Source organism: Rhizobium sp. USDA 3886, assembly GCF_056279785.1.
The window spans coordinates 3047501-3162843 of the sequence record NZ_JBWCDC010000001.1; the positions used below are offsets into that span (position 1 = coordinate 3047501).

Annotated in this window: 100 protein-coding genes and 1 pseudogene (1 of these 101 cut by a window edge); 52 read left to right on the forward strand and 49 right to left on the reverse strand. The window is 58.6% G+C overall.

Features of this window, described 5'->3' with window-relative positions:
- The 3 genes from hrpB to ACZ9BX_RS15600 all read left to right on the forward strand — a co-directional run.
- Positions 1 to 2440 carry the 3' portion of an ATP-dependent helicase HrpB gene (gene hrpB, locus ACZ9BX_RS15590; protein WP_476218789.1) on the forward strand. Its footprint begins 17 nt before the window's first position, so the window shows 2440 of its 2457 coding nt (coding positions 18-2457); its start codon lies beyond the left edge, outside the window; its stop codon occupies positions 2438 to 2440.
- A 19-nt stretch (positions 2441 to 2459) separates the two neighbouring features.
- Positions 2460 to 3770 (forward strand): ActS/PrrB/RegB family redox-sensitive histidine kinase, encoded by a 1311-nt coding sequence (locus tag ACZ9BX_RS15595; protein WP_476218790.1) that lies wholly within the window; start codon positions 2460 to 2462, stop codon positions 3768 to 3770.
- Positions 3771 to 3842: 72 nt separating this feature from the next.
- Complete coding sequence (locus ACZ9BX_RS15600) at positions 3843 to 4418, forward strand: ActR/PrrA/RegA family redox response regulator transcription factor (RefSeq protein ID WP_027513420.1); 576 nt, start codon at positions 3843 to 3845, stop codon at positions 4416 to 4418.
- A 6-nt stretch (positions 4419 to 4424) separates the two neighbouring features.
- Here ACZ9BX_RS15600 and ACZ9BX_RS15605 read toward each other — a convergent pair whose 3' ends face one another.
- Positions 4425 to 4919 (reverse strand): MmcB family DNA repair protein, encoded by a 495-nt coding sequence (locus tag ACZ9BX_RS15605; protein ID WP_027513421.1) that lies wholly within the window; start codon positions 4917 to 4919, stop codon positions 4425 to 4427.
- Positions 4920 to 5097: 178 nt separating this feature from the next.
- On the opposite strand from ACZ9BX_RS15605, the gene ACZ9BX_RS15610 reads away from it, so the two are divergent.
- Positions 5098 to 5778 carry a L,D-transpeptidase gene (locus tag ACZ9BX_RS15610; protein WP_476218791.1) on the forward strand — a complete coding sequence of 227 codons (681 nt, stop codon included), beginning with the start codon at positions 5098 to 5100 and terminating at the stop codon, positions 5776 to 5778.
- Between the two features lie 74 nt (positions 5779 to 5852).
- On the opposite strand, the gene ACZ9BX_RS15615 is transcribed toward ACZ9BX_RS15610, so the two are convergent.
- The 6 genes from ACZ9BX_RS15615 to hslV all read right to left on the reverse strand — a co-directional run bounded on the left by ACZ9BX_RS15615 (position 5853) and on the right by hslV (position 13060).
- Positions 5853 to 8024, reverse strand: coding sequence for a malate synthase G (locus tag ACZ9BX_RS15615; RefSeq protein ID WP_476218792.1), 2172 nt, complete (start codon positions 8022 to 8024; stop codon positions 5853 to 5855).
- 92 nt (positions 8025 to 8116) lie between these two features.
- Positions 8117 to 9529, reverse strand: coding sequence for a cytochrome P450 (locus ACZ9BX_RS15620; RefSeq protein ID WP_476218793.1), 1413 nt, complete (start codon positions 9527 to 9529; stop codon positions 8117 to 8119).
- 45 nt (positions 9530 to 9574) lie between these two features.
- Positions 9575 to 10522: a DUF1402 family protein gene (locus tag ACZ9BX_RS15625; RefSeq protein WP_476218794.1), complete on the reverse strand. Its 948-nt coding sequence runs from the start codon at positions 10520 to 10522 to the stop codon at positions 9575 to 9577.
- Positions 10523 to 10717: 195 nt separating this feature from the next.
- Positions 10718 to 12025 carry an ATP-dependent protease ATPase subunit HslU gene (gene hslU, locus ACZ9BX_RS15630; RefSeq protein ID WP_132561942.1) on the reverse strand — a complete coding sequence of 436 codons (1308 nt, stop codon included), beginning with the start codon at positions 12023 to 12025 and terminating at the stop codon, positions 10718 to 10720.
- Positions 12022 to 12546 (reverse strand): GNAT family N-acetyltransferase, encoded by a 525-nt coding sequence (locus ACZ9BX_RS15635; protein ID WP_476218795.1) that lies wholly within the window; start codon positions 12544 to 12546, stop codon positions 12022 to 12024. The genes hslU and ACZ9BX_RS15635 overlap by 4 nt, the downstream gene beginning before the upstream one ends.
- On the reverse strand, positions 12533 to 13060 hold the full coding sequence (gene hslV, locus ACZ9BX_RS15640; protein ID WP_476218796.1) for an ATP-dependent protease subunit HslV: 528 nt from the start codon (positions 13058 to 13060) through the stop codon (positions 12533 to 12535). The genes ACZ9BX_RS15635 and hslV overlap by 14 nt, the downstream gene beginning before the upstream one ends.
- A 177-nt stretch (positions 13061 to 13237) precedes the next feature.
- On the opposite strand from hslV, the gene hisB reads away from it, so the two are divergent.
- The 7 genes from hisB to coaA are packed head-to-tail and all read left to right on the forward strand — an operon-like array spanning position 13238 to position 17900.
- Positions 13238 to 13846 carry an imidazoleglycerol-phosphate dehydratase HisB gene (gene hisB / locus ACZ9BX_RS15645; RefSeq protein ID WP_476218797.1) on the forward strand — a complete coding sequence of 203 codons (609 nt, stop codon included), beginning with the start codon at positions 13238 to 13240 and terminating at the stop codon, positions 13844 to 13846.
- A gap of 24 nt (positions 13847 to 13870) precedes the next feature.
- Positions 13871 to 14356, forward strand: a complete 486-nt coding sequence (locus tag ACZ9BX_RS15650) for a DUF2628 domain-containing protein (RefSeq protein ID WP_476218798.1) — start codon at positions 13871 to 13873, stop codon at positions 14354 to 14356.
- Entirely contained in the window at positions 14356 to 15006 is a 651-nt protein-coding gene (gene hisH, locus ACZ9BX_RS15655; protein WP_476218799.1) for an imidazole glycerol phosphate synthase subunit HisH, read from the forward strand. The genes ACZ9BX_RS15650 and hisH overlap by 1 nt, the downstream gene beginning before the upstream one ends.
- A 29-nt stretch (positions 15007 to 15035) precedes the next feature.
- A complete protein-coding gene (gene hisA, locus ACZ9BX_RS15660) occupies positions 15036 to 15785 on the forward strand; it encodes a 1-(5-phosphoribosyl)-5-[(5-phosphoribosylamino)methylideneamino]imidazole-4-carboxamide isomerase (RefSeq protein ID WP_476218800.1) in 750 nt (249 codons plus the stop codon).
- Positions 15782 to 16570: an imidazole glycerol phosphate synthase subunit HisF gene (hisF, locus tag ACZ9BX_RS15665; protein WP_027513433.1), complete on the forward strand. Its 789-nt coding sequence runs from the start codon at positions 15782 to 15784 to the stop codon at positions 16568 to 16570. The genes hisA and hisF overlap by 4 nt, the downstream gene beginning before the upstream one ends.
- A 14-nt stretch (positions 16571 to 16584) precedes the next feature.
- Positions 16585 to 16908, forward strand: a complete 324-nt coding sequence (locus ACZ9BX_RS15670; RefSeq protein ID WP_086997502.1) for a phosphoribosyl-ATP diphosphatase — start codon at positions 16585 to 16587, stop codon at positions 16906 to 16908.
- A complete protein-coding gene (coaA, locus tag ACZ9BX_RS15675; protein ID WP_132561956.1) occupies positions 16905 to 17900 on the forward strand; it encodes a type I pantothenate kinase in 996 nt (331 codons plus the stop codon). Before ACZ9BX_RS15670 ends, coaA begins: the two co-directional genes overlap by 4 nt.
- Positions 17901 to 17906: 6 nt before the next feature.
- Here coaA and ACZ9BX_RS15680 read toward each other — a convergent pair whose 3' ends face one another.
- The 3 genes from ACZ9BX_RS15680 to ACZ9BX_RS15690 all read right to left on the reverse strand — a co-directional run bounded on the left by ACZ9BX_RS15680 (position 17907) and on the right by ACZ9BX_RS15690 (position 20660).
- Positions 17907 to 18518, reverse strand: a complete 612-nt coding sequence (locus ACZ9BX_RS15680; protein ID WP_476218801.1) for an alpha-ketoglutarate-dependent dioxygenase AlkB — start codon at positions 18516 to 18518, stop codon at positions 17907 to 17909.
- A 1-nt stretch (position 18519) separates the two neighbouring features.
- Positions 18520 to 18954 (reverse strand): alternative ribosome rescue aminoacyl-tRNA hydrolase ArfB, encoded by a 435-nt coding sequence (gene arfB / locus ACZ9BX_RS15685; protein WP_476218802.1) that lies wholly within the window; start codon positions 18952 to 18954, stop codon positions 18520 to 18522.
- Positions 18955 to 19049: 95 nt separating this feature from the next.
- A complete protein-coding gene (locus ACZ9BX_RS15690) occupies positions 19050 to 20660 on the reverse strand; it encodes a phosphoenolpyruvate carboxykinase (RefSeq protein ID WP_476218803.1) in 1611 nt (536 codons plus the stop codon).
- Positions 20661 to 21004: 344 nt separating this feature from the next.
- On the opposite strand from ACZ9BX_RS15690, the gene ACZ9BX_RS15695 reads away from it, so the two are divergent.
- The 12 genes from ACZ9BX_RS15695 to trxA all read left to right on the forward strand — a co-directional run bounded on the left by ACZ9BX_RS15695 (position 21005) and on the right by trxA (position 38657).
- Complete coding sequence (locus ACZ9BX_RS15695) at positions 21005 to 21736, forward strand: response regulator transcription factor (protein WP_210191275.1); 732 nt, start codon at positions 21005 to 21007, stop codon at positions 21734 to 21736.
- Between the two features lie 77 nt (positions 21737 to 21813).
- On the forward strand, positions 21814 to 23607 hold the full coding sequence (locus tag ACZ9BX_RS15700) for a stimulus-sensing domain-containing protein (RefSeq protein ID WP_476218804.1): 1794 nt from the start codon (positions 21814 to 21816) through the stop codon (positions 23605 to 23607).
- On the forward strand, positions 23607 to 24056 hold the full coding sequence (locus ACZ9BX_RS15705; RefSeq protein WP_476220036.1) for an HPr kinase/phosphorylase: 450 nt from the start codon (positions 23607 to 23609) through the stop codon (positions 24054 to 24056). The genes ACZ9BX_RS15700 and ACZ9BX_RS15705 overlap by 1 nt, the downstream gene beginning before the upstream one ends.
- Before the next feature lie 152 nt (positions 24057 to 24208).
- Entirely contained in the window at positions 24209 to 24610 is a 402-nt protein-coding gene (locus ACZ9BX_RS15710) for a PTS sugar transporter subunit IIA (protein WP_011423437.1), read from the forward strand.
- 17 nt (positions 24611 to 24627) lie between these two features.
- On the forward strand, positions 24628 to 24903 hold the full coding sequence (locus tag ACZ9BX_RS15715) for an HPr family phosphocarrier protein (RefSeq protein ID WP_476220038.1): 276 nt from the start codon (positions 24628 to 24630) through the stop codon (positions 24901 to 24903).
- Between the two features lie 167 nt (positions 24904 to 25070).
- On the forward strand, positions 25071 to 26471 hold the full coding sequence (gene ahcY, locus ACZ9BX_RS15720) for an adenosylhomocysteinase (protein WP_132561966.1): 1401 nt from the start codon (positions 25071 to 25073) through the stop codon (positions 26469 to 26471).
- Positions 26472 to 26673: 202 nt separating this feature from the next.
- Positions 26674 to 29262 carry a PAS domain-containing sensor histidine kinase gene (locus ACZ9BX_RS15725; protein WP_476218805.1) on the forward strand — a complete coding sequence of 863 codons (2589 nt, stop codon included), beginning with the start codon at positions 26674 to 26676 and terminating at the stop codon, positions 29260 to 29262.
- Complete coding sequence (tsaE, locus tag ACZ9BX_RS15730; protein ID WP_476218806.1) at positions 29259 to 30761, forward strand: tRNA (adenosine(37)-N6)-threonylcarbamoyltransferase complex ATPase subunit type 1 TsaE; 1503 nt, start codon at positions 29259 to 29261, stop codon at positions 30759 to 30761. Before ACZ9BX_RS15725 ends, tsaE begins: the two co-directional genes overlap by 4 nt.
- A 23-nt stretch (positions 30762 to 30784) precedes the next feature.
- A complete protein-coding gene (locus ACZ9BX_RS15735; protein ID WP_476218807.1) occupies positions 30785 to 31519 on the forward strand; it encodes a nucleotidyltransferase family protein in 735 nt (244 codons plus the stop codon).
- A 3-nt stretch (positions 31520 to 31522) separates the two neighbouring features.
- Entirely contained in the window at positions 31523 to 34717 is a 3195-nt protein-coding gene (addB, locus tag ACZ9BX_RS15740; protein ID WP_476218808.1) for a double-strand break repair protein AddB, read from the forward strand.
- The gene (gene addA / locus ACZ9BX_RS15745; protein WP_476218809.1) at positions 34710 to 38261 is read left to right on the forward strand and encodes a double-strand break repair helicase AddA; all 3552 of its coding nucleotides are present in this window, start codon (positions 34710 to 34712) and stop codon (positions 38259 to 38261) included. The genes addB and addA overlap by 8 nt, the downstream gene beginning before the upstream one ends.
- Before the next feature lie 75 nt (positions 38262 to 38336).
- Positions 38337 to 38657 (forward strand): thioredoxin, encoded by a 321-nt coding sequence (gene trxA / locus ACZ9BX_RS15750; RefSeq protein WP_086997466.1) that lies wholly within the window; start codon positions 38337 to 38339, stop codon positions 38655 to 38657.
- A gap of 48 nt (positions 38658 to 38705) precedes the next feature.
- Here the strand turns inward: trxA and ACZ9BX_RS15755 are convergent, their stop codons facing one another.
- From ACZ9BX_RS15755 to ACZ9BX_RS15795, 9 genes are all read right to left on the reverse strand, one after another.
- Positions 38706 to 40058, reverse strand: a complete 1353-nt coding sequence (locus ACZ9BX_RS15755; RefSeq protein ID WP_260307468.1) for a bifunctional folylpolyglutamate synthase/dihydrofolate synthase — start codon at positions 40056 to 40058, stop codon at positions 38706 to 38708.
- 27 nt (positions 40059 to 40085) lie between these two features.
- Positions 40086 to 40988: an acetyl-CoA carboxylase, carboxyltransferase subunit beta gene (gene accD / locus ACZ9BX_RS15760; RefSeq protein ID WP_476218810.1), complete on the reverse strand. Its 903-nt coding sequence runs from the start codon at positions 40986 to 40988 to the stop codon at positions 40086 to 40088.
- Between the two features lie 39 nt (positions 40989 to 41027).
- Positions 41028 to 41867 carry a tryptophan synthase subunit alpha gene (gene trpA / locus ACZ9BX_RS15765; RefSeq protein WP_132561980.1) on the reverse strand — a complete coding sequence of 280 codons (840 nt, stop codon included), beginning with the start codon at positions 41865 to 41867 and terminating at the stop codon, positions 41028 to 41030.
- A 5-nt stretch (positions 41868 to 41872) separates the two neighbouring features.
- Positions 41873 to 43093: a tryptophan synthase subunit beta gene (trpB, locus tag ACZ9BX_RS15770; RefSeq protein ID WP_132561982.1), complete on the reverse strand. Its 1221-nt coding sequence runs from the start codon at positions 43091 to 43093 to the stop codon at positions 41873 to 41875.
- 2 nt (positions 43094 to 43095) lie between these two features.
- Positions 43096 to 43764: a phosphoribosylanthranilate isomerase gene (locus ACZ9BX_RS15775; RefSeq protein WP_476218811.1), complete on the reverse strand. Its 669-nt coding sequence runs from the start codon at positions 43762 to 43764 to the stop codon at positions 43096 to 43098.
- Positions 43765 to 43840: 76 nt separating this feature from the next.
- Entirely contained in the window at positions 43841 to 44605 is a 765-nt protein-coding gene (locus ACZ9BX_RS15780; RefSeq protein ID WP_476218812.1) for a M48 family metallopeptidase, read from the reverse strand.
- Between the two features lie 88 nt (positions 44606 to 44693).
- Positions 44694 to 45128: a DUF2852 domain-containing protein gene (locus tag ACZ9BX_RS15785; RefSeq protein WP_476218813.1), complete on the reverse strand. Its 435-nt coding sequence runs from the start codon at positions 45126 to 45128 to the stop codon at positions 44694 to 44696.
- Between the two features lie 144 nt (positions 45129 to 45272).
- A complete protein-coding gene (locus ACZ9BX_RS15790; RefSeq protein ID WP_476218814.1) occupies positions 45273 to 46544 on the reverse strand; it encodes a polyhydroxyalkanoate depolymerase in 1272 nt (423 codons plus the stop codon).
- 201 nt (positions 46545 to 46745) lie between these two features.
- Positions 46746 to 47588, reverse strand: coding sequence for a fumarylacetoacetate hydrolase family protein (locus ACZ9BX_RS15795; RefSeq protein ID WP_476218815.1), 843 nt, complete (start codon positions 47586 to 47588; stop codon positions 46746 to 46748).
- A 235-nt stretch (positions 47589 to 47823) separates the two neighbouring features.
- Between ACZ9BX_RS15795 and ACZ9BX_RS15800 the strand changes: the two genes are divergently transcribed.
- The gene (locus tag ACZ9BX_RS15800; RefSeq protein WP_476218816.1) at positions 47824 to 48417 is read left to right on the forward strand and encodes a nitroreductase family protein; all 594 of its coding nucleotides are present in this window, start codon (positions 47824 to 47826) and stop codon (positions 48415 to 48417) included.
- 56 nt (positions 48418 to 48473) lie between these two features.
- On the opposite strand, the gene gyrB is transcribed toward ACZ9BX_RS15800, so the two are convergent.
- The 5 genes from gyrB to ACZ9BX_RS15825 form a co-directional block, all read right to left on the reverse strand.
- Positions 48474 to 50909, reverse strand: coding sequence for a DNA topoisomerase (ATP-hydrolyzing) subunit B (gene gyrB / locus ACZ9BX_RS15805; RefSeq protein WP_476218817.1), 2436 nt, complete (start codon positions 50907 to 50909; stop codon positions 48474 to 48476).
- 134 nt (positions 50910 to 51043) lie between these two features.
- Entirely contained in the window at positions 51044 to 51421 is a 378-nt protein-coding gene (locus ACZ9BX_RS15810; RefSeq protein ID WP_132561998.1) for a helix-turn-helix domain-containing protein, read from the reverse strand.
- Entirely contained in the window at positions 51418 to 51981 is a 564-nt protein-coding gene (locus ACZ9BX_RS15815; RefSeq protein ID WP_476218818.1) for a Smr/MutS family protein, read from the reverse strand. Before ACZ9BX_RS15815 ends, ACZ9BX_RS15810 begins: the two co-directional genes overlap by 4 nt.
- Positions 51981 to 53099 carry a murein transglycosylase A gene (gene mltA / locus ACZ9BX_RS15820; protein ID WP_476218819.1) on the reverse strand — a complete coding sequence of 373 codons (1119 nt, stop codon included), beginning with the start codon at positions 53097 to 53099 and terminating at the stop codon, positions 51981 to 51983. Before mltA ends, ACZ9BX_RS15815 begins: the two co-directional genes overlap by 1 nt.
- Positions 53096 to 53797 carry a Tim44/TimA family putative adaptor protein gene (locus tag ACZ9BX_RS15825; RefSeq protein WP_476218820.1) on the reverse strand — a complete coding sequence of 234 codons (702 nt, stop codon included), beginning with the start codon at positions 53795 to 53797 and terminating at the stop codon, positions 53096 to 53098. The genes mltA and ACZ9BX_RS15825 overlap by 4 nt, the downstream gene beginning before the upstream one ends.
- A 126-nt stretch (positions 53798 to 53923) precedes the next feature.
- On the opposite strand from ACZ9BX_RS15825, the gene ACZ9BX_RS15830 reads away from it, so the two are divergent.
- Together ACZ9BX_RS15830 and secB are read left to right on the forward strand one after the other, a co-directional pair.
- Complete coding sequence (locus ACZ9BX_RS15830) at positions 53924 to 54433, forward strand: FxsA family protein (RefSeq protein ID WP_476218821.1); 510 nt, start codon at positions 53924 to 53926, stop codon at positions 54431 to 54433.
- An 81-nt stretch (positions 54434 to 54514) separates the two neighbouring features.
- Positions 54515 to 54991, forward strand: coding sequence for a protein-export chaperone SecB (gene secB, locus ACZ9BX_RS15835; protein WP_132562008.1), 477 nt, complete (start codon positions 54515 to 54517; stop codon positions 54989 to 54991).
- Positions 54992 to 55041: 50 nt separating this feature from the next.
- Here secB and dnaQ read toward each other — a convergent pair whose 3' ends face one another.
- Genes dnaQ through ACZ9BX_RS15860 form a run of 5 tightly spaced genes read right to left on the reverse strand, consistent with a single transcriptional unit; the run spans position 55042 to position 58664 of the window.
- Positions 55042 to 55755 carry a DNA polymerase III subunit epsilon gene (dnaQ, locus tag ACZ9BX_RS15840; RefSeq protein ID WP_476218822.1) on the reverse strand — a complete coding sequence of 238 codons (714 nt, stop codon included), beginning with the start codon at positions 55753 to 55755 and terminating at the stop codon, positions 55042 to 55044.
- Positions 55748 to 56359 (reverse strand): dephospho-CoA kinase, encoded by a 612-nt coding sequence (gene coaE / locus ACZ9BX_RS15845; protein ID WP_476218823.1) that lies wholly within the window; start codon positions 56357 to 56359, stop codon positions 55748 to 55750. The genes dnaQ and coaE overlap by 8 nt, the downstream gene beginning before the upstream one ends.
- The gene (locus tag ACZ9BX_RS15850) at positions 56359 to 57216 is read right to left on the reverse strand and encodes a shikimate dehydrogenase (RefSeq protein ID WP_476218824.1); all 858 of its coding nucleotides are present in this window, start codon (positions 57214 to 57216) and stop codon (positions 56359 to 56361) included. The genes coaE and ACZ9BX_RS15850 overlap by 1 nt, the downstream gene beginning before the upstream one ends.
- Complete coding sequence (locus tag ACZ9BX_RS15855) at positions 57209 to 57808, reverse strand: Maf-like protein (RefSeq protein ID WP_086997425.1); 600 nt, start codon at positions 57806 to 57808, stop codon at positions 57209 to 57211. Before ACZ9BX_RS15855 ends, ACZ9BX_RS15850 begins: the two co-directional genes overlap by 8 nt.
- 34 nt (positions 57809 to 57842) lie before the next feature.
- Positions 57843 to 58664, reverse strand: coding sequence for a pyruvate, water dikinase regulatory protein (locus tag ACZ9BX_RS15860; protein ID WP_100773205.1), 822 nt, complete (start codon positions 58662 to 58664; stop codon positions 57843 to 57845).
- Between the two features lie 403 nt (positions 58665 to 59067).
- On the opposite strand from ACZ9BX_RS15860, the gene hemE reads away from it, so the two are divergent.
- The 8 genes from hemE (at position 59068) to ACZ9BX_RS15900 (ending at position 67776) form a co-directional block, all read left to right on the forward strand.
- On the forward strand, positions 59068 to 60102 hold the full coding sequence (hemE, locus tag ACZ9BX_RS15865) for a uroporphyrinogen decarboxylase (protein ID WP_476218825.1): 1035 nt from the start codon (positions 59068 to 59070) through the stop codon (positions 60100 to 60102).
- Between the two features lie 3 nt (positions 60103 to 60105).
- Positions 60106 to 60642, forward strand: coding sequence for a protoporphyrinogen oxidase HemJ (gene hemJ / locus ACZ9BX_RS15870; RefSeq protein ID WP_476220040.1), 537 nt, complete (start codon positions 60106 to 60108; stop codon positions 60640 to 60642).
- 188 nt (positions 60643 to 60830) lie between these two features.
- The gene (rho, locus tag ACZ9BX_RS15875; protein ID WP_476218826.1) at positions 60831 to 62096 is read left to right on the forward strand and encodes a transcription termination factor Rho; all 1266 of its coding nucleotides are present in this window, start codon (positions 60831 to 60833) and stop codon (positions 62094 to 62096) included.
- Between the two features lie 91 nt (positions 62097 to 62187).
- On the forward strand, positions 62188 to 63504 hold the full coding sequence (gene mnmE, locus ACZ9BX_RS15880) for a tRNA uridine-5-carboxymethylaminomethyl(34) synthesis GTPase MnmE (RefSeq protein ID WP_476218827.1): 1317 nt from the start codon (positions 62188 to 62190) through the stop codon (positions 63502 to 63504).
- Positions 63505 to 63542: 38 nt separating this feature from the next.
- A complete protein-coding gene (mnmG, locus tag ACZ9BX_RS15885; protein WP_476218828.1) occupies positions 63543 to 65420 on the forward strand; it encodes a tRNA uridine-5-carboxymethylaminomethyl(34) synthesis enzyme MnmG in 1878 nt (625 codons plus the stop codon).
- A gap of 19 nt (positions 65421 to 65439) precedes the next feature.
- Positions 65440 to 66057: a 16S rRNA (guanine(527)-N(7))-methyltransferase RsmG gene (gene rsmG / locus ACZ9BX_RS15890; protein WP_476218829.1), complete on the forward strand. Its 618-nt coding sequence runs from the start codon at positions 65440 to 65442 to the stop codon at positions 66055 to 66057.
- A gap of 19 nt (positions 66058 to 66076) precedes the next feature.
- The gene (locus tag ACZ9BX_RS15895) at positions 66077 to 66871 is read left to right on the forward strand and encodes a ParA family protein (protein WP_086997407.1); all 795 of its coding nucleotides are present in this window, start codon (positions 66077 to 66079) and stop codon (positions 66869 to 66871) included.
- 20 nt (positions 66872 to 66891) lie between these two features.
- Complete coding sequence (locus ACZ9BX_RS15900) at positions 66892 to 67776, forward strand: ParB/RepB/Spo0J family partition protein (RefSeq protein WP_476218830.1); 885 nt, start codon at positions 66892 to 66894, stop codon at positions 67774 to 67776.
- A gap of 2 nt (positions 67777 to 67778) precedes the next feature.
- On the opposite strand, the gene holA is transcribed toward ACZ9BX_RS15900, so the two are convergent.
- The 3 genes from holA to leuS are packed head-to-tail and all read right to left on the reverse strand — an operon-like array spanning position 67779 to position 71968.
- Positions 67779 to 68816 (reverse strand): DNA polymerase III subunit delta, encoded by a 1038-nt coding sequence (holA, locus tag ACZ9BX_RS15905; RefSeq protein WP_476218831.1) that lies wholly within the window; start codon positions 68814 to 68816, stop codon positions 67779 to 67781.
- 10 nt (positions 68817 to 68826) lie between these two features.
- A complete protein-coding gene (gene lptE / locus ACZ9BX_RS15910; RefSeq protein WP_476218832.1) occupies positions 68827 to 69348 on the reverse strand; it encodes an LPS assembly lipoprotein LptE in 522 nt (173 codons plus the stop codon).
- Positions 69338 to 71968: a leucine--tRNA ligase gene (gene leuS, locus ACZ9BX_RS15915; RefSeq protein WP_476218833.1), complete on the reverse strand. Its 2631-nt coding sequence runs from the start codon at positions 71966 to 71968 to the stop codon at positions 69338 to 69340. The genes lptE and leuS overlap by 11 nt, the downstream gene beginning before the upstream one ends.
- A gap of 193 nt (positions 71969 to 72161) precedes the next feature.
- Between leuS and ACZ9BX_RS15920 the strand changes: the two genes are divergently transcribed.
- The 3 genes from ACZ9BX_RS15920 (at position 72162) to ACZ9BX_RS15930 (ending at position 75895) form a co-directional block, all read left to right on the forward strand.
- Positions 72162 to 72821, forward strand: a complete 660-nt coding sequence (locus ACZ9BX_RS15920; RefSeq protein ID WP_476218834.1) for a YggS family pyridoxal phosphate-dependent enzyme — start codon at positions 72162 to 72164, stop codon at positions 72819 to 72821.
- An 83-nt stretch (positions 72822 to 72904) separates the two neighbouring features.
- Positions 72905 to 74815 carry a propionyl-CoA synthetase gene (locus tag ACZ9BX_RS15925; protein ID WP_476218835.1) on the forward strand — a complete coding sequence of 637 codons (1911 nt, stop codon included), beginning with the start codon at positions 72905 to 72907 and terminating at the stop codon, positions 74813 to 74815.
- A gap of 174 nt (positions 74816 to 74989) precedes the next feature.
- Positions 74990 to 75895 carry a flagellin N-terminal helical domain-containing protein gene (locus ACZ9BX_RS15930; RefSeq protein ID WP_476218836.1) on the forward strand — a complete coding sequence of 302 codons (906 nt, stop codon included), beginning with the start codon at positions 74990 to 74992 and terminating at the stop codon, positions 75893 to 75895.
- Between the two features lie 69 nt (positions 75896 to 75964).
- Here the strand turns inward: ACZ9BX_RS15930 and ACZ9BX_RS15935 are convergent, their stop codons facing one another.
- Positions 75965 to 76666, reverse strand: coding sequence for a DUF1013 domain-containing protein (locus ACZ9BX_RS15935; protein WP_476218837.1), 702 nt, complete (start codon positions 76664 to 76666; stop codon positions 75965 to 75967).
- Between the two features lie 229 nt (positions 76667 to 76895).
- Here ACZ9BX_RS15935 and acs point away from each other — a divergent pair, with 229 nt between their 5' ends.
- Entirely contained in the window at positions 76896 to 78851 is a 1956-nt protein-coding gene (acs, locus tag ACZ9BX_RS15940) for an acetate--CoA ligase (protein WP_476218838.1), read from the forward strand.
- Between the two features lie 163 nt (positions 78852 to 79014).
- Here acs and ACZ9BX_RS15945 read toward each other — a convergent pair whose 3' ends face one another.
- Positions 79015 to 79239 carry a DUF1674 domain-containing protein gene (locus ACZ9BX_RS15945; protein ID WP_476218839.1) on the reverse strand — a complete coding sequence of 75 codons (225 nt, stop codon included), beginning with the start codon at positions 79237 to 79239 and terminating at the stop codon, positions 79015 to 79017.
- Between the two features lie 108 nt (positions 79240 to 79347).
- Between ACZ9BX_RS15945 and htpX the strand changes: the two genes are divergently transcribed.
- From htpX to purH, 4 genes are all read left to right on the forward strand, one after another.
- Complete coding sequence (gene htpX, locus ACZ9BX_RS15950; protein WP_086997384.1) at positions 79348 to 80310, forward strand: zinc metalloprotease HtpX; 963 nt, start codon at positions 79348 to 79350, stop codon at positions 80308 to 80310.
- Complete coding sequence (locus ACZ9BX_RS15955) at positions 80301 to 81686, forward strand: RsmB/NOP family class I SAM-dependent RNA methyltransferase (RefSeq protein WP_476220041.1); 1386 nt, start codon at positions 80301 to 80303, stop codon at positions 81684 to 81686. The genes htpX and ACZ9BX_RS15955 overlap by 10 nt, the downstream gene beginning before the upstream one ends.
- Before the next feature lie 113 nt (positions 81687 to 81799).
- Positions 81800 to 83473 carry a heparinase II/III family protein gene (locus ACZ9BX_RS15960; RefSeq protein ID WP_476218840.1) on the forward strand — a complete coding sequence of 558 codons (1674 nt, stop codon included), beginning with the start codon at positions 81800 to 81802 and terminating at the stop codon, positions 83471 to 83473.
- Positions 83474 to 83570: 97 nt separating this feature from the next.
- A complete protein-coding gene (gene purH, locus ACZ9BX_RS15965) occupies positions 83571 to 85187 on the forward strand; it encodes a bifunctional phosphoribosylaminoimidazolecarboxamide formyltransferase/IMP cyclohydrolase (protein ID WP_476218841.1) in 1617 nt (538 codons plus the stop codon).
- Positions 85188 to 85222: 35 nt separating this feature from the next.
- On the opposite strand, the gene ACZ9BX_RS15970 is transcribed toward purH, so the two are convergent.
- Both ACZ9BX_RS15970 and ACZ9BX_RS15975 read right to left on the reverse strand, forming a co-directional pair.
- On the reverse strand, positions 85223 to 86623 hold the full coding sequence (locus ACZ9BX_RS15970; RefSeq protein ID WP_476218842.1) for an MFS transporter: 1401 nt from the start codon (positions 86621 to 86623) through the stop codon (positions 85223 to 85225).
- Between the two features lie 31 nt (positions 86624 to 86654).
- A complete protein-coding gene (locus ACZ9BX_RS15975) occupies positions 86655 to 91436 on the reverse strand; it encodes an NAD-glutamate dehydrogenase (protein WP_476218843.1) in 4782 nt (1593 codons plus the stop codon).
- 276 nt (positions 91437 to 91712) lie between these two features.
- Here ACZ9BX_RS15975 and pdxY point away from each other — a divergent pair, with 276 nt between their 5' ends.
- Positions 91713 to 92591: a pyridoxal kinase PdxY gene (gene pdxY / locus ACZ9BX_RS15980; RefSeq protein ID WP_476218844.1), complete on the forward strand. Its 879-nt coding sequence runs from the start codon at positions 91713 to 91715 to the stop codon at positions 92589 to 92591.
- A 73-nt stretch (positions 92592 to 92664) separates the two neighbouring features.
- On the forward strand, positions 92665 to 93306 hold the full coding sequence (locus ACZ9BX_RS15985; RefSeq protein ID WP_476218845.1) for a carbonic anhydrase: 642 nt from the start codon (positions 92665 to 92667) through the stop codon (positions 93304 to 93306).
- A gap of 18 nt (positions 93307 to 93324) precedes the next feature.
- On the opposite strand, the gene ACZ9BX_RS15990 is transcribed toward ACZ9BX_RS15985, so the two are convergent.
- The 3 genes and pseudogenes from ACZ9BX_RS15990 to ACZ9BX_RS16000 all read right to left on the reverse strand — a co-directional run.
- Positions 93325 to 94146: a lytic murein transglycosylase gene (locus tag ACZ9BX_RS15990; RefSeq protein WP_086997360.1), complete on the reverse strand. Its 822-nt coding sequence runs from the start codon at positions 94144 to 94146 to the stop codon at positions 93325 to 93327.
- 186 nt (positions 94147 to 94332) lie between these two features.
- Positions 94333 to 95367, reverse strand: coding sequence for an aspartate-semialdehyde dehydrogenase (locus tag ACZ9BX_RS15995; protein ID WP_476218846.1), 1035 nt, complete (start codon positions 95365 to 95367; stop codon positions 94333 to 94335).
- Positions 95368 to 95477: 110 nt separating this feature from the next.
- Positions 95478 to 95657: pseudogene (locus tag ACZ9BX_RS16000) on the reverse strand (hypothetical protein); the annotation flags it as partial.
- 236 nt (positions 95658 to 95893) lie between these two features.
- Between ACZ9BX_RS16000 and ACZ9BX_RS16005 the strand changes: the two are divergent.
- The gene (locus ACZ9BX_RS16005) at positions 95894 to 97780 is read left to right on the forward strand and encodes an MFS transporter (RefSeq protein ID WP_476218847.1); all 1887 of its coding nucleotides are present in this window, start codon (positions 95894 to 95896) and stop codon (positions 97778 to 97780) included.
- Positions 97781 to 97835: 55 nt separating this feature from the next.
- Here the strand turns inward: ACZ9BX_RS16005 and ACZ9BX_RS16010 are convergent, their stop codons facing one another.
- From ACZ9BX_RS16010 to ACZ9BX_RS16035, 6 genes are all read right to left on the reverse strand, one after another.
- Positions 97836 to 98033, reverse strand: coding sequence for a hypothetical protein (locus ACZ9BX_RS16010; protein WP_476218848.1), 198 nt, complete (start codon positions 98031 to 98033; stop codon positions 97836 to 97838).
- Between the two features lie 109 nt (positions 98034 to 98142).
- Positions 98143 to 98901 carry a phosphatase PAP2 family protein gene (locus tag ACZ9BX_RS16015; protein ID WP_476218849.1) on the reverse strand — a complete coding sequence of 253 codons (759 nt, stop codon included), beginning with the start codon at positions 98899 to 98901 and terminating at the stop codon, positions 98143 to 98145.
- A gap of 111 nt (positions 98902 to 99012) precedes the next feature.
- Complete coding sequence (gene leuB, locus ACZ9BX_RS16020) at positions 99013 to 100125, reverse strand: 3-isopropylmalate dehydrogenase (protein ID WP_476218850.1); 1113 nt, start codon at positions 100123 to 100125, stop codon at positions 99013 to 99015.
- A gap of 188 nt (positions 100126 to 100313) precedes the next feature.
- Positions 100314 to 100922: a 3-isopropylmalate dehydratase small subunit gene (gene leuD / locus ACZ9BX_RS16025; protein ID WP_476218851.1), complete on the reverse strand. Its 609-nt coding sequence runs from the start codon at positions 100920 to 100922 to the stop codon at positions 100314 to 100316.
- Between the two features lie 136 nt (positions 100923 to 101058).
- Entirely contained in the window at positions 101059 to 101478 is a 420-nt protein-coding gene (locus ACZ9BX_RS16030) for a VOC family protein (RefSeq protein ID WP_476218852.1), read from the reverse strand.
- Positions 101479 to 101606: 128 nt separating this feature from the next.
- Positions 101607 to 101837, reverse strand: coding sequence for a hypothetical protein (locus ACZ9BX_RS16035; protein ID WP_476218853.1), 231 nt, complete (start codon positions 101835 to 101837; stop codon positions 101607 to 101609).
- A 111-nt stretch (positions 101838 to 101948) separates the two neighbouring features.
- Between ACZ9BX_RS16035 and ACZ9BX_RS16040 the strand changes: the two genes are divergently transcribed.
- Together ACZ9BX_RS16040 and ACZ9BX_RS16045 are read left to right on the forward strand one after the other, a co-directional pair.
- Positions 101949 to 102872, forward strand: a complete 924-nt coding sequence (locus ACZ9BX_RS16040) for an HpcH/HpaI aldolase/citrate lyase family protein (RefSeq protein WP_476218854.1) — start codon at positions 101949 to 101951, stop codon at positions 102870 to 102872.
- On the forward strand, positions 102869 to 103075 hold the full coding sequence (locus tag ACZ9BX_RS16045; protein WP_132562084.1) for a DUF1737 domain-containing protein: 207 nt from the start codon (positions 102869 to 102871) through the stop codon (positions 103073 to 103075). The genes ACZ9BX_RS16040 and ACZ9BX_RS16045 overlap by 4 nt, the downstream gene beginning before the upstream one ends.
- A gap of 1 nt (position 103076) precedes the next feature.
- On the opposite strand, the gene ACZ9BX_RS16050 is transcribed toward ACZ9BX_RS16045, so the two are convergent.
- Positions 103077 to 103514, reverse strand: coding sequence for a metallopeptidase family protein (locus ACZ9BX_RS16050; protein WP_476218855.1), 438 nt, complete (start codon positions 103512 to 103514; stop codon positions 103077 to 103079).
- A gap of 164 nt (positions 103515 to 103678) precedes the next feature.
- Between ACZ9BX_RS16050 and ACZ9BX_RS16055 the strand changes: the two genes are divergently transcribed.
- From ACZ9BX_RS16055 to ACZ9BX_RS16065, 3 genes are read left to right on the forward strand one after another with little or no spacing between them, the layout of a single operon-like run.
- Positions 103679 to 104623 carry an ImuA family protein gene (locus ACZ9BX_RS16055; protein WP_476218856.1) on the forward strand — a complete coding sequence of 315 codons (945 nt, stop codon included), beginning with the start codon at positions 103679 to 103681 and terminating at the stop codon, positions 104621 to 104623.
- Between the two features lies 1 nt (position 104624).
- Positions 104625 to 106082, forward strand: coding sequence for a Y-family DNA polymerase (locus ACZ9BX_RS16060; RefSeq protein ID WP_476218857.1), 1458 nt, complete (start codon positions 104625 to 104627; stop codon positions 106080 to 106082).
- Positions 106079 to 109540 carry an error-prone DNA polymerase gene (locus ACZ9BX_RS16065; protein WP_476218858.1) on the forward strand — a complete coding sequence of 1154 codons (3462 nt, stop codon included), beginning with the start codon at positions 106079 to 106081 and terminating at the stop codon, positions 109538 to 109540. The genes ACZ9BX_RS16060 and ACZ9BX_RS16065 overlap by 4 nt, the downstream gene beginning before the upstream one ends.
- Before the next feature lie 123 nt (positions 109541 to 109663).
- Here ACZ9BX_RS16065 and ACZ9BX_RS16070 read toward each other — a convergent pair whose 3' ends face one another.
- Positions 109664 to 110284: a type IV toxin-antitoxin system AbiEi family antitoxin domain-containing protein gene (locus tag ACZ9BX_RS16070; protein WP_476218859.1), complete on the reverse strand. Its 621-nt coding sequence runs from the start codon at positions 110282 to 110284 to the stop codon at positions 109664 to 109666.
- A 303-nt stretch (positions 110285 to 110587) separates the two neighbouring features.
- On the opposite strand from ACZ9BX_RS16070, the gene ACZ9BX_RS16075 reads away from it, so the two are divergent.
- A complete protein-coding gene (locus tag ACZ9BX_RS16075) occupies positions 110588 to 110962 on the forward strand; it encodes a (2Fe-2S)-binding protein (RefSeq protein ID WP_476218860.1) in 375 nt (124 codons plus the stop codon).
- The gene (gene bfr / locus ACZ9BX_RS16080; RefSeq protein ID WP_027512212.1) at positions 110928 to 111413 is read left to right on the forward strand and encodes a bacterioferritin; all 486 of its coding nucleotides are present in this window, start codon (positions 110928 to 110930) and stop codon (positions 111411 to 111413) included. The genes ACZ9BX_RS16075 and bfr overlap by 35 nt, the downstream gene beginning before the upstream one ends.
- A 407-nt stretch (positions 111414 to 111820) precedes the next feature.
- On the opposite strand, the gene ACZ9BX_RS16085 is transcribed toward bfr, so the two are convergent.
- Both ACZ9BX_RS16085 and ACZ9BX_RS16090 read right to left on the reverse strand, forming a co-directional pair.
- Entirely contained in the window at positions 111821 to 114376 is a 2556-nt protein-coding gene (locus tag ACZ9BX_RS16085; protein ID WP_476218861.1) for a spermine/spermidine synthase domain-containing protein, read from the reverse strand.
- Entirely contained in the window at positions 114373 to 115125 is a 753-nt protein-coding gene (locus ACZ9BX_RS16090) for a protein-L-isoaspartate(D-aspartate) O-methyltransferase (protein WP_476218862.1), read from the reverse strand. Before ACZ9BX_RS16090 ends, ACZ9BX_RS16085 begins: the two co-directional genes overlap by 4 nt.
- Positions 115126 to 115343 lie beyond the last annotated feature (218 nt).

Below are 115343 nucleotides of genomic sequence, written 5' to 3' on the forward strand. Positions count from 1 at the left end.
ACTTCCGGTTTCTCACGTTCTGCCCGAAATCGGAGCCGCACTTGCCGAAAGCGGACGAGCCGTTCTTTCCGCGCCACCCGGCGCCGGGAAGACCACGCTTGTGCCACTTTACCTGCTGAATCAACCATGGCGCAATGACGGCAGGATCATTCTGCTGGAGCCACGGCGGCTGGCAGCGCGGGCTGCGGCGAGCCGCATGGCCTTTCTGCTCGGCGAACAGGTAGGCGAGACGGTCGGCTATCGCATGCGGCTCGACAATCGTATTTCCGGCAAGACGCGGATCGAAGTGGTCACCGAGGGGGTGTTTGCGCGCATGATTCTCGATGATCCGGAACTCTCCGGCGTTTCCGCGGCCATTTTCGACGAATTTCACGAGCGTTCGCTCGATGCAGACTTTGGATTGGCATTGGCGCTCGACGTGCAGTCGGCGCTGCGCAACGATCTACGGCTTCTGGTGATGTCGGCAACGCTTGACGTCGAGCGTGTCGCAATGCTCCTCGGTCATCCGCCGGTGATCGAAAGCATGGGCCGGAGTTTTCCGATCGACATCCGCTATCGGGACCGGCCGGGCGGCGAGCGCATAGAGGATGCCGTGACACGGGCAATCATCGAGGCTCATGCGGATGAGACGGGATCGATCCTCGCTTTCCTGCCTGGACAGGCCGAGATCACCCGAACGGCGGAAAGGCTTGAGGGGCGGTTCGGACCGGATACGCTGATTGCCCCTCTCTACGGCAATCTTGGTCAGAGGGAGCAGGATGCGGCTATCCGGCCGCCGGCGAAGGGAATGCGCAAGATCGTGCTTGCCACATCGATCGCGGAGACCTCGATCACCATCGACGGCGTACGGATCGTGATCGACAGCGGGCTGCAGCGACTACCGGTGTTCGAAGCCTCGACCGGCATCACGCGGTTGGAGACTACGCGCGTGTCGCAGGCTTCAGCCGACCAGCGCGCCGGGCGCGCCGGCAGAACGGAGCCCGGCATTGCGGTCCGCCTTTGGCATCCGGGGCAGACGGCCGCCTTGGCTACTTTTACACCGCCGCAAATCCTGTCGAGCGATCTTTCCGGTCTCGTGCTCGATCTGGCGCATTGGGGTGTTCAGGATCCGGCATCGCTTGCCTTCGTCGACCAGCCGCCGGAAACGACGCTGAAGGAGGCGCGCGCGCTACTGCAGGAACTTGGAGCTTTGGACGGGGATAGAACCTTAACGGCGCGCGGACGAACGATGCGCGAGCTTGCGCTGCCGCCGCGGCTGGCCGCCATGGTGGTTTCGGCCGGGGAAAGCGGGCACGCAAAAGAAGCCGCGATGCTCGCCGTTCTTCTGACAGAACAGGGCCTCGGCGGTACGAGCATCGACATCGAGGACCGTTTGCGACGCTTCAAGACGGAAAAGGGCGAAAGGGCGGATGCTTCGCGGCGCCTTGCCGGACGGCTGGCGCGCGGGCTCGACAAGGTTTCCTCAAGCGCGCCGCCGCTTGCCGGACAGCTCCTGCTGCATGCCTTTCCGGATCGAATTGCCCTGCAGCGCGGCGGGCGGGGACGATACGTGATGGTAAACGGCCGTGGCGCCGAATTGCCGGAGACGGAACGTCTGGCGGGCAGCCAGATGTTGGTGATCGCCGATCTGACCGGGCGCGCGGCGCAAGCGCGTATCCTGGCTGCGGCGGAGATTTCGCGCAGCGATGTCGAAGCCGAGCTGCCAGGTCTGATCACGACCGGCGAGCAGACCTATTTCGATCTACAGACCAGACGCATCCGCGCCCGGCGCGCGACGAGGCTCGGGGCAATCGTTTTCGATGAAACGCCGCTGCCCCGACCAACGGGCGAGGCTGTTGCCGCGGCACTGGCGGACGGCGTACGGCAATTGGGACTCGACGCCCTGCCCTTTTCCAAGGAGGCTATCCAGCTACGCGAGCGGATGGGCTTCCTGCATCGAACGATCGGCGCGCCATGGCCGGATGTCAGCGACGCTGCGTTATTGGAACGGCTGGACGACTGGTTCACGCCCTACCAGAGCGATGCACGAGGGCTTTCGGATATTCCCGCCGGATCGCTCACCAGCGGGCTGATGGCGCTTGTGCCGCACGAGTTGCAACGCGACCTCAGCCGGCTGGCGCCGACGCATTTCGAAGCGCCGACGGGTCAGCGGCATCCGATCCGATACGACGGCGAGGAGCCGCTGCTGACGATCCGCGTACAGGAACTTTTCGGATTGAAGCAGCATCCGGCGATCGGCGGCGGACGGCTACCGCTTCTTCTCGAACTGACTTCGCCGGCGCACCGGCCGATCCAGACGACGCGCGACTTGCCGGGGTTTTGGGCAGGCTCCTGGAAAGACGTGCGCGCCGACATGCGGGGCCGCTACCCGCGGCATCCGTGGCCGGAGCGGCCGGAGGAGGCCTTGCCGACGACACGCGTTAAGCCGCGTGGTACATAAGCAGTGCGAGGAGCCGGCCATGGTCGATGACGCCAACAGCAAGCCTCAGGATAACCGCCACAGCAGCCGCAGACTGCGCCTGCAGACGCTGGTACGCTTGCGCTGGCTCGCGGTCGGCGGACAGGCGGTGACGGTTTTCATCGTCGCCTTTTGGCTGAAATTCCCGTTGCCGCTGGTTACAAGCAGCTTGTTGATTGCAGCGCTTGCCTTGGTCAATTTCTTTCTGACGATCCGCTATCCACCAACGCATCGCCTGCAACCACCAGCCGCCTTCGCGCTGCTTGGACTTGACCTTCTGCAGCTTTGCGCGTTGCTGTTCATCACCGGCGGCCTGGCGAACCCGTTTGCGGCGCTCGTCTGCGTGCCGGTCATCATTTCTTTTGCCTCCCAACCGATCCGCTACAGCGTCGCGCTCATCGTCTTTGCGATGGTCTGCATCACGATCCTCGCTTTCTCGCCCTTCCCGCTTCCATGGTTCAACGGCGCCGAGATCAATGTGCACAACGTCATGCAGTTCGGTGTCTGGTGTTCGATCGCTTCGACCATGGCCTTTGCAGCTTTCTATGCCTATCGCGTTTCCATGGAAGCGAGCCAGTTGGCGGATGCGCTGGCTGCAACCGAACTCGTTCTGCAGAGGGAAAAGCACCTCTCGCAACTCGATGGCCTGGCGGCGGCGGCGGCACATGAGCTCGGAACGCCGCTTGCGACGATCAGCGTCGTCGCAAAGGAAATGGAGCGCGAGCTGAAGGATGACGACCGGTTCCGCGAAGACGTGCAGCTGCTGCGCAGCCAGAGCGAACGCTGCCGCGATATCCTGAAGCGGCTGACGAGCCTTTCTGCAGAGGGCGATGCCCATATGCGGCGCCTGCCGTTATCTTCGATGATGGAGGAAATCATTGCGCCTTATCGCGAATTTCCGATTGAAGTCGAGCTGATCGAGAAAAGCCCGCGCAAGGGTGAACCGGTGACGGAGCGCAATGCCGCGATCATGTATGGGCTTGGCAACCTCATCGAAAATGCCGTCGATTATGCTCGCGAGAAAGTAACAGTCACCGTCGAACATGACCCCAGCAAAGTTCTGATCGTCATCGAGGACGATGGCAACGGCTACGCACCGGATATTCTCACCCGTATCGGCGAGCCTTACGTCACCAAAAGGCAGAAAGAGGATACTGCGGGCGGGCTCGGGCTCGGGCTCTTCATCGCCAAGACGCTGCTTGAACGTTCCGGTGCAACGCTGGTTTTCGAAAACCGCGATCCGGAAAGTGAAGGAGCGCGTATCCGTGTCGAATGGCCGCGCATGCTCATCGATGCAAATTCGACAAAATGACTTTATCGGCATAATGAAGATATGCGTAGCTGACAAATATCAGGTGGGCGTAAACCGCCAGGATCGAAGACCATGACCGAACAAAGCCACGAAACCCTTGCCGCCGGCGAGCACGATATTGGCCCCGATGCGAGCCTCTTGATTGTCGACGACGACGGGCCTTTTCTGCGACGTTTGGCACGCGCGATGGAGACACGCGGCTTCCAGGTCGAGACCGCCGAATCGGTTGCGGAGGGCGTTGCCAAGTCGAAGAGCCATCCGCCGAAATATGCGGTGGTCGACCTGCGGCTCGGTGATGGCAACGGCCTCGACGTCATCGAGGCGATCCGCCAGCGCCGGGACGATACGCGGATCATCGTGCTGACGGGCTACGGCAATATCGCAACGGCAGTGACAGCCGTGAAGCTCGGCGCCGTCGACTATCTCGCCAAGCCTGCCGATGCGGACGACGTATTCGCAGCTTTGACGCAACGGCCGGGCGAGAAGGCGGAGCTTCCGGAAAACCCGATGTCGGCCGACCGGGTTCGCTGGGAGCATATCCAGCGCGTCTATGAAATGTGCGAGCGTAACGTCTCCGAGACGGCGCGGCGGCTCAACATGCACCGCCGCACGCTACAGCGAATTCTCGCAAAACGCGCCCCGAAGTAGCCGCTGTTAGATATCGTCGGTGGCAAGCGGCTTGCCATTCGCCCATTCAGCCAGCATCAATCTCTGCGCGGCGGCGCGGGAGAAATTCAGCGTGACCGATTTGCGGGTTGCCGGCGCAAGCCGATGTTCGGGTGCTTCGCGGATCATATGCGCGCCATAGCCGTCGGACAGAAACAGTCCGCACTCCTCCGGGAAGATATCAAGCGGTACATCCTTGTGCGTCGCAAAGAACAGTCGGTCGCAATGCAGCCGGTATTCGGGCCACTTGCGATCAACGCGAAAATCCTCGATCGAGGTTTTGATCTCGATGATCCAGATTTCGCCTTTTTCCGAAATGGTAATCAGATCGGCGCGCCGGCCGCTCGCCAGCGGCAGTTCAGGCAGAACCGCATGGCGCATGTCGTGAAGTAATATCTGAGTTCCGCGGCGCACGAGCATGGCTCTGTCCGATTGCCGGCCATCTATTAACGGATTGTTATTGTAAACGCTCAAAATCGTCATGGATAACCGTGAGGACGTATCGCCCGTTGTTGCAAAAAAACCATGCGGTTCTAATTTGCCGCTGCCGGTAAGTCTCGTCGCACTGCAGCATCTTGCAAAGACGAAGTTAATCGAAAATAAACCATAATCAAAGATGGTTCCAAGACCGTTTCCTCACTGCCAATCCTAAGAGATATTCATGCGCATCCGCAATGCATTCCCTGTGTTCGGCCTGATCGCGACCCTCGCTCTGGCCGGCTGCTCCACCAATTCCAATCGCGCTTCCCTCGAAGACAAGGCCGCCGGCCCGACTGTCCAGACGGCACAAATCTTCGATGATGCTTACGGCGTGAGGACGGATGCCGGATACGCCCTGCCCGCGATCCCGATCCAGCGCGTCAAGCCGGAGTTCCGCCGGCAGATTGTTTCCTACGAGACGACCGAGCGTCCGGGCACGATCATCGTCAACACCCGCGAGCGCCACCTTTACTACATCCTGCCGGGCGGCGAGGCGATGCGCTACGGCATCGGCGTCGGCAAGCAGGGCTTCGCATGGGCCGGCACGGCCTATGTCGCCTGGAAGCAGGAATGGCCGACCTGGCATCCGCCGAAGGAAATGGCTGTCCGCAAGCCCGACATTGCAAAGTACGTCGAGGACGGCATGGGCCCGGGTCTCACCAATCCGCTCGGCGCACGCGCCATGTATCTCTTCAACGAAAAAGGCCAGGATACCCTTTTCCGTCTTCATGGCACGCCCGAATGGGCCTCCATCGGCACCGCGGCTTCGTCCGGCTGCATCCGCCTGATGAACCAGGACGTGATCGACCTTTACAGCCGCGTACGCCCAGGCAAGGCGACCAAGGTCATCGTTATCCAGTAAGCTAGAAAGCGAATTCGGTATAAAAAAGGCCACCGGAATTTTCTTACGGTGGCCTTTTTGTTTGATCATGAGCCTTATGCGGCCTGCCTGCCTTTGAGCTCGAGACGGCGGCGATGAAGGACCGGCTCCGTGTAGCCGCTCGGCTGCTCCCTGCCCTTCAAGACGAGGTCGACGGCAGCCTGGAAGGCCACCGAGCGGTCGAAATTCTGCGCCATCGGCATATAGGAAGGATCGCCGGCATTCTGTTGATCGACGACCGCGGCCATGCGCTTCATCGTCTCAATGACCTGTGCTTCACTGACGACCTTGTGGTGCAGCCAGTTGGCCATGTGCTGAGCGGAAATGCGAAGCGTTGCGCGGTCTTCCATCAGCCCGACATTGTTGATGTCCGGCACCTTCGAGCAGCCGATGCCCTGATCGACCCAACGGACGACGTAGCCGAGGATACCCTGCGCATTGTTGTCAAGTTCTCGCTGGATTTCCTCCGTCGTCCAGTTCGGCCGGGCGGCAACTGGAACGGAAAGAATATCGGAGAGCTTGGCACGGGCGCGATCCTTCAGTCCGCGCTGAACATCGGCCACGTTGATCCGGTGATAATGCGTCGCGTGCAGTGTCGCTGCAGTTGGCGAGGGAACCCAGGCGGTGTTGGCGCCGGCCTTCGGGTGGGCGATCTTCTGCTCCAGCATGGCCGCCATCAGGTCTGGCATCGCCCACATGCCCTTGCCGATCTGAGCGTGACCGGACAGGCCGCATTCGAGGCCGATATCGACGTTCCAGTTCTCGTAGGCCGATATCCAGGCCGCCTGCTTCATGTCGCCCTTGCGGATCATCGGGCCTGCTTCCATCGAGGTATGGATCTCGTCTCCGGTACGGTCGAGGAAGCCTGTATTGATGAAAACGACGCGCTCGCGGGCAGCACGAATGCATTCCTTGAGATTTACCGTCGTGCGGCGCTCCTCATCCATGATTCCCATCTTCATCGTGTTCTTCGGCATGCCGAGAAGTTCTTCGACGCGTGAGAAAATCTCGACGGCGAAGGCTACTTCCTCAGGCCCATGCATTTTCGGCTTGACGACATACATCGAGCCGGTGCGCGAGTTCTTGCGGCGGCCGTTGGGACCGATATCGTAAAGCGCGATTAGGCCCGTAATGGCGGCATCCGTCATGCCTTCGGGAACTTCGCGACCGTCACGGTCGAGGATAGCCGGATTCGTCATCAGGTGGCCGACATTACGGATGAGCATCAGCGAGCGCCGATGCAAATCAAAGGCGGAGCCGTCCGACGCCTGATAGGTGATGTCAGGATTGAGCTTGCGGATGAAGGTCGAGCCGCCCTTGGTTACTTCCTCCTGCAGGTCGCCCTTCATGAGGCCCAGCCAGTTGCGATAGACGACGACTTTGTCCTCGGCATCGACGGCAGCAATCGAATCCTCGCAGTCCATGATCGTCGTGATCGCTGATTCGAGCCAGACATCGGAAATATGCGCCGGATCGTTCTTTCCGATCGGCGTCGAGGCATCGATGATAATCTCGATGTGAATGCCGTTGTTTTTCAAGAGAAGATGTGTCGGCGCTTCGGCATTTCCTCGGTAGCCGGCAAAATGCCGATTATCCCTGAGGGCCAGTCTTTCGCCATCCGTCGAGGTGATCGCGAGATTGCCCCTGTCCACCTTAAAGGCAGCGGCATCCTTCCAACGCGCGCCTTCGAGCGGAGCGGCGCCGTCCAGAAAGTCGCGAACCCAGGCGATGACCCTTTCGCCGCGCTTCGGATTGTAGCCCTTGCCTTTTTCCGCGCCGTCGCTTTCGGGAATGGCATCCGTGCCGTAAAGCGCGTCGTAGAGCGAGCCCCAGCGCGCATTTGCGGCGTTCAACGCGTAACGCGCATTCATGACCGGGACGACGAGCTGCGGCCCGGCAATCGAGGCGATCTCGGGATCGACATTGTTGGTCGAAACCTGGAAATCAGAGCCTTCCGGCAGCAGATAGCCTATTTCGCGCAGAAACGCCTGATGGGCATCCAAGTCTGTCGGCGCGCCATTCTTGCGGTACCAGTCGTCAATCTGCTGCTGGAGATGGTCGCGCTTCAGAAGCAGTTCGCGGTTCTTCGGCGCGAGATCATGAACGATTGCTGAAAAGCCGGCGAAAAATGCATCCGCATCAACCCGAAGGTCGGGAAGCACTTCATTGACGATGAAATCATGAAGGACGGTTTCGACGAAAAGACCGTTCTTTTCAATGCGGCGCATGCAATTCTCCTCCCGCAGACGGCGGCGTTTTCACATACTGTTCACTTTGCGCCGCTTTCATTCATAGTCAATTCTGCAATAGTTCGAAAGATTTATGCCCATGAGGAAATAGTGCGCGCGGTGACGCGCATCGGCAGACCGTTCTGGGGCTGGGTCGTCAGTTTCTGCACCGGCCAAGGATTGGTCTTCTCCGTCACGTCGAAGCGGAAACGGCTCATCAATACGGCCAGCGCGATGACCGCTTCCTGCAGGGCGAAGGTGGCGCCGATGCAAACACGCGGACCGGCGCCGAATGGCAGGAACTGGAACCGGCCGATCTTGCCGCGGTTTTCCGGAAAAAAGCGCTCGGGCATATAGGCGCGCGGCTTGTCCCAGTAGAGCTCATGCCGGTGAAGGGTCCAGGGCATGATGAGCACCGTCATGCCGGCATGGATCTCGACCTTCTCGCCTTTGGCATCTGTCCAGCTGTCGCCAGCGATCGCCGCACGGTTGATCGACGGCGCCGGCGGATAGAGCCGCAGGGCCTCCTCGAAGGCGGCGCGCGTGAGGGGCATCAGATCGAGCCATTCGACGGGCTTGGCGCCGCTTGCGAGAACGCGGCCGATCTCTTCCTCCATCCCATCGCGGATATGCGGGCTGTTCGCCACGCAATAGAGCGTCCAGGCGAGCGCCCGCGCCGTCGTTTCGTGACCAGCACCTATGAAGGTCAGGATATTGTCTTCGATTTCTTCATTGGTGAGGCCGCCCGCCGATGCTCGGTCGAGCAGCAGAGTCAGAAAATCTTCGGGCGCCGAGGCGCGATCGGCAGCCATGCGCCGGAGCCGGGCGTCCATCGTTTCGCGCACGATGTTGCGGAACTTGTCGAGAACCTTCCGGCCGCCGACCCGCGTCACCCGCGGCACCCAACTCGGCGCGCGCAGGAGATCCATGGGGTCGACGCGGCCCATGCGGTGCAGAAGCGCGTTCACATCGTCAGCGAAGCTGTCCGAGGATGTGACGATTTCACCGGAAAACAGCGTATCGGCAAGGATTGCAAAAGTGAGCTCCGTCATATCGCTGGCGATTTCGAATACCCGGCCTTCGCTTCCCGCCGCCTCGTACTTCCGCACATACGCCTCGGACTGCTGCAGCATCTGCGCGGCAAAGCCGTTGGCGTGGCGCGGCGTGAAGACGGGGGCAACCGCTTTCCGCGACCGCTTCCAGACCTCGCCTTCAGCCGTCAGCAATCCATCGCGCAATATGGGGCGCAATATGAGCTGGCGGATATCCGACATGCGGTAGTTCGCGGTGTTATCGACCAGCACATATTTAATGAGGGCGGGATCGTTGACGATGATCGTGCTGTCGCCGAAGAAGCGGGTCTTGACCCAGGGAAGTGTGTAGGACGGCTCGCCCCAAAGCTCCAAGGGATTGCGAAAGATCGTGCGGATGATCTCCAGCCGCGACGGTGGCACGGAGCGCGGCAGCGGCGCGCGAGGAACAAACGGTTCCGGTCGCATATCCATGGCAAAGCCTTTCGCGGAAGATTACAGCCTCCCGCCAGGCGAACGTTAGAGCAGGCCCTCAAGCTCGTCCAGCTTGTCGTTGATCAGCCAGCCGTAATAATTCTCCTCCGGCCAGACCATCGCACCTGCGACCTGGTTCCTCGCGGCAAGAGCCGATGCGCGCTGGCGCGAATTGCCGACATTGTACAGCGTGGCGGTCAGGCCGGGATTCTTCGAAATATCCATGCCGGTAATCTGCTTGTAATCATCTATCGACTGGCGGATGGAGGCCGCAACGAACGCGAGCGAGATATCCGGCTCCATGATGGCGCGGTAAACGGCGCCGGCATCCTTTTCGTTCAGTCTCGGATAGCCGGAAACACGGCTGACCAGATCCGAGAGCATCAATGCCGTCAGCGGGTTCACCTGGCCGAGACCGAAGGTTTGACCGGCATAAAACGGCTGGAAGAACACGGCGCTGAAGCGATTGTTCGGGAAACTCTTGCCGCCGACGGTCCTGCCGCGGAACTCGCTTTCCCAGACATCCTCACGGCAGCTCCAGAGCAGATAGGAATCGCGCTTGCCGTTGCACTCGGCAAACTGCGGACGATCGACGAAGGTGTCGACATCCTCGCCTTCATAGGCAAAACGGAAGCTCTCGCCGGCGTAGGAAGCGGCCTTGACGTAATAGGATTGAAGGCGGTCATAGGCGTCGACGTTATAGGTGTGCTCGCCGACGATGGCCCCGATGATGTGGATGGGTTCAATGCCGTAAGCGGCCGCCGTCTTCCTGATCTTGCTTATCAGCTCGTGATCGGTGGAGAGTAGCTCATAAACCTTCTCATACTTGCGATCGAAGGTCGTCTTGGTACCCTTGGTGCGGCGGACCGATGCGCCAGGGACCGCCGGCTGCTCGACGTTGCGGTTGCCGGGAGGCACGACCTGCATCGCATGGGCGGGCACGGATGTAAGTGCCGCAACGGCGATCAGGAGGCATGTCAAAAGGCGTCGCACGATCAGCTATTCCGTCCTCTGGCTATATATCGTCTTCATGGCGAAGCGCGCTGACTGGACCAGAATCTTGGCCGAATAAAGCCGCGTCCACAAACAAAACGGGCCTTCACTAAGTAGTAAAAGGCCCGCTGTCGAGAGTTCAGACTGCCGAAATCCGGCGCGAAACCCGCAAAGGTTCCGACCGATGCGGCAATATCACAGGATGAAACGCGAGAGGTCCGTGTTCTGCGCCAGATCGCCGACATGCTCACGCACATAGGCGGAATCGATCTTCACCGCCGAACCGCCGCGATCCGGGGCATTGAACGAGATGTCGTCTAACACACGTTCCATCACGGTCTGCAGCCGGCGAGCGCCGATGTTTTCGACCGATGAGTTCAGATGGACGGCGACATCGGCCAAGGCATCGATCGCGTCGTCGGTGAATTCGAGGTTCAGGTTCTCTGTTTCCATGAGCGCGCGATACTGGCGGATCAGGCTTGCCTCAGTTTCTGTCAGGATACGGCGAAAGTCTTCCTTGGTCAGCGGACGAAGTTCGACACGGATCGGCAGGCGGCCCTGCAATTCGGGCAGGAGATCGGAAGGCTTCGAGACATGGAAGGCGCCCGAGGCGATGAAAAGAACGTGGTCGGTCTTCACCGGCCCGTACTTCGTGGAGACGGTCGTTCCTTCGACGAGCGGTAGCAAATCGCGCTGCACCCCCTCGCGCGACACGCCGGCACCCATCCCGCCGTCGCGCGCTGCAATCTTGTCGATCTCATCGAGGAAGACGATGCCGTCATTCTCGACAGCACGCACGGCTTCGCGCTGGATGACTTCGTTGTCGATCAGCTTGTCGGACTCATCCCGGATCAGATCGGTGTAGGAGGCTTTCACGGTAGTGCGGACCTTTTTGGTACGCCCGCCCAGCGCCTTGCCGAACATTTCCGAGATGTTGAGAACACCGATATTGGCACCGGGCATGCCGGGGATTTCAAAGCCGCCCATGCCCGCGCCGCTATCGGCAACCTCGATATCAATCTCCTTATCGTCCAGTTCGCCATTGCGCAGCTTCTTGCGGAAGCTGTCACGCGTGGCAGGAGAGGCGGTAGCCCCGACAAGGGCATCAAGCACACGTTCCTCGGCGCTCATATGCGCCTTCGATTCGACCTCGGCGCGCTTCTTGTCGCGCGCGAGCCCGATGCCGATCTCGACGAGGTCGCGGATGATCTGTTCGACATCGCGGCCGACATAGCCGACCTCGGTGAACTTGGTCGCCTCGACCTTGATGAAAGGCGCACCGGCAAGTTTGGCAAGACGGCGCGAAATCTCCGTTTTGCCGACGCCGGTTGGGCCGATCATCAGGATATTCTTGGGCATCACTTCGTCGCGCAGGCTTGGATCGAGCTGCTGGCGGCGCCAGCGGTTGCGGAGCGCGATCGCCACGGCGCGCTTGGCCTCATGCTGACCGATAATGTAGCGGTCGAGTTCGGAAACGATCTCGCGAGGGGAAAAGGTGGTCATGGTAATTCCGTTTCTCCGGGTGCGTCCAGTGCCATGAAGTGGGCCGGACCGTAAATGGAAGTTCTTATATCGACGTAGCGAAAGCCCGCCTTCTCGTAAGCCCTGATCGCCTGAACGTTTTCAGGATCCGGATCGATCACGATGCGCTTGGCGCCACCTGCGAAAAGCTCGGACGCAAGCTTGAGGATGATCGCAGCACCGTGGCCTTTGCCCGTCAGTTCCGGGATACCGATCGAAATGTCGATGCCGAGCGTACCCTTCGGCTGATCCCGATAGGGATGGCCCTCCTCGAGATGAGGATCGTAACTTTGCAGATAGCCTATAGGCTTTCCGTCCAGTTCCACGATCATCGGCCGGGTTTCCTTACTCGTCATTGCCTCTTCGATCGAAGCAAGCTCCGTTGCAGGTTCGCCCCACCATCTCGCGACATGTGGTTCAGTAAGCCATTGCGCCAGAAGAGGGAGATCCTCTCGGCAGACGTCGCGGAAACGATATCGCGAGACAGGCTTAGCTTTCAGCATCCAGTGTTTCCATCACCACGTTGTGGTTCGTATAGACGCAGATGTCGGCCGCGATATCCAGCGCTCGGCGAGCGACCTCTTCTGCGGACTTGTCCGTATCCATCAGGGCACGCGCTGCCGCCAAGGCGAAGTTGCCGCCGGAGCCGATCGCCGTAGCGCCATGCTCGGGCTCCAGAACATCGCCGTTGCCGGTGACTGCCAGCGTTGTCGATTTGTCGGCGACCAGCATCATGGCTTCGAGATTGCGAAGATACTTGTCCGTGCGCCAGTCCTTGGCGAGTTCGACGGCGGCGCGCATCAGTTGGCCCGGATATTGTTCGAGCTTCTTTTCAAGGCGCTCGAGCAGCGTAAAGGCGTCCGCGGTCGCGCCCGCGAAACCGGCAATGACCTCGCCCTTGCCAATACGCCGCACCTTGCGGGCATTGCCCTTCATAACGGTCTGACCGAGGCTGACCTGGCCGTCACCGGCCATCACCACCTTGCCGCCCTTTCGAATTGTAATAATCGTTGTCATCAAAACATCCTTGCCCGGATCAGCGGGCGTTACGCCGAGCCGCTCACCGGCCCTGTGAGCCCTATGTAAGTTTGCCGATCCCGATTGCAAATGGGCGGGTTTTTCTGCCGGTGCGCTTCTGGATATTTTAGGGAACGCCTGATAAGGAACGGCCGTCATTCCCGATGGAGCAGCCATATGGCCGATACTGCAGCAAGCCGCACGGGCAGTGTTTCCCGCAAGACGAAAGAGACTTCGGTTTCCGTTTCCGTCAATCTTGACGGCAGCGGCAAAGCCAAGATTTCGACGGGCGTCGGCTTCTTCGACCATATGCTAGACCAGCTTTCGCGACACTCACTGATCGACATGGAGATCGAAACGAAGGGCGACCTGCATATCGACGATCACCACACAGTCGAAGATACCGGGATCGCGATAGGCCAGGCGATTGCAAAAGCGCTCGGCGACCGCCGCGGCATCACTCGCTATGCTTCGGTCGACCTTGCCATGGACGAGACGATGACGAAAGCTGCTGTCGATCTTTCCGGTCGTCCGTTCCTGGTCTGGAATGTCGCCTTCAGCGCGCCGAAGATCGGCGCCTTCGACACCGAACTTGTCCGCGAATTCTTCCAAGCACTGGCGCAGAACGCCGGCATCACCTTGCATATCTTGAACCAATATGGTGCCAACAACCATCATATTGCAGAGACCTGCTTCAAGGCCGTTGCCCGCGCGCTGCGCATGGCGACAGAGATCGATCCGAGGCAGGCGGGCCGTGTTCCCTCGACGAAGGGCACGCTCGTCTGAGCCCCTTCAGGGAGCTTGAACGATATGACTTCCAGCTATCTGGTTCTGACGCCTCCGGGCGGAACGGATGTCACCCATGAGAAGACGCGCGTCATCCGCGACGGCTTCACCCTGCTCGGCTTTCTTTTCCCCTGGCTATGGCTTCTTGCGCACCGGCTTTGGCTCCATGCGATTGCAGCATTCCTGCTTCAAGGCCTGGGCGGTGTTCTTATGGATCGGCCCGGGCTCTGGCCGGCAGGTTTTGCGATCACACTTGGTACCTGCATTCTGGCCGGTTTCGAGGGCCAGAACCTGCGGATCCGAAATCTCGCTTCCAAAGGCTGGAACGAGGAAGCCGTGATCACGGCGGATTCGCTTGCGACCGCAGAAGAGATCTACTTTTCGAATTTTGAGACCAATGCAGATGGCGACAGCATGCCCGCGCTGGAATGGGAGCGACATCCGCCTTCCCCCCGCCGCCATGGCAATACGACTTCGCTTGGTCTCTTTGGGTTTAACGGAGGACGCTAATGCGCGTCGCAATTATCGACTACGGCTCGGGCAATCTGCGCTCGGCAACGAAGGCCTTTGAGCGCGCAGCCCGCGAGGCAGGCATCGACGCGCATATCGACCTGACGGACAAGGCCGACAATGTCGCGTCGGCCGACCGCATCGTTCTGCCGGGTGTCGGTGCCTATGCCGATTGCCGCCACGGGCTCGATGCTGTTCCCGGCTTGGCCGAGGCGCTGATCGACGCGGTCGAAAGGAAGGCTCGGCCCTTCCTCGGCATCTGTGTCGGTATGCAACTGATGTCGTCACGCGGCCTCGAAAAGACGGTGACGCGAGGTTTTGGCTGGATTCCTGGCGACGTCGTCGAAATGAACCCCAACGATCCCGATCTCAAGATACCGCAGATCGGCTGGAACACGCTCGACCTCAAGCATCCGCATCCGCTCTTCGACGGCATTCCGACAGGGTCTGATGGTCTGCATGCCTATTTTGTGCATTCCTACCATTTGGCCGCCAGGAACGCCGGTGACGTCATTGCGACGACAGAGTATGGCGGGCCGATGACGGCCTTCGTCGGACGCGACAATATGGCCGGTTCGCAATTCCATCCGGAAAAAAGCCAGAAGCTTGGTCTTGCCCTGATCACCAATTTCCTGCGCTGGAAGCCTTAGGCTCGCGCAACCTGCAAGGACTGAATCACATGATACTATTTCCCGCCATTGACCTGAAGGACGGCCACTGCGTTCGCCTGAAGCTCGGCGATATGGAGCAGGCAACGGTCTACAACCCCGACCCTGCCGCGCAGGCGAAAACCTTCGAGGATCAGGGCTTCGAATGGCTTCACGTCGTTGACCTCAACGGTGCCTTTGCTGGCGAGAGCGTCAATGGAGCCGCTGTCGATGCAATCCTCAAGGCAACGACGAACCCGGTGCAGCTCGGTGGCGGCATCCGGACGCTTTCCCATATCGAAAGCTGGCTGGTACGTGGCCTGACCCGCGTGATCCTCGGCACGATCGCCGTTCGCGATCCGGCGCTTGTTATCGAAGCCTGCAAGCAGTTTCCCGGCCGCGTTGCCGTTGGTATCGATGCGAAAGGCGGTAAGGTTGCCGTCGAAGGCTGGGCGGAAGCGTCCGAGCTTGGCGTCATCGAACTTGCCAGGAAATTCGAAGGTGCCGGCGTCGCGGCAATCATCTACACGGATATCGATCGCGACGGGATCCTGACCGGCATCAACTGGGCCTCGACGCTGGAGCTGGCCGATGCCGTTTCGATCCCGGTGATCGCCTCGGGCGGGCTCGCTTCGATCCGGGATGTGAAGCGCATGCTGCAGCCCGACGCCCGCAAGCTGGAAGGTGCCATCTCCGGCCGCGCGCTGTATGATGGGCGTATCGACCCCAAGGAAGCCTTGGCGCTGATCAATGCGGCGCGGCAAAAGGATAATGCACAATGACCCTGAAAGCCCGCGTCATCCCCTGCCTCGACGTCAAGGACGGCCGTGTCGTCAAGGGTGTCAATTTCGTCAATCTGATTGATGCCGGCGATCCGGTCGAGGCTGCGAAAGCCTATGATGCCGCCGGCGCCGACGAACTCTGCTTCCTCGACATCACGGCCTCTTCCGACAACCGCGAAACCATTTTTGACGTCGTTTCCCGCACTGCCGAGCAGTGCTTCATGCCGCTGACCGTCGGCGGCGGCGTGCGCAGCCTTGCCGATATCCGCAAGCTACTTCTTTGCGGTGCCGACAAGGTTTCGATCAACTCAGCGGCGGTGAACAATCCGGATTTCGTCGCCGAAGCGGCTGACAAGTTCGGCGACCAATGCATCGTCGTTTCGATCGACGCCAAGCGGCGGCGCACCCAAGCCGTTGGCCAGGACAACTTGAGCGCCTGGGAAATCTATACCCACGGCGGCCGCAATGCGACCGGCATCGATGCCTTGGAATTTGCGCAGAAGATGGTTGCGCGCGGGGCCGGGGAGCTTCTCGTCACTTCCATGGATCGCGACGGCACGAAAGCCGGCTACGATCTTGAACTCACCCGGGCGATCGCCGATTCCGTCCGCGTGCCCGTCATCGCTTCGGGCGGGGTCGGCGATCTCGACGACTTGGTCGCGGGCGTGAAGGATGGCCATGCCAATGCCGTGCTTGCTGCATCCATCTTCCACTTCGGCACCTATTCCGTCGGCGAAGCGAAACACTATATGTCTTCGCACGGCATCGCGATGCGCCTCGACTGATTGAAAGTGACAGAATGACCGGATTTTCCCTTTCCGATCTGGAAAAAATCGTCGACGAACGGTCGAAGGCCCCACCGGATGAATCCTGGACGGCAAAGCTCGTTGCCGCCGGGCAGCAGAAGGCCGCGAAGAAACTCGGCGAAGAAGCCATTGAAGCCGTTATGGCTGCCGTGACCGACGATCGCGACAATCTTACCTACGAGACGGCCGACCTCCTCTATCACCTTTTGGTCGTATTGAAGATAGCAGGCATTCCGTTGCAGGATGTAATGGCGGAACTTGAGCGACGTACCGCTCAATCCGGTCTCAAGGAAAAGGCCAGCCGGCAGAGTTCATGAGTATCGCGACGCAAATTCTTGGGGCGCCAGAAGCGCTCGATCACTTCCAGGCGAATTCCTATTCGCCCTACAATTTCTTTTCTTCCGAGGAATGGGCGAAGTTCCGCGCCGACACGCCGCTCACGCTAACGGCCGAGGAAGTCGCGAGACTGCGCTCGATGGGCGATCCGGTCGATCTCGACGAAGTCCGGCGCATCTACCTCTCGCTGTCGCGTCTGCTTTCTTCACACGTCGAATCATCGCAATTGCTCTTCGAGCAGCGCAACCGATTCCTGAGCCTGTCCGACGTGACAAAAACGCCCTTTGTCATCGGCATCGCCGGCTCTGTCGCCGTCGGCAAATCGACGACCGCGCGTATCTTGAAGGAGCTCCTGCGGCGCTGGCCGTCGAGCCCAAAAGTCGACCTGATCACGACGGACGGTTTCCTGCATCCGAACGCGGTACTCGAACGCGAAAACCTGATGCAGCGCAAAGGCTTTCCGGAAAGCTACGACACAGGCGCCATCCTGAAATTTCTCTCAGCGATCAAGGCCGGGCAGCCTAACGTGAAAGCGCCCGTTTATTCTCACCTTGTCTATGACGTCGTTCCGAACGAATACACGATCATCGACCGGCCAGACATCCTGGTGTTCGAAGGCATCAACGTTCTGCAGTCGCGTGACCTTCCTGCCGACGGCAAGATCGTGCCGATGGTTTCCGACTTCTTCGATTTCTCGATCTACATCGATGCCGAAGAAGAACTGATCCACAACTGGTACGTCACACGCTTCATGCGTCTGCGCGAAACCGCCTTTCGCGATCCGAATTCCTATTTCCATCGCTATGCCTCGATCAGCGAGAAAGAAGCGCTTTCGATCGCGGAGGGGCTCTGGGCCAACATCAACCTGAAGAATCTCCGGCAGAACATCCTGCCGACCCGCCCACGCGCTGATTTGATCCTGCGCAAAGGCGAGAACCACCTTATCGAGCAGGTCGCGCTCAGGAAACTTTAGCCGGATTCACGTATCGACACGCCTTAACGTCAAGTTGATCCGCCCGCCATTCCTGAGCAGCGTCGATGTCGCCGGATAGATGCGGTCGACGCCGTGAAAGCACAGACGCCCTTCGCCCCCAAGCACCACGATGTCGCCGCTGGTGAGTTTGATCGACTTCGTGCGGTCGGTGCGGGAAAGCCCGCCAACGCGGAAGAGGCAGTTGTTGCCGAGAGAGATCGAGACCACGGGCGCCGTCAGATCCCGCTCGTCCCTGTCTTGATGCAGGCCCATTTTTGCATCGTCGGAATAGAAATTGATCAGGCAAGCCTGCGGAGATTTTCCGTACCCGGAAACATCGTTCCAGATGTCGAGAAGCACCTCCGGCATTGCCGGCCATGGCATGCCAGTGACCGGATGCGTCGATTGATAACGGTAGCCGCGCTCCTTGTCCGTGACCCAGCCGAGCGGTCCACAATTGCTCATCCGCACCGACATCGGCCTGCCCGTTCCCGGCATCACGGGCACGAAAAGCGGCGCTTCGGCGACGATGGAGCGAATCATTTCGACGAGTTCTTCCTGCCGGGCACGGTCAAGGTACTCGGGGAAATGACGAACGCCATTCGAAAGCTCCGGCATATCATTCTCCGCCAGGACGGCTGCGCATCTTCTTCACTTCAGCCCGCCCGGATTTTTCCTTCAGGCGGCGTTCGATCGAGCCTTTGGTCGGCTTTGTTTTCCTGCGCGGTGGCGGTGGCGGCTTGGCGGCTTCGAGGATCAATTCCTTGAGGCGTTCCCGCGCATCCTCGCGATTGCGATCCTGGCTGCGAAAACGACTTGCCTCGATCATCAGCACGCCCTCTTTTGACGTGCGTTTGCCCGCCAGCCTCGTGGCATTCGTCTTGACACGCTCGGAAAGTGAGGGGGAATTCACGATGTTGAAGAACAGCTGGACGGCGGTCGAAACCTTGTTGACATTCTGGCCGCCGGGACCGCCAGCCAGAACGAACTGTTCCGTCAGCTCCCATCCAGCGATGGTAATCCTGTCATTGATATAGAGCGCGTCGCTAGCCATGCGCTTCTATCTCATATCGGCAGGAATTTTAAAACATGCAAAGAAAAACCCGGCGAAGTCGCCGGGTTTCACGTGAATCATCAATGCCTTGTGGCCTATTCGGCAGCGGCCTTGATACCGGGTGCGGCATCGCGCACACCGCCATCAACATGTGCCTCGAACTTCGCGAAGTTCGAGATGAACATTGAGACGAGCTTTTCTGCCTGAACGTCATATGCCGCCCCGTTGGGCCACGTGGAGCGCGGGTCGAGAATGCTGGTTTCGACGCCAGCAACAGCAACGGGCACCGCGAAACCAAAATTCGGATCAATGCGGAACTCTGCCTTGGCCAGTTCGCCGGAGAGAGCTGCCGACAGCAAGGCGCGCGTCGCCTTGATCGGCATGCGCTTGCCGGTGCCGTACGCGCCGCCAGTCCAGCCAGTGTTGACCAGCCAGCAATCAACACCATGGCGGCCAATCAGCTGCTTCAAGAGATTGCCATATTCCGTCGGATGACGCGGCATGAACGGCGCACCGAAGCAGGTCGAGAACGTCGCTTCCGGTTCCGTCACTCCCTTCTCCGTGCCGGCGACCTTTGCGGTATAGCCGGAAAGGAAGTGATACATGGCCTGATCCGGCGTCAGACGCGCGATCGGCGGCATGACGCCGAAAGCATCTGCCGTTAGCATGATGATCGTCTTTGGATGCGCGGCGAGGCCCGCCTTCGAGGCATTGGGAATGAAATCCAGCGGATAGGCGCAGCGCGTGTTTTCCGTCAGCGAACCGTCGTCGAAATCCGGCTCACGCCGTTCGTTGAGCACCACGTTTTCAAGCACCGTGCCGAAACGCTGCGTCGTCGCATAGATTTCCGGCTCCGCTTCCGCCGAAAGGCGGATCGTCTTGGCATAGCAGCCGCCTTCGAAGTTGAAGATGCCATTTTCGCCCCAGCCATGCTCGTCGTCCCCGATCAACGTACGCGACGGATCAGCAGAAAGCGTCGTCTTGCCGGTGCCGGAGAGGCCGAAGAAAACCGCAGAATCACCATCCGGGCCGGCATTCGCCGAGCAATGCATCGGCATGACACCGGTTGCCGGAAGCAGGTAGTTGAGCACGGTGAAGACGGATTTCTTCATCTCGCCGGCATAAGAGGTGCCGCCAATCAGAACGAGGCCGTTCGTAAGATCACATGCAATCACCGTTTCACTGCGGCAGCCGTGACGCTCCGGATCAGCTTTGAAGCTCGGCAGATCGATGATCGTCAGTTTCGGCACGAAGGATGCAAGGGCAGAAAGCTCCGGACGGATCAGAAGATTGCGGATGAAAAGCGAGTGCCAGGCAAATTCCGTCACGACACGCGTCGGCAGCGCGTAGTTCTTATCGGCGCCGCCGATCAGGTCCTGAGCGAAAAGCTCCTTGCCGACGGCATGCGCCAGCATATCCCGATGCAGCAAGGCAAAATGCTCCGGCGACATCGGCTTGTTGTTGTCCCACCAAATTTCGCCGGCCGTATTGGCATCGCGGACGACGAATTTGTCGCGTGGCGAGCGGCCGGTATGCTGTCCTGTCAGAGCACGAAGGGCGCCTTGGGCCGTGAGTTCGGCTTCACCGCGGCGAATCGCTTCTTCATAAAGGGAGGCGGCGGCAAGGTTATAGCGGACGCTTTTTGCGCGTCCCAAACCGATCGTCGCCAGCGCTATCGCCGGGTTGTGAATTCCGAACGTCTCCATGGCTTTTCCTTTCGTCCAAGGCTCCCGCCGTTAAAACTGAGAGGAAAACTAAGGTGACGAATTTTAAAAAGCAATAGTGCTAAATGAAGAAAATATAATGATATCAAATATTTAATCGATTTAAATTTATTTTATTCATTTTAAATCGTTTGAACTGAGCATTTTGGATCAATTTTTATCACAGCACTTGTGTCCTGCCGTTTTGATCATTGCGACAATGCTACCCTTTATCTTTGCCACAATTTGTTCCACCTTTATCCTCCATAAGCGCATCCGGTCGTTGGGGCCGGCCTGGGGACATCAAAAATTCCGGGAGATGCGCATAGATGACGGAGACGAACACCATGGCGACAATCGCGCTCGTTGACGACGACCGCAACATCCTGACTTCGGTGTCGATCGCACTGGAAGCCGAAGGATACAAGGTCGAAACCTACACGGATGGCGCCTCGGCCCTCGATGGCCTTATCGCGCGCCCGCCGCATCTTGCCATCTTCGATATCAAGATGCCGCGCATGGATGGAATGGAGCTCTTGCGCCGCTTGCGGCAAAAATCCGATATGCCGGTGATTTTCCTCACCTCGAAGGACGAGGAGATCGACGAACTCTTCGGCCTAAAGATGGGCGCGGATGATTTCATCACAAAGCCATTCTCTCAGCGATTGCTTGTGGAACGGGTCCGCGCCGTGCTTCGTCGCGCCTCCAGCCGGGAAGCAACGGCCGTCTCGGGCGCCGGCGCTGCGCCTAAGGCCGGCGCTGCCCAGCTTGCGCGTTCGCTGGAGCGCGGCCAGCTTGTCATGGACCAGGAACGCCATACCTGCACGTGGAAGGGCGAGCCGGTAACGCTGACGGTGACCGAGTTCCTGATCCTTCACTCGCTCGCACAGCGTCCGGGCGTAGTGAAAAGCCGCGATGCTCTGATGGACGCGGCCTATGACGAACAGGTCTATGTCGACGACCGCACCATCGACAGCCACATCAAGCGGCTTCGCAAGAAATTCAAGATGGTCGATACCGACTTTGATATGATTGAAACGCTTTACGGAGTGGGATACCGCTTCCGCGAAGCAGCCTGACGCCGGACGGCGCGGCGCATGAGTATTGTCGAGGGCCGCAGGACGGGAACGGCCGCGCCCTCCGAAAGGGCCTGTCGTTGGCACAGTTGGTGCAGGAAAGGGATTTGGATGATGCGGAAGGCTTGAGCGGCCGCCGTGTCAGGGGAAGGCGCTGGTCGCATCCCTTCACCATCATTCGCCGGATCTTCGGCAATGCGGTCTTTTCGAGCCTGACGCGCCGCATTCTCTTTTTCAATCTCGCAGCACTGCTCGTCCTTGTCGGCGGCATTCTTTACCTCAACCAGTTTCGCGAGGGGCTGATCGACGCCCGCGTCGAAAGCTTGCTCACGCAAGGCGAAATCATTGCCGGCGCGGTTTCGGCATCGGCTTCCGTCGATACTAACTCGATCACGATCGATCCGCAGAAGCTTCTCGAGTTGCAGGCCGGGCAAAGTATTACGCCTGTCCCGAATGATGAGGATCTGGAGTTCCCTATCGATCCGGAAAAGGTTGCACCGGTTCTCAGGCGGCTAATTTCGCCAACGCGAACGCGCGCCCGCATCTTCGATGCCGATGCCAACCTGCTACTCGATTCCCGCCATCTTTATTCGCGCGGCCAGGTTTTGCGCTTCGATCTGCCGCCGGTCGAAGAGGAGAAGCAGACTTGGGGCGAATGGCTTACGACGCTTTTCAACAAGGCGTTGCAACCTGGAAACCTGCCGGTCTACAAGGAAGCGCCGGGCGGCGACGGATCAATCTATCCGGAAGTGATGAATGCGCTGACTGGTGTGCGCGGCGCCGTTGTACGCACCACCGAAAAGGGTGAGCTGATCGTCTCTGTGGCTGTCCCGGTCCAGCGTTTTCGCGCCGTTCTCGGCGTTCTGCTCCTTTCAACGCAGGCAGGCGACATCGACAACATCGTCCATGCTGAACGACTGGCGATTATGCGCGTCTTCGGTGTGGCGACGCTCGTCAACGTTCTGTTGTCGCTGGTTCTATCCTCGACTATCGCCAATCCGCTTCGCCGTCTCTCGGCTGCGGCGATCCGCGTCCGGCGCGGCGCGAAGGAGCGCGAGGAGATCCCCGATTTTTCGGCCCGCCAGGACGAGATCGGGAACCTTTCGATCGCGCTCCGCGAAATGACCACCGCACTTTATGACCGCATCGACGCGATCGAGAGTTTTGCCGCCGATGTCAGCCACGAGCTTAAGAACCCGCTGACGTCGCTTCGCAGCGCTGTGGAGACGCTGCCGCTTGCCAAGTCGGATGATTCCAAGAGACGGTTGATGGATGTGATCCAACATGACGTCCGCCGCCTCGATCGTCTCATCAGCGATATCTCCGACGCCTCGCGCCTTGATGCCGAGCTTGCCCGTGTCGATGCCCAATCCGTCGATCTCGAGGCTTTCCTCAGCGATCTGGTTGAGGTTTCCAGACAGATTCGCCATAAGAACAAGGACGTGCAGATCGAGTTCGCGATTGAACGCAAGCCTGGGATCAAGACGCGCTTCGTTGTTAACGGCCATGATCTTCGTATCGGACAGATCATCACCAACCTGATCGAGAATGCCCGCTCCTTCGTTCCAGATGAAGGCGGCAAGATCACAGTCCGGCTGTTTCGCACGCGGTCCCGTTGCATCGTCTACATCGAAGACAATGGCCCAGGTATCCAGGCTGAAAATATCGACCGTATCTTTGAGCGCTTCTACACCGACCGGCCGGAATCGGAAGGCTTCGGGCAGAATTCCGGTCTCGGCCTATCGATCAGCCGTCAGATCGCGGAGGCGCATGGCGGCTCGTTGCGCGCCGAAAACATCGTTGATGCGGAAACGGCTGAAGTACTCGGCGCCCGCTTCATTCTCGCCCTGCCCGCAGTCTCGATGTCGTCGTGATGGGCGCGGCTTTCAACATCAACGCCACGGCGATCGTCATCAACAGGACCGGTCTGCTCTTCGTTGGCCCCTCGGGCTGGGGTAAATCCATGCTGGCATTCACTTGTATCACGGAAGCGAAACGGATGGGGCTGGCCGCCTTGCTGGTCGCCGACGATCAGGTATTTCTGTCGAAACGCGATGGTGAGATCGTTGCCGAACGTCCTTCCGCAATCTCCGGGTTGATCGAGTTGCGCGGTACCGGCATCGTGAAATGCGAAAGCGCTCCGCTCGCCCCGATGCATTACGCCGTGCTGCCCGGCAGTGCGTCGGGCGAGAATCGCCTCCCACCCGACAACGACATCGCGCATTTCGCAGAAGATTTTTCGCTGCCGGCTCTTCGCTTGCTGGCAAACGCCACAGTACCTCTCGCGATTTTGATGGCAAAGGCACCGGACATAGGCCGATAGCGCCTGCTATACAGGCGGATTCGCCCCATATCTCTGCATTTTTATCTTGCACTTCGGCTTTTGATGGCCAAGATGTGCCCCCACCGGTGGACGCGATTGCTGCATTGCGATATTGGGGCCACCGTTTATATGCCATTGGGAGCAGTTAAATCATGATCGGACTTGTGCTTGTCACTCATGGCAAGCTGGCTGAAGAGTTTCGTCATGCCGTGGAGCATGTCGTCGGTCCTCAGAAATTTATCGAGACGGTCTGCATCGGCCCCGAAGACGATATGGATCAGAGACGGCAGGATATCCTGCAGGCGGTCTCTGGCGCGGACGATGGCCACGGCGTCGTCATCCTGACCGATATGTTCGGAGGTACTCCTTCCAATCTCGCCATTTCGGTGATGAGCAGCGGTCATACGGAAGTGATTGCCGGCATGAACCTGCCGATGCTGATCAAGCTTGCCGGCGTACGCGGCGAAAACAACATGGAAAAGGCGCTCGTCGAAGCGTCGGAGGCCGGGCGGAAATACATCAATGTCGCCAGCCGCGTTCTGAGCGGCAAATGATGAGCACAAGCCCCGCCGTGACCTCGCATTCCCGGGAACTGCTCATCGTCAACAAACGCGGCCTTCACGCGCGCGCCTCCGCCAAATTTGTCCAGATGGTCGAAACATTCGACGCTGCCGTTACTGTCTCGAAGGACGGCATGACGGTCGGCGGCACCTCGATCATGGGCTTGATGATGCTTGCTGCGAGTCCGGGCACGACCGTTCTCGTATCCGCGTGCGGCAACCAGGCCGCCGAAGCCTTGAACGCATTGGATCAATTGGTCCAGGACAAGTTCGGCGAAGAAATGTGAGCCTCCCGGACTTCATATAAACATATAAAGACTTCTTTATATCCTTGTTGCCATTGCCTATGAAGCCTGCTACACGGCGAGCACGGCCGTGCGTCATGCACGCGCTCGAGCTATTGCGCCGTCACTGCGCGCTTTGACTATGAGACGCTTTTCAGCTGGAGACCTCGATGAGCACTGAAAAAGATTATGTCGTCGCCGATATCGGTCTGGCGGATTTCGGCCGCAAGGAAATTACGATCGCCGAAACCGAAATGCCGGGCCTCATGTCCTGCCGCGCCGAATTCGGCCCGTCGCAACCGCTGAAGGGCGCGCGCATCACGGGCTCGCTGCACATGACGATCCAGACGGCTGTTCTGATCGAAACGCTGGTGGCGCTCGGCGCCCAAGTCCGCTGGGCCTCGTGCAACATCTTCTCGACGCAGGACCATGCCGCTGCCGCAATCGCGGCTTCCGGCGTTCCGGTCTTTGCCGTCAAGGGCGAATCGCTCGAGGACTACTGGGTCTACACCGACAAGATCTTCCAGTGGGCCGATGGCGGTCTCTCCAACATGATCCTCGACGATGGTGGCGACGCTACCATGTACATCCTGCTCGGCGCGCGTGCTGAAGCTGGCGAAGACGTGCTCTCGCACCCGCATTCCGAAGAAGAAGAAATCCTCTTCGCACAGATCAAGAAGCGCCTTGCCGCTTCACCAGGCTGGTTCACGAAACAGCGTGATGCGATCAAGGGTGTCACCGAAGAAACCACCACCGGCGTCAACCGCCTCTACCAGCTTAGCCAGAAGGGCCTGTTGCCCTTCCCGGCGATCAACGTCAACGACTCGGTCACCAAGTCGAAATTCGACAACAAGTACGGCTGCAAGGAATCGCTGGTCGATGGCATCCGTCGCGCCACTGACGTGATGATGGCCGGCAAGGTTGCCGTCGTTTGCGGATATGGCGACGTCGGCAAGGGTTCGGCGGCATCGCTTTCCGGCGCCGGTGCCCGCGTCAAGGTCACGGAAGCCGATCCGATCTGCGCGCTGCAGGCCGCCATGGACGGTTATGAAGTCGTGCTGCTCGAGGACGTCGTCTCGTCGGCTGATATCTTTGTCACCACGACTGGCAACAAGGACGTCATCCGCATCGACCATATGCGTCAGATGAAGGATATGGCGATCGTCGGCAACATCGGCCACTTCGACAACGAAATCGAAGTTGCTGCGCTCCGCAACCTCAAGTGGACGAATGTCAAGCCACAGGTCGATCTGATCGAGTTCCCGAAGGGCAATCGCATCATCCTTCTCTCCGAAGGCCGCCTGCTCAACCTCGGCAACGCAACAGGCCATCCGTCCTTCGTCATGTCGGCTTCCTTCACCAACCAGACTCTGGCTCAGATCGAACTCTTCACCAAGCCGGATCAATATTCCAACCAGGTCTACATCCTGCCTAAGCACCTCGACGAGAAGGTTGCGCGCTTGCACCTCGACAAGCTTGGCGTGAAACTGACGCAGCTTTCTGAAGAACAGGCCGCCTATATCGGCGTTTCGCCGAAGGGGCCTTTCAAGTCTGACCACTACAGATATTGATCTGAGTAACAATATCCACAACATCTTGGGGATGCCGCATTGACATATGCGGCATCCTTATTTTTTGGAACACACCTTTCCGCCGATTCCCTTCCGAAGTATTGTTTTAGAACTCGATTCGTGGCGCGGAGTTATCCGGTTTGCCCGAAAATGGGATGTCTTGTCGTAATGCGGCACATTGAAGGACGGAGACATACCGCTGATGTCGAAAGTGAATCACAACCTGCCGGGACAGGCGGACGAGGGCGTTTGGCCTGATGTCCGTTCAGTCGAGGCAGGTGAAAAACATACTTGTGCGGCGGCCAGAACAACCGTGAAGGTAAGCTCGGGATCACTGGCGCGGCTCGCAAGAATTTGCGCAGGCGGGACGGCTATCGCAGCTTTGGCGCGACCAGTTCTGGCTCAAGTCGAATCCGAAGCAACGGCATCCGCGCATCTTTTCACATCGTCGCAGGTCGTCGGTTTTTCCGTCGTGATCGGCGTCATTTCCGCAGCCTTGCTTTCGACGCTCTGGCTCGTGCGCCAGCGCGGCAATCTTGAAAACGAAAGCCGCGAAATCCGCTCCGCTCTTTCCGATGCGCATCAGCGTATTTCGCAATACCAGGCGCTGATCGCCGACAAGAATCGCCGCATCGTTGTCTGGGACGGCAACGAGCGGCCGGAGCTGCTCGGCCAGCTTCCAGCCGAGACCGGTGCGCCGCAAGACAGCGAATTCCTGGCGTTCGGCCTCTGGTTGAAACCTCGTTCTGCGTCGGAGCTCGAAAGGGCGATCGATCGTCTGCGTAGTGCCGCACAAAGCTTCGATATGGTCGTCGAAACCAATCGCGAAGAAATTCTCGAGGCGCAAGGCCGGGTTTCCGGTGGCCGCGCTTTCGTACGCTTCGTGGCACTCAACAATCTTCGCGCCGAGCTTGCCGAATTGAAGATCGAGCGCGACCGGCTGATGTCCTCGATCTCGGCCTTCCAGAACCTGCTCGACGCGATCGACCTGCCTGCCTGGCAGCGCGACTCCGAAGGACGCCTCGCCTGGGTCAATCAGGCCTATGGCGATGCGGTCGAGGCGAAGTCGCCGCAGCACGCGATCAACGAAGGACGGGAGTTCCTGACAACGATCGCCCGCGAACGCATCCGTGCTGCCGCCACGCCGGAATCACCTTTCCACGACAGGATTTCGACTGTCGTTCGTGGCAATCGCACCTTCTTCGACGTCGTGGACGTGAAGCTGCCGAGCGGTTCAGCGGGCATCGCTATCGACGTTTCGGATGCCGAATCGCTTCGCGCAGAGCTTGAGCGCACGCTGAAAAGCCATGCCGAAACGTTGGACCACCTCGCGACGCCCGTTGCGATCTTCAATGGCGACCGCCGTCTGCAATTCTATAACCAGGCCTTCGTCGCACTCTGGGAACTCGACATCGCTTTCCTCGAAAGCAAACCTGACAATGCCGAACTGCTGGAGCGTTTGCGCGCCGCAAAGAAGCTTTCCGATCAGCTCAACTGGAAAAGCTGGAAGGAGGCCGCGCTTTCCGTCTATCGGGCGCTCGATACGCAAACGGACCTCTGGCATTTGCCGAATGGGCAGACGCTGCGGGTCTTTGCGACCGCGCATCCACAAGGCGGCGCGACGTGGGTCTTCGAGAATTTGACCGAACAGGTCGCGCTCGAAACGCGATACAACACGCTGGTCAAGGTTCAGGGTGAAACGATTGACCATCTCTCCGAAGGCGTCGCCGTTTTCGGACCTGACGGCCGTATGCGCCTTTCGAACCCGGCCTTCCGTATGCTCTGGGGCATTACAGAAGCCGAAGCCAAGCCGGGAACGCATATTCGCGCGATCGGCGAAGCGTGCTTGCCATCCTATGACCGGCCGGACGGCTGGAAGACCTTTGCAGAGCTGATTACCAGCTTCGACGACGAGCGCCGCTCCAGCCAGGGAACACTGGAATTGCTTTCCGGCCTTGTGCTGGACTACGCCATCATCCCGCTGCCGAATGCGCAGACGATGCTGACCTTCGTCAACATGACGGACAGCGTCCGCGCCGAACGCGCGTTGACGGAAAAGAATGAAGCACTGCGCAAGGCCGACGAACTGAAGAACGATTTCGTCCAACATGTCTCCTATGAGCTGCGTTCGCCGCTGACCAATATCATCGGCTTTGCCGATCTGCTGCGCACGCCAGGTGTCGGGCCACTGAACGAACGCCAAGCCGAATATATCGACCACATTTCGACGTCCTCATCCGTTTTGCTGACGTTGGTCAACGATATTCTCGATCTTGCGACCGTCGATGCCGGCATCATGCGGCTCAATTATTCGGAGATTGATCTCAACGATCTTCTCGATGATGTCTCCATGCAGATCGCTGATCGGTTGCAGGAAAGCGGTGTAACGTTGGAGATCACGGCGCCTGCCTACCTTGGCTCGATCGTCGCCGATCCTCAGCGTCTGAAGCAAATCCTGCTGAAGTTGCTCGCCAATGCTGCGAATTTCTCGCCGGACGGTGCTGCAATCTCTCTCGAATGCCATCGCGAGGGCGCGGATTTCGTCTTCTCGGTCAGTGACCGCGGCCCGGGTATTCCGCAGGAGATGATCGCAACGGTTTTCGACCGCTTCGCTACGGGCGAAAAGAGCGGCAAGCGTGGTGGTGCAGGCCTCGGCCTTTCTATCGTCGATAGCTTCGTTAGCCTGCATAATGGCAAGGTGGCGATCGACAGCCAACCAGGCAGGGGTACGAAGGTTATTTGCCGGATTCCCTCAGTCAGCCTGCCGCATTCCATCGCAGCGGCAGAATGATCACGGAAAACAGCGCAATCTCCCTTTTTCTGAAGGACGAGGCAGCAACAATCCGCTTCGGAGAAGATCTGGCGCTCGCGCTGAAGGCCGGCGATTGCCTAGCGCTTTCCGGGGATCTCGGCGCAGGAAAATCGTCCCTTGCCCGCGCGCTTCTGCGCGCGATAGCGGACGACGAACGGCTTGAGGTACCGAGCCCGACATTCACGCTGGTTCAATCCTACGAGTTGCGGATTCCAGTTTCGCATTTCGATCTCTACCGCCTCGCTGACGGCGCGGAACTGGAGGAACTCGGCTTCGACGAAGCCCTTCAAAGCGGCATCTGCCTTGTCGAATGGCCGGAAATGGCAGAAGGCGAACTCCCCGCCGATCGCATCGCGATGAAACTGGAACACGAAGGCAGTGGCCGGCGCGCAACGATCGCCGCACCGCCCAGGCAGATGCAGAGAATCCGCCGGGCTCTAGCCATCCGCGCTTTTCTCATGAAAGCCGGGCATCCAACCGCCAAGCGCCGCTTCCTGACGGGTGATGCGTCGCTGCGCGCCTATGAAGCCATCTATCCGGATCAGGACGGTCGGAAGATCCTGATGGACTGGCCGCCGCTCCCCGAGGGACCGGCAGTACTCGATGGAAAGCCTTATCCGAAGGTTGCCCACATCGCCGAGAATGCCTATCCTTTTGTTGCAATTGCCAACGTGCTACGCGAAAGGGGCTTTGCAACGCCCGAAATCTACGAGGTCGACTATGATCAGGGTATTTTGCTGATCGAAGATCTCGGCAGCGATGGGGTACTCGACGCGGACGGCAAGCCTATTGCCCAGCGCTACCGACAAAGTGTCGCCTGTCTGGCACAACTGCACGGCATGAAAATTCCACGCGATATCCGCGTCACCGAAACCCGCATCCATCACATTCCCGATTTCGACCGTACCGCCATGAAGATGGAAGTGCGCCTTGCTCTCGACTGGTATCTCCCCTGGCAGCGCGGTACGGCTGCCAGCGATCCCGAGCGTAAGGAGTATCTGGCGATCTGGGATGCGCTTATCGATGATCTCGCATCGGCGGAAAAAAATCTGTTGCTCCGCGATTTTCATTCGCCAAACATCATCTGGCGCGAAGGACAGAAAGGCATTCAGAAGATCGGTCTCATCGATTTTCAGGACGCCATGATTGGCCCGACCGCCTATGATCTTGCGTCCATCGTGCAGGATGCGCGCGTCACCATCGAGCCTGCCTTGTTCAAGCAGCTCATGGACGACTATTTGGCTCTTCGTCGCGCACAGGGCAACTTTGAGGAAGCCAGCTTCCTGAAAAGCTGGGCGATCATGTCAGCCCAGCGCAACTGCAAGCTTGCTGGTCTCTGGGTGCGGCTGTTACAGCGCGACGGAAAGCCCGGCTATACGAAACACATGCCCCGCACGCTCTCCTATCTCAAGGTGGCGCTTGAACATGAAGCGCTCGCCCCCTTGCGCGATTGGTGCGCAAGGGCTGGAATAGGTTAGAGCGAATCATAGTTCCGGATCAGATGACCATCAAACAAGCCATGGTGCTGGCTGCCGGCCTTGGCACCCGCATGCGCCCGATCACCGATACGATCCCGAAGCCGCTGGTGAAAATCGACGGCAAGCCGATGATCGACTATGCATTGGACTCGCTGGCCGAGGCAGGCGTCGAGAGGGCGGTTGTTAACGTTCACCATTTTGCCGACCAGATGCTCGCGCATCTGAATTCCTACAAAGCGCTCGATATCATTATTTCCGACGAACGCGACCAGCTGATGAATAGTGGCGGTGGCCTGGCAAAGGGCCTCAAGCTGCTTGATCGTGGCACGGTTTTCGTCACCAATGCCGATCTTTTCTGGATCGGCGAGCACCCTGATAGGCCGAGCAATCTTCGACATTTAGCCGGATTCTTCGATGCGAGCCGGATGGATATGGCGATGCTCTGCGTCAAGCTCGCGGATACGACCGGCCACAACGGCAAGAATGACTTCAACCTTGCCCCAGATGGCAGGCTAACCCGCTATCATGAAGAGGGTCCGAATCCCGTCGTCTATGCCGGCGCGATCGTCATGGACACATCGTTGTTGGACGACGCGCCCGCCGATGATCCGTTCAATATCAATATCTATTTCGATAAAGCGATCGAGCGCGGACGGCTTTTCGGTACGATGCTCGAAGGCCATTGGCTGACGGTCGGGACGCCGGAGGCGATCGACGAAGCGGAGGAAACGATCCGGCGCTTCCGGACGTTTGTGTGACGGATGGCCGAACGGCACCAGCCCCGCGTTCGAACGATCCCAACAGGTCTGCCTTTCCTGAAGACGCTTGCCGCGGCGCTCTGCGACGGGCGTCTCGCGCCACTCTTCCGGCACGATCCAGATGATCCGCTCTCGCTCTCCAAGGTGACGATTTACCTGCCAACGCGACGCGCTGCCCGCGTGCTGCGTTCGGAATTCGTCGATCTCCTTGGTGGCCGTTCGGCAATCTTGCCGGTTATCCGGCCGCTCGGCGAGACGGATGACGACAGCGGCTATTTCGAGGAGGCGCTACCTGCGACACTCGATCTCGCGCAGCCGCTTTCGAATACGGCGCGCCTACTGGAACTTGCTCGCCTCATCCTCGCGTGGCGCAACAGGCTGCCAGAGATCGTGCGGCGTGTCCACGCCGACTCGCCCTTGGCTGCGCCGGCGAGCCCGGCAGACGCGATCTGGCTCGCACGCAATCTTGCCGAATTGATCGATTCCATCGAGACCGAGGATCGCGAGTGGTCGGAACTCTCGAAGCTCGATGCCGAAGATCACGCTCTGTGGTGGCAGTTGACGGCCGAATTTCTGCAGATTGCCAGCGCTTTCTGGCCGGAACGGCTTGCCGAGCTCGGAAAATCGTCACCGGCACGGCATCGCAATGCCATCCTGCGCGCGGAGGCCAACCGGCTCACAGCGGCCAAACCCGCCGGACCAATTATTATTGCCGGGTCCACTGGCTCGATGCCGGCGACGGCCGACCTCATCGCTGCCGTCGCCAATCTGCCTGAAGGCGTGATCGTGCTGCCAGGTCTCGATCTATCCATGCCGGAAGCGCATTGGCAGATGGTTGCGCCAGAGATCACCGCTGGCGAGCGGACCAACCCCGCGAGCCGAAGTCACCCGCAATATGGGCTTTCGTCCCTCCTCAAACGGTTGAAACTCACGCGCGGCGACGTCGTTGCAATCGAGGAGGCGGAACAAGATCTGCATCGCCGCGCAGAAATTCTTTCCCGCGCCCTTGTGCCCGCGGAAGCGACGAGCAATTGGGGCGAATGGAAGAAGGAGCTCCCGAATGATGCACTGGCGGCAGCCTTTGCCGATGTCTCGCTGATCGAAACCGCAAACGAACGCGAGGAAGCGACCGCGATCGCCATAGCCTTACGGCTTGCATTGGAGCAGCCGGGACGAAACGGCGACAGCCAGGCAGCACTTATCACGCCCGACCGCAATCTCGCCCGGCGCGTGATGGCAGAGCTCTCTCGTTTCGGCATCTTGGCCGACGACTCGGCCAGCACGCCACTTGCTGCTATGCTGCAGGGCACGCTTTTGCAACTGCTTCTCGAAGCAACACTTCGGCCCGGCGATCCGGTCTCAATCGTGGCCTTGCTCAAACATCCGCTGGCCCGCTTCGGCCTCGAACGCGGCGCGCTCACACAAGCCATCGAGGCACTGGAATTACTAGCCTTGCGTGGCGGCGTTGCCGAAGTTGATATCAGCGCGCTCGAACCCTTACTCGATCATCAACTTTCAGAGCAGGCACGGGATAGACACGCGCCGAACTGGCGGAGGTCGCTTCCGCCGGAAGCGGTGGAGCAAGCGCGCAATCTTGCCCGGCGGGTGTCGAATGCGACCGAACCGCTGGCATCCGCGCTCGTCCGGCACCGACCGGATGGCAGTGGACTGACGACCAGCTTCACCCTTTCCGATTGGGCCGAGCGGACCGGACGTGCGCTCGAAGCCGTAGCAGTCGATGAACGCGGCACCCTCGCCAATCTCTGGGCTGGTGAAGCGGGTGATTCACTTGCAAGCCTGCTGAGAGAAGTGATCGAGACGGAGGGCCAGATCGAAGCCGATGGACCGCAATGGATCGATATCATGGCGGCTCTTTCGGCAGGCCAGGCGGTCAAACCGCGCGCGCTCAGCCATCCGAGGGTCTTCATTTTCGGCACGTTGGAAGCGCGGCTGCAAAGCGTCGACACCCTGATCCTAGGGGGACTGAATGAAGGCTCCTGGCCCGGTCAGACGGCAAACAATCCCTTCATCTCGCGCGCAATGAAGACGGAAATCGGCCTCGAGCCGCCGGAGCGACGCATCGGCCAACTCGCCCATGACTTCGAAATGGCGAGCGGAACACGGCATCTGATCTATTCGCGCTCGCTGCGGCAAGGCTCGACGCCGACGGTCGCTTCGCGCTGGCTTCAGCGGCTGCTGGCGCTGGGTGGCGAGACTTTCGAAAGGGAACTGAAAGCACGCGGCGACCGCTTCGTGCATTGGGTAAGCCTGCTGGACGAGGGCAGGAGCCAAGTGCCTGCGCAGCGCCCCTCGCCCACGCCACCGCTCGAATTGCAGCCGAAATCCTATTCCTTCAGCGAGGCCGGCCGCTTGCGGCGCGACCCCTATTCAATCTATGCACGCCGCATCCTGCGGCTCGATCCGGTCGATCCCTTCAATCGCGATCCGGGTGCTGCAGAGCGCGGGACACTTTATCACGCAATCATCGACCGCTTTGTCCGTGAAGGACATGCTGCCGGTACGCCGGAAGCCGCAGACGCGATGGAAACCATTCTGACGGAACTCTTCGATGTGGAGCGCCTGCCGCCGCATATCGACGCGGTCTGGCGTCCGCGTTTCCGGGAGGTGGCGCGCGCATTTCTCGAATGGGAAGCGGAGCGGCGGCCGGCGATCCGCAGGACCTATACGGAAGTGCGCGGCAGCGTCGAGCTCGAACCGATCAGCATCCGGTTGACCGGCGTGGCTGACCGCATCGATGCGACCGGTCCCAACGCCGCCGACATCATCGACTACAAAACCGGCTTCAATCCAACGCCCGCGCAGGCGCGCGCGCTACTCGACCCACAACTGGCGCTCGAGGCTGCGGCGCTCAGTGCCGGTGCGTTTCGCGACATCGGAAGCCTGGTGCCGCAGGATCTCATCTATGTGCGCCTCCGGCCCGGCAGCCGTTTCCGCACTGACGTGGTCAACAACGAGACTTCGGCGCGCAGCGAAAAGGCAAAATCAGCCCGCGACCTGGCAGAGGAATCGATCGATCAATTGGTCAAATTCGTGTCTCTGCTGCAGTCCGGCGAGCGTGGCTTCACGTCACGGTTAATTCCGGCGCAGCAGTTCGATTTCGGCGGCGATTACGATCACCTGGCTCGCGTCTCCGAATGGTCGACGGCCGAAAATGAAGAGGGGGGCGGTGATGAATGATCCGACCGCACTTCCGGAAGGCGACGATCCCCGCACGTGGATCAGTTGGACGACGATCCAGCAGTCGATTGCCTCCGACCCCTCGCGGTCAGCCTGGGTTTCAGCCAATGCTGGTTCTGGCAAGACGCATGTGCTGACGCAGCGTGTCATCCGGCTCCTGCTGGCCGGCGCGCGGCCCTCTGCCATCCTCTGCCTCACTTATACCAAGGCAGCCGCATCTGAAATGTCGAACCGTGTCTTCGCGCGTTTGGCCGAGTGGGCGGTGCTGCCGGACGAGGAATTGAAAAGCCGGATAACACAGATCGAAGGCGCGATACCGGATCAGCTCAAGCTTGCCGAAGCGAGACGGCTTTTTGCCAAGGCGTTGGAAACGCCGGGCGGGCTGAAAATCCAAACCATCCATGCCTTTTGCGAGGCCTTGCTGCATCAGTTTCCGCTGGAGGCCAATGTCGCCGGACACTTTTCGGTTCTCGACGATCGCGCCGCGGCCACATTGCTCGCCGATGCGCGCCGCTCCCTGTTGACCGCGACGACACCCGAGCAGGATCCAACACTTGCTGATGCCTTTTCCTATGTTCTCAATCTCGGTGACGAGACCGGATTGGAAACACTGCTTGGCGAGATCGTCGCCAGCCGTAACGCCATTCGCCGCTTCCTTTCAGCGGCTGAACACCGAGGCGGGATTGCGGCCACGCTGCGCACGGAACTGCAACTTTCGGCCGACGAGACGGAGACCCAGATCATCTCGCAATACTGGCCGCTGCCGGGTCTTTTCGGCCTGACGCTCGACCTCTACCTGACACTGGCAGCCCAGAAGGGCGGTGCGAAAGCGCAGGAAGTCGCCTACGGCTTGCGGCAGGCTTCCAATGAGCGGAATGCGGCGAAGCGTGCCGAATTGCTGGAAAAGATATTCCTGACGGCGAAGGGCGAACCTAAGTCGGATTCGCAATTCACCGTCAAAGCCATGCTCTCCGATGCACCTGAGCTTGCAGATGCGATTTCCGAAGCGCGCGCGCATATCGTCGCCTGCCGCGACCGCCTTAAGATTATGCGCATGTTCAATGCCACGCATGCAGCGCTTATCCTCGCCGACCGGCTGAACCAGGATTACGAGGATCTAAAAAAACAGCGCAGTCAGCTGGATTTCGAAGATCTCATCACCCGAACCGCGGATCTGCTGATGAAGAGCGGCGTCGGGCCTTGGATTCACTATAAGCTCGACCAGGGTATCGATCATATCCTGGTCGATGAGGCGCAGGATACGAGCCCGATCCAATGGAGCGTGATCCAGTCGCTGGCGGAAGATTTCTTTTCCGGCGAAAGTGCACGGCCGGTCGTGCGGACGCTGTTTGCCGTCGGCGACGAGAAGCAATCGATCTATTCCTTCCAGGGCGCGCGCCCGGAGCGTTTCTCCGAGGAGAGCGAGCATACAAGGAGGCGGGTGTCGGCAAGCGGTCAAATGTTTTCGTCCGTGCGTTTACCCCTTTCCTTTCGCTCGACATCCGACGTTCTTGCTGCGGTCGACCACATCTTTGCATCACCCGAAAACGCGCGAGGCCTTAGCGCCGTCGAAGAGCCGGTCGTTCACCGCTCTAGCCGCATCGGTCACCCAGGTGCCGTCGATCTCTGGGAGACGATCGCCCCCGAAACCACCGTTAAGGACGAAGACTGGACGGCGCCATTCGACGCGACGCCCGAAAGCGCCCCGGCCGCGATCCTTGCCCGGCGTATGGCCCACACGATAGAGCGCCTTGTCGGACACGAGACGATCGTCGAGAAAGGCAAGGAACGCCTTATCCAGGCTGGCGACATCCTTGTGCTGGTCCGCAAGCGTGATGCCTTTGTCAACGCCCTGACCCGCGCGCTGAAGCGGCGCAACAATATTCCGGTCGCGGGTGCCGACCGCCTCAAGCTCACCAGCCATATCGCCGTCCAAGACTTGCTGGCGCTTGGCCGTTTCCTCCTATTGCCGCAGGATGATCTTTCATTGGCGGCCGTGCTCAAGAGCCCGCTATTCGACCTGTCGGAAGACGATATCTTCGCACTCGCTGCGCTGCGCGGCGACTATGAAAGCGTCTGGACTCATCTGCAGAAATTTGCAGCAGACGGTCACGAGCGATATGCGGCCGCGGCTGAAAAGCTCGCGCTACTTCTTCATCAATCACGAAACCTGTCCGTCCACGACTTTTACTCGCGTCTGCTCGGCGTTCACGGCGGCCGGCGGCAGTTTCTCGCGCGTCTTGGCACCGAGGTCAGCGATATTCTGGACGAGTTCCTGACATTCGCGCTCGATCACGAAAGCTCGGGACTCCCTGGCCTGCAATCCTTCATCTCGACACTGGAGCTCGAAGCGCCCGAAGTGAAGCGCGAGCAGGACAAGGGCCGCAACGAGGTGCGGATTATGACCGTACATGCTTCCAAGGGGCTGGAAGCGCCGATCGTTTTCCTTGTCGATGGCGGCTCGAAAGCTTTCACGCATACGCACATGCCAAAACTGCGTCTGCTCAAAACAAACGCAGATACCCCTCTGATACCGGTCTGGGTCCCGGTCAGCGACCTTACCAATTCGATGACGCAAACCGATACGGCACGGCTTCAGAAATTGGCGGAGGAGGAATACCGGCGGCTGCTCTATGTCGCGATGACGCGTGCCGCCGACCGATTGATTGTCTGCGGCTATCGCGGTGTCAGGGCAAACACCGATACCTGGCACATGATGATTTCATCGGCGATGGCGGACAGCCACCCGCACGTTATGCCCGCAACTTTCGAAGGACCAGATGGCGAATGGCAGGGCGTGAAATGGCGCGTGCCGCAAGTAGGCCGCACGTTCGAGCGCTCCGAGAGACTGGAAGACAAGGACGAACGGGAAACCTTGCCCTCGAGCATTCTCAAACCGCTCCCGCCGCAAAGGCAACTGCCGAGACCTCTCAGCCCATCCGGCGCCGGAACGATCATCGATGAGGAGGCGGATAACCTGTTGATCAGTTCGCCGCTCTTTGCAGAAAAAACACGCTCAGACCGATCGTTGGAAAAAGGGCGCCTGATCCATCGCATGCTGCAGGCTCTACCGGACATCGCTCCAGTCGACAGAGCGGACGCCGCAGCGCGTTACGCGGCTCGTGCTGCACGTTTCTGGCCGGAAGCCGAACGGCAACGGCTGGTTGATGCGGTTCTGCGGCTATTAGCAGATCAGAGTCTTCAGCCCATTTTTGCAGCGCATGCGCAGCCGGAGGTCTCGATCATGGGCACGCTGGCCCTGGAGGGGCGCCATTATGCCGTTTCCGGCCGCGTCGACCGGCTGGCCGTGTTTGACGACCGCGTGGTCATCATCGATTACAAGACCAACCGCGTGCCGCCCGCCATGGCAAAGGATATTCCCTTCGCGCATCAAGCGCAGCTTGCGATCTACCGTGAAATCCTGGCACCGCTTTATCCCGGCAAGCGCATCGATTGCATGCTGGTTTATACCGACAACGCTACCGTTCATACCCTGACCGCGAGCGCGCTCGAAATGGCGCTTGCAGGACTCAAAACAAAGTGAAATACCGGACATTGAAAATTTGGCACCGCACCATCACATGTGGATCAACAGTAAATTCCGCTAAAGGAGCAGCCTATGGCTACCGTGAAAGTCGATATCAACAACTTCCAGTCGGAAGTTCTGGAATCTGCAGAACCCGTCGTCGTTGATTTTTGGGCTGAGTGGTGCGGTCCGTGCAAGATGATCGCTCCGAGTCTTGAGGAAATTGCGATCGAACTTGCCGGCAAGGTTAAGGTCGCCAAGCTCAATATTGATGAAAACCCGGAACTGGCAGCTCAGTTCGGCGTCCGCTCGATTCCGACGCTTGCCATCTTCAAGGCTGGTGAAGTTGCCGATATCAAGGTTGGTGCTGCTCCGAAGACCGCTCTTTCGAGCTGGATTTCGAACGCAGCTTAATTTTTGATCGCATACTGAATGAAATAGCCCGGCTTCGACCGGGCTATTTCATTTGGGGGGCGTTCCGTTGTCAGCAAGGACATCGCCGACGAGATAGAGTGAGCCGCCTATCAGGATTCGCGGCGGCGGAACCTGCGGATCAAGGGTCTCCTTGATCACGTCCAACGCTTCACCGACTGTGGACATCGGCTCGGCGACAAGGCCAGCATCATAGGCAGAATTTGACAGAACCACAGGATCGATCATCGCGTCGCTGCCGCGGATCGGCACGCAGAAGACCTTTTCCGCAAGGCCCACGAAGGCCTTGAAATAGCCGATCGGCTCCTTGGTATTGATCATGCCGGTTATGAGGTAGAGCGGACGCGGCTGCTTCTCTTCGAAATTTGCCATTGCTTCCGCGATGACTTCGCCGGCGCCGGGATTGTGGCCCCCATCGACCCATATCTCGGCACCGGGCGGAGCGTGTGCGATCAGGTTGCCTTCGGTCAGCCGCTGGAGGCGGCCAGGCCATTCGACGGAATTCATAGCCTTTTCCATCATCGCTTCAGTGACGACGAAACCCGCTGCCTTGACGGCGCGGATTGCGGCCGCTGCGTTGGCATATTGATGGCGGCCGGGAAGCCGCGGCAATGGCAGGTCCGCAAGACCGAATTCGTCCTGATAGACGAGGCGGCCGTACTCCTCATGGGCCACGTAATCTTGGCCGAAGACGGCAGTCGGGCAATGCAAGCGCTCGGCAGTCGCCATCAGCACATCCAGGACCGCGTCATATTCCTGATGGCCGATCACCACGGCATGGCCGGCCTTCATGATGCCGGCCTTTTCGGCCGCGATCAGTTCGACGCGGTCACCAAGATAGGGCTGGTGGTCGAGAGAGATCGGCATGATGACGGAAACAGCCGGATCGGAGATGACGTTTGTGGCGTCGAACCGGCCACCGAGGCCGACCTCAATGATTGCCGCATCGGCTGGGTGCTCGGAAAAGAGCAGGAAAGTCACGGCCGTCAGGATTTCGAAAACCGTAATTTTCTGCCCGGCATTGGCTTCTGCGACGCGCCGGAGCGCGTCTGCGAAAACCGCGTCGTCAACCAGCTGGCCGCGACCGCTCTTGATACCGATTCGATAACGCTCATGCCAGTTGACCAGATGCGGCGAGGTATGGACGTGAACGGCGTAGCCGCCGGCTTCCAGCAGCGCGCGGCAAAAGGCAGTAACTGAACCTTTGCCATTCGTTCCGGCGACATGGATGACACGCGGCAACCGGTTCTGCGGGTTGCCGAGAACTTCGAGAAGGCGGGTAACGCGATCGAGCGAAAGATCGAAGCCCTTGGGATGCAGTCCCATCAGCTTGTCGATCTCCTGCGCTGCTTCACTCACTGCGGTCTGGCCTCTGGGTATCATTCAGCACCCCGCCCAAGCAGGTTTTAATCAAGCGCTCGCTGCGATTGCAATCGCGCCGCCATTCGTCGCAACCGAGTTAGCAGGCTTCCTGGTTAGGATGCTCAACACACGCGCAAGCGTTTCGGGAATATCGTGCCGTTTGACGACCATGTCGACCATGCCGTGCTCGAGCAGATATTCCGAGGTCTGGAAGCCTTCCGGCAGCTTCTCGCGGATCGTCTGCTCGATGACGCGCTTACCGGCGAAGCAGATCTCGGCGCCCGGCTCGGCCAGATGAAGATCGCCCAGCATCGCGTAGGAGGCGGTAACGCCGCCCGTCGTCGGGTTAGTGAGAACGACGATGTAGGGCTGGCCCGCTTCCTTCAGCATGTCGACTGCCACGGTGGTGCGCGGCAACTGCATCAGCGAAAGGATGCCTTCCTGCATTCGCGCGCCACCGGAAGCCGGGAACATTACCAGCGGGCACTTTTCGGAAATCGCGCGCTCGAAGGCTCTGACGATCGCCTCACCGGCAGCGAGGCCGAGCGAACCGCCCATGAAATTGAACTCGTGCACGACGGCGACGAGCTTCAGTCCACGGACCTTGCCAACGCCAGCGAGGATCGTGTCTTCCTGTTCGGTCTTGAGACGACTATCCTTCAGGCGATCCGTGTATTTCTTGGAATCGCGGAACTTCAACGGATCCTGCGCGACCTTCGGCTGCGGCAGCGACTCATATTCGCCCTTATCGAAGAGGTCGGCAAGGCGTGCCTTTGCAGGCATCTTCATGTGATAGCCCGAAGCCGGAATGACCCACTTGTTGTCTTCCAAATCCTTGTGGAAGACCATCTCGCCCGTTTCCGGGCACTTGATCCAGAGGTTCTCCGGCACTTCGCGACGGCCCAGCATGGAATTGATGCGCGGGCGAACGTAGTTGGTGATCCAGTTCAAGTCGAAAACTCCTGATTGACTACAGCCAATGTGGGGACACTATTCGGCAGCAACAAGGCGCGCCGAACGTGCCCCGGATGAAAGACCTCGAACGAGGGTGGCCACGGCCTGGACTGTGTCCGCTGTAGCCTTCCCATCCCTAGTCAGGCTTGTCGCCACCTGATTGACAATGGCCGTACCGACGACGACACCATCGGCCGAGCTGCCGATGACCTTGGCATGATCAGCTGTCTTGACCCCGAAGCCGACACAGACAGGCAGATTGGTGTGCTGCTTGATGCGTTTCACGGCCCCGGAAACCAGCGAAGGATCCGGCAGAGCAGAACCGGTGATGCCAGTCATAGAGACGTAATAGACGAAACCGGATGTGTTCTTCAAAACCGTCGGAAGACGCTTCTCGTCGGTCGTCGGAGTCGCCAGACGGATGAAGTTGATGCCTTTGCGGATTGCCGGAATGCAGAGCTCGTCGTCCATTTCCGGCGGAAGATCGACGACGATCAGGCCGTCGATACCGGCAGCAATCGCATCGTCAAGAAATTTTTCAACGCCGTAGATGTAGATGGGATTGTAGTAACCCATCATCACGATCGGCGTCATACTGTCGCTTTTGCGGAAATCGGCGGCTAGCTGCAGCGTTTTCCTGAGCGTCTGTCCGCCCTTCAGCGCGCGCTGGCCAGCCATCTGGATTGCCGGGCCATCGGCCATTGGGTCGGAGAACGGCATGCCGAGTTCGATGATATCGGCGCCGGCTTCCGGCAGCGCCTTCATGATGCCGAGCGAGGTTTCGTAGTCCGGGTCACCACCCATGAAATAGGTCACGAGCGCCGGACGGCCTTCAGCCTTCAGATCGGCAAAGCGTTTATCCATACGTGCGGTCATGCTTTTTACACACCCATTCCCAAAATCTTGCCGACGGTGAAGATATCCTTGTCGCCGCGGCCGGAGAGGTTCATCAGGATGATCTCGTCTTTGCCCATTTTCGGCGCGCGCTTGATGACTTCGGCCAGCGCATGCGACGGCTCAAGCGCCGGAATGATGCCCTCCAGACGCGTCAGCGTCTGGAAAGCATCGAGCGCTTCGTGGTCCATGATCGGCACGTATTCGACGCGGCCGATATCGTTCAGATAGGAATGCTCGGGGCCGATGCCAGGATAATCGAGACCGGCCGAGATCGAGTGGCCTTCCTTGATTTGGCCGTCGCCATCCTGGAGCAGGTACGTGCGATTGCCGTGAAGGACACCCGGCGAGCCGGCTGTGATCGAGGCGCAATGTTCATCGCCTTGCAGACCCTTGCCGCCGGCTTCAACGCCGACCATCTTGACGCCTGCGTCATCTAGGAACGGATGGAAGATGCCGATTGCATTCGAACCGCCGCCAACCGCCGCGATGACGAGATCGGGCAGGCGTCCTTCGGCTTCCAGCATCTGCTGCTTGGCTTCGGTGCCGATGACCGCCTGGAAATCGCGAACCATTTCCGGATAGGGGTGCGGGCCGGCTGCGGTGCCGATCAAATAATAGGTGTCATCTACATTGGTGACCCAGTCGCGAAGGGCCTCGTTCATCGCATCCTTCAGCGTGCCGTGACCTGCTGTTACCGGCTTCACTTCAGCGCCGAGGAGCTTCATGCGGAAAACGTTCGGCGCCTGACGCTCGACGTCGGTCGCACCCATGTAGACCACGCAGGGAAGGCCAAAGCGGGCGGCGACCGTTGCAGAGGCAACGCCATGCTGGCCAGCACCGGTCTCGGCAATGATGCGCGTCTTGCCCATGCGCTTGGCAAGCAGGATCTGGCCGATGCAATTGTTGATCTTATGCGAGCCCGTATGGTTCAGCTCTTCGCGCTTGAAATAGATCTTCGCACCGCCAAGCTCGGCCGTCAGGCGCTCAGCGAAATAAAGCGGGCTCGGGCGGCCGATGTAGTGGCTGCCAAGATGTTTCAATTCCGCCTGGAATTCCGGATCGTCCTTTGCCTTGTTCCATTCGTCCTGCAGATCGAGGATCAGCGGCATCAGCGTTTCGGCGACGAAACGGCCGCCATAGATGCCGAAACGGCCGTCCTCATCGGGACCGGAACGGAAGGAATTGGGTTTTAGCGTCTGGTTCACTCTCAACTCCTTGAGGCCGTTTCAGGCTCGCAAGCCTTCTCGACCGCATCGAAAAAATCATCGATCATGGCAACGCTCTTCACGCCGGGCGCGCTTTCGACGCCGGAGGAACCGTCGATGCCGGGCGCTTTGGTGATCGCCAGCGCTTCGGCAATGTTGTCCTTGTTCAGCCCCCCGGAAAGCATGTAATCCACGCCGTCGTCAAGCCAGCCGAGCAGACTCCAATCGAAGGAAACGCCGTTGCCGCCGGGTAGTTCGGATCCTTTCGGCGGTTTGGCGTCGAAGAGAAACCGGTCAGCAATCCCAATATAAGCCTCAACCGGCTTCAGATCATCGGCGCTACGAATGGAGAATGCCTTCATGATTGGCAGGCCGTAGACGGCCTTTATCGTCAAGACGCGTTCCGGGCTCTCATTGCCGTGAAGCTGGATCATGTCCGGCTTCAAAAGCGCGACGATTTCATCGAGTTCGTCATTGGTCGGATCAACTGTGACGGCGACGATCTTCGCTTTGCCGCGGACGGGATCGGCAAGCTTTCCGGCAAGATCCGGCTCGATATAACGCGGGCTCTTCTCGAAGAAGATAAAACCGATATGGCTCGCGCCGCGATTCACCGCGCGATCGATCGCTTCAGCGCTCTTCAGGCCGCAGATTTTGATATCGGGTTTCATGGCAGCGGAGTGACACGAAAAGGCAAAAGAGTCGAGCCAATTTGCGACTGAGGCTTAATTTACCGCGGCTATGCACTCAATCAAAGTCAATTGCGTGAAGCTGGCTTCCGTAGCGCTTCAGCCAGGATTTCGCCTCTTCCATATGCGGGCAGAGCTTTTCGCAGAGCGCCCAGAAACGCGGACCGTGATTCATTTCCTTGAGGTGCGCGACTTCGTGGGCCGCCAGATAATCGATCACTGAGGCCGGCGCCATGACGATGCGCCAGGAAAAACTCAAGTTTCCTTCCGACGAGCATGAGCCCCAGCGGCTGCGGGTGTCTTTGATGGAGATCGATTTGACCGGCGCTTGGATCGAATGGGCGTGGAAGCGGGCGAGCCGCTCGAGGTCGGCCCGCGCCTCCTTCTTCAGAAAGGTTGCGATCCGGCGGCCAAGATGTTCCGGTAGGCCACTGACCCTTAGCATATGCCGGCCATCGACGATGACCGCCTCGGTCAGGCCGCGCAGACTGCCGGTGTGTTCGATCCGGTGCTTGACGCCCCGCAGCAGAATTTCACGGCCGTCACGAAGCGCGCTGTCGATGGAGAACTTTGCCAGTTTCGTCAGCAGCCATCCCTGATGACGATCGAGGAAGGCATTGACCTCGCGCTGCGCAAGGCCCTTCGGTACCGTCATTTTCAGCGCCCTACCGCCGGGCTCGATACGCAGCGTAATGCGGGTTGCACGATCATGCTGCTTGATCGTGAGCGGCATCAGCCTGCCTGCAACGTCCAGCGTCCGCGTTTCGGGCGGAGCAGGTTTTCGCGCAACGGTACGTCTCGGTTTGGAAAGGAGCGGAAACATAAGTGCTTTTTCTATACGATTCGCAGCTAATCCGGCATAGAAAAACCGGCATCGTTGATGCCGGTTTGCTGATCATCTACTGACACCATTAAGGCGTCTGATATTCGGCAGCGGGTCCGTTGTCATTGCGCTTTGAATTCTTGCGGTCGCGCATGAAACGGTCGAACTCTTCCTGATCCTTCGCGCGGCGAAGCTCGCGCATATAGGTATCGAATTCCTCACGCATTTCATCGAGCTTACGACGCTCTTCCTCAATACGCTCAAGCTCGGCCTTCCGCCAATCGTCAAAGGCGACGTTGCCGGTCGAAAAATGCGGGCGGTAGCGGCCATGCGAACGGCGGCAGCCGGCAAAGAAGCCGTCGGTCGCGTTATTCGCATCGCGCTTGAAACCACGAAGGCGCTCGCCGAAGATGATATAGGCAAGCATGGCCAGGCCCAGAGGCCAGAAGACCACGAAGCCGAGCACCATCAACGCAACGGTGGCCGGAGTCCAATCCGGGCGAAGCAATGCTGACTGGTTCATCGTGCGGTATCCTCGCTTTCTGCGCCCGGCGGAATACCGAACGCTGAAAATCGATGTGGTAACCGCCAGCCAGCCCTTCAAGACGATTGCCCGCGAAATCGGACAAGGCCTTGAACGAGCAGCGTTAAATCAGCATCCGCTAACTCAGGCGGATTTGCCGCCCCTGATGACGCGCTTTACGGCGGGCTTTCCTGAACGAGAGTGTTCGCGGACGAAGTTGAGGATACGCGGCGCGATCTCGCTGCGGAAGCGTGATCCGTTGAAGACACCGTAGTGGCCGACGTCCGGCTGAAGGTAGTGCATGCGCATGTCGTCTGGGATGTTGATGCAGATCGTCTGCGCCGCCTTCGTCTGGCCCACACCGGAAATGTCGTCGTTCTCACCCTCCACGGTCAGGAGCGCAACATTGCGGATTGCGGCCGGATCGACGCGCTTGCCGCGATGAATCAACTCGCCCTTCGGCAGAGAGTGTTTCATGAAAACCTGATCGACCGTCTGCAGGTAGAATTCCGCGGTCAGGTCCATCACGGCAAGATATTCGTCATAGAAATCACGGTGCTTTTCGGGCTCGCCGTCATTCTTCACGAGATGCATGAAGAACTCCTTGTGAGCGATGACGTGGCGGTCGAGGTTCATCGACATGAAGCCGGAGAGCTGCAGGAAGCCCGGATAGACCGGGCGCATGAAGCCAGGCTGCGGCCACGGCACATTCATGATTGCGTTTTCGGCAAACCACTCGAGCGGCCTTTCCTCTGCGAGTTTATTGACCGCTGTCGGATTGATGCGTGTATCGATCGGCCCGCCCATCAGTGTCATCGAAGACGGAGATAGCGGATCGTTTGCCTCTTCCATCACCGCAGCCGCCGCCAGAACGGGCACGGAGGGCTGGCATACCGCAACTACATGCGTATCAGGGCCGAGGAAATGCAGCATCTCGATGACGTAGTCGACATAGTCGTCGAAATCGAAAGTGCCTTCCGTCATCGGCACCATGCGGGCATCGATCCAATCGGTAATAAAGACATCGGCGCTCGGAAGCAGCGCTTCGACTGTACCGCGAAGCAGCGTTGCATAGTGACCGGACATCGGCGCAACAATTAATATTCGGGGATCGCGGTGACCGGACGGCGTGTTGCGCGCAAAATGCAGAAGATTGCAAAAGGCGCGCGACCAGACGATCTCTTCGCGCACTGCGATCTTCCTGTCGCCGACGACTGTTTCCTTCAGTCCGAACGCCGGCTTGCCGTAGCGGCGCGTCGTCCGCTCGAACATTTCGAGACTTGCGGCTATCGCGCGGCCGTACGGCGTTTGCGAAAATGGATTGAGCGGGTTGGCATAAACAAGCCGCATCGCATCGGCGGCAGCGCGGAACGGCGCCATCGCAGCATGGTTCAATTCATAGAGCTGATAAAACATGATTTGCGCCACCTTTCTTTTGCGGAAAGGACAGCGCCGTCAGGCAAACCATCCACTTCTTTCCATCGTTTGCGGGCACTTCAATTGAGAGTAACAGGCTTTTGCTGCATAGCAACATAGGCATCCGCATCGCAAAAAGAAATGCCGGAAATGTGATTCCCGGCATATGATACACTCACAATTGTTAAAGATCGGACAGTTTCAGCGATCCGCGACAAAGGTCTGCTTCTGCGTGCCGAGGCCTTCGATTCCAAGTTCGACGACATCGCCGGCCTTGAGGTAACGCGGCGGCTTCAAACCCATGCCGACGCCCGGCGGCGTACCGGTGGAAATCACATCGCCCGGATGCAGCGACATGAATTGGCTGAGATAAGAGACCAGATGAGCGACCCCATAGACCATCGTCCTCGACGACCCGCTCTGCATCGTCTCGTCGTTGACCTTCAGCCACATGCCGAGATTCTGTGGATCGGCGATCTCATCCTTCGTAACGAGCCAGGGGCCGATCGGGCCGAAGGTGTCGCAGGATTTGCCCTTAGTCCACTGGCCGGAGCGTTCCGTCTGGAATGCGCGCTCCGAGACATCATTGGAGACGCAATAGCCGGCAACGTAGTCCAGCGCTTCGGCTTCGGTGACATATTTCGCGGTCTTTCCGATGACAACGCCGAGTTCAACCTCCCAATCGGTCTTTTCCGAGCCCCGCGGGATGACGACGTTGTCGTTGGGGCCGACGATCGCGGAGGTGGCCTTCATGAAAATGATCGGTTCTGGCGGAACCGTTGCGCCAGTTTCGGCAGCGTGATCAGAGAAATTTAGGCCAATACAGATGAATTTTCCGGTGCCCGCAACACAGGCGCCAATACGGCCCGGAGTCAATTCCGGGAGGCTCTTCGTGTCGAGCGCTGCGATCTTTGCAAGGCCTGCCGGCGAAATCGCTTCACCACCGACGTCGGAAACATGCGCCGAAAGATCGCGGATCTTGCCATCGGAATCGAGTAGCGCCGGTTTTTCACGGCCCGGTTCGCCAACGCGCATCAACTTCATAAAAATCTCCTCCTCATCGAAAACGGACTCCATCACCTATGAACCAGTCGACTAAGCGTGTCATTACGGCTTTTTGCTGAAGCGGTACGCATTGTTAAAAATTTCGCCGGAACTGAATTGGCGCGCCGGATTGAATGAAATGAGAAGCATCTGCGGCAATGGGTTTGCTTGCAAAGCTCTCGTGGGCGGGCAATATCATTCGCTCCAGCGCCCTCAACCAATATCCGGAAACAAGATGACCGAAGCCAATAGCCGCACATCCGAATACCCGATCGATGCGATGTTTCTCGATCGCTGGTCGCCACGTGCTTTCACCGGCGAAATCATAACCGAAGAGCAATTGCTGACGATCCTGGACGCAGCACATTGGGCGCCATCTTCCAGCAATCAGCAGCCCTGGCGCTTCATCTACGCCCTTAAAGGCACGGAACATTTCGAGAAGCATCTTGGCCTGCTCGTCGAATCGAACCAGGAATGGGCAAAGAATGCTTCTGCATTGATCTTTGTTATCTCACGCAGTTTCAGCGGCGATTTCTCGGAGAACAAACCGCGCTATACCCATTCGTTCGACGCCGGGGCCGCGTGGGGGCATCTCGCCATGCAGGCACGCTTTTCAGGCTTCTACGCCCACGGCATGGGCGGAATCAAACACGATGAGATCAGGCAAGCCTTCGCCATCCCGGAAGGCTATCGCGTCGAGGCCGGCATAGCCATCGGCCGCCTTGGCGACAAAGGCGTTCTATCAGAACGCAACCAGGCACGCGAAGTGCCAAGCCAGCGCATGCCGCTTGCCGAGGTGGCCTTCAACGGAAAGTTCATTGCCAATTGACCCTGCCGAAACAAAAAGGCGCTCCAGTGAGCGTGCCTTTTTGCACGAGAAATCAATTAGATATCAAGATTTGCGACGCTGAGCGCGTTATCTTGAATGAATTCGCGGCGCGGCTCGACTTCGTCGCCCATCAGCCGGGCGAAAAGGCCATCGGCATCCGTCGCGTCGTTGACCTTGACCTGTAGCAGCGAACGGGCGTTCGGGTCGAGCGTCGTCTCCCAGAGCTGTTCGGCATTCATTTCGCCAAGGCCCTTGTAGCGCTGCATCGTCAGTCCCTTGCGGCCGCTGGCAAAAATTGCATCGAGCAGAGCGCGCGGACCGGAAATCTCGATATCGCCGTCACGGCGCGAAAGCGCCGGCGGGGTCTGGTAGATTTCTTTGAGGCGCAACGAGAGCTGATCGATGTGACGCGCGTCCTGCGAGCCGATGAGCGCCATGTCGAGCACGACGGCTTCCTTGACGCCGCGCACCATTCGCTCCAGCCGCAAGCCGCCTTCGCTGGTCAGGTCGCCTTCCCAGCCGCGCTCGGTTTCCTCGGCGATGATATCGAGACGCTTGGCAACATCACCTGTAAGCCGTTCGGCCCTCGCACGATCGCTGACTGCTTCCGCGTTCAAGGCCCCGGCGATTGCCGCCTGCTCAACGACAGCGCGGTTGTAGCGAGAATGCAGGTTTTCGAGCAACGCGCGCAAGCGCAATGCATCGAGAATGACTTCACGGAGATCCTGGCCGGTACGGACTTCGCCGCTTCCGAGCTTCAGCGCCGCCTCCTCGAGGCCCTGACCGATCAGATAATCCTCCAGCGCCTTTTCGTCCTTCACGTACTGAACGGACTTGCCGCGAGAAACCTTATAGAGCGGCGGCTGGGCGATATAGAGGTGACCGCGCTCGATCAGCTCCGGCATCTGACGGAAGAAGAATGTCAGCAATAGCGTACGAATGTGGGCGCCATCGACATCGGCATCCGTCATGATGATGATCTTGTGGTAGCGAAGCTTTTCGACGTTGAACTCATCCTTGCCAATGCCGGTGCCGAGTGCCGTGATCAGCGTGCCTATTTCCTGGCTCGACAGCATCTTATCGAAGCGGGCCCGCTCGACATTGAGGATCTTGCCTCGCAAAGGCAGGATTGCTTGATTTTCACGGGAACGGCCTTGCTTCGCAGAGCCACCCGCGGAGTCACCTTCAACGAGGAAGACTTCCGACTTTGCCGGATCGCGCTCGGAGCAATCGGCGAGCTTGCCGGGCAGCGAGGCGATATCGAGCGCACCCTTGCGGCGCGTCAGTTCACGGGCCTTACGAGCCGCTTCGCGGGCGGCGGCGGCTTCAACGACCTTGCCGACGAGCACCTTGGCTTCACTCGGATGCTCTTCAAACCATGTGCCGAGCGCTTCATTGACCAGGCTTTCGACGACCGGACGAACTTCCGAGGAAACCAGCTTGTCTTTCGTCTGCGACGAGAACTTCGGATCCGGCACCTTCACCGAAAGGACAGCCGTCAGGCCCTCGCGGCAGTCTTCGCCCTGAAGTGTGACTTTCTCCCTCTTGGTAATGCCGGAGCTATCGGCATAGGAGACAACTTGGCGCGTCAGCGCGGCGCGGAAGCCGGCCATGTGAGTGCCGCCGTCGCGTTGTGGAATGTTGTTGGTGAAACAAAGGACATTCTCGTGGTAGCTGTCGTTCCACCACATCGCGACTTCGACGGTAATTCCATCCTTTTCGCCGCGGATAGAGACAGGCTTATCGACCAGCGGTTTCTTGGCACGATCGAGATAGGAAACGAAGGCCTCAAGGCCGCCGTCATAACGCATCTCTTCTTGCCTGATGTCGGAATGGCGCTTGTCAGTCAACAAGATGCGAACACCGGAATTCAGGAAAGCAAGCTCGCGCAGGCGGTGCTCCAGCGTGCCATAGTCGAAATCCGTCATCGTGAAGGTTCCGGTGCTCGGCATAAAGCTGACTTCCGTGCCGGTATCGCTGCCCGCGTCACCTGTCACCTTGAGCGGCGCATCGGCGACGCCATGCGTGAAGCTCATTTCATGGATCTTGCCCTGGCGGCGGATTTTCAGTTTCAGCCAGACGGAAAGGGCATTAACCACCGAAACACCGACGCCATGCAGGCCGCCGGAAACCTTGTAGGAATTCTGATCGAATTTTCCGCCGGCATGAAGCTGCGTCATGATGACTTCGGCTGCGGAAACGCCTTCGCCGGTGTGTATGTCCGTCGGAATACCACGGCCGTTGTCGGTCACTGTAACTGAGCCGTCAGGGTTGAGCGCGACGGTGACGATGTCGGCATGGCCGGCGAGCGCCTCGTCGATCGCGTTGTCGACGACTTCATAAACCATGTGATGCAGACCGGAACCGTCGTCGGTATCACCGATATACATGCCGGGGCGCTTGCGCACGGCATCAAGTCCCTTGAGGACCTTGATGGAATCCGCGCCATATTCGGTATTAACGCCGTTTTCCGTCGCTGGTGTATCGGTCATACTGTCTTTGAATTTCCCTGTTGTAAGCGCCTGAATTCGCGTCGCGAATCACCAGCCTTTTTCATTCCGGAATATAAGGTTTTTGAGCACCATTCCCAATGGTAGAGCCTGCTAATCGGGCATAAAGCAGGGGATTATGACGCTTTTCCGTCAGCTTTGCCGAGATTTTCAAGCATAGCCGCTAGCTCGGCCAAAGCTGCCCTGTCAAGGTTGCGAATCCGGGCCGCCAAACGATTGGTAAACGCTGTATATTCGGGAGGTAGACCCGAGGTATCGATCACCACGCGCGGGTCCGATGCACGGGCGAGCAGGAAGAGTTCTTCGGCTTCATCCCAGATGATGTTGAAATAGCCGGCGATCCGCTGAAGCAGGTCGAAGGTCGGCAGGCCGCGCTTTCCATGTTCGAGTGCGGAGAGATAGGCGGGCGAGACATTAAGCGCCGCTGCCATCTGCTTCTGCGATACGCCCTTGCGGACCCGAAGCTTTCGAACTGCTTCACCGAACGGCGTCATGACCTGTCCCCCTGCCGCCGGGAGAGCCGGATATAAAGCGCCCCCTCGCCGCCGTGGTGCTGCGCAGCCGCTTCGTAAGACGAAATCAAATAGCGGAACTCCGGCTTCGAAAACCAAAACGGAACGGCCCGTTTCAACGCGCCTTCGCTTCCCATCGAACTGCCCTTGCCGGTGATCACCAGCACATGCCGCATGCCGCGCTCATGCGCGCGGATGAGGAAATCGAGAAGCATGACATGCGCTTCGCTTTGCACTAGGCCGTGGAGATCGATACGCGCCTCCAGTGCCAGCCTGCCCTTGGCGATCTTACGTTTGACTGGCCGCTCCAGCGGATGATGGGTGCTGGACAGCTGCTTCGCTGCTGGGCGCGGGGTTGCGGCTTGCGCTTCCATTTCGGCAGACGATTTCTGCTCGGCATTCCCAACCTCGGTTTCGGCTTTCGCCAGAAAGGCATCAAGTTCGGTGAGCTCGCCTTTTTTTCCGGCAAGCGGTCGCGTGCTGCGCGCAACCTTGCCCCACAGAATCCGCTCGTCCGTGCTGAGCTTGCGGTCCCTCGTCATCAGTCGAACCTTCCAGCCGCAGCGTTCGGAATCAAGATGGCAAAGTCTGCGTCGTTGCGCACCGTACCCGCCAGTTCGCCCGCTTCATCGCCGGAACCCGTAAAAATATCGCCACGCGCAGGACCAACGATCGCGGAGCCAGTGTCCAAGGCAAGCATCAAACGCTGGAACGGCCTCCCCTTATCAAGGTGGGTCAGGCTTTCAGAGCGGATGAAGAAGGGAAAGCCGAAGGTATGGATCAGGCGGTCGACCGCAAGTGATCGTCCGGCCAGCAACGGCACTTTCGCTGCTGCAACCGGTCCAGCTTCGGAATCGGCAACCGGCGCCTCGAGGAAGAAAATATAAGATCGATTGTGCCAGAGAACCTCATCGACCTGTTCTGGATGAGCTGCGAGCCAAGCGCGGATCGACTGCATGGAGATATTCGCACGATCGATTTCACCGCGATCGACCAAGAGCTTGCCAATGGCAGAGAAGGTATGTCCGGCCTTTGCCGCATATGTGATCCGTGCCGTCCGTCCATCCGGATAGCGCAGACGTGCCGCACCTTGCACATGCACGAAGAAAACATCGACCTTGGATTTGGCCCAAGCGATTTCAAGGCCTCGGCCGTCGAGGAAGCCTTGGTCGATCGCCTGCCGGTCGGGATAGCCGCTTATCTCTCCATCCTCGAGGCGACCGAAGGCATAGGATGAATCGAGGCCTGCGGGGCGGTTGCTATTGTCCAGCTCGATCAGATCGTCAGGCCGTCTGTAGAAGGGGAAGCGATAAGTAGAATCGGGCTTGCCAGAAACGGCGATCTCCGGCTCGTAAAAGGCCGTAACGAAACCCCGCCGGCCGTCGCCTCGTCTGATGAGAAACGCCCGACAATTCTGTTCAAAGAAGGATCGGGCCTCGGAAGCAGAGGCGGGTTTCGCATTTCGGGCAGCTTTTAGCAAAGGCAAAAGATCGTCGGCGCTCAGGCCCAGCGATCCGGTGCGGTAAGGTTTCCTGCCGGAAATTTGGCGGCGGCAGGTTTCCATGACTTCAAAAAGGCTGGAGGGATCGTCATCCCTCCAGCCTTTGAGTTCATCGAAATCGACAGCTTGCAGAACGAAGTCGGCTTTATTGTCACTCATGTTTCCGATTCGGTTGCCACGAGCTTCCAATTGGGGTCGCGCGAGCGCGTATCACGAGCGAAGGTCCAGATGTCATTGACTTCAGCTACGTTCTCGGCATCGCCCTCTATCAGCTTGTCGGCCTTGTCATAGGTCGCGGAGATCAGCTGGCTGGCGATACGGACCGTAATCTGTGCCTCGCTGCCTCTGGCTTCCGCCTGGGTGATGTCCGCCTTATCGATGCCGACGAAGGTGGATTTCACCTTCTCGCCCTTGGCCTCGCGATCCGTGATCGCCGCGTCAAAACCTTCATAAACCTCGCGGGACAAAAGATTCTTCAACGTTTTTCTGTCACCGTCGGCATAAGCCATGACGATCATTTCGTAGGCCATTTTCGCGCCGTTCAGGAATTCCTTTGGCTCGAAGGACGGATCGACCTTGCTGAGTGCGCGGAGAGATTCATTGAGCGGCGTGCCGGCAGGGGCGAAAGCGTCGATCGCCGCGAAGCGATCTTCCTCTTCTGCGGGCGTATCGCGGCGGGGTAACGTTACGACCTTGCCGGCCTCGGAATGCTCAGGACTGGCCGCATCGCGCGGCGTGAAAAGATCGCGCGGCGGCTTCTCATTTCCCGTGCGGCGTCCGAGAACACCGCGGAGCTGAAAAAAAATCAGCACCGCAGCCACAAGGAAAAACAAAGTGATGAAGTCGTTTGAACTCATATCGTCCCGCAGCCGCCGTTAACATCCATGATTTGTACTCCCATATAGGCCGCATATACAGATGATTCAAATAGCCGCAATCTCGCGATTGCGATCGAGGCCCGGCAAACGCCGGTTGGAGAGACGATGCGACTTGCAATGCTTCCAGGTTTTGTTCTTTTGCTGCCGCTGGCCGAGATAGCGGGCTTCGTGATCGTCGGGCGCGCTATTGGCCTGCTGGCGACCCTTGGTCTCGTCGCGCTGAGTTTTGCAATCGGCATGGCTCTGCTTCGCCGCCAGGGAATCGGCATCCTGCAGCGTATGTCTGCCGAGGGGCGAACCGGCGTAACGCCGGGCCGGGACCTTCTGCGGCCGGCCATGCTCGTCATTGCGTCGCTGCTTCTCATCGTTCCGGGATTTATTTCGGATATTATCGCCATCCTGCTGTTCATCCCGGCCGTTCGTGATCTTGCCTGGAACTACATCCACAAGCGATTCGTTATCGTTCAAACGAAGAAGGGCTATACGGCGTCGCAATCATCCGAATCCGGCAACCGATCCAAGCCGGATTCAAAAGTCGTCGATCTTGATGAGGACGACTACCGCCGCGAGCCGAACAAAGATTCTCCTTGGTCAGGCAAGCGGCTTGGCGAGTAGAGACGGGTTCGCCCAGGGTTGTAAGCCTTTTCCCGAAATGTTAGATGGCGGCACCATTCAATGCCCCTCGAGGAAAATCCAATGGCTGATGAAAACAACGGCAGCGGCACGACAAGCCCGAGCCTCACAATTCTCGCTCAGTACACGAAGGATCTTTCCTTCGAAAATCCCGGCGCGCCGCGTTCGCTTCAGGCGCGCGACAAGGCTCCGGCGATCAATATCAGCGTCAACGTCAATGCCAATCCGCTTTCGGATACCGATTTCGACGTTGTGCTGTCGCTCAACGCCGAGGCCAAGGATGGCGACAAGACGGTCTTTCATGCCGAACTCGTCTATGGTGGTGTCTTCCGCGTTGCCGGCTTCCCGCAGGAACACATGCTTCCGGTTCTCTTTATTGAATGCCCGCGCATGCTCTTCCCGTTTGCCCGCCAGATCATTGCCGATGTTACGCGCAATGGCGGCTTCCCGCCGTTGATGATCGACCCGATCGACTTCGCACAGATGTTTGCGCAGCGCGTCGCTGAAGAGCAGACGCGCGCAAAGGTGCAGACAAACTGATTCGAACTACCTGATTAGACTGCAGTGCCCGGGTGAAAGCCCGGGCATTTTTAATTTAGACGATCGTATTTGGCCCAGATGCCTTTGCTGCCGAGCGCAGCAATCAATGCGTCGTGAGCCTGAGCTTCTGCTTCGCTGAGGCGTGGCGCGAGGGGGCGGGGCCGCTTCAAAACGATGTCGACGGTCTCCTCCAGAATAATCTCGGCGTCGCCTGACCCAGTTGCAGCCGCAACACTCAAACCAAGAGCGGTCTGACGCCCGCCGATCATTTCGATATAGACCTCGGCAAGCAGTTCCGAGTCGAGAAGTGCACCGTGTTTTGTGCGGTGCGAGTTGTCTATACCATAGCGGCGGCAGAGGGCATCGAGCGAGTTCGGTCCCATAGGATGTTTGCGCCGTGCGAGTGATAGCGTATCGACCACCCTCTCCGGCAAGATCGGCGGCATGCCAAGGCGAGCAAGCTCCGCGTTGACAAATCCCATGTCGAAGGTTGCGTTGTGTGCGATCCACTTTGCGTCGCCGAAGAAGTCGATGATCTCTTCAACGACTTCGGCAAATGGCCTCTTTTCCTTCAGAAACTCGTCGGTAATGCCGTGAACGGCCAGAGCATCGGGATGGACTTTTTGATTGCCGGGATTGATGTAGATATGGATTGTGCGGCCGGTCGGGAAATGGTTCAAAAGCTCGATGCCGCCGATTTCGATGATGCGATCGATGCGGCTGTCGAGGCCGGTTGTTTCCGTATCGAATATGATTTCACGCATTCCGGAAATCTCCTTTCGCGATCCGCGCTTTCAGATCCGCGATGATTTCGCTTACCCTTGCCCGGGTTGTTTCGATGGCGTGCCCCGTATCGATGACATAGTCGGCACGCGCCCGCTTTTCGGCGTCCGGGGTTTGCCGCGAGCGAATCATACTGAATTTTTCCTCTGTCATGTTCGGACGCGCAAGCACCCGGTCGCGCTGAATCTGTGGATCGCAGCTCACGACCACGATTATGTCGACCCGGGTCTCGGCACCCGTTTCGAAAAGCAGCGGGATATCGAGCAGGATTATCTCCGATCCTCGCGCTTGCTCGCGTTTTACGAATTCGGCTTCGCGCTTGCGAACCAACGGATGCACGATCGCCTCCAGCGCCTTGAAGCCCTCCGGTCTGCGCGAAAGTTGCCGGCCAAGTTCCTGCCGGTCAACAGCGCCATATTTCACTGTGCCGGGGAATTCAGCTTCGACCAGTGGCGCCGCCTCTCCGGCATACAGTTCATGCACCACAGCATCGGAATCGTTGACGGGAATACCGGCTTCGGCAAAGAGCTTTGCCGCAGTTGACTTTCCCATGCCTATGGAACCCGTGAGACCGATCCGGATCATCAGTGCTTTTCCATATCTGCGACGATGAGCGCACGAAGCTCGTCATCCACGACCGGGCGCTTGCCGAACCATTTCTCAAAGCCCGGTACTGCCTGGTGAAGCAGCATACCGAGTCCGTCCACGATCACAAAACCTTGTTCCTCGGCTTGTTTCAACAAAGGTGTCTTCAGCGGCACATAGACGATATCGGTGACGACCGCATTTTCGTCGAGTGGCAGGAAATCGATTGCCGGTGCTGTTTCGCCGTCCATGCCGAGCGATGTCGTATTGACGAAAAGCCCCGCTCCTTTCATGACCTCCGCGAGTGCTCCCATTGGATGTGCATGGACTTTCTCACCGAAGCGATCGGCAAGTTCCTGCGCGCGAGCAACGGTTCGGTTGACGACATGAATCTCCCGAAAGCCGCGGTCGCGCACTGCCTGTATGACCGCGCGGCTCGCTCCACCTGCCCCGAGTATGACTGCGGTGTCGTGTTTATCCCAGCCAGGGTGGCGCGCGTCCAGGTTCGCGGTAAATCCCTGCCCGTCGGTATTGGTCGAATAGAGTTTTCCTTTCGCCAGCCATAACGTGTTGGAAGCACCGAGTTCCTGGGAGAGTTCGTCCGGCCTGTCGGCGAGCCGACAGGCCATCTCCTTGTGTGGGATGGTGACATTGCCGCCGATAAATTGGGAGCTTTGATCCTTGAGCGATCCCATGAATGCCGCAAAATCGGCGGGAGCAACCTCGTATGGGCGGTAGCTACCGCGAAGTCCAAGCTTTTTCAGCCAGTATCCGTGGATCAAGGGCGAGCGTGAGTGCCGCACCGGGAAGCCGGTAACGAAAGCATTCGGGCCGAATGTTTCACGTGAATCATCCATCGATCGCGCCCAATTCCCTTAGTTTCTGAAGCAGTGGCAACATTGGCAGGCCAAGGATCGTGAAGTAGTCGCCGTCGATCCTGTCGAAAAGTTGAATTCCCTCGCCTTCCAGCTGATAGGCGCCAACGCTGCCGAGCGCCTTGTCGCCAACTCTTGCCAGATGGCGCGATATGAAATCCGCCGACAGAACGCGCATCGTCAGCGACGCGTGTGACACGTGCTCCCATAGAAGCGCACCATTTCCGATGATGGCGATCGCACTGTTCAGACGATGTGTTTGCCCCGAAAGTACTCTCAGATGATTGGCGGCGTCAGCCATGTCGTGCGGCTTGTGAAACACGTGATCACGAAGCGACATGGTCTGATCCGAGCCGATGACGAGAGAATCCGGAAACCGGCTGCTCACCTCCTCCGCCTTGGCCCTAGCAAGCACCGAGGCGACAGTGTCTGGAGATGCGCCCTCTCTTTCGAGCGGTGCTTCGATCGCCCGCTCGTCGATCTTTGCCGCATGCGCTTCAAACTCCAGGCCGGCGTTCGCGAGCAGCATCCGCCGGAATGGACTGGACGAGGCGAGAATCAGTTTCGATGTCATGCGTCTCTTAGCTCAAGATTCATAATGTCAGCGCTTAGCGCAGCTTGGGGCGCAGGGCAACGATTGCGGCCGCCGTCTCTTCGATGGAACGACGGGTCACATCGATCAACGGCCAATTATGGCGCGCGCAAAGAGACCGGGCATATTTTAGTTCTTCGGAGATCGCTGCTCGATCCGTATATTGGCTACGATCGAAGCCAGGTGTCGCACCAAGCACCCGGTTTTCACGCACCTGCGATATCCGATCCGTCGTTGCGATGAGACAGACGATCAACGGCCTCGTTGCAGTGAAAAGCGCTTCCGGCAAGGGCACATCGTAGACGATCGGAATGTTCGCTGTCTTGATGCCGCGATTGGCGAGATAGATACTCGTCGGTGTTTTCGATGTCCTGCTGATGCCGATGATGACGACGTCGGCGTCGTTGTAATCCTCGGGCATCTGCCCATCGTCGTGATCCATGGTGAAATTGAGCGCCTCGATACGCGCAAAATACCCGGCATTCATCACGTGCTGGGCACCGACGCGACGCCGCAACGGAGCACCGAGATAAAGCTGGAAAGCGGCCATCACAGGCTCAAGCACATTGACCGAGGCGACGCCCATTTCCACACATCTCTCATCGATCAGCCCCGCAAGTTCCCGATCGACGACCGTGTAGAGGACGATGCCCGGCTCGTTGTCGATCGCATCGAGAACAGCAAACAGCTGCTTACGATTCCGTATCAACGGATAGACATGTTCTACCGGCTGAGCGGATTTGAACTGGGCGGACGCGGCACGACCGGCTGAGATCAGAGTCTCACCGGTCGAGTCAGAAATCAGATGCAGATGGAAGAAGTTCGTGCGGTTCTCCACGCTATTTTCCGCTGCCTGTTGAAAAGACTGGATGACAGAGAGCTAAGGGACCGGCATGGCTTGAGGCAAGGGAAAACGTGGCCCCTTATCCACATTTCGGATTTTCTGGAGAGCACCACAGGGCAGTCTGTGGATTTTGTGATCGGCGCTAAAGAACTCATCTGGAATACACAGGATATCCACAGACAACGCCGCCTCACCCTTCGAGGCAAGTTTCTGGAATCATTTTTAGATTCGAACTTCTCCAAAATCTACGATGGAATGCGATCGATATTGTCCCGACATCTTTGATGCGCGTAACAAATTGTATCAGCAGTGGATGGATTTTAATCCTTGATAGACACCGACTCTAAGAAATAGAAACCTTTTAAAATATCTTTAGATTCTTAAAGGGACGAAGCGCTTGAGCGAAACGCGCCGGAAAATCATGAGAGTTCTCGACGGTGAAACTCTCTCCCCTCCTCCGATCTGGCTTATGAGACAAGCAGGCCGTTATCTGCCGGAGTATCGAGAAACGCGTGCAAAGGCAGGAAGCTTCCTCGACCTCTGTTATTCACCGGAGCACGCTGTCGAAGTGACAATGCAGCCCATCCGCCGCTACGGCTTCGATGCGGCGATCCTCTTCTCTGATATTCTTGTCATTCCGGATGCCATGAAGCGCAATGTGCGTTTCACGGAAGGCCATGGTCCGGAAATGGACCCGATCGACGAGGCTGGAATTTCACGTCTGGCTGCTGATGGTGTTATCGACTATCTGAAGCCGGTGTTCGAGACAGTGCGCCGGTTGCGCACGGAACTCCCGGAAGAAACGACACTTCTTGGCTTTTGCGGTGCGCCCTGGACGGTGGCGACTTACATGATCGCAGGGCACGGCACGCCTGATCAGGCGCCGGCGAGGCTTTTTGCCTACCAGCATCCAAAAGCGTTTGAACGACTGCTTATGCTGCTTGCGGACATCTCTGCCGAGTATCTGGTAGCGCAGATCGATGCCGGCGCCGATGCAGTGCAGATTTTCGATTCCTGGGCAGGCGTTCTTGGAGAAAAGGAATTTGAGGCTTTTGCCGTCAAGCCAGTTGCTCGGATCATTGCCCGCGTCAAAGCGCAGCGCCCGAAGGCTCGGGTCATCGCCTTTGCCAAAGGTGCAGGTTATCTTCTGAAAACCTACAGGCAGAAGACCGATGCTGATGCGATTGGGCTTGATTGGTCCGTTCCACTTGAATTTGCTGCCGAGCTTCAGAAGGAAGGGCCGGTCCAAGGCAATCTCGATCCCATGCGCGTCGTCGCCGGTGGGCGCGCGCTTGAGGAGGGTATCGACGACATCATGATGCACCTTGGCGGCGGACCGTTGATCTTCAACCTCGGCCACGGAATTACGCCGCAGGCCGATCCGGAAAACGTCCGTCTGCTTGTCAAACGCGTTCGCCGTGGCGGGAATTGAATGATGGAAAAGCAGACGGATGAGCGACCAGGAAGCTATGCGCGGCGACGGGCACATTTCGCCCTCGCCTTTTTTGCGCTGCTTGCCGTCGGGCTGTTTGCATGGAACCCGGCCAACCTCTACCTTTGGATCAAGGCACTGCACCTCATTGCGGTCATCTCCTGGATGGCCGGGCTGTTCTATATGCCGAGGCTCTTCATCTACCATACCGACGCGGAGCCAGGTTCCGTACAGTCGGAAACCTTCAAGGTTATGGAACGGCGCCTGCTGAAGATCGTCATGAACCCGGCGATGATGCTGACCTGGGTTTTCGGTCTGTATCTGGCTTGGTCGGTCTACGGTTTTCAGGGTGCGTGGCTTCATGCCAAGATCGCCCTCGTCGTGCTCTTGACGGCCGTTCACTTGTTCTTCAGTCGCGCGGTCGATGCTTTTGCACGGGATGAAAACCGGCGCACGGCGCGATATTGGAGATTCATGAATGAGGCACCGACGCTACTCATGATCCTCATCGTCATCCTGGTTGTCGTTAAGCCGTTTTGAGCGGGCGCCGCTTTAATTTACTTCATTTTAAACAGCCCCCTTGCGGCATCTCAGCTTAGTCGCTATTTTCCGCGCATCTCATCTTCGTGGCATGTGTTTTGAGTTCAGTCGTCTGCGAGCCCTTTCGCAACACCGAAACGACGCAACATAGCCTTCCCCCCTTCGAAATACAGAGTAATGGTCACTTCATGGCTGAAATGAAGCTTCAGGAACTTAAGAGCAAATCCCCGACCGATCTTCTGGCGTTCGCCGAATCGCTCGAGGTCGAAAATGCAAGCACGATGCGCAAACAGGAATTGATGTTTGCAATCCTGAAGGTTCTCGCGAGCCAGGATGTAGAGATCATCGGCGAAGGCGTCGTGGAAGTCCTGCAAGATGGTTTCGGCTTCCTGCGTTCGGCAAACGCCAACTACCTCCCGGGTCCAGACGATATTTACATCTCTCCATCGCAGATCCGCCGCTTCTCGCTGAAAACCGGCGATACGGTCGAGGGACCGATCCGTGGTCCCAAGGAAGGCGAGCGCTATTTCGCCCTGCTCAAGGTGAACACGATCAATTTCGAAGATCCGGAAAAGATCCGCCATAAGGTCCACTTTGATAACCTCACGCCGCTTTATCCCAATGAACGTTTCAAGATGGAGCTCGATGTTCCGACATCGAAGGATCTGTCTGCGCGTGTCATCGACCTTGTCGCGCCGCTCGGTAAGGGCCAGCGTGGCCTCATCGTCGCTCCGCCCAGGACCGGTAAGACTGTTCTTCTACAGAATATCGCACATTCGATCACCGCAAATCATCCGGAATGCTACCTTATCGTTCTGCTGATTGACGAGCGGCCGGAGGAAGTGACGGACATGCAGCGTTCAGTGCGTGGCGAAGTCATTTCTTCAACCTTCGACGAGCCGGCAGTCCGTCACGTGCAGGTCGCTGAGATGGTGATCGAGAAGGCGAAGCGGCTCGTCGAGCACGGCCGTGATGTCATCATCCTGCTCGATTCGATCACGCGCCTTGGCCGTGCCTACAACACCGTTGTGCCGTCCTCCGGCAAGGTTCTGACCGGTGGTGTTGATGCCAACGCTCTGCAACGGCCGAAGCGCTTCTTCGGCGCTGCCCGTAACATCGAAGAAGGCGGCTCTCTGACGATTATCGCGACGGCGCTCATTGATACCGGCAGCCGCATGGATGAAGTCATCTTCGAAGAATTCAAGGGAACCGGTAACTCGGAAATCGTTCTCGACCGTAAGGTCGCCGATAAGCGCATCTTCCCGGCGATGGATATTCTGAAGTCCGGCACGCGTAAGGAGGATCTGCTTGTTCCGCGCCAGGATCTGCAGAAGATCTTCGTGCTTCGACGTATTCTTGCTCCGATGGGAACAACCGACGCTATCGAGTTTCTCATTGACAAGCTGAAGCAGACGAAGAGCAATCCGGACTTCTTCGACTCTATGAATACATAACAGATAGCCGGATTCCTGAAATAAAGCCGGCCGTTTCGCGATGGCCGGCTTTCGCTTATGAGGAATCCCAGCATGGCCAGAGTGGTCGAGGATGTCGAACGAAACCATTTATGCGCTATCGAGTGGAACTGTGCCTTCCGGCGTTGCGGTTGTCCGCCTCAGTGGTGTGAAGACGCGCGATGCCTTGCGATTGCTGATCGGCGACACCCCACCGCCACGCAGGGCGTCCCTGCGAACGATTCGTTCCCGTAACGGTTCGGTTATAGACAGTGGGTTGGCACTCTTCTTTCCATCGCCAGATTCTTTTACAGGCGAAGACTGCGCCGAGCTCCAGCTTCATGGGAGTCGAGCCGTCATTCATGCCCTCTTTGAGGAACTAGAGGCGATTGAGGGCGTGCGAATGGCTGCGGAGGGTGAGTTCTCGCGGCGGGCGTTTGAAAACGGCAAACTTGACCTCGTCGAGATTGAGGGTCTGGCGGATCTAATTGCCGCAGAGACTGAGATGCAAAGGCGCCTGGCGGTCGAGCACAGCCAGGGCAAACTATCCGAGCTATACGATTCGTGGGCGGAACGATTGACGCGGGCTCGTGCTCTGATTGAAGCTGAACTCGACTTTGCCGATGAAGATGACGTGCCCGGTTCGGTTTCAGCTCTGGTTTGGGATGATATCGCTCAACTGCATGCCGAGGTAGAGAACCACCTCGCGCACGCGCAGGCGGGCGAGATCATTCGCGATGGTTTCAAAGTCGTCATTGCAGGCGCGCCAAATGCCGGAAAGTCGACCTTGATGAATGCGCTTGCGCAGCGAGAGGTTGCTATTGTGACGAATATAGCGGGAACGACGCGTGATGTTCTTCACGTCGATCTCGATATCAATGGTTTCCTCGTAAAGCTTTATGACACGGCTGGTTTGCGCGATACAGATGAGCTCGTTGAACGCGAGGGCGTACGGCGGGCCGAGCGGATCATCTCTGAGGCGAATCTTGTGCTCTATCTCGAGGATATGACCCAAGGTAGGGATGAGCTTTCGCCGATCACGAATACGGAAGTCTTGCGGGTTGGGACAAAGGCCGATATATCCGCGGCGACTGGTCCGGTCGCCTATGACCTGACGATATCTGCTGTCACGGATGTGGGATTGTTCGCTCTTCGCGCCGCCATCGCCGAGCGACTGGAGCGGCAAGTAAGCAGCCATAGCCTGGCGATCCCGAGCCGCAGGCGGCAAAGGGATTCGCTTACGGAATGCCTGGAGGCGATCGGGGCAGCGTTGGCCGACCCATCAGCGGGACTTGACATTAGAGCCGAGAATCTCCGCATCGCGGGGAACGCCCTGGGCAGAATTACGGGACGCGTCGACGTCGACAATTTACTCGATATAATCTTTTCGGAGTTTTGCATCGGAAAATGATTCACGTGAAAACATCTGAAAGCGTGTGAGAAGGCGAAATGACCATCTATCAATACGACGTCATCGTAATCGGAGGTGGTCATGCAGGTTGCGAAGCGGCCAGCGCAGCGGCTCGCCTCGGCGCTCGTACAGCTCTGGTGACGCATCGGCGAGACACGATCGGGGTCATGTCCTGCAACCCCGCGATTGGTGGCCTTGGCAAGGGTCACCTCGTGCGGGAGGTGGATGCGCTGGACGGTCTCATGGGTCGTGTGGCCGATGCTGCCGGCATCCAGTTTCGCATGCTCAATCGCAAGAAAGGCCCGGCGGTCCGCGGTCCGCGGACCCAAGCCGATCGGAAGCTCTATCGAACCGCCATGCAGGCGGCAATAGACGCCATTGATAATATTGACGTTATCGAAGGCGACGCCTTTGATCTTGATATATCAGAGGGTGGTCGCGTCAACGGCGTCATAATGAAAGATAGCCAGATTCTGAATTGTGGCGCTGTGGTTCTTACGACGGGAACCTTCCTGCGCGGGCTTATTCATATTGGGGATAAGAAGATTCCGGCGGGCCGTGTCGGTGAAGATCCGTCTCTTGGTTTGTCTGGAACACTATCGGGCCTGGGGCTTCGGCTCGGCCGCCTTAAGACAGGTACGCCAGCGCGCCTTGACGGGAAAACCATCGATTGGGCATCGGTTGGCCGACAGGGCGCGGATGACGAGGTAACACCGTTCTCATTCATGACCGGTGCAATTACGAATCCCCAGATTGAATGTGGGGTCACCCGCACAACGACTGCCACACATAAACTCATTCAGGATAACCTGCATCGCTCGGCAATGTATTCCGGGCAGATCGAGGGCGTTGGACCGCGCTATTGCCCCTCGATCGAAGATAAGATCGTTAAGTTCGGCGAGCGGGATGGGCATCAAATCTTCCTTGAGCCGGAAGGCTTGGACGATGACACTGTCTATCCGAATGGCATTTCGACGTCGCTGCCGGCAGAGGTGCAGGAAGCCTTTATCCGGACCATACCAGGCCTTGCGAAGGCTTCCATCATCCAGCCTGGCTATGCAATCGAATATGATCATGTCGATCCGCGCGAGCTGACGCCTTCTCTTGAAGTAAAGAGGATGCCGGGGCTCTATCTTGCCGGCCAGATCAACGGAACGACGGGCTACGAGGAGGCAGCGGCCCAAGGTCTCGTGGCAGGCCTTAATGCGGCACGCCGAGCAGGCGGCCAAACGCCGATCTACCTAAGCCGTACGAATTCTTACATCGGCGTCATGATTGACGATCTGACGTCGAGGGGCGTCGCCGAGCCTTATCGCATGTTCACCTCGCGTGCGGAATACCGCCTTTCTCTGCGTGCGGACAATGCAGATATGCGGCTTACCCCAATTGCGGACGAGATCGGCTGTTTGGGAGAGGCTCGTCGTGCCAAATTCCGCGAATATGAGTGTGCTCTTGACGGCGCGCGAGAACATCTGAAGGCATTACATATTACGCCAAATGAGGCCCGCGAGTATGGGTTGAAGATTAATCTGGATGGGCAGAGGCGCTCTGCCTATGAGTTACTCGCATATCCCGATTTCGACATGGCGCTGCTATCAAATGTATGGCCCGAACTTCGGGCGTTTAGCAAGCCGATCGCAGGGGCGATAGAGATCGAAGCCTCATATGCCGTTTATATGCGCCGGCAGTCCTCAGATATTGTCGATGTCCAGCGCGATGAGAATCGACTCATCCCAGATGGTTTCGACTATTCGATTCTGCCTGGTCTTTCGAACGAGCTGAAGCAGAAGCTTGGCAATCAGCGCCCGTTCAACGTCGCTCAAGCCGCAAAGATAGATGGCATGACGCCGGCCGCCATCTCTCTTCTGCTCGTTCATTTGCGAAGGACAGAGGCTGCGCGGCGGTCGGTTGCCTAACACTTTTTGAGAGTCTTTCATGGAATTGAACGGTCAAAGTGTTTCACGTGAAACACAAGATAGACTGGAGCATTTTGTTGCTCTCTTTAGCAAGTGGTCTAAATCCATCAACCTAGTCGCTCCCTCAACGTTGAATGACGCGTGGCAGAGACACGTCGCCGATAGCGCTCAAATCTTTCAGTTAGCTCCCGGCCCGAAGCGGTGGGTGGATATGGGCAGCGGCGGCGGATTTCCCGGCGTGATCACCGCCATCTTCTTGGCCGAGCTTGCCGATGGGTGGGTTCACCTTCTTGAGAGCAACAACAAGAAAGCGTCTTTCCTCAGGCTGGCCCTTCGGGAAACAGGGGCACGCGGTTCTGTGCATTCGATCCGTATTGAGGATGGACCGGCTGTTGTCGCCTCCTGCGATGCTATATCCGCGCGCGCCCTCGCCGATCTCGATAAACTATGCGACTTTGCGGAACCTTGGATGCTTCGCAACAAAAATACGCGTGCATATTTCCATAAAGGCCGGGATTACGGCGTTGAAATTGCCAAGGCACGTGGTCGATGGCGTTTTGATCTGCTAGAACATCGAAGCGTTGTCGAGCGAGATTCGGTCATACTTGAGATTTTCAATCTCCAACGCTTGGTTTAACAATTCGGATGATGCGGCCATGGCCATTGAACGGAACCGGATTATTACAATAGCGAACCAAAAAGGCGGCGTTGGAAAGACGACAACTGCCATTAACCTGGCAACTGCCTTGGCTGCTATCGGCGAACGAGTTTTGATCGTCGACTTGGATCCTCAGGGTAACGCGAGCACTGGCCTCGGGATTGACCGGAAAGACCGCAAACTCTCATCTTATGATCTACTGATTGGCGAGGCCGGGGTGACTGAGGCGGCTATGCCGACTGCTGTGCCAAATCTTTCCATCGTACCATCGACAATGGATTTGCTTGGTGTCGAAATGGAGATCGCGCAGCAGAGTGATCGGGTTTTCAAGCTGCGCAAGGCGCTTACAACTCAGCAAGCATTTGAATTTACTTATATTTTGCTGGATTGCCCACCCTCTTTCAACCTTTTGACGATGAACGCTATGGCTGCGGCGCATTCCGTTTTGGTCCCGTTACAATGCGAGTTCTTTGCATTGGAGGGCTTAAGCCAGCTCCTGGAGACGGTTGATCAAGTGCGGCGAACGGTAAATCCGCGTTTGGATATTCAGGGTATCGTGTTGACGATGTTCGATGCGCGAAACAATCTTGCTCAGCAGGTGGTGAGCGATGTTCGGATGCATCTTGGGGAGAAAGTTTACCATACGCTTATCCCGCGCAATGTCCGTGTTTCCGAAGCGCCCTCCTATGGCAAGCCTGCGATCCTTTATGACTTGAAATGCGCCGGTAGCCAGGCATATCTGCAGCTGGCCTCCGAGGTCATCCAGCGTGAGCGCCAGCGTCTGGCCGCTTAAGATTTGAGTGAGTACTGCAAATGAATGACGATGCATCGAAGAGACGTTTAGGCCGCGGACTTGCTGCGCTGATCGGCGAAATGGATCAGCCGGTGCCGGTCGACGGCGAAAAGAGCGGCGTAAGTGCGGATCGTCTCATTCCGATCGAATTTGTCAGCAGGAATCCGCGCAATCCGCGTCGTTTTTTTGATGATAGCGAACTACACGATCTCGCCAGCTCTATTCGTCAGCATGGCATCGTCCAGCCAATCGTTGTTCGTACGATTGCAACGAACCGATATGAAATAATAGCCGGCGAAAGAAGATGGCGGGCAGCCCAGCTCGCGGGCCTTGTCGAAATTCCGGTGATCATCCGCGATGTCGATGACAAGACGGCGCTCGAGATTGCCATTGTCGAGAATGTCCAACGATCAGACCTCAATCCCCTCGAAGAGGCGTTGGGTTACGAGCAGCTTATCGCCGAATACGGCTACACTCAAAATGATCTTGGTGAGATCATCGGCAAGAGCCGAAGCCATGTCGCAAATTCTCTGCGCCTGCTTAAGCTTCCCGAGCCTGTCCGCGATTTTCTTGCAGCCGGCAGTCTGTCGGCGGGGCATGCACGTGCACTGGTTTCAACATCCGATCCGACGGCCCTCGCCCGGACGATCGTCTCGAAGGGAATGTCCGTCCGAGACGCCGAAAAGCTTGCGCAGAACGACATCAAGGCTCAATCCGAGCCACAGCGTCCGTCTGCCCCACGCGATCAGAAAGATTCCGATACGTTAGCACTTGAGCGCACGCTCTCCGATACGCTGGGCCTCGATGTCACCATAAATCACAAGTCCGGCAGCGGCCAGATCCGCATTGCCTACAAGTCGTTGGAGCAGCTTGAAGAAATCTGCCGGCTACTTGAGCGGCGATAAGCCTAGCCTCTCCGCCCGCTTTGAAGAGTTGTAGAGAGCAATGTCTGCAACGCAATGCTGTCCTCTAGGCTCTGACGCCTTCTTGTCTGCAAGATCGCCGATTGCAGCCTGTTTGTCTCACGGCGAATGGCGTCAGCATTCCAGGTGCGTAGCGCCTGTTCGATGATGGGTTTGCGCCGGAAATGCAGATGGCGGCCGTGCGTCTGCATGACCTGAGCTGTCTGAAGCCGCTTTTCCTCCATTTCTGCGCGCATTGCGTCGAGAAGTTGGAACTGTTTCAGGCAGGCTTGGATGACGAGGAAGACAGCCGTCTTCGATGCCGAGATCTTCCGCATGGAATGCAGGAAATTGCCGGTGTTTCCGCTTAATATAGCGTCCACGGCGTCATCGACCGAAATAGCACTGGCGTCGCCAATAATCTCGCTCACATGATGTTCTTCGATCATCTCCATGCCGCGGCAGTAGAGGGCGAGCTTTCTGACCTCATTGCGTGAGGCGATGCGATCACCGCCGATCAGTTCGACTAAAGCCTGCCGTGCGACAGGCGTGATGCGCAGGCCTTCTGACGCCAACTCATTGTCGATCAAAACATTCAAGGCGCGTGCATCATCTGAATAACAGGGGATCGCAACGATGCTGCGTGTGCCTTCGGCAAGCTTGCGAAGAAGGGAGCCCTTCTTCAGATCTCCGGCTTCGACGATGATGGACGTTGCGTCGAGCGACTTTTGAGAAAGCTCGCCCAGGGCATCGACCAGGTATTTTTCATTTGCCGCGCCACGTATCCAAAGGAGTTTTTCACCTCCGAATAGCCCGATAGCGTCTGCCTCATCATGCAGGCGCCCAGGGTCCTTCTGCAGGTCGCCGATGTCGAGTTTGATAAGCGAAAAAGCATCATCCAGCGCAACGCCGGTTTTCCCGGCTATTTGCCCGGCTCTCTCGGAAACCAGACCGCGATCCGGTCCGTAGATGACGAAAATGCGGTAAGCGGAAACCGAACGTTGAAGAAAGCCTTCAAACTCGTGAGATTTTATTTCCGCCACGTCCTTTTCCTCAGCGGCCGAGCGCGCCGGCGATATCGAGGCCTACGAGCTCGGCAGCCTCGCGCGCTGCACGGTTCTCAGCATCACGGATCGCGCGTTGCTTGGCAAACTGCTGGCTCGGGAAATCGACAAGCGCGGTGACATAGCGGTTACCCGACTTGATGACCTGGCCATCCGCTGTCGCCTGCAGCGTGTAATCAACGCTGACGGTCACGCGACCGGCACGCGACTCATCGGAGGTCTCGACGAGAAGCGCGTCGACGACATCGGACCGCACATGCAGCTCAACTTCGTAGGCCGGCTTGACAGGCTCGCCCGCGCCGTGCGTCGCAAGGAAGATCAGGCGGTTGCGAACCTCCTGTTCGACACGAGTCGTTGCATCCGAAAAGCCAACGGAAGCGAGCTTGCCAGCAACTCCCGACGTTTCCGAGTAAAGTGGACGAACCTGGCAGGCGGAAAGTAAGGCTGCGAACGCAAGGACGGCGGTGATTGCGGCGCCGCGTGCGAGCCTGGGAGCGATATCAAACGACAATGTTCACAATCCTTTGCGGAACCACAATAATTTTCTTCGGCGCCTGACCGTTCATCGCGCTAATGACGGCGTCGAGTTTCAAGACCGCCTGCGTTACGGCATTCTGATCTGCGTCTCGAGAAATTGTCAATTCGGCGCGCTTCTTACCGTTGATCTGGATCGGCAATACGATGTCGTTCTCCACGACCAGAGCTTCGTCATAGGCAGGCCAAGGGGTGCGTGCGAGCATCTCGCTGTTGCCAAGTGCTGCCCAGCATTCTTCGGCAAGATGCGGCGTCATGGGCGCAACGAGTTGAACCAAGATTTCCGCTGCGTTTCGAACGGCACCGCGATAGGCGACGTCACCCCCGCCTGTCGCTACTTTCGCCAATGGGCCAGACAAGGCATTCACGAGTTCATAGATGCGCGCGACCGCCTTATTGAACCAAAGCTTGTCATAGTCGTTCTGTACAGCCTTCAAAGTCCTATGCGCAGCTTGGGAAATCGAAAGCCCCTCGCCATCCTTAGCCGGATTCGGCGATACGGTGACCAAGACTTCGGAGGCCTCGGAAATCAAACGCCAGAGGCGCTGTGTGAAGCGATGCGCCCCTTCGACACCTGCTTCCGACCAGATCACGTCACGATCTGGCGGTGAATCGGAGAGAACAAAAAACCGCGCCGTGTCAGCGCCGTAGGAAGCGATGATATCATCTGGATCGACGACGTTCTTCTTGGACTTTGACATCTTCTCGATTGATCCGATCGAGACCTCGTTTCCGCCCTCCAGCAGGAAAGCGCGGCGTTTGCCCTCGATCTCTTCGATACGGATGTCGGCAGGCGCCACCCATTCGCGATTCATGCCGGCACCGCGGCTGTATGTCTCATGCACGACCATGCCCTGCGTAAAGAGGCCTCTAAATGGTTCCTTGATGTCGACATGACCGGTCTCGCGCATCGCGCGGGTGAAGAAACGCGAGTAGAGCAGGTGCAGAATAGCGTGTTCGACACCGCCGATATATTGATCGACGGGTAGCCAGCGGTTTGCCGCAGCCGGATCTGTCGGTACACCTTCCCAAGGCGCTGTAAAGCGCGTGTAGTACCAGCTCGAATCGACGAAGGTGTCCATCGTGTCCGTTTCGCGCCGCGCGTCCTTGCCGCAGGTTGGGCAAGCGACATGCCGCCAGGTCGGGTGGCGGTCGAGCGGGTTGCCCGGCTGGTCGAAGGTAACATCTGCCGGGAGTTTCACGGGAAGGTCTCTTTTCGGGACGGGCACCACCCCGCAGTCATCGCAATGAATGACCGGGATCGGGCAACCCCAATACCGCTGCCGCGAAATGCCCCAGTCGCGCAAACGGAAATTTACCTTGCGTTCACCCTGCGGCACGTTGCCGAGCATCGTGCTCGACAGGCGGTCGGCGACGAGGTTGAAGGCTTCGTCTGTCGTTTTGCCGTCGAGGAAGCGGGAGTTGATCATCATGCCGTCGCCATCGTAGGCGGTATCGCCGGTCGTGAAGGTTGCAGCATCGCCGTCCTTTGGCATCACGACGGGGACAACGGGCAGACCATATTTGCGCGCGAAATCAAGGTCACGCTGATCGCCGGACGGGCAGCCGAAAATAGCGCCCGTGCCATAATCCATCAGCACGAAATTTGCGACATAGACCGGAAGTTCCCAAGACGAATCAAACGGATGCTTGACGCGGATACCGGTATCCATGCCTTTCTTCTCGGCCGTCTCAAGGGCTGCCAGCGACGTGCCGGCCCGGCGGCATTCCTCGCAGAAGGCTTCGATAGCCGCACTTTTTGCTGCAGCGTCCTTTGCCAACGGATGGTCGGCAGAGATCGCAAGGAAGGAAGCTCCGAACAGCGTGTCCGGTCGAGTGGTATAAACTGTCACCTCGGTCTCACCGGCAGGCGCCGTCTGCGGCACGATCTCCCAACGGACCAAAAGACCCTCGGAGCGGCCGATCCAGTTCTTCTGCATCAGACGAACTTTCTCCGGCCACTGGTCGAGCGTGTCCAGAGCGTCAAGCAGATCCTGGCTGAAATCGGTTATCTTGAAGAACCACTGCGTGAGCTCCCGCTGCTCGACCAGTGCACCCGAACGCCAGCCACGGCCGTCGATGACCTGTTCGTTGGCAAGAACGGTGTTGTCGACCGGATCCCAATTGACTTTCGACTGCTTTCGGTAGACCAGGCCCTTCTCCAGGAAATCCAGGAAAAGATGCTGCTGGTGCTGGTAGTATTCCACGTCGCAGGTGGCAAATTCCCGGCTCCAGTCGAGCGAAAGCCCCATGGCCTTCAACTGCGATTTCATCGAGTCGATATTCTGGTAAGTCCAGGATGCCGGGTGAACGCCGCGCTCCATGGCAGCGTTCTCCGCTGGCATACCGAAGGCATCCCAGCCCATCGGGTGCAGAACGTTGAAGCCCCGGGCCCGTTTGTAACGGGCCACGACGTCACCCATCGCATAGTTGCGCACATGGCCCATATGAATGCGGCCCGAGGGATAGGGAAACATTTCAAGTACATAGTATTTATCGCGCGGATCGGCGTTGTCGGTCTCAAAGACCTTCGCCTCGTTCCATTTTTGCTGCCAGCGGGGCTCGGCATCGCGCGGATTATAACGTTCGGTAGTCATGGTATTCGAATTTCCGAAAAATCAGGGGAGGTTGGTGGTGACCTTCACCATGAAACCGTCGTAGCGTCAAGTTTTGCGGGGCACTGCAAGCACCCGATCCCTCGCAGCCAGAGTGCTTTTTTGCGCGCGCAGGCTCTTGGCAAAAAGGTCACCCGCGGTTAGTGCATGCCATCGGTCATGTCGGGATAAGACAATGGGACTTCAAGAGCGGTTGAACGATGTTCGCTCGCGCATTGCGGCAGCGGAGCGTCAGTCCGGGCGTCCCGCCGGATCGGCTCAACTCCTTGCCGTGTCAAAGACCTTCGATGCGGAAGCCATCCGTCCCGCGATTGCGGCTGGTCAGCGCATTTTTGGCGAGAACCGCGTCCAGGAAGGCCAAGGCAAATGGCCCGAACTCAAGGCTGAAACGGCCGGCATCGAGCTGCATCTCATCGGGCCGCTGCAATCGAACAAGACGGCGGATGCCGTTGCCCTCTTTGATGTCATAGAGACTGTCGATCGTGAAAAGATTGCCCGCGCGATCGCCGGGGAAATGAAAGGGCAAGGGAAGAGCGTTCGACTTTACGTCCAGGTCAACACGGGGCTGGAGCCGCAAAAGGCCGGTATTGCTCCCGCCGATACACCCGCGTTTGTCGATTTCTGCCGGAATGAGCTTGGTCTTTCGATCGAAGGCCTGATGTGCATTCCGCCAGCCGAGGAAAATCCCGGTCCGCATTTTGCGCTGCTGGCTAAGATCGCAGGAAGATGCGGGGTGGAAAAACTCTCCATGGGCATGTCCGGGGACTACGAAACGGCCGTGGCCCTCGGTGCGACGAGCGTGCGCGTCGGATCTGCTATTTTCGGCGCGCGTTAGTCGTTCTGCTTTCGTCGGGCTTCCGGTCCAGCCTCCCCTGTCCTAGATTGGCTACACGGTTTGCATGTCCTGGGGAGGAGCAGATGCAGAGCAGCTATCATCAGGTTTATGCGAGCTGGAGGAGCGATCCGGAAGCATTCTGGCGCGAAGCTTCAAAAGCAATCGACTGGTTCACGGAACCGCAGCAGATCTTCTCGCCATCAGAGGGCGTTTACGGCCGCTGGTTCGCGGACGGTGAGACCAACACCTGTTATAATTGCCTGGACCGTCATGTATCGGCAGGCCGCGCCACCGAAACAGCGATCATCTTCGACAGCGCCATGAGCGGCGCCAAGGCGCGCTTCACATATGACGAAGTGCTCGCCGAAGTGCAGGCGATCGCGGCGACCCTTCAAGCATTCGGCGTCGGCAAAGGTGATCGTGTCATCATCTACATGCCGATGGTGCCGGAAGCCATTTTCTCCATGCTTGCCTGCGCTCGTATCGGTGCCGTCCATTCCGTGGTTTTTGGAGGGTTTGCAGCCAACGAACTTGCAGCCCGCATCGATGATTCCGGTGCAAAGCTTGTGGTCACTGCCAGTTGCGGATTGGAGCCCGGCCGTGTCGTTGCTTATAAGCCGCTTGTCGATCAGGCCATCGCTGCTGCGAAATCAAAGCCGGCCCATTGTCTTGTTCTACAAAGGCCGCAACTGACGGCCGAACTTATGCCGGGCCGGGATCATGATTTCCGATCAACCGTAGCGCTTCACCGCGGCAAGAACATTCCCTGTGTCGCCGTCAAAGCAACCGACCCGCTTTATATCCTCTATACATCCGGAACCACCGGTCAGCCGAAAGGCGTCGTCCGTGACAATGGCGGGCATATGGTTGCGCTGCACTGGTCAATGGCAAACATCTACGGAATGAAACCCGGCGAAGTTTTCTGGACCGCGTCCGATATCGGCTGGGTCGTCGGTCATTCCTATATCGTCTATGCGCCGCTGCTTGCGGGCGTGACCACTGTGATCTTCGAAGGCAAACCCGTCGGCACGCCGGATGCCGGTGCTTTCTGGCGCGTGGTTTGCGAATACGATGTGCGTGTTCTCTTCACCGCGCCAACCGCCTTTCGTGCGATTCGCCGGGAAGATGCCGACGGTGAGTTTGTGCGTTGCTATTCGAAACCGCATTTTCGAGCACTCTTTCTTGCGGGCGAGCGGGCCGATCCCGAAACCCTCAAATGGGCGGAGAAGATGCTTGGTGTGCCTGTCATCGATCATTGGTGGCAGACGGAAAGCGGTTGGCCGATTGCCGCCAATCCACTTGGGCTTGATAAGCTGCCGGTAAAGCACGGCTCGCCATCGGTGCCGATGCCCGGCTATGATATCCAAGTGCTTGATGACAGCGGACATCAGGTCCCGCCCGGCACGCTCGGCAACATCGTCGCCAAGCTGCCCCTGCCGCCGGGCTGCCTCCCGACACTCTGGAATGCCGACGAGCGCTTTCGCTCGACTTATCTCGAGGAGTTTCCGGAATACTATAAGACAGCGGATGCCGGCTATGTCGATGACGACGGCTACCTCTTCATCATGTCGCGCACAGACGACATCATCAACTGTGCAGGCCATAGGCTGTCGACGGGAGCGATGGAAGAGGTCTGCGCAGGGCATCCGGACGTCGCGGAATGCGCTGTCGTCGGTATTGCAGACCCGGTCAAGGGACAGGTGCCGTGCGGCTTCCTCGTGCTCAAGAAGAACGTCACAAGGGAGAAGGCGACAATCGAAGCTGAAGTCGTCAAACTGATTCGCGACCAGATCGGTCCGGTGGCCGCATTCAAGACGGCGATTGCCGTCGAACGGTTGCCGAAGACCCGCTCCGGCAAGATCCTGCGCGGCACAATGCAGAAGATCGCGGACGGCGAACCATGGAAAATGCCTGCGACGATCGATGATCCGGCAATTCTGCATGAAATCGCGGATGCCCTGCGCAGCAGGGGTTTTGGCTCGCTTCCAATGTAGGAAGTTACCTATTTGGTAAGATTCGTTGACGAGTTGTAACCGGCGTTGACGAGTTGTTAACCATGTTTTCGCTAGGTTCGGCTTACGGACACCTGTTGCAGGTGAGCATGAAGCACCGCCGCTCCCGGCCTTGGCCGGAATGCCCTTTCACCCAAGCGAATTGGACAAAAAGCGATGTCAAGCATCCTAACGAACACTGCCGCAATGGCGGCGCTGCAAACCCTTCGCGGCGTCAACCAGAGCCTCAAGGAAACCCAGGACCACGTTTCGTCCGGCCTGCGTGTCGGCAAGGCGGCTGATAACGCCGCTTACTGGTCGATCGCAACGACCATGCGTTCCGACAACAAGGCGCTTTCGGCCGTTTCTGACGCTCTCGGCCTCGGTGCCGCAAAGGTCGACACTGCCTATGCCGCGATGGACAGCGCCATCGACATTGTTTCTGAAATCAAGGCCAAGCTGGTTGCCGCCAGTGAAGCGGGTGTCGACAAGGCCAAGATTCAGGAAGAAATCGACCAGCTTCAGGAACAACTCCTGAGTATTGCTCAGTCTGCCTCCTTCTCCGGCGAGAACTGGGTTGCTGGCGAGGGTACGAAGAGCGTCGTTTCGACCTTTGTTCGTGACGGCTCGAACGCTGTATCCGTCAAACAGACTGAATATATCCTCGATGACAGCTCGGTCGGAAACGTCCTGTTCGGCATGAGCGGCGGCTTGATCGAGACCTCCACGGGCATTATCGGCACCTCGAACGGTACGATCGGCTCTGTCTATAAGATGGACATCACCAATTTCACGACTGATGACGTCGGCCTTGCGCTGACGGCTGTCGAATCCGCTCTGAAGGCGATGACCAGCGCCGGTGCACAGCTGGGCTCCATCTCCACTCGCATCCAACTGCAGGAAGATTTCGTCTCGGCTCTGAGCGACTCGATTGACTCGGGCATCGGCCGTCTCATCGATGCGGATATGGAAGAAGAATCTTCCAAGTTGACCGCTCTTCAGACGCAGCAGCAGCTGGCGATTCAGTCCCTGTCGATTGCGAACTCGGCATCGCAGAACATCCTGTCGCTCTTCCGCAGCTAAACTCTGGACTAGCCGAAAACAAAAGACCCGCCGGAGCGATCCGGCGGGTCGTTTGTTTATGCAGACATGTCAGAAACGATCGTCTTCGTCTTCATCCTTGGAGGAAGACTTCAATGACTTGAGCTTGGCGAAGACGGCATCGGCATCGATTTCGCGTTCTTCCTCGCGCTCGAAACTCGGGCTCATGCGCTCGGTTTCCTGGGCGGACTGCAGCGTGGCGCCGAGTTCGGCAGCGGTCGGCAGCGGTCGACCCTTGGATGCCTTTTCCACTTCCATATCGAGATCGATCTGGCTGCAGAGGCCGAGTGTGACCGGATCCATCGGCGTCAGGTTGGCCGAGTTCCAATGGGTGCGTTCGCGGATCTGTTCGATCGTCGATTTGGTCGTGCCGACGAGGCGCGAAATCTGGGCGTCTTTCAGCTCCGGATGATTGCGAACAAGCCAGAGGATGGCGTTCGGGCGGTCCTGACGCTTGGAAACAGGTGTGTAACGCGGGCCGCGGCGCTTGGATTCGGGAACGCGAACCTTCGGCTCCGAGAGCTTCAGCTTGTGGTTCGGGTTTGCTTCGGCGCGGGCGATTTCGTCGCGCGAAAGCTGTCCCGTTGAGATCGGATCCAGGCCCTTGATGCCCTGCGCTGCCTCGCCGTCGGCAATTGCTTTCACCTCGAGCGGATGCAGCTTGCAGAACTGGGCGATCTGATCGAAAGACAGGGCCGTATTGTCGACGAGCCAGATGGCGGTCGCCTTCGGCATGAGCAGTTGTTGAGCCATGGATATAGTCCTTCTGTCGTCCACGACGGTGTCGCGGTCCGTGGATATCACCATAATATCCGGGAAATATGGCGCTATATAACTGTAGTGACGCAGAATTGCAATTGATCAGGAATGAAATGACCTTTGTCTAATTGCCGGGTGCTTTTGACCTGCTATGAATGCCATGAATCGCGTTCCGGCGATCGCTTTGCGCAGTTAGCCGGTGCCCGTGTTGAGGAGGAGTCACATGTCGGAAAAGATCTATCCGGTTACGAAACCGGTGAAGAGCCATGCCCTAATCGATAAGGCCAAGTACGAGAAATGGTACGAGGAGAGCATCGAGAACCCGGATAAGTTCTGGGGCAAGCACGGCAAGCGGATTGACTGGTTCAAGCCTTATAAGAAGGTCAAGAATACGTCCTTTACCGGCAAGGTGTCGATCAAGTGGTTCGAAGACGGCCAGACGAACGTTTCCTATAACTGTATCGACCGCCACCTGAAAACGCACGGCAACCAGGTTGCCATCATCTTCGAAGGCGACAACCCCTATATTGACAAGAAGATTACCTACAACGAACTCTACGAGCATGTCTGCCGCATGGCGAACGTGTTGAAGAAGCACGGCGTCAAGAAGGGTGACCGCGTCACCATCTATATGCCGATGATACCCGAAGCGGCCTATGCCATGCTCGCCTGCGCCCGCATCGGCGCCGTGCATTCTGTCGTCTTCGGCGGGTTCTCGCCGGAAGCGCTTGCTGGACGTATCGTCGACTGCGAATCGACATTCGTCATCACCTGCGACGAGGGCGTGCGCGGCGGCAAGCCGGTGCCGTTGAAGGACAATGCCGATACCGCGATCCACATCGCGGCCCGCCAGCATGTGACGGTCAGCAAGGTCCTCGTCGTGCGCCGGACCGGCGGCAAGACCGGCTGGGCTCACGGCCGCGATATCTGGTACCATCAGGAAGCGGCAACGGTGAAAGCCGAGTGCCCTCCTGTGAAGATGAAGGCGGAGGATCCCCTTTTCATCCTCTATACCTCGGGTTCAACCGGCAAGCCTAAAGGTGTATTACACACGACGGGCGGATATCTCGTTTACGCGTCGATGACGCATGAATACGTCTTCGACTACCACCATGGCGATATCTACTGGTGCACGGCCGATGTCGGCTGGGTGACCGGCCATTCCTACATTGTCTACGGTCCGCTGGCGAATTGCGCGACGACCCTGATGTTCGAAGGTGTACCGAACTTTCCGGACCAGGGCCGCTTCTGGGAGATCATCGACAAGCACAAGGTCAACATCTTCTACACCGCTCCGACAGCGCTCCGTTCGTTGATGGGTGCCGGCGACCATTTCGTGACCCGCTCCTCCCGCTCGTCCTTGCGCCTGCTCGGGACGGTCGGCGAGCCGATCAATCCGGAAGCCTGGGAGTGGTACCATCATGTCGTCGGCGATGGCCGTTGCCCGATCGTCGATACCTGGTGGCAGACCGAGACCGGCGGCATCCTGATTACGCCGCTACCTGGCGCGATCGACCTGAAGCCGGGTTCAGCGACCGTACCGTTCTTCGGCGTGAAGCCGCAACTGGTCGATAATGAAGGCAAGGTGCTGGAAGGCACTGCTGATGGCAACCTCTGCATTACCGACAGTTGGCCTGGCCAGATGCGCACGGTCTATGGCGACCATGAGCGGTTCATCCAGACATATTTCTCCACGTATAAGGGCAAGTATTTCACCGGGGACGGCTGCCGCCGCGATGAGGACGGCTATTACTGGATCACCGGCCGCGTCGACGACGTGTTGAACGTCTCCGGCCACCGCCTCGGTACCGCCGAGGTGGAATCCGCGCTCGTTTCGCACAATCTGGTTTCGGAAGCCGCCGTCGTTGGCTACCCACATTCAATCAAGGGACAGGGCATCTATTGCTACGTCACGCTAATGGCCGGCAACGAAGGATCCGATGAGTTGCGCCAGCAGTTGGTGAAGCATGTTCGCGCGGAAATCGGCCCGATCGCATCTCCGGATAAGATCCAGTTTGCGCCTGGTCTGCCGAAGACCCGTTCCGGCAAGATCATGCGCCGTATCTTGCGCAAGATTGCCGAAGACGATTTCGGCTCGCTCGGGGATACATCCACGCTTGCCGATCCGGCAGTAGTCGAGGACCTCATCGCCAACAGGCAGAACAAGGTAACCGCCTGAAATCAAAGCGGCACCCGGAAACCGGGAGCCGCTTTACGGGCCTTCGATTTCGTCGCATGCCAACGCAACACTGCGGCGGGAGCGTGAATAGCGCCATCAGGAGAATCGCGAGTACTTTTGCCATGAAAGGAATAAATTCCGATCATGGGGAGAGAATATTTCCTTAAAAATCGATGGCGCGGCCGTTGATTTCATAGTCGCCGAACCTTGCGGGCTCGGCTCCTCCTCTTCCGCCGATCTCCGGCGGCAGCTTCAGAGGTTTCTGGTTCCTGCGGCGTTCCTCGGCTTCGGCAAGCGCGCGTTTTGCGGCGGGTGACAGAACCTTGCGAGGCGGTTCTGCCCCTTCTGCCACAGTGCTGTCTATATTATCGTTGTCCGCTGGCTGCAATTGCGTCTCCCGCCGGAAATATTGAAAATGGCTGGCGAATGACCAAATCATAGTGCGCTGGCGGCTCGATTAAAACCCTTTTGCCGCAGACGGGAGATGGAGACCTCGATGAACCTCGTTCGCACTGCCATGTTGCTTGCCTTCATGACGGCCTTGTTCATGTTTGTCGGATTCCTGATCGGCGGTCGCGGCGGGATGATGATTGCCTTCCTGATTGCTGCAGGCATGAATTTCTTTTCCTACTGGAATTCGGACCGCATGGTGCTTTCGGCTTACCGGGCGCAGGAGGTCGATGAGCGAAACGCGCCGGAATTCTTCCGCATCGTTCGCGATCTTGCACGAAATGCCGGCTTGCCCATGCCGAAAGTCTATCTTTACGACAGTCCGCAGCCAAATGCCTTTGCTACCGGCCGCAATCCGGAGAATGCTGCCGTCGCGGCCTCGACGGGGCTGCTCAGCGCGCTCTCGCCGGAAGAGGTGGCCGGTGTGATGGCGCATGAACTGGCGCATATCCAGAACCGCGACACACTAACGATGACGATCACCGCGACGCTTGCTGGCGCGATCTCCATGCTTGGTAACTTCGCCTTCTTCTTCGGCGGCAGCCGCGAGAACAACAGTAATCCGTTTGGCTTCGTGGGCGTGCTTCTGGCGATGATTGTAGCGCCGCTTGCCGCCATGCTGGTGCAGATGGCAATCAGCCGGACGCGTGAATATTCCGCTGACCGGCGCGGCGCCGAAATCTGCGGCGACCCGCTCTGGCTCGCGTCCGCGCTCGGCAAGATTGCCCGGGGTGCCGCGCATATCCCGAATTACGATGCCGAGCGCAATCCCGCGACGGCGCATATGTTCATCATCAATCCTCTCTCCGGGGAACGGATGGACAATCTGTTTTCGACGCATCCAAATACGGAAAACCGTATTGCGGCACTTCAGGAAATGGCAGGGAGCGGTATGAATGGCTCGACGGCAACGGTTCGTACTGCTAATCCGTCGCGCAAGTCGCGCTCGGTTCCGAATACGGGTATTGGCCGCGGTGGTTCTCAACCGCCAAAAGGTCCCTGGTCTTGAATTCAGACGGCAGAAATAAGCCATTCTATAAGAAGAAGCCACCTGCAGAGCGTCCGGCCGCAAAACCGGGTCTGCAGGCGCGTGCGGCCGCAGCGAAGATTCTCGCCGCTGTCATCGACCGCAAACTGCCGTTAGATGGTGCGTTGGATCACGAACACGGAAACCCGGCATATAAGGCTCTTGGGGAAGGAGACCGCGCGCTGGTTCGGGCCATCTTGAACACCGCGCTGCGTCACCTGCCCCGCATCGATGCGGCGATTGCCTCCTTATTGGATTCACCGTTGCCGGAAGGCGCGCGTGCACTTCATCATGTGCTTGTGGTTGGAGCAGCGCAGATCCTCTATCTCGACGTTCCCGATCATTCGGCTGTCGATCTTGCCGTCGAGCAGGCAAATCAGGATCCCCGCAATCGCCGCTTTGCAAAGCTGGTGAATGCGATCCTACGACGTCTTAGCCGTGAGAAGGAACAGGTACTCGAAGATGTCGCGAAGATTTCGCCGATGCCGGCTTGGTTTATCGAACGGCTTAAACAGGCCTATGGGAAAGAAGCCACCGCGGCGATCGCTCAATCCCAGCTCGAGCCGGCTGCAATTGATCTTACCGTGAAATCCGATGCAGCCGGCTGGGCGGCTCGGCTGAATGGGAAAGTCCTGCCGACAGGGGGCGTGCGTCTTGCGGCCTTTGACGGTGCTATTCCCTCCCTTGAAGGTTTCGATCAGGGCGAATGGTGGGTGCAGGACGCCGCGGCAAGCATTCCGGCCAAGCTCTTTGGCGACCTGTCCGGCAAACGGGTCGCCGATCTCTGCGCCGCACCTGGCGGCAAGACGGCACAGCTCATTCTCGCCGGAGGTGACGTCACTGCGATCGATCAATCCGAAAGCCGTTTGAAGCGCCTGCGCGCGAATCTCGAGCGCCTTGCCCTCGATGCGGAAACGCTTGCGACAGACCTTCTGAAGTTTGAGCCGGCAGAGCCGTTTGACGCTATCCTGCTCGATGCGCCCTGCTCCTCGACGGGTACGACGCGCCGTCATCCGGATGTTCTCTGGACGAAGGGCCCGGAGGACATTGCAAGGCTCGCCGGCGTGCAGGAACGGCTGCTTCGCCATGCGCTGACGCTCCTGAGGCCTGGCGGCACGCTTGTTTTTTCAAATTGCTCGCTGGATCCCGTCGAGGGAGAGGACGTTGTGAGCCGCATTTTGGCAGACACGCCGACCATCGAGCGCGTCCGGATTGATGCTGCTCAATGGCCCGGATTGGAAATGGCGATCACTCCGTTTGGCGAATTCCGGACGACCCCTGCCATGCTGCGCATGCAAGAAACGGTCGCTTCGGGGCTTGACGGTTTTTACGCCGCAGTGTTGCGGCGTGTTGCCTGATGCAGGTACGTCTTTTCTATATTTCGTTTTCATCACAAATTAATGCAGTCTTACCGCTGAAACCGGCCCTTATTCACCTATTCTTAATCATGAGGGTCAATAGACAATAGAATATGCAGTCCGGCCGGCGGTTTTCGAGTTTGTATGTTCGGGAGGCTTGGCGCCGCGTGTTGCGGCGCATTGCGCTGCTGCGTCTGCGCCTTTTTCGCCACACGATCCAAGTGCCCGAGCGGCTTATCGTCGCGCCGACCGATCTTCGTGCCATCGATCCTCACATAGCCGATGAGATCATGAATGGCCGTTTCCCTTTGGCGGGCCGCCTGCTGGAGACGAACGGCAAACCGCCCTTCGGCTTTACGCTTCCGTCACGCGCCTTTGCCAACCGCCTGCATGGTTTCGGCTGGCTTCGCCATATGCGGGCCAAAAAGAGCGACCGGGCTTCGGCCGTCGCCCGGGCGATCGTCGACAACTGGCTCTCGTTGCATGCTGGCCGCATGGAAGGCATTGCCTGGGAAATTGATGTCACTTCGCAGCGGGTGATCACCTGGCTCTCGCATTCGCCGGTTGTGCTGCAGAATGCCGATCGTGGCTTTTATCGCCGATTCATGAAATCTCTGGCGTTTCAGGTTCGCTATCTGCGGCGCATGGCTGCTTTCGCACCCCCGGGGGAAGTTCTCTTCCGTCTGCGGATCGCCCTCGCCATGGCTTCGATCGCGATGCCCGCGCGGCAAGGTGTGCTGCGCAAGGCCGCCCAGGCGCTGGATAATGAATTCGATAGCCAGATTCTGCCCGATGGCGGGCATATATCCCGCAATCCACGCACAGGCCTCGAGCTGCTTCTCGATCTCCTGCCGCTCCGCCAGACCTATGTGAATCTCGGTCACGACCTGCCGCAGAAGCTTATTTCCGGCATCGATCGCATGTATCCGGCACTGCGCTTTTTCCGGCACCAGAATGGCGATCTCGCGCTCTTCAACGGTGCAACATCGACGCTTGCCAACGAGCTGATGTCGGTTCTGCGCTATGACGAAACGGCGGGCCTGCCTTTCAAGGCAATGCCGCATTCGCGCTATCAACGTCTCATGGCGGGAAATACCGTTTTGATCGCCGATACCGGCCCCCCGGCAGCCGGCCCCCTTTCGCGCACGGCGCATGCGGGCTGCCTTTCCTTTGAAATGTCGTCAGGCCGTCATCGCTTTATCGTCAACTCCGGTTCCCCGAAATTCGCCGGCCGCCGCTATGTCCAGATGGCGCGCACGACTGCGACGCATTCGACGGTGACGCTGAACGACACCTCATCCAGCCGTTTCTCGACCTCGGAATTTCTCGGTCATATCATGTCGGACTCGGTGAAAACCGTTAGCGTCGAGCGCGCCGAAACAGAAGACGGACGCGATGGTATCAAGGTCGGTCACGACGGCTATCTAAAAAATTTCGGCGTGCTCCATGAGCGCGAACTGACGCTGAATGCTGCAGGCTCCATCGTCACTGGCCGTGATCGGCTGGTGCGGCAGGGCGAGCGCGTCAGCGACGAGCCCCTTCGTGCGGCAGCGCGCTTCCATATCCATCCGGCCATCAATGTGAAGCAGAGTGACCGCGAGTCCGTGTTGCTGACAGCGCCGGATGGCGAGAGCTGGCTCTTCTCGTCGCCGGGGAACGAAGTTCTGGTCACTGAAGATATCTTTTTTGCTGACGCCTCCGGTATCTGCGGTTCCGACCAGATCGAGATCGACTTCGTTTTCGCCGAAAAGGCGGAAATTCGCTGGTTTTTGTCCCGCAAGAGCTAGTCGCTGTTTGCGCAGCGGTAGAGCTCGTGCTAACGCGGCGCCATTACCCTATACGTCCCTTGCCGGATGTCTCCTGAAGCCCGAACGGAGAAGGTTCATGGCCGTCACTTCCAAGAAAATCCCCGCCCCCGATAAGGTCAAAGTCAAAACCGCGCTGCTCTCCGTCTCCGACAAGGCGGGTATCGTCGAGCTTGCTCGCGCGCTTTCCGAGACGGGCGTACGCCTGCTTTCGACAGGCGGGACACACAAGGCCATTGCCGCCGCGGGTCTGGCGGTCACCGACGTTTCGGAGGTTACCGGCTTTCCGGAAATCATGGACGGTCGTGTGAAGACGCTGCACCCGAAGGTTCACGGCGGTCTCCTGGCAATCCGCGATGATGCTGAACATCAGGAAGCCATGAAGCGGCATGGCGTCGAGGGCATCGATCTTGCCATCATAAACCTCTATCCATTCGAAGACGTGCGTACTGCCGGCGGTGATTATCCGACGACAGTTGAGAATATCGATATCGGCGGTCCGGCAATGATCCGGGCTTCCGCCAAAAACCATGCTTACGTGACGATCCTGACCGATCCTGCGGATTATCCGGAACTGCTCGAACAGCTTTCGGCCGATGCCGGCCAGACAAGCTATGCGTTCCGCCAGCGTATGGCAGCCAAGGCCTATGCCCGCACTGCCGCCTATGACGGGATGATTTCCAACTGGTTCGCCGAAGCGCTCGCCATCGATGCGCCGCGCCATCGGGTGATCGGCGGCGTTCTGAAGGAAGAGATGCGCTACGGCGAAAATCCACATCAGAAAGCGGCCTTCTATGTCACGGGCGAGAAGCGCCCCGGCGTTTCCACGGCGACGCTGCTGCAGGGCAAGCAGCTCTCTTATAACAATATCAACGATACTGATGCGGCCTACGAGCTCGTCGCTGAATTCCTGCCTGAAAAGGCACCCGCCTGTGCCATTATCAAGCATGCCAACCCCTGTGGCGTCGCAACGGGGCCGAGCCTTGTCGAAGCCTACAAGCGGGCGCTCGCCTGCGATTCCGTTTCTGCGTTCGGCGGCATTATCGCGCTTAACCGCACGCTCGATGCGGAGACGGCGGAGGAGATCATCAAGCTCTTCACCGAAGTGATCATCGCTCCGGGCGTAACCGAAGAAGCCAAGGCGATCGTTGCGAAGAAACCGAACCTGCGCCTGCTTTCTGCCGGCGGTCTGCCCGATCCGCATGCCGCTGGCCTGACGGCGAAAACGGTCTCCGGCGGGCTGCTGGTCCAGAGCCGTGACAACGGCATGATCGAGGATCTGGAGCTCAAGGTCGTCACCAAGCGCGCGCCGACGGCACAGGAACTGGAAGACATGAAGTTTGCCTTCAAGGTCGGCAAGCACGTGAAATCGAATGCCGTCGTCTACGCCAAGGATGGCCAGACGGCCGGCATTGGCGCCGGCCAGATGAGCCGTGTCGATTCCGCCCGCATTGCCGCACTGAAAGCCGAGGAAGCCGCCAAGGCGCTCGGTTTACCCGCCCCGATGACACGCGGTTCTGCGGTTGCTTCGGAAGCCTTCCTGCCCTTTGCCGACGGCCTTTTGTCGATGATTGCTGCGGGTGCGACGGCAGTCATCCAGCCGGGTGGCTCGATGCGCGACCAAGAGGTGATTGACGCTGCCAACGCGCACGACGTCGCGATGGTATTCACCGGCATGCGCCATTTCCGCCATTGAGCTGACAGAACCCCGGCGCTCAGCCAGGGTTCAATTCAATCTTGCTTCCTGTCGGCCGGATAAGGTGTTGCGATGAGCAGGATCAATCCGCCTGCGAGGAAAAGGAGCAGCGTCGCCATGCCGAGACGCGCTGATCCGCTGGCATAGGTTATTAGGGAGAAGAAGAGCGTTGCCATGAAGCTCGTGGCGCGGCCGGACAGCGCATAGATACCGAAATAGCGCCCCGCCTCCTCCAGGCTGACGCTGCGCGCCAGATAAGAGCGCGACGAGGCTTGTACGGGACCGAAGGCGATGCCGATCAGCAGCCCGTAAAGAATGTAGGCCTTCTCCGCCGTCGTGCCGAAAAGCCCGCCGGCGTCCGCCGTTGACATCGGCAGCAGGCCGAAAAGCGTATAGCCCGGCCCCGTCGAAATGATCCCGAGCGTTGCGAGCAGCAGCAGCGTCAGGCTGATCAGGATCGTTGCTTTTGATCCGATGCGGTGATCAACGCGTCCGGCGATGACGCAGCCGAAAATCGCGACGACGTTGAGGATGATCCCATAAAGTCCGATTTCGATCGTCGCCCAACCGAACATGCCGGCGGCGAAGGTGCCGCCAAGGATCAGCAGCCCGTTGACGCCGTCCTGATAGATCATTCGAGCAATCAGGAATTTCAGGATACCTCTTCGGAGCTTTAGCTCGCCGATCGTGTTCCCGAGCTGCCTGAAGCCTGAACGTACGGCAGCAGCGAACGGCAGCCCCTTCGCCGCATCCGGCGTGAAGAGGAACATCGGAATGATGAAGATGAGATACCAGACGGCGGAGATCGGGCCGGTAATGCGCGCATCCTCGCCTGTATGCGGATCAAGCCCGAACAACGGGTTGAGGCCGAACAGCGTCTTTCCAGTTTCCAGGCTCCCCGCAAGCAGCCCGACAACAGCGATCAGCACGATCATGCCGCCAAGGTAACCAAGTCCCCAGGCTGTGTTGGACAGCCTGCCAACCTCGTCTTTGCTCACAAGGCGCGGCATCATGGAATCGTTGAAGACGATCGAGAATTCGGCGGCGATCGAGGCCAGGATCATGAACATCACCGGGTAGATAACCGGCGAGCCGGGTGCTGCAAACCAGAGACCGAAGAGGCTCGCAATTTTGATGACCGCAAAACAGGCTATCCAGGGTTTGCGGGCACCGGATTGATCAGCGATGGAGCCGAGGATTGGAGAGAGCAGGGCGATGATCACCGAAGAGATCGTCGCCGTGTTGCTCCACATCGCCTGTGCCGAAACCGGATCAGCCGTCAGGCGCGCGACGAAGTAGGGTCCGAAAATAAACGTGGTTACGACCGTGAAAAACGGCTGCGCCGCCCAATCGAAGAGCATCCAGCTCCAGATACCCTTTTCCGACGCCTTTTGCGGCGCCGGTGTTCCCGTTCCGGTCCAGTCTATTCTGCTCACGCGTACACTCCCGCTTTCGCGGCGGACTGTGTCACCTCGCCCGGTCGCGCGCAAGATCGGTCAAAAGACCTGCGGCCACCGTGATGCGCGCAAGAGTTGGATCGCCGCTATCGCTAAGGTTTGACAGTTCTTCGGCGATGCGGTTGATCCTGATGCGATCGACTGCATGCCACGCCTGAACCGGCAGCTTTTCCTTGCCATGTTCGGACAGCGCCGAGATGACGATATCGCGGCGGGCGCTGGCAATTTGGTCGATGCTACGCGCCAGCGCCAGGTTTTCATAATGATCTGAGGTGAGAATGCGGGCGCCGGCGGCCAGGAGCCTTCCGACGCGGAAGGTCTGCGATACGGCAAAATAGCTTTCCGCGGCACGTCCGAGTGCCTCGCCTGTACGTTCGGCTATCTGCATGATCTCCGGCACAAGCGCAAAGCTCGGCAGCCCGGCAATGTCAGCAGCTAATCTTTCCGGCAGCCCGGCATCGCGATACTCCATGGCGCGCGCTTCGAACTCTGCGGGGGCCTGCGCGGCGAAGGAGGGCTTCAATTTCTTCAATGCAGTTTGAAGCCGACTAATGGTTTCAGCCACGCCGCCTTTTGCCATGCCGGTCTTCAGGAGCAAGCGAGTCAGGACGGTGAAGCTGTGGCCGATCTCTTCATAGACGCGGTTCTGCATCTGGCCGGAAATCTTGCCGTCTAGCGCATCGGTGTCGGTCCAAAGCCTGGTCAGGTCGAAGCCATCGCGGGCGATGATTGCGGCACGGACGACTTCCGGCGCTGACGCTGCTGTCGCATCCATCATGCTCACCACAAAGCCTGGGCCGCCACGATTGATTGCCTCATTGGCAAGCACCGTCGCGATGATTTCGCGTTTCAGCCGGTGGGTTGCGATGTCGGAGGCATTGGTTTTCTGCATCTTAGCCGGGAAGTAGTTTGAAAGGGTCGACGCGAAATAAGTGTCGTCTGGAAGATCGCTGGCGGCAACGGCATCGAAAAGCACGATCTTGGCGTAAGAGAGCAACACGGCGATTTCCGGCCGCGTGAGCGGCTTGCCGGCAGCATAGCGCTCTGCAAGCGTTGCCTCATCGGGAAGCGTTTCCACTTTCCGGTTGAGCTGCTTGGCGCCTTCCAGCACGCTCATGAAGCGCGCGAGCTCAAGCCCATTGGCGGTTCCCTTACGTTCGGTCAGCGAAATCGCCAGTGATTGCAAATAGTTGTTGCGCAGAACGAGAGCCGCCACTTCGTCTGTCATCGAGGAAAGCAGCTGATCGCGTTTTGCCCGTGTGAGCCGGCCGTCATGCATCGCCTTGGCGAGCGCGATCTTGATATTCACCTCGACATCCGACGTGTTGACGCCGGCCGAATTGTCAATCGCATCGGAATTGCTCCGTCCGCCTTTCAGGCCATAAGCGATGCGGCCCTTTTGCGTGACGCCGAGGTTGGCGCCTTCGCCGATCACCTTCGCCCGCACCTCATCAGCCGTGATGCGGATCGGATCGTTCGAACGATCGCCCACTTCCGTATCGGTTTCCGACTGCGCCTTCACATAGGTGCCGATGCCGCCGAACCAGAGGAGATCTACCGGGCTCTTCAAGATTGCTGTGATGATCTCGAAGGGCGTTGCCACCGCCTTGTCGATGCCGATTGCCGCAACCGCTTCCGGGGTCAGCGTGACGGATTTCGACGCGCGTGAAATGATCATCGCGCCTTTGGAAAGAACCGACTTGTCGAAGTCCTGCCAACTTGAACGGGGCAGGTTGAATAGCCGCTGCCGTTCGGCGAGCGTCTTTTCCATATCCGGATCGGGATCGATGAAGATATCACGATGGTCGAAAGCGGAAACGAGCTTGATCTTCGGGGAGAGCAGCATGCCGTTGCCGAAGACGTCGCCGGACATATCGCCGACACCGGCCACCGTAAATGGCGTCGTTTGGATGTCTATATCTATCTCGCGGAAATGACGCTTTACGGTTTCCCAGGCGCCGCGTGCGGTGATGCCCATTTTCTTGTGGTCATAGCCGGCCGAGCCGCCTGACGCGAAGGCATCGTCGAGCCAGAAGCCGGCTTCCTGCGCCAACGCGTTGGCCGTGTCGGAGAAGGTTGCCGTTCCCTTGTCGGCGGCGACGACAAAATAGGGATCGTCGCCATCAAGCCGCACCGTATCTGCCGGCGGCACGATATCGGTGCCGGAAATGTTGTCGGTGATCGAAAGCAGGGTGCGAATATAGGTCTTGTAGGCTTCGCGGCCGGCACTGAAGATTTCATCGCGGCTGCCGCCTGTGGGCAGTCTCTTCGGATAGAAGCCGCCCTTGGCGCCGACCGGAACGATAACGGCGTTCTTCACTTGCTGCGCCTTTACGAGACCCAGAACTTCCGTGCGATAGTCTTCGGCGCGATCCGACCAGCGCAGACCGCCGCGGGCAACCTTGCCAAAACGCAGATGCACGCCCTCGACTTCGACCCCGTACACGAAGATTTCCCGGAAGGGCTTGGGGTCGGGCAGGCCGTCGACGAGATGCGGATCGAGCTTGAAGGCAAGCATCGCTTTCGGCGAGCCTTCGGCAGTGCGCTGGAAATAGTTGGTCCGCAGCGTCGCATCGACGACGTTGATGTATCGGCGCAGGATACGGTCATCGTCAAGGCTCGGCACATTGGCGAGCGCCACCTCGATCGATCGATGCAGATCGGCGAGCTTTTTCAGGCGCACCTTTTCGCTAAGCTGCGGATCGAGTGCATCATAAAAGAGCCGGAAGATCGAAGCGGCGATCTCTGGGTATTTGTCGAGGGTCGTTGCAATGTAATCCTGCGAATAGGCGATACCCGCCTGGCGAAGATAACGCGCATAGGCGCGCAGGACATTCGTCTCGCGCGCGGAAAGCCCAGCCGAAAGGATCAGCCGGTTGAAACTGTCATTATCGATCGTGCCGTCGAAAGCGGAAACGAAGGCCTCTTCCAACGGGGCACCATAACGGCTGAGGTCAATTTCAGCGCCGCTGCGGGCTTCGAGTTCCATATCATGCAACACGACGACGTTGACCAAGCCGTCGGCGGCTGGAACTTCGATGTCGAAAGTCCGCTCGCTCAGCACGTTGAAACCGAGATTTTCGAGAAGTGGCACGCGGCGTGAGAGTGGAAGCTGCTCGCCAGCATGGAAAATCTTGAGTGAGAAGATCCGGCCGCGTTCTGCATCATTGCGGTAATAGAATGCGATGCGTATCGGCTCGCCGGAGGCGCAATCGGTAATATCCGGGAGATCGGTAACCGTTTCCTCCGGGGTGAAGGAATCCTGGAAGGCATTGCTGACGCCGATCTTCGGCGCCTTTGGCCCCGCCAACGCTTCAAAGCGATCGTCCCAGCGGGCGGTAATGGCCCGGATCGCTTCCTCGAGCTTCGGTTGCGGGATGCGCGGCGTTTTGCCACCGGACCGGCCGATTATGAAGTGTACGCGCGCAACCCGCCCTTCCGGGAAAGCCGGATAATAGGCGGAAACCCGGCCATCGTAGACAGTCTTCAAATAGGTGCCGATCTTTTCCCGAACGATGGAGTCGTATTCCTCACGCGGCACATAGACGATGACCGAGACGAAACGGTCGAATTGATCGATGCGCGGCAGAACGCGGACACGCGGGCGTTCAACAAGATCATTGATCTGTTCAGCGAAATTCGCGAGCAGCGTCGTGTCGATCTGGAAAAGATCGTCGCGCGGATAGGATTCCAAGGTGTTTTCCAGCATTCGGCCCGAATGGCTCATGGGATCGAAGCCGAAATAATCTTTCACTTTGGCAACTTTGGAACGGATGAGCGGAATTTCCGACGCGGGGGACGTATAGGCCGTCGAGGTAAAAAGGCCGACGATACGCAGCTCGCCGGTGACGTTGCCATCCTTGTCGAATCGCTTCACGCCGACATAGTCCATATAGGCGCGGCGGTGGACGACTGATTTCCCGTTCGCCTTGGTGACGATCAGAAAGTCCGGGCCGTCCAGGAAGGCAAGGATTTCCGGCGTCGTCGTTACGGCATCCTTGCCGGTGCGCAGCACCAATACATCCGGATTGGAAAGAATGCCGAGACCGGCACCCTTGTGACGCTCGACTTTGACAGCATCGCCGCCCTTGCCGGAATAGACATATTCGCGCATGCCGAGAAAGGTAAAGTTTTCGTCGCGCAGCCAGGCCAGGAAAGCCAGTGCCTCGTCGCGGTCGGCCTTCTTGCGGCCGGCATTGTAGCTGCCCAATTCGGCAATTACCGTGTCGAGCTTGGAGAGCATGGGTTTCCAGTCGGAAACGGCTTGGCGGACCTGCTCCAGCACGATCATGATGCGCTTCCGGAGGTCGCCGGATTGTGTCGCGGTCAACGGCGAAATGTGAAGTTGGATGTGGCTGACGCGTTTTGCCGGATCGCTCGGTTCATCGGCGGAATAAAGTACCGGCGCCTTGCCATGCTCCATCACCAGGATCGGATGCACTGCCATGTAGAGATCGCGATAGGTACTCGTGACCTCGCTCATGACCGACTCGTAGAGGAACGGCATATTGCGATCGGTAACCGTCAGGACCGAGACCGCAACGCCATCGGGTTCGACACCGGCCGGCGTTTCGATCGTAACGCGCGGAACCTTGCCGTCCCAGGTCGAAAGCTCCTTAGCAGAATGAACGGCGGAAAGCGCCAGCATCTCCGGCGTGTAGCGATCGAGGTCGTCGCCGCTCGCCCGGCCGAAGAGGATTTCCGGATCGAGATACTGTTCATTGGTTGCAGCAGCGATCTTCTTCGCGCTTTCGATCAGCTTCTCCCGTCGCGGATTGTTTTTGGCAGCCATTGAAGACATTCCCCCGATTTGCGTGATTTGCCGCAAGTTAGCAGAAGAATTATCGAAAAAATCTCTAAAAGATGCCCCACTGAGGCAGTTTTTGTGCGTCTTTGACCCGGCTTCGGCAAAATTCCGAAAGATTCTCCGATTAAAGGATGGGTCTTACCCACAGGCTGCCTACGGTTTACTGGCTCCCCGAGATTTTCACGCATCGATGAAGAATGGTTGACAGCTGCGCGGCAAAAGGACGATCAACAGCGCATCGAATTCGGGGTTTAAATCGTCATGCCGGATAATAGTGCTGCAGGAACGGTGATCGTCATCTCCAGCCATGTCATTCGCGGTTCGGTCGGCAATCGCGCCGCCGTCTTCGCGCTTGAGACGCTCGGCCATCAGGTCTGGGCACTGCCGACGATCGTTCTGCCCTGGCATCCCGGTCATGGCCGTTCGACCCGGCTCACTTTTGCGGAAGCCGATTTTGATGCTGCCATCGACGATCTAATCCGTGCACCGTGGGTTGGAGAAGTGAAGGCGGTTTTGTCTGGCTATTTTGGAAACGCTGCTCAGGCTCGTTCCATTGCCCGCCTGGTCAGCGCATTGCGTGAAAAAAGTCCGGAGCTGCTTTATGTCTGCGATCCGGTGATGGGGGATCTGGGTGGCCTCTATGTGCCCGAAGCGACGGCGACGGCGATCCGCGACCACCTGATTCCGCTTGCTTCTCTGGCAACGCCCAACCGCTATGAATTGGCCTGGATGGTTGGCGCAGAGTTGGAGGACAATACAGCCGTCATGGAAGCTGCTTTGTCACTCGGCCCCTCACGCATGCTTGTCACTTCCGCTCTCCCGATGATGGCCGGCGGCACCGGAAATCTCTATCTCTCCGGCCGCCATGCCCTGCTTGCCGAGCATCGCGTTATCGACAATGCGCCGAATGGACTGGGCGACCTGCTGGCGGCTGTCTTCCTCTCACGGCTTCTTTCCGGGATGGACGACGAAAAAGCGTTGCAGCTTGCAACAGCCAGCGTTTATGAAGCGCTGGTGCGCGCGGTCAAGCGCGGCAGCGACGAGCTTACGCTCGCAAGCGACGCATCAAGCCTCTCGACGCCGATGGCCATGGTGCAGATGCGCCGCCTCATACACCCCGCCCAAAGGCGGAAAAGTTAGCCGCAGATGCCAGTTTGCGCATTTCGCATGTGCAGCTGTTGATCTTGCTGCGTCCGCGCGCTAATCGACAGTCATGCAGCGTTTTCCAAGTTCCCTTCTGGACGGCTACCGCAACTTCATGAACGGGCGTTACGCTGACGCCCGCGACCGCTATAAGATGCTGGCTGAAAACGGTCAGAACCCGAATACGCTGGTTATTGCCTGTTCGGACTCGCGCGCAGCACCCGAACTTATCTTCGACGCCGGCCCCGGTGAGCTTTTCGTCATCCGCAACGTTGCCAACATGGTGCCGCCTTACCAGCCGGACGGGCATTTCCACGCGACGTCTGCCGCCTTGGAATTCGCCGTACAAGTCTTGAAGGTTTCCGACATCGTCGTGATGGGTCACGGCCGCTGCGGCGGTATTCGCGCAGCACTTGATCCCAATGCCGAGCCGCTGTCATCCGGCGACTTCATCGGCCGCTGGATGTCGCTCGTCCGGCCTGCTGCGGAACAGATTCAGAGCAATGACGTAATGACCGCCGCTGAGCGTCAGACGGCGCTCGAGCGCGTCTCGATCCGCAACTCAATCAACAACCTCAGAAGTTTTCCGGATATCAAGGCGCTGGAAGAGGCAGGAGAGATTGCCTTGCATGGAGCCTGGTTCGATATTTCGACCGGCGAATTATGGGTGATGGACGCGGAAACGCGCGATTTTATCCGCCCGGAAGTATAAATCTTCGCGGGCGGAAGCTCACTGGCCGTCGATCTGCTGGCCGATATAAGCGATTGCCTGTTGATAGACCGTTGCGGCATTCCAGCCTGCGATTGCCAAAAAGTTCGCTTCGCCTGGCTGATAACCGGCGCCCATCTGCCAACCGTGCCCTCTGAGGAAGTTTGCTGTCGAAGCCAGGGCATCAGCACGCGATCCGACCATGTCGATGCGACCGTCGCCGTCACCATCGGCGCCGAAACGGACAACACTGCGCGGCAGGAACTGCGTCTGGCCGATTTCGCCGTGCGCTGCGCCGCGGGCTTGCGGGTTCAGATAGCCTTCAGACACGAGCTGCAAAGCGGCATAAAGCTGGTCGGTGAAATAATCCGAGCGGCGGCAGTCGTAAGCGAGCGTCGAAACGGCAGACAGCGTGTGCTGATTGCCCATATAGCTGCCGAAGCCGGTCTCCATACCCCAAATTGCGATCAGCGGGCCTGCTGGAACGCCGTAGCGGCGCTCGATCGAGGCAAACAGCGCCTGATTGGAGCGCTTCATGCTTCTACCGCGGGAGATGATCGTTGCACCGCCCCGCTTTTTCATGAAGGCGTCGAAGGACAGCTTAAAGCTCTTTTGACCGCGGTCGGCTGCGATTGTCGATTTATTATAGCTTACATTGGCAAAGGCTCGGTTCAGCACCGATGGATTGATGCCACTGGCGGCCGCTTCCTGCTTGAAGTCGGTAACCCAGGCTTGGAAGCCCGCGCTGTTGTTGCCGCATTGGGCAGCCTTTGCCGCTGCCGGAACAGCGTGGAGTGCGCTCGCCACTGCGACGACCGCCACAAAGAATTTTGTCATGCTCATGAGAAACCCCGATCTCGATCTGCATAAGCTTGGCGCCGCGCAAGAATGCCAGCAGCAGATAATTTTGTCACGATCACCTTTTCGGCGGGTCTTGCAACCCTGATTGCCGTCTGCCGGTTTTCACAGGAAGCCCCGCATATCCAGCGATATGCGGGGCTGATAGCAAATTATGGTTAATTTTTGGTATCAGGCGGCCTTCTTGCGTGGCTTGATGAGGCCGCGGTTGATGAGGAGCTCAGCAATCTGGATTGCGTTCAGAGCGGCGCCCTTACGCAGGTTGTCTGACACCACCCATATGTTGAGGCCGTTCTCGACGGTCGCGTCTTCGCGGATACGCGAAATGTAGGTCGCGTCTTCGCCGGCGGATTCGTAAGGCGTGATGTAGCCGCCGTTTTCATGCTTGTCGATAACGAGGCAGCCCGGAGCGTCACGCAGGATATCGCGCGCCTGATCTGCAGTGATCTCGTTCTCGAACTCGATATTGACCGATTCCGAATGGCCGATGAAGACCGGAACGCGAACCGCCGTGCAGGTGACCTTGATCTTCGGATCGAGTATCTTCTTGGTCTCGGCCAGAACCTTCCACTCTTCCTTTGTGTAGCCATCTTCCATGAAGACGTCGATGTGGGGAATAACGTTGAAGGCGATGCGCTTCGTGAACATCTTGTTCTCGATCGGATCAGCGACGAAGACGGCGCGCGTCTGGTTGAAGAGCTCGTCCATGCCGTCCTTGCCTGCGCCGGAAACAGACTGGTAGGTCGAGACGACGACGCGCTTGATCTTGGCGAAATCATGCAGCGGCTTCAAAGCCACGACGAGTTGTGCGGTCGAGCAATTCGGGTTGGCGATGATGTTGCGCTTGGTGAACTGCGTCACGGCATCCGGGTTCACTTCCGGAACGATCAACGGCACGTCGGCGTCGTAGCGCCAGGCCGAGGAGTTGTCGATCACGACGCATCCCTGCTGGCCGATCTTCGGCGAGAACTTCTTGGACACCTCGCCACCCGCAGACATGAGGCAGATGTCGGTGTCGGAGAAATCGTAATTCTCGAGATTGGAAACCTTCAGCGTCCGGTCGCCGTAGGAGACTTCCGTTCCTTGCGAACGCGAGGAGGCGAGCGCCACGACTTCATCGGCGGGAAAGCCGCGCTCGGAAAGTATGTTGAGCATCTCCCGGCCCACATTTCCGGTCGCTCCCGCAACTGCAACTTTGAAACCCATTTCAAGCTCTCTTTCTCTTCTCTCCTCTTGTCTGGTGAGGGGGAAAGCGCGAAATGATCGCGGCTTCCTGTCCCCAGCCGGGCCGGGGAGAGAGCGGCAGGCCAGAGACGTCAGACGGTTTTCGTCGTCGTTTTGGCCCTGGTTTTGGAAGAAACCGGAACGGCAATATCCATCCCGGCACTTGGTGCCTGGTCACTGCATGCAGCAATGGCGTGTTCGTCGCGAACCATGGATATTCCTTTTCCGCCGTTGCTCATAAAAGGTTTTCCACAGGAGTCAAGGTTTTTGCGGCGTTGTCAGCCATGCGGCCGTGAGACGGGCGAGATTTGCTAGCCACCGATGCGTACGCTCAGATGCCTGCGACAATCTGCGCATTCGCGTTAGACTAAAGTCATAATCCCAAAGCCTCTCTCTTTCTCCGAATTCTTTTCTGTCACACTCCAGTCAGGCGAGTCGCGTCCAGGGGATACTTTGAGGAGAGTTTGGGACGCGCCTCGTTTGCTCATCACTCTGTGGAGGACAGACAATGGCAAATGTCACAAGTTTCGAGGGCTCGAAAGCCCGCCCAATGACGAGCGAGGAGAAGAAGGTTATCTTCGCTTCGTCGCTCGGTACCGTTTTCGAGTGGTATGATTTCTATCTTTACGGTTCACTCGCCACCTATATCGGTGCTACCTTTTTCAGCCAGTACCCGGAAACAACACGAAACATTTTCGCCCTGCTCGCCTTTGCAGCGGGCTTCCTGGTGCGGCCCTTCGGCGCATTGGTCTTCGGCCGCCTCGGCGATCTGGTCGGCCGCAAATATACCTTCCTGATCACGATCCTGATCATGGGTCTGTCGACCTTCCTCGTCGGTATTCTTCCAGGGGCGGCATCGATCGGTATCGCGGCCCCCATCATCCTGGTCGGCCTTCGCCTGCTGCAGGGTCTGGCGCTCGGCGGTGAATATGGCGGTGCGGCGACCTATGTCGCCGAGCATGCGCCACATGGCCGACGTGGCTATTTCACCTCGTGGATCCAGACGACGGCAACACTCGGACTTTTCCTTTCGCTCTTGGTCATCCTTCTCGTGCAGTTCTGGCTCGGCAGCACTGCGTTTGCCGCCTGGGGCTGGCGAATTCCTTTCCTCGTCTCCGTCGTTCTCCTCGGTGTATCCGTCTGGATTCGTCTGAAGATGAACGAGTCACCGGCGTTCCAGAAGATGAAGGCCGAGGGCAAAGGATCGAAGGCGCCGCTGACAGAAGCCTTTGGTCAATGGAAGAACGCCAAGGTCGCGTTGCTTGCGCTTCTCGGTGCCGTCATGGGCCAGGCCGTTGTCTGGTACTGCGGTCAGTTCTATGCGCTGTTCTTCTTGCAGAACATCCTGAAGGTTGACGGACAGTCGGCGAACCTGATGGTCGCCGCGTCGCTGCTGCTCGGCACCGGCTTCTTCGTCTTCTTCGGTTGGCTCTCCGACAAGATCGGCCGCAAGCCGATCATCATGGCCGGCCTTCTGCTCGCCATGGTGACCTACTTCCCGCTGTTCAAGGCCATGACCAACTTCGCCAATCCCGCACTTGCCGAGTCACAGGCAACGGTCCGGGCGACAGTCACCGCGGCACCGGGCGATTGCAAGTTCCAGTTCAATCCGACGGGAACCGCGAAGTTCACCACTTCGTGTGATATCGCCACCGCGTTCCTGACAAAGAATTCGGTGCCTTATGATGTCGTCGCAGGTCCTGCTGGTTCGGCGGCCACGGTGAAGATCGGCAACGAGACGATCACCGGCTATGACGCGGCTGCCGCCGGCGATAAGGCAAAATCGTTCAATGCCGCCTTTGAAAAGGGCGTCAACATTGGTCTTCAGAATGCAGGCTATCCGCTGGTTCGGGCGGCCGCCAAGGTGCCGGACGCCAAGCTCGACGCCTTCATCGCTGCCAATCCAGAACTCAACCTGAATGCGGAAGCGATCCGTGCCGGCGAAAAAGCCACCATGCCGGCCGACCAGCTCATTGCGGGCAAGCTGCTCACGGCGGACGAAGCTACCGGCGTCACCGACATGGCGGTCTATACAATCGCCAAAGGTGGAGCGTTCACGATGGTCGCCGATCCGGCAAGGGTCAACTGGGTGGGTGTCATCGCCGTCCTGACGGTCCTCGTCATCTATGTAACGATGGTCTATGGGCCGATCGCTGCCCTGCTGGTCGAGCTCTTCCCGACCCGTATCCGCTATACCGGCATGTCGTTGCCCTATCACATCGGCAACGGCTGGTTCGGCGGCCTGCTTCCGGCAACCGCCTTCGCGATGAGCGCTTTCGCGGGCGACATCTACTACGGCCTCTGGTACCCGATCGTCTTTGCGGGCATCACCTTAGTCATCGGTATGCTCTTCCTACCGGAAACCAAGGACCGCGATATCCACGCGATGGATTGAGATAGATCGTCAAGCAGGAAAAACGAAACCCGGCGCCTCAACAGCGCCGGGTTTTTTATGCCTGGAGAAGCCGCTTCGGCCACCGTCCGGATCCGTCTTGAAGAGCAGTCCGTAGTGCGAATAGACGATCGCGATCATCAGCGAGAACCGGCGGAATGCCGCCCGAGCCGACTGGCCCATCCAGGAGGAGAAGCGAAATGATGACGGCGTTGATGGTGATGAAAAGACAGGTCTGCCAGCGCAATTGCGGCATTCCGCTCCCGCCTCGCCGCCAGCGTTGTCCAAAAAATCATCCGTTCGAAAAGTGTTTGGAACGGCGCGACGCCAGCAGAAGGCAGTGACAATTTTCTACGAGCAGATGCTCAGATAAGCCTGCTGAGCCGCGGCACAGGCCGGCCTTCGCGGCTGATGGCAAAAACCAGACCGAAGCGGGCAAAAAGGATTGAGAGAGCAAATGCGAGCCAGGCACCGAGTGCCAGGCCTGCTACGACATCGCTCGGATAGTGGACGCCGATGATGATGCGGGTTGCACCGAGCCAGAGCCCGATACCGATGAAAATGAGCCTGACGTGCGGAAAAAGGAGGATGAGTGCCACAAAGAGCGCGCCGATATTGGCCGCATGACCTGAGGGAAAGCTCTGATGCAGGAAATCCATGGTCAAGGGCGAGAAACTGAAAATGCCCTCCTGCTCATAGATAAGCGGCCGCGCCCGTCCGATCAGGAATTTCAAAGTGTTCGCGCAGATGCTGGCCAGGATCACCGAGAGACCGACATAGGCTGTCATCTGGACGAAATAGACCATGCGGAATTTGCGGCGGACCTTCCAAAGCCGCCTTCGAACAGCGTAACCGGTGGCAAGAATGGTGCAAAGGCCGGCAAGGATCCATGCAAGGCGGCCGATATCCGTTACGTTGCCTGCGATCGTTACTAAAGGAGGCGAAAGGCTTTCCGCCGCCTGTCCAAGCGGTCTGTCGAAGACAAAAAATGCAATGGCGACCACATTGATTGCGGAAAGCGTGAATGCCTTCCAGCGAACTCTGCGATGGACCGTGCGCCGGGCGTCGTAGCGTGTGCCCAGATAAGATCGGCAGCCTCGTTTGTGATCGTCGGTATTGCTCATGCCATCCCTTCGTCGTTTCCATGGGACATAGGAACCGGAGCAGATGCGTTCAATAAAAAGCCCTCCATACTGATCGGTACGGAGGGCCGAGAAGCGTTTTCACGTGAGATATCAGGCAGAAAGCATCTTGAACTCGGCAAGGATCGCCTCGCCCATCTCAACAGTTCCAACCTTCTTTGCGCCTTCGGCCATGATGTCGGCCGTGCGGATACCCTTGTTGAGAACGTTGGCGATTGCCTTCTCAAGATTGTCGGCTTCCTTCACGAGGTTGAAGGAATAACGCAGGCACATGGCGAAGGAGGCGATCATGGCGATCGGGTTGGCGATGCCCTTACCGGCGATGTCGGGAGCCGAGCCGTGGACGGGCTCGTAGAGCGCTTTTCGTTTACCTGTCTTGCCATCCGGCGCGCCGAGAGAAGCGGACGGCAGCATGCCAAGCGAGCCGGTCAGCATCGCCGCGACATCGGAAAGCATGTCGCCGAAAAGGTTATCGGTGACGATGACGTCGAACTGTTTCGGCTGGCGTACCAGCTGCATGCCGCCGGCATCGGCCAGCATATGCTCGAGCTGGACGTCGGAGTATTTCGCCTTGTGCGTCTCGGTAACGACCTGATTCCAGAGCACGCCCGACTTCATGACATTGCGCTTTTCCATGGAGCAGACGCGATTCTGGCGGGTCCGCGCCATTTCGAAGGCGACGCCGGCGATGCGTTCGATTTCGTAAGTGTCGTAGACCTGCGTATCGATGCCACGCTTCTGGCCGTTGCCGAGATCGATGATCTCCTTCGGTTCGCCAAAATAGACCCCGCCCGTCAGCTCGCGGATGATGAGAATGTCGAGTCCTTCGACCAGGTCCGGCTTCAGCGAAGAGGCGGAGGCAAGCGCCGGATAGCAGATTGCCGGGCGCAGGTTTGCAAAGAGTTCCAAGTCCTTGCGCAAGCGCAGAAGGCCTGCTTCCGGGCGCACTTCATAAGGCACGCTGTCCCATTTAGGGCCGCCGACGGCCCCGAAGAGAACGGCGTCTGCCGCCAGCGCTTTTTTCATGTCGTCTTCGGAGATGGCCGCGCCATGCGCATCGTAGGCACTGCCGCCGACAAGGCCTTCATCGGTAACGAAACCGGCATTCATCGCCTCGTTCATGTAAGCAATGATCTTGCGGACCTCGCCCATTGCCTCGGGACCGATGCCGTCGCCCGGCAGCAGGAAAAGATTGCGCGCTGTCATGAAACCCTCCGCGGAAAAATAAGCTGCGGCTTCTTAGACCCCGCCGGAAGCCATTTCAAGGAACAGAACGGCTGAATCGGTACGGTTTGTGGCTTCACGATAGTGACGTGTATCCCCCCTATTTTTCCAAAGCAGCAAAGAAAAAGCCGGGTGGAAGCCCGGCTTGATCGCATGCTGTGTTTGGAAGACTAAGCTGCCCAGGGGCGCGCCGCAGCATTCTTCTTCTCGAAGCTGTCGATCGCTTTGCCCTTTTCCAGCGTCAGGCCGATATCATCGAGGCCGTTCAGCAGGCAATGTCGCTTGAATTCGTCGAGGTCGAACTTGATCGAACCGCCGTCCGGGCCGGTGATTTCCAAGTTTTCGAGATCGACCGTCAGGACGGCATTGGAGCCGCGCGAAGCGTCGTCCATCAGCTTGTCGAGATCTTCCTGGCTGACCTTGATCGGCAGAATGCCGTTCTTGAAACAGTTGTTGTAGAAGATGTCCGCAAAACTTGTGGAGATAACGCAACGGATGCCGAAATCGAGAAGCGCCCACGGGGCATGCTCGCGCGAGGAGCCACAGCCGAAATTACCACCGGCAACGAGGATCTTGGCATCGCGGTATGCCGGCTTGTTCAGCACGAAATCGGCATTTTCGGAACCATCCTCGTTGTAGCGGGCTTCGGCGAAGAGGCCCTTGCCGAGACCGGTGCGCTTGATGGTCTTCAGATAGTCCTTCGGAATGATCATGTCCGTGTCAATGTTGACGACAGGCAGGGGCGCTGCAACGCCGGTGAGCTTCACGAATTTATCCATGACCTAGGCTCCAAATTCAGCGGATGTACTTTCGTTGATCAGCATCTAGTCCAGTTTCCCGCCGAAATGAAGGAGAATCTTTCTGAATTGGCGGCCACGCGGCGTTTCGCGCGGCCTGTCCATCGTGCATGTCCCGCTACTTGGACGTTTCGTTCAGCCCCCAGAGCACACCGAATGGATCGCGAAGCTGACCGTAGCGGTCGCCCCAGAACATTCGTTCGACCGGCATGACGACCTCGGCGCCGACAGACACGGCGCGCTCCCACCAGGGGTCGATGTCATCGACGACCAGCTGTATCGCGAAGCCTTCATGGCCTTTGAAGGGATGGCCGTATTCAGGATAGGCATCCGACAGCATGAGAGAGCTGCCATTGATATAAAGATGCACATGCATCGTCCGGCCCTTCTCGTCGGCCGGCACGACATAGGCTTCTTCGGCGTTAAATGCCTTCTTGTAGAATTCCGCGGCCTTGAGCGCGCCGTCGACCGTCAGATAGGGCAGCAGGCCGTTTTTGACCGGGGGCATCTTGGCGGGGACGTTTTCATTGCTATCCATGTTTCTTCCTCCGTCTCTTGATTTTAAGGGTCCGGCATCACGGCCAACCGCTTCAAGGACGTAGGACTAGAACGGGAGCCGACAGCTCCATAAAGAATTTTTGTGAAGGGCTGAATGGCCGGTTGCGATCACAGATCGATGATCGTGCCGCGGCCGTCGTTCCAGATGCGCATTTCACGCTTTGCCTCAGCCTTGGCGCGGACGGGCGCGGGCTTCATCTTCATCGAAAGCGCACGGCCGACCATGAGGACGGTCAGGATACCGCCGATGGCGAGCGTCACCGAAAAGGTGAGAGCAGCGAGCGCCACGAATAAAGTGATCCCTGACAGCATGAGGAAGATGGAACGTATATTCTGCATGAGTTTAGACCTTTCTACGAAAGGAATGTGGTCCTTGTTTTTCTTCTCTGCAAGTCAAGCATGGCTTTTTGTTGTCTTGCCACTCTTCACAAAGCTTGGCACACATTCGTGATGAGCCAGAATTCGCCCGTCCGTTCCTTCAGTCTGCACCGTTCAGTGCTGAGCGTTCCCGCGATCAATCTCCGCGCGCTCGAAAAGACCCGTGCGCTCGATTGCGACGCCATCATTTTCGATCTCGAAGATTCAGTGGCGTTCGAGAAGAAGGAAGAAGCGCGTGAACACCTGAAAACTTTCTTTTCGGGAAAACCGCTCGAGAACAAGGAAAAGATCATCCGCATCAATGCGCTCTCGTCGAGTTTCGGCCATGCCGATATGGAACTGGTGCAGGCTCTCCGGCCGGATGCGGTGCTTTTACCGAAGGTGGACGAACCGCAGGACGTCATGGCGGTGAGCGACCTTCTTGCCGACGCCGATGCGCCGGAGACCTTGCGTATCTGGGCGATGATCGAGACGCCGCGCGGCATCCTGAACGCTGCCGCAATCGCAGAAGCCGGCCGCACTTTGGGCTCGAGGCTCGATTGCTTCGTTATCGGACTGAACGATTTGCGCAAGGAGACCGGCGTTCTGCCGCAACCGGGCCGAACCTATCTCGTACCGTGGCTGATGCAGGTCATACTCGCCGTGCGGGCCTATGGTCTCGATGCGATCGACAGCGTTTTTAATGATTTCAAGGAAATGGATGCTTTCGAGGCCGAATGCGCGCATGGCCGAGCCATGGGCTTCGATGGCAAGATGCTGATCCATCCGGCGCAGATCGAGGCTGCCAACCGGCACTTCGCTCCCGACGCGGCTGCCATCGGGGAGGCGGAAGAAATCATTGCGGCTTTCGCCGATCCTTCGGCCGAAGGTCTCAACGTCATCAATGTAAACGGCCGGATGATCGAGCGGCTGCATCTTGTCCAGGCGGAAAGCCTGGTCCATAAAGCCCGCCTGATTGCCGAACGCCAGACTGCTGAACGAAAGCCTTTATCATGAAGCTCTACCGCCTTCTGACCGGCCAGGACGACGCCGCGTTCTGTCATCGCGTAACCGATGCGCTCAACAAGGGCTGGTCGCTTCACGGTGCGCCGTCGCTGACCTTCAACGCTCAGACCGGCCAGGTGATTGCCGGCCAGGCGATCGTCAAAGAGGTCGAAGGCAAGGATTATCATCCGGAAATGAAACTCTCCGAACAATAGCTCAGCGGTCGACAGCTTCCTCGACGCTGGCTTCAATCCGCTCCATGTCGTCATCGCTCAGGCCGAAATGGTGACCGATCTCATGGATGAGGACGTGGGTGATGATGTCTCCAAGCGTTTCTTCGTTTTCCGCCCAATAATCCAGAATGGGACGTCGGTAGAGGCGGATACGATTGGGCATCTCGCCGGTCTCGAGCGTGAAACGCTCGGAAATGCCCCTGCCTTCGAAGAGGCCAAGCAGATCGAACGGCGTTTCCAGCGCCATGTCCTCGAAGACGTCATCGTCCGGAAAATCTTCGATTTCGATGGTCAGATTGTCGGTGAGCGACCGGAACTCATCCGGCAAATGGCTATAGGCTTCCATCGCCAGGGACTCGAATGTGCTGAGCGTTGGAGCATGGCGGTCCCGCCAATCCTCGCTCTGGTTTATGCGGGCCATGAAAAATCCCTTCCTTTGGCGCCCATATAGAACCTTTGTGGAGGATTTTCGAGTGTGGAATCAAAGGCAGGAATAAATTCACAAGAATTGGCTGTTGACTCTTTTAGCAAGCTCTGGAATCCATAAGAACATAACAGGAACAATCTGACTTTGGAGTGAACGTCATGGCGCAGACGGCCGTGGCGCGCGAGCAGCTTTTTGCGCTCCGCGAAACCATTGCGAAACTTGAAGGCAAGCCTGCGCCGGCGCTTGCGGCGGCGGCGCAGGAGGCTTTTGCGACTGGTGACGATACCTATTCGAAATCCGCAAAAACGCCCCTGCGCCTGTCTTTCGGCATTCCAATTCTCGACGAGGCACTCGAAGGCGGTCTGCCGCTTAACGGCATTACCGAAGTTCGGTCTCTGATGCTGAGGGAGGCAGGCGGCGCCAGCGGTTTCGTGCTGGCGCTTGCGGCTTTGCTGCAGCGACAGGAGACGGCGGATGGCATGCCGGTTCTCTGGATCGGAGACAGGATATGCACGATGGAAGCAGGGCTTCCCTATGCTGTCGGCCTCAAGGATTTCGGATTGGAGCCGGAACGCTTTCTCATTGCTTCGCCACACAAGTTGGAAGAGGCGCTATGGCTTGCCGAGGCGGCTGTCGAAAGCGGCATTTTCCCCGCCACGATCCTGGAGGTGCGCGGTAATCCCGCTCATTTCGGCCTGACGGAAAGCCGGCGATTGAGCTTGCGGGCAAAGGCTTCCGGCCGTCCGCTTTTTCTGTTGCGGCAGGGCGGCGGGGAGGAGGCGAGCAGCGCCTTGTTCCGGCTCCTTGCCGAACCCGCGCCGGTCAGTGCACGGCCTCTGCCGGATGGTTCGATGTTAGGCGGCAGCCTCGGCAATCCGGTTTTTCGTCTCATCCTGGAGAAGAGCCGCAACCCGGCTCCCCTCTCCTTTCTTCTGGAATGGAATCCTTATGACCGCCGGTTTTTCCCCGTTAACCAACCAGAGCACACTCGCTTTCCAGGCGACCAATCAGCGCATTCTGTCGCTCAGCTTTCCTCATCTTCCAACCGACAGAATCGCCCGCAAGAGGTGGGGGCTGTCCTGGCGTTCGGCCGGACGCCCTGACGTGCCGCCGATCGTCTGTTCTGGACGGTTCAACAATGCCATGCGCCTGACGGCACTCGATGAGGTAGCGGAACGGATTAAACTGAAGAAAAACCAAGGGGTAGCTGAAGCGCGCGCCATATTCCCCCTTCTGGATGTCATCGAGGAAGATCCGGCCGCCGATCGCCGGCTTCTCGAAGGCATCGCTGATTGGTGCGACCGTTATACGCCGCTGGTGGCGTTCGACGGCAAGGACGGCCTGTTTCTGGATATTACAGGCTGCGCCCATCTCTTTGGCGGCGAAAGGGCTATGCTCAAGGATATCCTTTCCCGGCTCTTCCATATGGGGCTCGATGTTTGCGGCGCGATCTCTTCGTCGCCGGGCCTCTCCTGGGCCGTTTCCCGCTTCGGGAGTGGTGGCGTCATCGAAGCCGATGAGATGGAACATGTGCTGGCGCCGCTGCCGGTCGCGGCCCTTCGGCTGGAGGAAGAGACTGTCGAGGCACTGAAGAAGCTCGGGCTCAAATATATCGGCGACCTCCTGTGTGCCCCCCGCGCACCGTTGGCCCGCCGTTTCGGCGCGCAACTCCTGCATAGGCTCGATCAGGCGCTGGTAGCGGAAGAGGAGGCGGTTTCCCCGCGGCGGCCCGTTGCCAGTCTTTCCGCGGAACGACGCCTCATCGAGCCGATTGGTACGGAAGAAGATATCCTCGCCGTCACCGGCCAGATTGCCGCATCACTGAAAGCATCGCTTGAGGCACGCGGGGCCGGCGGCCGCGCGTTCGAACTCGTGCTGTTTCGCGTCGACGGCAGGGTCTTCAGGATTCCCGTCGGGGCCTCACAGCCTCTCAGGGATCCGAAGCAGATCGCTTCGCTGTTCTGCGAGCGTCTGCAGGCAATCCACGACGATCTCGATGCCGGCTACGGCTTTGAAATCCTGCGGCTGAATGTGCTGCGCCATGATCCATTCGATGCGGCACAGGGGGATTTCGAAGGCGGCCGACAGAACGAGATGTCGCTTGCGACTTTCATCGACCGAGTCTCGGCCCGCCTCGGCACGGATTGCCTACAGAGATTTCAACTGCGCGAGAGCCACGTGCCGGAACGGGCGGTGACTGCAATTCCCGCCATGGAAGGCCTTCCGGCACGCCGGAAGGCGGAGGAGGGAAATTCCTTTCCTTCACGGAGCGAGCGTCCCCTGCGGCTTTTTGCCAGGCCGGAGCGAATGGAGGCCCTGCTTGCCGAGGTGCCGGACGGCCCGCCGCAAGTCTTCCGCTGGCGGCGCATGCAGCATCGCGTGGCAACAAGCGAGGGACCGGAGCGGCTTGCCATGGAATGGTGGATCGATGGCGCGGATGCCGAGGCGCGCGATTATTTCCGCATCGAGGATGATGCCGGTCACCGTTTCTGGATCTATCGCGAAGGTTTTTACGGGCATGCACTTCCTCCACGCTGGTTCATGCATGGGATTTTCGCATGAGCACGGTGCCTGCATTTTTCGAGATCGGTGCAAGAACGAATTTTTCGTTTCTCGAAGGAGCCTCCAGCCCCGAGGAGATGGTCGTGCAGGCGGCTTGCCTGAAGCTCGGCGGACTCGGGATTGCGGACAAGAATTCAGTTGCCGGCGTCGTGCGGGCGCATGCGCAGGCGGAGGAGATCAGGAAAAAATTCGAAAGGAAGGAAGCCGGCCTTCTGGAAGGGGACGAGAAGAAGAGGAACATTCCCGATCCGATCCGCATCCAGCCAGGTGCACGTCTCGTCTTTTCGGATGGAACCCCAGATGTTCTTGCCTATCCACGGAACAGGCAGGGATGGGCGCATCTTTGCCGCCTGCTGAGCGTCGGGAACCTGAAGGACGAAGCGGAGAAGGGGACCTGCATTCTCACGGAGACGGAATTCATGGAATGGGGAGACGAGATGGTGCTCGCTCTCGTTCCCGACCGGTCCGTCCTGGACGACGCTGCCGGACGGAAGGCGCTGGAAGACCGTCTGGAGCGGTTCCGGAAGCGATTCCGCAAAGCATTCCACATAGCGCTGGTGCCGGCCTATGACGGCCGCGACAGGCAGGCCTTCGCAGTGCTTGCCATGCTCGCGGCGCGCAACCGCATTCCGCTGATCGCGACCAATCAGCCCCTTTACCATCATCCTGAGCGCCGCGCCCTCTCCGATATCGTGATCGCGATCCGGGAGCATGTGCCGATTGCCGAAGCCGGTTTCCTCCTGGCGCCGAATGCCGAGCGCTATCTCAAGGGAGCACGCGAAATGTTCCGTCTCTTCAGGGACTATCCCGATGCGATCGAAAATACGCGCACGTTCTTCGCCAGCCTCACCTTCTCGCTCAGCGAGTTGGAGCACAATTATCCGCCTGAAAACGATCCCGGCGAGACACCTTACGAAACGCTCGAACGGTTGACGCGCGCGGGAGCGCAAAAACGCTATCCGGAGGGTATCCCCGAAAAGATCGCGGCGCAGATCGACTATGAACTCAACCTCATCCGCGAGAAGAAATACGCGTCCTATTTCCTGACCGTTCACAAGATCATCCAGCATGCCCGTTGTGAGCTGAAGATTCTTTGCCAGGGTCGAGGCTCGGCTGCGAATTCGGTCATCTGCTACTGCCTCGAAATAACGGAAGTCGATCCGGCCAAGAGCACGCTTCTCTTCGACCGGTTTATCTCGATGGACCGGGACGAGCCGCCGGACATCGACGTCGATTTCGAGCATGACAGGCGCGAGGAGGTCATCCAGTTCATCTATAAAAGATACGGCATCGAGCATGCCGGGCTAACGGCGGGAGTGACTACGTATCGCACGCGCTCGGCTGGCCGCGAAGTCGCCAAGGCCTTTGGGCTTTCGGAAGATGTTCAGTCGGCGATCAGCAGTCTCGTCTGGGGCTGGTCGGAGGACAGTCTGTCGGAGCGCGACGCAAAGGCGGGCGGCCTCGACATTGGCGATCCGGTGACGAAGAACGTTCTCAGATATGCGTCCGAGCTTCTCGGGTTTCCGCGCCACCTCACCCAGCATGTCGGCGGATTTGTCATCACCCGGGACCGGCTCGACGAAGTCGTACCCATCATGAAGACGGCGATGCCGGATCGCTACATGATCGAGTGGGACAAGGACGACCTCGACAACGTCAAGATCCTCAAGGTGGACGTCCTGGCGCTCGGCATGCTGACCTGCCTGCGGAAGGCCTTTTCGCTCCTTCAGCTTCATTACGACGTGAAGAAGACCCTTGCCGATCTAGGTAACAAGGAGCACGGGGAGGAAGGCGAGCCCGTCTACGCCATGATGTGCCGGGCCGATACGCTGGGCGTCTTCCAGATCGAAAGCCGGGCGCAGATGAGCATGCTGCCGCGTCTGAAACCGACGAAATTCTACGATCTCGTCATCGAGGTGGCGATCGTGCGGCCGGGACCGATCCAAGGCGACATGGTGCATCCTTATCTGAAACGCCGAGAACAGTGGAAAAGGAACATCCCGATCGAATATCCCAACCCGGAATTGGAAGCGGTCCTTGAAAGAACGCTTGGCGTTCCCCTGTTTCAGGAGCAAGCCATGCAGATTGCGATCACCGCCGCAGGTTTTGCACCCGCAGAAGCCGACCGGCTTCGGCGGGCAATGGCGACGTTCAAGAGAACAGGAACGATCGGCAATTTCGAGAAGCGGTTCATCGATGGAATGATCGCAAAGAACTACGCCCGTGAATTCGCGCAGCAATGCTTCAACCAGATCAAGGGTTTCGGCGAGTACGGCTTTCCGGAAAGCCACGCGGCATCCTTCGCGCTGCTCGTTTACGCTTCATCCTGGATCAAGGCCTATTATCCCGATGTTTTCTGCGCGGCGATGCTGAACTCGCAGCCGATGGGGTTTTATGCGCCGGCGCAACTGGTCCGGGATGTGCGGGAGCACGGCGTGGAAATTCGTGCGGTCGATATCAACCGTTCGGATTGGGATTGCCTCTTGGAGGAAGCCCGTTTCGACAGGTCGAAAATCGATTTCCGGCACAAGGATATGTGCGAAGTCATCCGGACGAAGAGAGCGGTTCGTCTCGGTTTCCGGCAGGTGAAGGGCCTTTCCGAAGACAAGATAATGGAGAAATTGATCGTAAATCGAGGTGCCGGGTATAGATCGATCCGCGATCTATGGCTGCGCTCAGGCCTTGAGAAATCGGATATCGAACGGCTGGCAGATGCAGATGCGTTCGGTTCCATCGGCTTGTCACGGCGAGAGGCGCTCTGGGCAGCGCGGGCGCTCGACGTGAAAAGTGCGGCAGAGAAGCTGCCCTTGTTCGATCGGGTATCCCATGTCGATCTCCAAGTCGAACCGAGGATGAAACTGCCCGAAATGCTGCCGGGCGAACAGGTGGTCGAGGATTATCGCTCTCTTTCGCTGTCACTGAAGGCGCACCCTGTTTCCTTCCTGCGAGAGGACTTCCGGAGAGCTGGAATGACGCGCAATGTCGATCTTCTGACCGTGCCGAACGGAACGAAGGTGACGATTGCGGGGCTGGTGCTGGTCCGCCAGCGGCCGGGCACCGCCAAGGGGGTGGTCTTCATGACGCTGGAGGATGAAACGGGCGTTGCCAATGCCATTATCTGGAAAAAGGCTTTTGAGAAATACCGTTCGATCGTCATGGGCGCGCGTCTCGTGAAAATCCACGGCAGACTGCAAAGTCATAGCGGCGTAATTCATACGGTCGTCGAGCACATCGAAGATATGACGCCCGCTCTCGGTCTACTGCAGAAGGGGGCGCAACGTTTCGGCGCATGCGAGCGCGCCGACGAAGCAGTGCGGCCGACGGCCGATCCTCGTGGAAAAAAGATGGCGGGTATTCTCGAAAAAGCGGCCATCGAAAGGCGAATGATATCAGCAAGCGGTGAGACGAATGCCGCGGAGACCGCGCAGGTCATGCCGAAGGGACGCAATTTTCATTGATACTGGCGTCCAACGATGTCCGCCAGGGCGGCCAGCCATAGGAAGCTAATCTGGCGTAGCGCGGGTATATCTCTCCGATCCAGGAGCCGGGCGCGCACCGATGCTCCGACGTTTTTCTTCGGTTCACGCGCCATCAGCCACCGTCGCTTCAACATAGGGTCGCATGATCGACCAGATTCTTGCCCTCTTCGCATATGTCCAGAGTTCGTCACTTGTCGTCTTGCGCTGCCGGAGCCCCTCGCGCAGCCCCTCCATCGCAACATCGAGGCCAACTTTCGTCCGATAGCGGAAGCAATCGACGATCGAATGCGCCGGATTTGTGATCGGCACCTTGACCCCCTCGATGCAATGCCGTTCGACGCCCTCGGTATGAGCGGCGCCGGTGAAGCGTACGAAACGGATAGGCGGATAGTCGATCTTGGGGCGCCAAGCCGTTCGATCGATGGCCATCCAGACCGCCGACGGCGTTTGCAGCGTCAGCTCATGAAATTGCAGCGCCGAGGTCAGGCAGACGATCCCTTTCGGCACTAGCGCCGATGCCTCGGCCAGAGTATGTCGTGCGTCGGCCGCAGCGTCGGGAAGTTGGTAAAGGCCGCGCGCCGGACGAACGACTTCTTCATCTCGCACGAGACGCGCGAGCGTCTCTGAGCCAATGCCGTTCGCGACGAAATGCTTCAGCCGCAGCATATGTCGGGCCTTCAGGAGTTCCAGTGCGCGAGCCCGTTGGGTGCCAGCCGTGTCCATTTCCGTGATGTTTCCTCTGCCAAGACTCATAACAGCAGAGGTTTTAACACTCTCGCGCCTCTGAAAAACACCATGCTCACCTGCTTTGTCCAAAACTGGAGCAAATGGAGGTCAAGTATGAACGTACGGCCAGAGCCTGCCACTACGTCAGCCATTAAGCCCCAGCGGCATGTTCTCTTCGCAAAACGTAGGCAGGTACGCGAGTGCCAGCGGGAGCGGGAAACCATCGATGCCAGACGAGAGGTTTTTGCCACCATGTGAACGCCAAACAAAAATCCATATGCATTCCATCTCGATTTTTTCTTGACAGTCCCCATCTTCTTTTGCAGAAAACACGATAGTCAGTGTCATGTTTGGAATGAAGACGTGCTCGTTTGCAGCTGCAATTATATAACCGACAAGGAAATCCGGGAGGTTATCAACAGCCTTCTCGATGAAGACTGTTGGCAGCTTATCGTGCCTGCGAAGGTCTATCACGCCATGGAAAAGCGCGGCCGTTGCTGCGGCTGTTTCCCTAATGTCGTCGATCTCATCATCCGGACGACTGAGGAATATCATGCCTGTCGCCACTCGACGGATGATGAGATATTTGATTTCATGTCCCGCCTGAAACAATTCCACGAAGAAACCAGGAGAGCGGACATTGAAAGGCGACAAAAAAGTCATCGAGCGGCTTAACGAGGCACTCTTCCTCGAACTTGGCGCGGTCAACCAATACTGGGTTCACTACCGCCTGTTGGAGGACTGGGGCTATACCAAGCTTGCCAAGAAGGAGCGCGCCGAATCCATCGAAGAAATGCATCATGCCGACCGCCTCGTCGCGCGCATCATCTTCCTTGAGGGCCATCCAAACCTGCAGACGCTTGCTCCGTTGCGTATCGGCCAGAACGTCAAGGAAGTTCTGGAGGCCGATCTTGCCGGCGAGTATGACGCCCGCACAGCCTACAAAAAGTCGCGCGACATCTGTCATGACGCGGGGGATTACGTCTCCATGAAGCTCTTCGAAGAGCTCCTTGCGGATGAAGAGGGCCATATCGATTTCCTCGAAACGCAGCTGGACCTGCTCGAGAAGATCGGCGAAGCCAAGTACGGTCAGCTGAACGCCGACTCTGCCAACGAGGCCGAGTGACTGAACCTTCAAAGCCAACCGGCCGCAAAAATGCGGCCGGTTGGCTTTTCACGTCGAGGACGCGTGTTGCGGCAGGATTAATTCGCGGGAACAGTGCTCTTCCCGTCTCCGGTGGCGAACGAGGGCATTACCTTATGGCGGTGCCCCACGCCGTCGGGAACCTCGGCCCCTTGCGCCTGCTTGGCCGAGGATCCAACCTTCCCACTGACCAATAACCTTATCATCCGGCACGCCGTCACCACGCGTCGTACCATCGAATTTGGCAACGCTGCCGTAGCCGGGCAGCAACGTCGCCGTATCACTGACGGGCTCCGGTGCCGATATTATCCAACGGCTACCGTCGCAAACAGCGACGCACTGCCAGCGTTTCTGTCGATCGATGCTCCAGTCACAATGTGCGACGAGGGCTACGGACATCGTCCCCTCCCGGATTTGATCGGCGCACTCGCTAGCCGGATCGGGTTTCCAGACGCTGGTTCAACCCGCGCCCGGTCTCGATCTGGAACAAAGCCTTGCGGCGTCTGCTGATCGTATGGGTCCCACGACCCGGCGAGTAGGGCCGGGGCGACAAGATAGAGGATGGTGGCGATCACCACGACGCCAGTGAACCCGATATGCATGGCAAGCAGTACGGCGAGGATTGCGCTCAGCACCGATGCACAGCCATTGATCCCCCACGCCCAGGGAATAAACGCCTCCGAGCAGGCGCCAACGTGACCGAGGCCGAGGGGGAAGGGCATGCCCATGAAGATGGCGAGTGGCGCTATGAGGAGGAGTGCGATCGCGATCTTCGCGGCATCCGGGAGTGCGAGCAGCCGTTCGAATACCAAAGGCAGCGCGAGCAGGTAGGTGGTAGCCAGGCATGCGATCACCACGACGGCGAGTGCAATGCCGCGCACCGCTGATCCGCGTCCGACGACCGCCATCCAGCGTGCGGCTACGGCGCTACCGAGACCCGCGAAGGCAAGGAATCCCGCAAGCACGACGGCGACAGCGTAAAGCGGATGGCCGAGGAACAGCACGAAGCGCTGAATGAAGGCGATCTCGATGAAGAGGAAGGCCAGGCCCAAGGAAAGGAAATAGAGCCCGAAGCGCAGCCGATGTACTCCTCTCCCGAGTGCCCGCCGGCGAAGCCAGAGCGGCAGCAGAATCAGGACGGCGCTGAGGATCGCCGCCTGGACGAGCGTCGTCGCCAGGATCAGGTAGCCCCAGTCGAGCATCGCTGCCCCACCTTGCGTGCGCAGCGTCAGGAGTTCGGGCAGGGCGCGCCAGCGGAAAAAATCGAAGAAATAAGGCCGATCGTCAGTGGCGGGTGCAATATCGAACTTGTAGCGCTCGATGAAGTCTGCCCGCTCGGGGCTGAGGAGAGCGAGGGCTCCTTCGTAGAGATACTCCTGGTCGAGCTGGTTGTAGCGGTTCACGTCGGCCGACGAGATGCCCGGCGCCCAGGAAATGTCAAAGAAATTCTCGGCCGCGAAGCCGCGGATGGCTGCGACGTCTTCGCCGGTGAACGCCGACCTGGCGACGAGGAGGGTTGCAGTGTTCCAGCTGCGGATCAGCGCAAGGTGCTGGCCTGCCTCGGCCACGCCATCAGCTTCAAGCGCTGCGGTAGCGGTGGCGAACAGCTTGAGGATGTCGCGTGGCGGCGCCCGCAGCCATCGCGTGACGGCAATAATACCACCCGGTCTCAGCACTGCGAGGTAATCCCGCAGCGCCTCCAGCGTGTAGGTGTAGTTCTCATGCATGGTCTGTACGCCGGCCGCGGCCGCACTGAAAGAGTCAAGGAGCGGCATCTGGATCAGGTCGTAACGCTCGCCAGTAGCCGCGGCGAAGGCGCGCGCCTCGGCCAAATGCAGATGCACGTTTGGGCGGCTAAAGATGCCGCCGGCGAAATCCGCGAAGCGATTGCGAGCAAGGTCGATCATCTGCGGGTTAACCTCTACGGCATCCACGGTGTCGGCTCCGGCGCGCAGCGCGAGCAGCACCTGCTCGCCGCCGCCGACACCAAGGATCAGCACTCGCGGTCGCTTAAGGAGGCGGTACGGGAGCGCCGCTGTTGTCCGATCGAGATATGCGACTGTCGTGGGATCGCCGCCATAGGCGGTGATCGTCGTAATACTGTCGCCATCGGTGAAGACGGCGAGTTGCGCGGGCGGCTCTTGGGTGTTGGCGAGGCTGAGGCCCGGCGCGTACCGGAAAGGCACGGTCGGGCTCTCGACGACCGTCAGCAGTCCCAACGGGCTTGATCGCTCCTCGGCCACTCGCGCGTTCGGCACTTCGAGAGCCATGCGCAGGCCCTTGTACTGCGACATGTGCGGGCCGGGGGCCGTCCAGGACGGTGGTAGCCACACCGCGATGAGCAAGGCTGCAACCCCCAAACTGCCGACGGCGAGCCACCGATGACGAGCCATGTCCGTCGCGGCGAGAGCAGCCGCAGCGAATCCCAGCGCTGCGACGAAATACAGTGCCGCAGGGGGAGGGACAAGGAACAAGAGCCCGACGGTGCCCAGCGCGCCGATCCCTGCGCCAACCAGGTCGAAGGCATAGACGCGTCCAATCTGGCCAGGGTGGCGGATGAAGGCAAGGCCGATACAGGTTGCGCCGAAAAAGAACGGCAGAACCAGGAGAGCATAGCTGGCCGCGAGCCAACCGAGCTGCCCCGGATTCCAGATAATCTCGAGCGCGTTGAACGGAAGCCGTTCGGCACCGGCGACACTGGCAACCGCAGTAGTGCTGAACAGGGCTGCCGACGCTGCGAACGCGGCGGGATAGCGATCCACCAGAGGGCGGTGGGCAAGCGCAAGGAATGTACCGCTCGCGCCGAAGCCCAGGAGCGTGATGCTTATGATCATATAGGCGAAATGATGCCACTGAATGATCGAGAAGAGCCGCATCAGGAGCACTTCGTGGGCAAGGGTCGCCGCCGATATGAGACCGACCGGCAGCAGGCGACCCACTCTCATCGGGCCTGACCTCCCCTCAGTGGCACAAAGCTCACCGGCAACAGCTGCCGGGTCGTGATGCTTCCGTCCACTCGCTTCTCGACCAGCATGAGAAACTGGGTCGCGAAGGGACCTCCGACGGGGACGACCATCCGGCCGCCCCGTGCGAGCTGTTCGACCAGCGGCGGGGGGATGTGGCTGGCAGCAGCAGTCACCACGATCCCGTCGAAAGGCGCGTGCGCAGGCCAACCATAGTAACCGTCGCCTACCTTCACCTCGACATTGTCGAAGTGGAGCTCCGCGAGCCGGGCGGCTGCCCGTTCGCCCAGTTTCGGTATGATCTCAATCGAGTAAACCTTTGCTGCGAGCGGCGACAAGACGGCTGCCTGATAGCCCGAGCCAGTGCCGATCTCAAGGACAACGTCACTAGGGCCGACGTTGATCAGGTCGGTCATCAGCGCGACGATGAAGGGCTGCGAGATTGTCTGACCGTATCCGATCGGCAGTGGTCGATCTCGATAGGCCGCCCTGCGCAGCTCCTCGGGCACGAAGAAGTGGCGCGGCACCTTCCCCATGGTCTTCAGTACCACCGGATCGATGCCCTGGCCCTCGACGGCTGACGGCGCTGAGCGAGCGTGCAAATTGATTGTTTCGATCATCGCCGTACGCTCGGCGAGGCGATCCTGAGCGGACGCAGATGTCGAAACCACAGCGGCAGCGCCCGCCAGAACCGCGGCCAATAACGTTTGGCACTGGGCTAGTGGACGCATGAGCTCTCTCCCGTCCAAGGCAAAGAGTATAGTCGCTGCGGAGGCAATTTTGAACAGGGTTCGCTTGGCTCTCAGCCGCTCTTCGGCTTGAGACTTCGCAACAAAAGCGACGTGGCTGATAGAAAGTGGCCGCGTCTACTGTAACCCCCCACCCTCGATGAATTGCAGAACCTTCAGCCCCGCGAAATCAAAAGATTCTCCATGTTGAACAGGATTGG

Bases quoted from the DNA above. Each gene is read 5' to 3' on its own strand.
- ACZ9BX_RS15595 (WP_476218790.1), top strand. From the start codon at position 2,460: ATGGTCGATGACGCCAACAGCAAGCCTCAGGATAACCGCCACAGCAGC.
- ACZ9BX_RS15600 (WP_027513420.1), top strand. From the start codon at position 3,843: ATGACCGAACAAAGCCACGAAACCCTTGCCGCCGGCGAGCACGATATT.
- ACZ9BX_RS15605 (WP_027513421.1), bottom strand. From the start codon at position 4,919: ATGACGATTTTGAGCGTTTACAATAACAATCCGTTAATAGATGGCCGG.
- ACZ9BX_RS15610 (WP_476218791.1), top strand. From the start codon at position 5,098: ATGCGCATCCGCAATGCATTCCCTGTGTTCGGCCTGATCGCGACCCTC.
- ACZ9BX_RS15615 (WP_476218792.1), bottom strand. From the start codon at position 8,024: ATGCGCCGCATTGAAAAGAACGGTCTTTTCGTCGAAACCGTCCTTCAT.
- ACZ9BX_RS15620 (WP_476218793.1), bottom strand. From the start codon at position 9,529: ATGGATATGCGACCGGAACCGTTTGTTCCTCGCGCGCCGCTGCCGCGC.
- hslU (WP_132561942.1), bottom strand. From the start codon at position 12,025: ATGACCACCTTTTCCCCTCGCGAGATCGTTTCCGAACTCGACCGCTAC.
- ACZ9BX_RS15635 (WP_476218795.1), bottom strand. From the start codon at position 12,546: ATGCTGAAAGCTAAGCCTGTCTCGCGATATCGTTTCCGCGACGTCTGC.
- hslV (WP_476218796.1), bottom strand. From the start codon at position 13,060: ATGACAACGATTATTACAATTCGAAAGGGCGGCAAGGTGGTGATGGCC.
- hisB (WP_476218797.1), top strand. From the start codon at position 13,238: ATGGCCGATACTGCAGCAAGCCGCACGGGCAGTGTTTCCCGCAAGACG.
- ACZ9BX_RS15650 (WP_476218798.1), top strand. From the start codon at position 13,871: ATGACTTCCAGCTATCTGGTTCTGACGCCTCCGGGCGGAACGGATGTC.
- hisH (WP_476218799.1), top strand. From the start codon at position 14,356: ATGCGCGTCGCAATTATCGACTACGGCTCGGGCAATCTGCGCTCGGCA.
- hisA (WP_476218800.1), top strand. From the start codon at position 15,036: ATGATACTATTTCCCGCCATTGACCTGAAGGACGGCCACTGCGTTCGC.
- hisF (WP_027513433.1), top strand. From the start codon at position 15,782: ATGACCCTGAAAGCCCGCGTCATCCCCTGCCTCGACGTCAAGGACGGC.
- ACZ9BX_RS15670 (WP_086997502.1), top strand. From the start codon at position 16,585: ATGACCGGATTTTCCCTTTCCGATCTGGAAAAAATCGTCGACGAACGG.
- coaA (WP_132561956.1), top strand. From the start codon at position 16,905: ATGAGTATCGCGACGCAAATTCTTGGGGCGCCAGAAGCGCTCGATCAC.
- ACZ9BX_RS15680 (WP_476218801.1), bottom strand. From the start codon at position 18,518: ATGCCGGAGCTTTCGAATGGCGTTCGTCATTTCCCCGAGTACCTTGAC.
- arfB (WP_476218802.1), bottom strand. From the start codon at position 18,954: ATGGCTAGCGACGCGCTCTATATCAATGACAGGATTACCATCGCTGGA.
- ACZ9BX_RS15690 (WP_476218803.1), bottom strand. From the start codon at position 20,660: ATGGAGACGTTCGGAATTCACAACCCGGCGATAGCGCTGGCGACGATC.
- ACZ9BX_RS15695 (WP_210191275.1), top strand. From the start codon at position 21,005: ATGGCGACAATCGCGCTCGTTGACGACGACCGCAACATCCTGACTTCG.
- ACZ9BX_RS15705 (WP_476220036.1), top strand. From the start codon at position 23,607: ATGGGCGCGGCTTTCAACATCAACGCCACGGCGATCGTCATCAACAGG.
- ACZ9BX_RS15710 (WP_011423437.1), top strand. From the start codon at position 24,209: ATGATCGGACTTGTGCTTGTCACTCATGGCAAGCTGGCTGAAGAGTTT.
- ahcY (WP_132561966.1), top strand. From the start codon at position 25,071: ATGAGCACTGAAAAAGATTATGTCGTCGCCGATATCGGTCTGGCGGAT.
- ACZ9BX_RS15725 (WP_476218805.1), top strand. From the start codon at position 26,674: ATGTCGAAAGTGAATCACAACCTGCCGGGACAGGCGGACGAGGGCGTT.
- tsaE (WP_476218806.1), top strand. From the start codon at position 29,259: ATGATCACGGAAAACAGCGCAATCTCCCTTTTTCTGAAGGACGAGGCA.
- ACZ9BX_RS15735 (WP_476218807.1), top strand. From the start codon at position 30,785: ATGACCATCAAACAAGCCATGGTGCTGGCTGCCGGCCTTGGCACCCGC.
- addB (WP_476218808.1), top strand. From the start codon at position 31,523: ATGGCCGAACGGCACCAGCCCCGCGTTCGAACGATCCCAACAGGTCTG.
- addA (WP_476218809.1), top strand. From the start codon at position 34,710: ATGAATGATCCGACCGCACTTCCGGAAGGCGACGATCCCCGCACGTGG.
- trxA (WP_086997466.1), top strand. From the start codon at position 38,337: ATGGCTACCGTGAAAGTCGATATCAACAACTTCCAGTCGGAAGTTCTG.
- ACZ9BX_RS15755 (WP_260307468.1), bottom strand. From the start codon at position 40,058: ATGATACCCAGAGGCCAGACCGCAGTGAGTGAAGCAGCGCAGGAGATC.
- trpA (WP_132561980.1), bottom strand. From the start codon at position 41,867: ATGACCGCACGTATGGATAAACGCTTTGCCGATCTGAAGGCTGAAGGC.
- ACZ9BX_RS15775 (WP_476218811.1), bottom strand. From the start codon at position 43,764: ATGAAACCCGATATCAAAATCTGCGGCCTGAAGAGCGCTGAAGCGATC.
- ACZ9BX_RS15780 (WP_476218812.1), bottom strand. From the start codon at position 44,605: ATGTTTCCGCTCCTTTCCAAACCGAGACGTACCGTTGCGCGAAAACCT.
- ACZ9BX_RS15785 (WP_476218813.1), bottom strand. From the start codon at position 45,128: ATGAACCAGTCAGCATTGCTTCGCCCGGATTGGACTCCGGCCACCGTT.
- ACZ9BX_RS15790 (WP_476218814.1), bottom strand. From the start codon at position 46,544: ATGTTTTATCAGCTCTATGAATTGAACCATGCTGCGATGGCGCCGTTC.
- ACZ9BX_RS15795 (WP_476218815.1), bottom strand. From the start codon at position 47,588: ATGAAGTTGATGCGCGTTGGCGAACCGGGCCGTGAAAAACCGGCGCTA.
- ACZ9BX_RS15800 (WP_476218816.1), top strand. From the start codon at position 47,824: ATGACCGAAGCCAATAGCCGCACATCCGAATACCCGATCGATGCGATG.
- gyrB (WP_476218817.1), bottom strand. From the start codon at position 50,909: ATGACCGATACACCAGCGACGGAAAACGGCGTTAATACCGAATATGGC.
- ACZ9BX_RS15810 (WP_132561998.1), bottom strand. From the start codon at position 51,421: ATGACGCCGTTCGGTGAAGCAGTTCGAAAGCTTCGGGTCCGCAAGGGC.
- ACZ9BX_RS15815 (WP_476218818.1), bottom strand. From the start codon at position 51,981: ATGACGAGGGACCGCAAGCTCAGCACGGACGAGCGGATTCTGTGGGGC.
- mltA (WP_476218819.1), bottom strand. From the start codon at position 53,099: ATGAGTGACAATAAAGCCGACTTCGTTCTGCAAGCTGTCGATTTCGAT.
- ACZ9BX_RS15825 (WP_476218820.1), bottom strand. From the start codon at position 53,797: ATGAGTTCAAACGACTTCATCACTTTGTTTTTCCTTGTGGCTGCGGTG.
- ACZ9BX_RS15830 (WP_476218821.1), top strand. From the start codon at position 53,924: ATGCGACTTGCAATGCTTCCAGGTTTTGTTCTTTTGCTGCCGCTGGCC.
- secB (WP_132562008.1), top strand. From the start codon at position 54,515: ATGGCTGATGAAAACAACGGCAGCGGCACGACAAGCCCGAGCCTCACA.
- dnaQ (WP_476218822.1), bottom strand. From the start codon at position 55,755: ATGCGTGAAATCATATTCGATACGGAAACAACCGGCCTCGACAGCCGC.
- coaE (WP_476218823.1), bottom strand. From the start codon at position 56,359: ATGATCCGGATCGGTCTCACGGGTTCCATAGGCATGGGAAAGTCAACT.
- ACZ9BX_RS15850 (WP_476218824.1), bottom strand. From the start codon at position 57,216: ATGGATGATTCACGTGAAACATTCGGCCCGAATGCTTTCGTTACCGGC.
- ACZ9BX_RS15855 (WP_086997425.1), bottom strand. From the start codon at position 57,808: ATGACATCGAAACTGATTCTCGCCTCGTCCAGTCCATTCCGGCGGATG.
- hemJ (WP_476220040.1), top strand. From the start codon at position 60,106: ATGGAAAAGCAGACGGATGAGCGACCAGGAAGCTATGCGCGGCGACGG.
- rho (WP_476218826.1), top strand. From the start codon at position 60,831: ATGGCTGAAATGAAGCTTCAGGAACTTAAGAGCAAATCCCCGACCGAT.
- mnmE (WP_476218827.1), top strand. From the start codon at position 62,188: ATGTCGAACGAAACCATTTATGCGCTATCGAGTGGAACTGTGCCTTCC.
- mnmG (WP_476218828.1), top strand. From the start codon at position 63,543: ATGACCATCTATCAATACGACGTCATCGTAATCGGAGGTGGTCATGCA.
- rsmG (WP_476218829.1), top strand. From the start codon at position 65,440: ATGGAATTGAACGGTCAAAGTGTTTCACGTGAAACACAAGATAGACTG.
- ACZ9BX_RS15895 (WP_086997407.1), top strand. From the start codon at position 66,077: ATGGCCATTGAACGGAACCGGATTATTACAATAGCGAACCAAAAAGGC.
- ACZ9BX_RS15900 (WP_476218830.1), top strand. From the start codon at position 66,892: ATGAATGACGATGCATCGAAGAGACGTTTAGGCCGCGGACTTGCTGCG.
- leuS (WP_476218833.1), bottom strand. From the start codon at position 71,968: ATGACTACCGAACGTTATAATCCGCGCGATGCCGAGCCCCGCTGGCAG.
- ACZ9BX_RS15920 (WP_476218834.1), top strand. From the start codon at position 72,162: ATGGGACTTCAAGAGCGGTTGAACGATGTTCGCTCGCGCATTGCGGCA.
- ACZ9BX_RS15925 (WP_476218835.1), top strand. From the start codon at position 72,905: ATGCAGAGCAGCTATCATCAGGTTTATGCGAGCTGGAGGAGCGATCCG.
- ACZ9BX_RS15930 (WP_476218836.1), top strand. From the start codon at position 74,990: ATGTCAAGCATCCTAACGAACACTGCCGCAATGGCGGCGCTGCAAACC.
- ACZ9BX_RS15935 (WP_476218837.1), bottom strand. From the start codon at position 76,666: ATGGCTCAACAACTGCTCATGCCGAAGGCGACCGCCATCTGGCTCGTC.
- acs (WP_476218838.1), top strand. From the start codon at position 76,896: ATGTCGGAAAAGATCTATCCGGTTACGAAACCGGTGAAGAGCCATGCC.
- htpX (WP_086997384.1), top strand. From the start codon at position 79,348: ATGAACCTCGTTCGCACTGCCATGTTGCTTGCCTTCATGACGGCCTTG.
- ACZ9BX_RS15960 (WP_476218840.1), top strand. From the start codon at position 81,800: ATGCAGTCCGGCCGGCGGTTTTCGAGTTTGTATGTTCGGGAGGCTTGG.
- purH (WP_476218841.1), top strand. From the start codon at position 83,571: ATGGCCGTCACTTCCAAGAAAATCCCCGCCCCCGATAAGGTCAAAGTC.
- ACZ9BX_RS15975 (WP_476218843.1), bottom strand. From the start codon at position 91,436: ATGGCTGCCAAAAACAATCCGCGACGGGAGAAGCTGATCGAAAGCGCG.
- pdxY (WP_476218844.1), top strand. From the start codon at position 91,713: ATGCCGGATAATAGTGCTGCAGGAACGGTGATCGTCATCTCCAGCCAT.
- ACZ9BX_RS15985 (WP_476218845.1), top strand. From the start codon at position 92,665: ATGCAGCGTTTTCCAAGTTCCCTTCTGGACGGCTACCGCAACTTCATG.
- ACZ9BX_RS15990 (WP_086997360.1), bottom strand. From the start codon at position 94,146: ATGAGCATGACAAAATTCTTTGTGGCGGTCGTCGCAGTGGCGAGCGCA.
- ACZ9BX_RS15995 (WP_476218846.1), bottom strand. From the start codon at position 95,367: ATGGGTTTCAAAGTTGCAGTTGCGGGAGCGACCGGAAATGTGGGCCGG.
- ACZ9BX_RS16005 (WP_476218847.1), top strand. From the start codon at position 95,894: ATGGCAAATGTCACAAGTTTCGAGGGCTCGAAAGCCCGCCCAATGACG.
- ACZ9BX_RS16010 (WP_476218848.1), bottom strand. From the start codon at position 98,033: ATGCCGCAATTGCGCTGGCAGACCTGTCTTTTCATCACCATCAACGCC.
- ACZ9BX_RS16015 (WP_476218849.1), bottom strand. From the start codon at position 98,901: ATGAGCAATACCGACGATCACAAACGAGGCTGCCGATCTTATCTGGGC.
- leuB (WP_476218850.1), bottom strand. From the start codon at position 100,125: ATGACAGCGCGCAATCTTTTCCTGCTGCCGGGCGACGGCATCGGTCCC.
- leuD (WP_476218851.1), bottom strand. From the start codon at position 100,922: ATGGATAAATTCGTGAAGCTCACCGGCGTTGCAGCGCCCCTGCCTGTC.
- ACZ9BX_RS16030 (WP_476218852.1), bottom strand. From the start codon at position 101,478: ATGGATAGCAATGAAAACGTCCCCGCCAAGATGCCCCCGGTCAAAAAC.
- ACZ9BX_RS16035 (WP_476218853.1), bottom strand. From the start codon at position 101,837: ATGCAGAATATACGTTCCATCTTCCTCATGCTGTCAGGGATCACTTTA.
- ACZ9BX_RS16040 (WP_476218854.1), top strand. From the start codon at position 101,949: ATGAGCCAGAATTCGCCCGTCCGTTCCTTCAGTCTGCACCGTTCAGTG.
- ACZ9BX_RS16045 (WP_132562084.1), top strand. From the start codon at position 102,869: ATGAAGCTCTACCGCCTTCTGACCGGCCAGGACGACGCCGCGTTCTGT.
- ACZ9BX_RS16050 (WP_476218855.1), bottom strand. From the start codon at position 103,514: ATGGCCCGCATAAACCAGAGCGAGGATTGGCGGGACCGCCATGCTCCA.
- ACZ9BX_RS16055 (WP_476218856.1), top strand. From the start codon at position 103,679: ATGGCGCAGACGGCCGTGGCGCGCGAGCAGCTTTTTGCGCTCCGCGAA.
- ACZ9BX_RS16065 (WP_476218858.1), top strand. From the start codon at position 106,079: ATGAGCACGGTGCCTGCATTTTTCGAGATCGGTGCAAGAACGAATTTT.
- ACZ9BX_RS16070 (WP_476218859.1), bottom strand. From the start codon at position 110,284: ATGGACACGGCTGGCACCCAACGGGCTCGCGCACTGGAACTCCTGAAG.
- ACZ9BX_RS16085 (WP_476218861.1), bottom strand. From the start codon at position 114,376: ATGAGAGTGGGTCGCCTGCTGCCGGTCGGTCTCATATCGGCGGCGACC.
- ACZ9BX_RS16090 (WP_476218862.1), bottom strand. From the start codon at position 115,125: ATGCGTCCACTAGCCCAGTGCCAAACGTTATTGGCCGCGGTTCTGGCG.